We start from the raw sequence: 85,371 nt of genomic DNA on the forward strand, positions 1-85,371 counted from the left end.
GGATCTTGGACATTCATCCAAGATCCGGGGGCAAGCCCCCCCCACGAGCCGGCGCTTCGACCAGGTCACGCCCTGTCAGACGATGGTGTTTCCACAGCGATCAATTGGGGCGCTGAACCGGAACTGATGCTTGCCGAGTCCGGGGCCTGGTGGGCGAACTGGGTTCGGTAGAGATCGGAGTAGAGCCCGCCGGCGGCCAGGAGTTCGTCGTGGGTTCCGCTTTCGCGGATCCGGCCGGCTTCGACGACCAGGATCTGGTCCGCTTCACGGATGGTGGACAGCCGGTGCGCGATCACCAGTGAGGTGCGTCCGGCGAGCGCCGCCTTGAGAGCCCGCTGGATCGCGGCTTCCGACTCTGAGTCCAAGTGAGCTGTGGCCTCATCGAGGACGACGACCGGCGGAGCCTTGAGCAGCAGCCGGGCCAGCGCGATCCGTTGCTTCTCGCCGCCGGAGAGACGGTAGCCACGGTCACCGACCACGGTGTCGAGTCCATCCGGAAGGGCATTGATGGTGTCCCAGATCAGAGCTGCCTTGCAGGCGTCGATCAGCTCTTCCTCGACGGCTTCCGGGCGGGCGTACGACAGATTGGCGCGCACCGTGTCATGGAACAGATGCGCGTCCTGAGTGACCACACCGATGGTGTCCCGCAGAGATTGCAGCGTCAGATCGCGAACGTCATGGTCGCCGATGCGCACGGTTCCCGAGTCAGCGTCGTACAGACGTGGCACCAGGTGTGTGATGGTGGTCTTACCGGCGCCGGAGGGGCCGACAAGGGCCGTGAGTTTTCCGGCGGGGGCATGGAAGCTGAGATCCTGAAGAATCCACGCGGCGTTGTCTCGCTCCGGGGTGCGCTTCGACGTCGACTCCAGCGAGGCGAGGGACACGTCCGCGGCGTTCGGATACCGGAAGCGGACCCCGTCGAACTTGATGTCGGGGGCGTTGGCGCCGGCCTCCCTCGGCTCGCTTCGCTGACCGGTGTCGGTGCCAGTGATCCTCAGAGAGCCGGCATTGGGTCGTTCCACGATGAGAGGCTCGAGGTCGAGCACCTCAAACACACGCTCGAAGCTGACCACGGCGATCAGCGCGGTGGTGTGCATACTCGACAGCTGGTTGATAGGTCCGTACAGCCGCATCAGCAACGTCACCATGGCCACGAGCGTGCCCATTTGGAGCGTGCCGTCGATGGTGAGCATGCCTCCCAAGCCATAGACGAGGGCCGTGGTGACGGTGGTCAGGACAGAGACGATGATGAACAGCAGACGTCCCCACACGACTCCCTTGGCCTCGACGTCGCGGAGTCGTCCTGCCTTGGCGGCGAACTGTTCTGACTCCTCCTGCGTACGGCCGTAGAGTTTGACCAGCAGAGCGCCCGAGACGTTGAATCGCTCGTTCATCATCGAGCCCATCTCGGCGTTGAGTTCCATGGTCTGTCGGGCGATCTTCTTCATCTTGCGCCCGATCAGTCGCGCGGGAATCAGGAAGAACGGAATCATCACGAGTGCTGCGATGGTGATCTGCCAAGACAGGAAGAACATCGCGCCGAGCACGAGGATCAGTGTCAGGACCGTGGAGACCGACTGGGACAGCAGCGTCGTGACGGCCTGCCGGGCCCCCATGACGTCGGTGTTGAGCCGACTGACCAGTGCGCCGGTCTGTGTGCGAGTGAAGAACGCCAATGGCTGCTGTTGCACATGCTCGAACACCTTGGTGCGCAGTTCGTAGACGAGTCCCTCGCCCACTTGGCCCGAGCACCAACTCTGCAGATAGACGGCCAAGGCGTCCACGAGAGCCAAACCCGTCAGACCCAAGCAGAGCCCGACGACGACCCCGCGGTCTCCTGGCAGGATGCCGTCGTCGATGATCATTTTGAGGATCAGCGGGCTGGCGGCAGTGATAGCCGCAGAGACGACTGTGGCCGCCAGCAGCAAAGCGACCTGCCAGCGGACACGCCGGGCGTACGGCAGGATCCGTCGCACCGTGCGGCCCTTGATCCGGGCACCCTTGATCGAATCCTCGCCTCGCCGTATTCCCGCAGGGCCCATCGACGGCCCTCCTAGCATGGTCACGGAAACATGCCTCGCTCTCTTGGTCCTTGCGTTGCGCGGTGAATTACGGCCGGCTGAGCTCACTCAGGCGCCAAGCTGCTGGTCCGTCAGTTCTTGTCGAGGAACTCGATGATGGCTGAGTTGACCGATTCCGGACGCTCTAGATATCCGAGGTGACCACAGTCGGGGATCTCCACGAGATCGCAGTTCGGGATGGCATGGGCAACTTCGGCGACCAGGTGTGGAGGGCACACAAGATCGTCGGTGAACGAAATGCCTCGGCAAGGCGAGGAGATATTGCTCAGCTCTGCGCGCCGGTCTCCGAGATTGTCAACGGCAGACGACTGGCCGTTGGCGGTGTCGTCGTCCCCGGAGAGTTCGAAAATGTCCAGCCATAAAGAGACGGCTCTATCGTCGTTCAGCGTGGCCGGTGAGAGCATCTCAATCACCCTCTTGGCGGCCGCATACCCGGCCGGCAGCCGTACGCCGCTCTCCGCCAACGCCCGGTCCGCTGCCGACTGGGCCCGCCGCATGGTGTCCGACCTGGCCCTCGTGGCGATCAGGACCATGGAGCGGACCAGGTCCGGCCGGCCGAGCGCCAGGTCCTGCGCGATCATGGAACCCAACGACGTGGCGACGATGTGGCACGGACCGAGATCCAGTTCCTCGATCAGGCCTGTGGTGTCAGCGACCATGTCGGCGAGAGAGTAGTCGCCCCCAGGGACATCCGAAGGCGGTATACCTCTGTTGTCGAAGGTGACTGTTTCATATCCCGCCCGGTTGAGTGCGGGTGTCTGGTGCATGGTCCAGACTCGGCCGCTGGCCGACGAACCCATGATCAAGAGGACGGGTACTCCTCTCCCCGAACGCTCGTAGGAGAGCCTGATGCCATTGCTATGAACAAAAGGCATGATGAACCAGGCCATTCTCTATTCTGATGCCGGGCAAGATGATCTCCTCGTCGTGGGCAGGTCCCCGAGCGGGTGATGCTCCCGGTGCATGCCGACCAAGTGCAGCGCCTCACGATGTCACCGTACGACTGCACTGATCAATACCGTTCCGTCGCGATGCCCACCGTCGTTCAACTGATGTGTCAACCGCAGTTGAACAGGTGTCGGCCACGTTCAACTCCCCAGGCAGCTGTGGAGATTTGTTCAGCGGGAGGTCTTCGAGGCACTCTGCTGAAGGGGAGCAGCCCATTGAAGTCCTGAACTTCAAACCTTTGCTGTCTCTCCGTCCTTTCATGTTTTCTCCTGGAGAGGGCCCCAGATGGCTGACCAATCGCTTTTTCTCCGTTCGAAGGTTATCGTCGAGCCGCTGGTGGACAGATTCTTCGCGTGGCCGTACACGATTGCGCCTGTGCAGGCGGCAATGAATCTGGCATTCCTTCAAGTGCCGCTTCTCGAGTCGTATCTGCAGTCTCCGCAGGTGCATGTTGCCGCGAGCAACAACCCGGAACTGCGCGGCGGATACTTCATCAATATCGGCGAGGAGCGCGCTGACGAGGTTCGTGACCTGCTTGCTTCGATCAAACGGGATCGGGCGGACATGCTGAGGTTCGCCGAGGCGATCGCGGCCGGTCAGGAACTGCTGCGGGCGAATGCGACCGGATACGATCTGACGCCGCTCTACCCGAAGCTGCCGCAGGAGCTCGGTGGCCTCGTGGAGCTGGCCTACGACACGGACAACCAGGCGCAGATGCGCTTCATGGAACCGGTCATCTACACCAGCGATGTCTATCAGGAGTCGCGTCAGTCGGTGCAGCTGTCGTTCGAAACGGGGATCGAGCGCCCTTTCATCCTCAGTACACCGAGGCTCCCCTCACCCGACGTCCTCGAGCTGGAGATCCCGTTCCGGCACTCGGGCCTGGAAGAGCTGTTCAAGACCCGTGTGCGTCCCACCACCCTGAGCCACCTGCGCGATGCGCTCGAGCTCGACGAGACCCAGGCGAGCCGCCTGGCGGGGATGCTGAGCGAGGAACCCAGCCTCGCAGAGGACAGGCACATCGACGCCGGCGGTCGCATCCGCTACTTCGGGCACGCCTGTCTCGTGCTGCAGACCCCTCAGGCCGCCATCGTGAGCGACCCGTTCATCAGCGCGGACAGCTCCGCGGGAGATCGCTACACCCTCGACGACCTGCCGGACTTCATCGACCTGGTCGTCATCACACACGCACACCAGGACCACATCGTCCTGGAGACACTGCTCCAGCTGCGTGGCCGAGTCGGAGCGATCGTCGTGCCGCGTTCCTCACGGGGCAACCTTGCCGACCCGTCGATGGCGCTGATGCTCAAGAATCAGGGCTTCCCGGTGATCGAGGTGGACGACTTCGACGAGGTCGAGTTCCCGGGCGGCAAGATCACCGCAACGCCGTTCCTCGGCGAGCACTGTGACCTGGACATCCGCGGCAAGTCCACCTACTGGGCCGAGCTCGCCGGCAAGAAGGTGTTCATCGGGGCCGACTCGTCCGGCATCGATCCGCAGCTCTACCGCTACATAAAGCAGCACCTGGGCACCGCCGACATGGCCTTCCTCGGCATGGAGTGCGACGGTGCCCCGCTGACCTGGCTGTACCAGGGTCTCCTTACGGTCCCGGTCACCAAGAAGATGAGCAACTCGCGGAAGCTCTCGGGTTCGAACGCCGAACAGGCTGCAGCGATCATGACCGAGCTGGGGGCCAACGAGGCGTACATCTACGCCATGGGCGAGGAGCCGTGGCTCGGCCACGTCATGGCAACCACGTACAACGAGGACACCTACCAGCTCAAGCAGGTCGAGGAATTCCTGACTTGGTGCAAGGACCGTGGGATCAAGGCTGGCCACCTCTACGGCCAGCAGGAATGGCGCTGGTAGCAGATCCGGCGAGATCGCTGTTCGCAGGCCGGACACCCGGAGCGCCGAATCCCGGCGCGCGGGTGTCCCGCCTGAGGACGGATTCCTGAACAGTACTGATCATCTCTTGGCCCGGGCTTCGGGGAGGAACCGCGATGACTGCCCGCGATATAGCACATGTCGAGATATACACGCGTGACAAAGTGGCCACGGTCGACTACTTCGTCTCCGCCATGGGGTTCACGCAGATCGCGGACTCCGTGGAGGTCGACAGGAGTTCCACTCTGCTCCGGCAGGGGGAGGTCCAACTGATAGTCACCTCGGGCCGGGGCATCTGGAAGTTCCTGGAGAAACACGGCGAGGGCATCGCCGATATCGCGCTGACCTGTGACGACGTGACGGCCACACGTGAGGCGGCTCTGGCAGCCGGCGCCGAGCCGGTGGGCCACAGATATGGCAACCCGATTGTGTCGGGTTTCGGGGATGTCACCCATTCCCTTCTTCAAGCAGCCGAGCGCTCGGCGGTTGGACTGCCCCCCGGGCGCCGATGGGAGGTCACGACCCAGGAACGCCGCCCCGCGGCTGGTCCGATTCGGCTGCTGGACCACATAGCGGTCTGCCTCGAAGGGGGCAGCCTCGAGAAGGTCGCCGATCTCTATCGGGATGCCTTCGGGTTCTCTCGCTTCTCCTCCGAGTATGTCGCCGTCGGGGGACAGGCCATGGACTCGATCGTCGTCCGCAGTGCCTCCGAGCGCATCACCTTCACGCTGGTCGCGCCGGATCCCGCGAAGGAGGCCGGTCAGCTCGACGCCTTCCTCAAGCGGAACGCCGGACCGGGCGTACAGCACCTCGCCTTCCTGGTGGAGGACATCATCCCCGCGGTTCGAGAATTCCGGGACCAGGGTGTGGAGTTCCTGAGCACGCCCGACACGTACTACGACATGCTGGCGGACCGGCTCACCGGGCTGGCGCCGGAGATCGCGGAACTGCGGGACGCACAGGTGCTGGCCGACAGCGATGAGTGGGGTCACCTCCTGCAGTTGTTCACCCGCTCGCCCTACGAGCGCAACACGCTCTTCTTCGAGCTCATTCAGCGCCAAGGCTCCCGGGGATTCGGCAGCGCCAACATCAGGGCTCTGTACGAAGCGGTCGAGCGTGACCGGCTGACCGCGCGGTGAAGGGCCTGAAGTCGGATGCGGCCAGGGCGGGTCTGCTCACCCTGGCCGACTATGCCGGGAAGGCGCGCGAAGGCATGGACCCTCATGTCTGGGATTTCATCGAGGGTGGCGCCGGACAGGAACGGACGCTCGCGGCCAATTCGGAGGCCTTCGATCGCGTACGGCTGAGTCCGCGCGTACTCGCCGGAGTGGGCCGCCCTGACACCAGGACCGAGATCTTCGGACAGGCTTGGTCGGCGCCTGTGGCCATCGCGCCCATGGCATACCACACCCTGGCCCACTCGGTCGGTGAAGTGGCGACGGCCAGGGCCGCGGGGTCCGCCGGTGTCCCCTTTGTGGTGAGCACCTTCGCGGGGCGAACGTTCGAGGACATCGCCGCGCATGCGTCTGCGCCGCTCTGGCTGCAGGTGTACTGCTTTCGCGACCGTGCCACGACCCGGCAGCTCATCGAGCGCGCTGAAGGAGCGGGCTTTGAGGCTCTGGTACTCACTGCAGACGCCCCGTACCTGGGCAGACGGTTGCGCGACCTGCGCAATGACTTCAGGCTGCCGAACGGCATCGCGCCGGCCAACCTGGCCGGCACCGGCTTCGCCTCGCCGGGCGACCACGCGCTGGCCGAGTTCGACGCGGGCCTCGACTGGTCGGTGATGGAATGGCTGCGCTCCGTCAGCTCACTGCCGATAGTGGTCAAGGGCATTCTCAGCGCATCCGACGCTCGGGCGGCGTGCATGGCGGGAGCCCAGGCCATCGTGGTCTCGAACCACGGCGGTCGTCAGCTGGACGGCGCCCCCGCGACTCTCGAAGTACTGCCTGAGGTGGTAGCCGCTGTGCCGGGGACGTGCCCTGTATTTCTCGACGGCGGGATCCGTCGCGGTGGGGACGTGCTGGCAGCCATAGCGCTGGGCGCCGACGCGGTGTTCCTGGGACGCCCGGTGCTGCACGGTCTGGCGGTGAGCCAGGAGGAGGGCGTCGAGAGCGTCCTGGGCATCATCGTCGATGAACTGACAGAGGCGATGGCCCTCACTGGGACCCGCTCGATCGAGGACATCGGACCAGGGCTGGTGCGATCAGAGGCAGGGACGTCATCCGTGGTGGAGGCCATCAAACAGCCGTCTCCCGACGAGTCGGAGCTGCGCAAGGAGGAGTTGCACGGCAGCCTCCGTGACCCAGTCCTCGACACGATGAACTTCCTCAACGAGATCACCCACCGCTACCCCGACGCGGTGTCCTTCGCGCCCGGCCGACCGTACGACGGCTTCTTCGAGACCGAGCAGATATTCACGTACCTCCGCCGCTACCTCGCACACCTGGAAGCCGGCGGGGCCTCGCCGGACCGGGTCCGCTCCGCCCTCTTTCAATACGGCCCGACCAGTGGTCAGATCCGCGAGGTTATCGCCGACTGGCTGCGCAAGGACGAGTACATCGACGTCGCTCCGGAGGCCGTCGTGGTCACCGTCGGCTGTCAGGAGGCGATGTTCCTCGCAGTCCGAGCGCTCATTTCAGAGCCGGAGGACGTGCTACTGGTCTCCAGTCCCTGCTACGTGGGCATCACGGGCGCTGCCCGGCTGGTGGACGCCGAGCTGACCGCCGTGGCAGAAAGCCGCGAGGGGTTCCGTTGCGCCGACCTTGAGAGGGCTATCCACGCAGAGCGGGCACGTGGACGTCGCCCCCGTGCCTTCTACGTGATCCCCGACCACGCGAACCCCTCCGGCACCAGCATCCCTCTCGGCGTTCGCAAGGAACTTCTCGAATTGGCCTCCCGCGAGGGAATCCTGCTGCTGGAAGACAGCCCCTACCGTTTGGTCAGCCCGGGGCAACAGCTGCCGACTCTGAAGTCCCTCGACCACGACCGACGGGTCATACACCTGGGATCGTTCTCCAAGACGCTCTTCCCCGGCGCCCGCGTCGGTTTCGTCGTCGCGGACCAGAAGGTCGTCGACGACAAGGGCGGCACCGGGCTCCTCGCGGACGAGCTCACCAAGATCAAGAGCATGGTCACGGTGAACACCTCTCCGGTGGCCCAGGCCGTCGTGGCCGGCATGCTCCTCGCCGCCGACGGACGCGCATCGGAGCTCAACTCCAAGACCGCCGCATACTACGGCGAAGCGATGAGGGTCACGCTCGAGCAGCTCGAGAAGGTGTTCCCGCCGGACGAGCGGGAGGCGCTCGGCATCTACTGGAACGCGCCAAGCGGAGGCTTCTTCCTCGCCCTCACCGTTCCATTCCGTGCGGACAACATCGCGCTGGGGCGTTCGGCCGAGGAATTCGGCGTTATATGGACCCCCATGTCCTACTTCTACCCCCAGGGCGGCGGAGAGTTCGGTATCCGACTGTCCGTCAGTTACCTGACACATGCAGAGATCGCGGACGGAATCGAGCGGCTGGCGCAGTTTGTCAGGGCCGAGGCACACACCTCCGCACCGCAGCCCGCCCCCTGAGCTCCACCTGCTCCTCTCTGATAACGGCTGACTCACCGGAAGGGTGATCGACGTGTTGGCAGCAGTACGCCTCATCCGCAGCAAGACACGTATGTGGGGGTGGACATTCCGATGACCGCCGACACAGGGCTATTGGACGCCGACCTGATGGAAGCCCCGGCATCCGAGGAGAAGGACACCTCGGGCGCCGCCCGCATCGTGGGCGTCGGCACGGCAACCACGGAGCATTCGTACACGCAGCGGGAACTGCTTGACATCTTCAAGATCACGGATCCCAGAGTCCGGTCCGTCTTCCTCAACAGCGCGATCGAACGCCGCTTCCTCACGATCCCGCCACTGGACGCAGACGGTACCTGCCTCCCGGAGACCCAAGGGGAACTGCTCGCCAAGCACCAGCGACTCGCCCTTGAAATGGGGGCGAAGGCCGTGCGCGCGTGTCTGGACAACTCCGGAATCGAGCTGTCGGACATCGACTACCTGTGCTGCGTCACCACCACCGGTTTCCTCACCCCGGGCCTGAGCGCCCGCCTCATCCGCCACATGGGGATCCTCCCCGACACCAGTCGCGTGGACATCGTGGGCATGGGCTGCAACGCAGGCCTGAACGCACTCAACGCCACCACCGCATGGGCAGTGGCCAACCCTGGCAAGGTCGCCGTCATTCTGTGCGCGGAAGCCTGCTCGGCCGCCTATGTCATCGACTCGACCATGCGTACCGCCGTCGTGAACAGCTTGTTCGGAGACGGCGCGGCCGCGATCGCTCTGATCTCCGACGGCCCTGACACCGCGTACGCCCCATCCGGCGTGGCGTCGTCCCCCGGCAGCCCGCGCGTCCTGCGATTCGCCAGCCACCTCATCCCCGACGCGATCGACGCGATGCGCTACGACTGGGACGACCAGCAGGGGAAGTTCAGCTTCTACCTCGACCCCGAGGTCCCGTACGTGGTCGGTGCCAATGCGGAGCAGGTCATCGACCGCCTCTTGACCGGCGCGGGACTCCGACGCAGCGACATTCGCCAATGGCTCGTGCACTCCGGCGGCAAGAAGGTCATCGACGCGATAAGGGTCAACCTCGGCCTTACGCGCCATGACGTGCGCCATACGACCGGCGTACTGCGCGACTTCGGCAATCTTTCGAGCGGCTCGTTCCTCTTCTCCTATCAGCGACTCCTCAAAGAGGGAGTGGTGGAGGCCGGCGACTACGGCGTCCTGATGACGATGGGGCCCGGCTCGACCATCGAGACCGCATTGGTGCAATGGTGACGGAGAATCGCATGAAGAACGGGAAGAGCGGGGTTCAGGCCGTCACCGGCCGGCCGGGCACCGACGATCTGGTACTGACGATCGACGGGCGCCAAGCCCTGTCCCCCGAGTGGGTCGCCGCGATCGGCGCGGTTTGCGACAGTGCCGAGGACCGTGCCGGGCGGAGCAAGGTCATCCTTCAGGTGACCGGCGCTCCGCAGGGACCGCGGTCGAGTGATCTGACCGTGTCCTTGGTGAGCAAGTGGGAACGCGTGCTGCGCCGTCTTGAGCGCCTGCCGGCGGCCACCATGGCGGTCGCCGACGCGGACTGCGGCGGCCTTGCCCTGGACGCGCTGCTCGCCACCGACTATCGCATCGCCACCAGCTCGGTGCGCTTGATGATCCCCGTCGCGGATGGGGCCACCTGGCCGGGAATGGCGCTCTATCGGCTCGCGCAACATGGCGCGAGTGCCGCGGCCATTCGTCGGGCGGTGCTCTTCGGAACTCCCGTCGAGGCGGCCGAAGCGCTGGCGCTGCACCTCGTCGATGAACTCGTGGACGAGCCGGCGGCCGCCCTGGCCATGGCGGGCGACCGGGCCGGAGATGTCTCGGGGACCGAGCTCGCCATCCGGCGGCAGCTACTCAGTGATGCGCCCAGCACCAGCTTCGACGAGGCGCTCGGCGTCCATTTGGCAGCCTGCGACCGCGTACTGCGGCGGGCGACCGTTGGGGCGACCGCATGAACGTGACCGACGCACGGGCCGGGCTGCGGGACGATCAGAGTGACGTGCACGCCGATCTGGCACGGGCGCGAGTCGTGCTCGCCGAAGCGGCCCAGCACACTGAAGACTTGCTGGCCACCCTGCCAGAACCGGAGCGCCGCACGCTGGACCAGCGGGCTACTGCTGCGGCAGCGATCGAGGCCACTCGGACGACGCGTGCCGAGTTTCTGGACGCCCACGTCGATGCCGTCTACGACGAACTCACCGAGGGGCGCACTCGCCATCTCCGCCTGGACGAACTGGTCGAGACGGCCGCAACGGCTTTTCCGGGGCTCGTGCCCACCAACCATCGGCTCGAGACCGAGCGCACCCGGCCACAGGCGCACAAGGAGGGGCATGAGATCGACCAAGGTGTCTTCCTCAGTCACGTCCTGCGCTCGCCGTCGGCAGGACCACACCTGATCGACGCGATGTTGCGCCCCACACCCCGCGCGCTCGCTCTGCTTCCGGACTTCAGCAGGACGGGAAGGGCCGACCTGGGCTCCGTACGGATGGAACGCAGCCGCGGTGCCGCACACTTGACCATGTGCCGCGACGACTGCTTGAACGCGGAGGACGACCGGCAGATCGAAGACATCGAGACCGCGGTGGACCTCGCGCTTCTTGATCCCGACGTTGAGGTGTGTGTGCTGCGCGGTGGCGAGATGACCCACCCGCGATACCGTGGCAAGCGCGTGTTCAGCGCCGGAATCAACCTCAAGTCCCTGCACGGCGGCAGCATCTCGCTGGTGGACTTCCTGCTACGGCGGGAGCTCGGGTACATCCACAAGATTCTGCGAGGCGTCTCCGTCGGGAACGGCGCGGACCGGCGGACGGGGATGGTGGAGAAGCCCTGGATCGCGGCGGTGGACACCTTCGCCATCGGCGGCGGCGCGCAGCTCCTGCTGGTGTTTGACCATGTCATCGCCGCGTCGGATGCCTACCTCAGCCTTCCGGCAGCCAAGGAAGGAATCATCCCCGGGGCCGCCAACTTCCGGCTGGGCCGGGCCGCCGGCGGACGTGTCTCCAGGCAGGTGATCCTCGGGGGACGCCGGATCTGGGCGGGAGAGCCGGACGCCCGTCTGCTGGTCGACGAGGTCCACGAACACGATGACATGGACCTCGCGATCGAGCGGGGCATTGACCGGCTCCGCGGGCCTGCGGTGATCGCCAACCGAAGGATGCTGAACCTCGTCGAGGAGCCGGTGGACCAATTCCGCACCTACATGGCTGAGTTCGCCCTACAACAGGCGCTCCGCATGTACAGCGCCGATGTGCTCGACAAGGTCGGCCGCTTCTCCGCCGCGAAGGAGGCGAGGGCGGAGTGAGCGGAACGGAGGATGAGCCGCGTGTCCGCTACGAGAAGAAGAACCACGTGGCTCGCATCACGCTCAATCGGCCTGCCGTGCTCAATGCGATGGACCTGCGGATGCACGAGGAACTCGCCGCGATCTGGGACGACGTCGAAGCGGACGACGAGGTGCGGGTTGCGGTGCTGACCGGTGCCGGAGAGCGCTCCTTCTCCGTCGGCCAGGATCTGCGCGAGCGCGCTCTGCTGGATCGCCAGGGAGTGCCACCGTCGACCTTCGGTAGCCGTGGACAGCCCGGATGGCCGCGACTGACCGAACGGTTCAACCTTTCGAAGCCGGTGGTCGCCCGGGTTCACGGCTACGCGCTGGGCGGCGGGTTCGAACTCGCCCTTGCATGCGATCTCGTTGTCGCGTCCGACCAAGCGGTCTTTGCCCTCCCGGAAGCACAGCTCGGGTTGGTGCCCGGGGCCGGCGGGGCGTTCAGGCTGGCCAGACAGCTTCCGTTGAAGACGGCCATGGGTTACCTACTGACGGGCCGCCGTTTGACCGCGGACATGGCGCTGCATTTTGGCCTGGTCAACCAGGTAGTGCCTTACGAGCAGCTCGATGCCTGCGTCACCGAGTGGACCGACGCTCTGTTGCGCAGCGCCCCCTTGGCGGTGCGGGCCATCAAGGAGGCCGTGATGAGGTCGGTGGACATGCCGCTGGAGGAGGCCTTCACCACGGCGTTCGAATGGGAGCAACGGCGTCGGCACAGCAAGGACGCCATCGAAGGCCCCCTGGCCTTTGCCGAGCAGCGCGAACCCTGCTGGCACGGCTGTTGAGGAGATCCGCCTTTAGCTATGACTGAAGCAACGCAGGGCCACCCATGATGGGTGGCCCTGCTTGTTGAATGCGACCGCCAGCAGAAGCTCTCGGATCGGGGCGGCGAAGTCGGCTCATGGCCTACGCGTTCAGTGCGACACTGTCCAACCACTCACGCTCAGCAGTCTGGACAGCTCCGCGGCCGAGGACCGGTGCACGAGTAGTTCGACGAGGCCCTGGCCCTGGCCTGGCGAGTGCTCGATACGGATGTCTTCGATATTGACGCCGACCTCGCCGACTGCCGTGAACACCCGTGCCAGTGAGTTGGGCTCGTCGGATATCACCACCGAGATCGCGGCAAGGTCGGCCAGCGAGGTGCCTGGTTTGTGTTCGATGCGCGCACGCCCCTGATTTCCCTGCAGGAGCAGCTCCTCCAGGTCAGTTGTTGCGCGCTCTTGTATTGCAGGATCTGTGTCGGCCAGGTCGCGGAGGGCGGTGATGACTCGGTTGAGGTCGTCTGCATATGCATTGAGGACATCTGCCACCGCGCCGGCGTTGGCATGGAGGATCTCTCGCCAGAGCACCGGATCACCTGCCGCGATGCGGGTGACGTCCCGCAGTCCCTCTCCCGACACGCGGACGCTGGCGTCCGTTGCGTGTTCAAGCCGGGCTGCCATCAGGGACGAAATCAGATGAGGGGCATGCGACGTGAGGGCGACAGCGTGGTCATGGGCGGCCGGCTCCATGATGACCGGCGTGCCGGCGCACAGCGCGACCAGTTCGAGTGCGCGATTGAGGACTCCCTGGTCGGTGTGAGCCGAGGGAGTGAGCACCCATGGCCGCCCCTCGAAGAGGTCGGCCCGGCCTGCCAGGGGGCCGGAGCGCTCCGTGCCTGCTAGGGGGTGACCGCCGACATAGGTGGAGGGGTCAGCGCTCACACTAAGCAACTCATGGTGCGGCCGGGCCTTCACGCTGGCGACATCGGTGTAAGCGCGGGCGAGCCCACTGTGCTGGGCACGCGCGAGTTCCGTGGCGATTCGCGTCGGGGGCACGGCGAGTATCGCAAGATCCACCTGCCCGTCCGGCGCGTGGAGCGAGCCGGCCCCCATGGCCTCGGCGGTCCTGGCCGCCGTACTGTTCACGTCGTTCAGGTGCACGGCCACACCGGTCCGTGTCAGAGCGAGTGCGACGGACGTACCGATGGCACCGGTTCCGATGACTGTGGCGCTCTTCATCGGACGCAGGAGTCGTAGGCGGGCGCGTGGCCGGCGGTGGGTGCAAGCCGACATTGGTGCAGCTCTGACTGTTCCGAAGCTCGACGAGTGCCCGGAAGAGCATGTGCAGTTCCTTGGGTGACTGTTACGTGTTCGGTGGAGCGAACGGCCATGAGATTCCCCTTCGAAGGTTGGCGGGGCTAAGAGTTTGTGCAGTCTGTAGCCGGGCGTAGAACCTGTGGCGGGCTGGAAATCCGTGGCCAGAGGGCACGGTCCGGTTCGGGTCGTCTTGGCAGCGTCGGCATCTTTGCTAACTCATTGGGCTCACCCCAGCCGCAACGGCTTAAGATTTATGATGGTCGGCAAAGAGGCGCATGGCGCAGCATACTGTAAGGTGTGGGCTGTCCGAGAATGATACTGCTCGTCTATTCGTCGACCATCATGCTCTTGTCTCCGTTGCGGAATGGAGTACTGGGATGAGCGGTCGTATATAGTGATGGCGTCCGCCCCCCCGGCGTGAATTCCCCCGTAATCGCCGGGGGTGCGGCGGAATCAATGTAGCTGACTGAATCCCAACAAGGGTGATGCAGCTTTTCGCCCCGATTGATGTTGCGTGCGACGGTGATCCGGATGGCGATATTCCGGCTCGCTCCAGGTCGTCGCCCTTCCGGTTCCCGGGTTGACTGCCGTCGTCGCTCTCGTCGGATCAAATAGGCGATATTTGCAGATCGGAAGAATGTTCTGCCCTCTGGGGTGCGACGGCGTGGCTTTTTCGCGGTTGCATAATTCCCGCCTGCTGCGAACTCGGATCTGGCGAGGTGTCGCGTGTGGCTGGTCGCAGAGCCGGGTGAGCCGGCTGCTTTCATGCCCCTTCAAGTGCGCGGTCTGTGGAGGTTGGTGGCGTGGATGGCTGTGTGTCCCTGGAGGGCATCCCTGAGTAGGGGTTACCGATTCCGGCGCTCTTGAGGAGTCGCTGAGGTGACCGTTGAGTGCGGCTGTACTGGCACTCTGGAGGGTCTGGCCCCGGACCGGGACCGTGCGCGCTGCGTCGCCCGTTCAACCGATGCAGCGCCGCAGTTGAACGTCGTCGGTTCACAGGTAGGAAACCTCGACAGCTCTGCAGTGAAAGGTGAACATAGATGTGCGTTCGAAAGCGTTTTCGGAGGCGCGGAGGTCGAGCTGGTGTGGTCGTCGGATGTGCCGACCGTTCCGGTGTCAACCGCTGACGAGGGCGCGAGGGTCCCGGCCCGCTGTGGGGTGGGGCTGATGTGGGGTGCTGGACAGGGGTGTCGGCGTCTCGCGCAGGGACCTTGCCGTAATGCCCCGATTGGCATCGTGCGACCTCGTGTGAATCTACCGGAAAGAGGGGAGATCTATACCGGGAGTTTCTTGTGGCAAAGGGATTCGAATTTTTTGTCAAAGGGGGAGATGAGTTTGAATCGCAATATTGCCGATATCGTGCCTTCGGATAGAGAAGTGGGGTCAATCTCTGCAGCTCGATCGGCAATTCCTGCTGAGGCACGTGCAGGGGAGGTGGTATCCATTCCGATCGCATCGCTTTTGCCTGGTGAGTCTCCACGGCTGGCCGGGCAGGATGCGAATCACGTAACCCGGTTGATTGAGCTTGATGTTCCACTCCCGCCCATTCTTGTGGACCGGCACAGCTTGCGTGTCATCGACGGGATGCATCGCCTCATGGTCGCCTTCTTAAAAGGTCAGGAGGCGATTGAAGCGGAATTATTCGATGGTACTCCTGCGGAGGCATTCCTGCGGGCAGTCGAAGCGAATGTGACGCATGGGCTTCCACTGTCAAAGGAGGACCGTCGAGCCGCAGCGGTGCGGATTATCGCGTCACATCCCGAGATGTCCGACCGGGCAATTGCGCGTGCCGCGGGGCTGGGCGCCAAGGCAGTGGCGGTCCTGCGGCGAAGCTCGGTCTCTGAGGGGACACAGCTGAGCGCGCGCATTGGCCGGGACGGGAGGGTTCGCCCCTTGAGCAGCACGGAAGGCAGGATGCGAGCTGCCGAGCTGATCGCGGAGAACCCGAAGGCCTCGCTGCGTGAAGTGGCACGCGGCGCAGGCATCTCGCCGGCGACCGTGAGCGATGTTCGTAAGCGAATCATGGCGGGGGAATCTCCGGTAGCGGAGCATGAACGACCTGAACCCGATACTGAAGCCAGTAGCGTCGGTTCCACCGAGTCGGTTCAGGGCAGTACCCGGCGTGCTGCGCGGAAAGTGCGGCTCCTTCAGTCGGACCCTGTCCCCCTGGTTGACAAGTTGCTGCGCGACCCGTCCCTGCGCCACAAGGAGGAGGGGCGCCACCTACTCAGGGTGCTCCAGTTGAATGCCATCGGGGACCAGGAATGGTCCAAGCTCGCTGCGGCAGTGCCGTCGCATTGTGGGGACTTGATAGCCGATCTCGCGAGACAGTACGCAGAGACGTGGATGGAATTTGCCAAAGAGCTGGACGAGCGCATCCAGAGCATTGGTGATGAAACACGGGCTTCGATGTAGTTTCGGTAAGCTGAAACGCTTTCCGTGACAGCGTCCACGCACCCGGTGCCTCCCCATTGCATCCGGCCTTAGCAGGCCGCTTGAGCTTTCGTAGAAACAAAAATTGCGTCCGGTCTTGTCGTTTGCATGACGCTTAGGGTGATGACAGGCGCGCAGACGCTCGTGCTGGGCTTGGGGCACGCATACTGGGAGACAAGCTCGCCGACTGGACGAGGCCGTCCCGGCCGGAGTCGCGGACCGAGCACCCGTGATTCATCCGGAACTCGGTGCTCCACATGCTGTGTGCGAACTCGGCCGCCTTCTACTCGCGCTTGTTCGGCGAGAGCCAGCGGGGTGGGGCGGCCCGTTCGTGGCGCGCAGACGTTGGTGCAGTCGCCGACAACGACTGGGGACTTGCCCCGCCGGCTGCATGCCAGTAACGACCTACGCTGATTCAGCGATCAGAGCATCCGCAGGGAACGGTCCAGTTCTGCCACCGTGGACAGCCGGTGAGTGACGATCGAAGGCTGTCGCATCGTCGTGGCCAAGGCCGCTGCATATCCGTGGCCCATTGGGAGATCTGTGAGATGGATGGGCTCTGTCGGCCAGCCAGGCGGTGGCGGTTCAGCATGGACGATTGGGCCGTCAACCGTCAATAGGGGAAGGGGGCGGCCAGCAGGCCGTGCCCTGTGAGTTTGACCGCAGCCTTCTTGCGAGCCCACAGCTAAAACAGTACGCAGCGAGCCGCTTCTCCGTTCAACTCGGCGCTGTTTCGCCGCTCGGCGTCAGAGGTGAGATTGCGCCTCAGTTCGTCGACACCGATGTTGCTGGTGCTTGTCTCCATATCCAGTCCGACTTTGCCTCCGGTTGAGGCAGCCATTGCGACAAGGGTTCCGCTGTGCGACACGGAGAAGTCAAGCTCCGGAGCGGCTGGGAAGTGAGGATTTCCGTGGCGATCGTGACCACAATGAAGGCACTTCCGTGTGATCTCGACTCGATGAGCAGGCGCCTGAAGATAGTTGGCGCCGAGCGCTCGCTGCAGCATTCGTGATGTGATGAATGACTGCCGGACCCGCTCATTGATCAACCTACTGGCGAAGGACAGCTCGGGCGGAAGTAGCCATCGTCTGGCATCGGCTTTGGAGACATCCGCTTCGCTGATCCACAGGCGCCCGCTGCCCCGAGGAATTGATCGCGCTCGCCGAGCACTCGGCCGCCAAGGGCGCCCTGGAGGCGGACTCCGCCGAACTGTTTATGCGCACCCTGTACCTGGGCGAGCTGACAGCCGAGAACGTTATGACGCTGCGGGTCGACGTCATGGCCCTCGAAGCGCCCGCGACCGCGGCCGACGCCGCGAACCACACCCACGCCACCGGCCTGTCCCGCTTCCTGGTCTACCGCGACAGCCTGGACGAGGTCATCGGCACCGTCCACATCAGGGACGTCCTCGCGCTGGAGCCGGAGAAGCGAGCCGTCACCCTGGTCATCGAGCTGGCCACCGAGCCCCTGCTGGTGCTGGACAGCCTGACCGCCGACCGGCTGCTGGAGCGGCTGCGCGCGACCCGCACCATGGCCGTCGTCATCGACGAGTACGGCGGCACCGCGGGTGTCGCGACCGTCGAGGACATCGTCGAGGAGGTCGTCGGCGAGGTACGCGACGAGCACGACCCCCTCGAAACCCCGACCTGCTGCCCGTGTCGGCCGCCACGGACAGCCGCGCGGCCTGGGAGGCGGACGGCTCCGTCCGCCTCGACCAGCTGGGCGGAATAGGGCTGAAGGCTCCGGACGGCCCGTACGAGACTGTGGCCGGCCTTGTCGCTACCCACCTCGCCCGCATCTCCGCCAAGGGCGACACCGTCGAACTCGACGGCTGGCAGCTCTACGTCCTCGACGTCGAGCACCACCGCGCCGACCGGATCCGCATCACCGAACCGGCCCCCCAGGCGCCGGCCCCGGCGGGGGAGGAGATTCGATGACCACCCTCCAGTTGCTCGTCGGCGCCCTGACGCTGCTGACCAACACCTTCTTCGTGGGCGGCGAGTTCGCCCTGATCTCCGTGCGCCGCAGCCAGATCGAGCCGCGGGCTCAAGAGGGGAACAAGCGCGCCCGCATGACCCTGTGGGGCCTGGAGCACCTCTCCGCGATGCTGGCCACCGCCCAGCTCGGCATCACCGTCTCCTCCCTGGTGCTCGGCGCGGTCGCCGAACCGGCCATCGCCCATCTGTTGGAGCCCGGCTTCGAGGCAGCGCACATCCCGCACGGCCTGGTGCACCCGATCGCGTTCGTGATCGCTTTGTCGCTCGCGACGTATCTGCACATGCTGATCGGCGAGATGGTGCCGAAGAACATAGCCCTCGCGGCCCCCGTGCCCACCGCGCTGCTGCTCGGCCCGCCCCTGGTGGCCCTCACCCGGGCGCTGCGCCCGCTGGTGTTCGGCATCAACGCTTATGCCAACGCCCTGCTGAAGCTGCTGCGCGTCGAACCCAAGGACGAGGTCGATTCGGTCTTCACCGACGACCAGCTCGCCCGCATGGTCGCCGACGCGAGTGAGGCCGGACTGCTCTCGCCAGCCGACGGTGAGCGGCTGCGGGACGCGCTGGAACTGGGTACGCGTCCCGTCGGCGAGATCCTCGTCCTCGCGCAGAAGATGCGCACCGTCGAGGACTCGGTCACCCCGGCCCGCCTGGAGCGGATGGCCGCCGAGGCGGGGTACTCCCGCTTCCCGGTCACCGGCGCCGACGGCACCGTACTGGGCTACCTGCACATCCAGGACACCCTCGGCGTCACCGACCCGACCGGCCCTTCCCGCGCACTGCCCTGCACCCGGTCACCCGGGTCCGCATCGACACCCCGCTCGACGACACCCTCACCGCGCTGCGCGCCGACGACAGCCAACTGGCGGCGGTGACCGGCGAGACGGGGACCGTCCTCGGGTTCGTGACCATGGAGGGCGCCGGACCGAGCTGGTCGGCCCGGCACCGGCCGCCGCCTGACGTCCGAGGCCGCTGAAGCCCCCTGGACTGGCCTGCACTTTGACGACTGTTTCGGGAACGCCCTCGGTCTTTGTTGGTTGGCGCAACTCTTACCACCGCGATGGGTTGCTTCGGCGAGGCCGCCACCATCGATGCGGAGGGTGACAGATGCTTGCTGCAGTTCACCCCCTCTGGCTCGAACCTGCGGGACGTGGAGGGTGCCTGAAGTCCACGTCTACCTGGGGAAATTCTCGGCAGGGCTCAGTTGGTCCTGTCTGGACCGGCGCGCAGCATGCTGCCATCGGAAGGCCGTTTGGCCCGTCTGGCCTGCGGAAACACGGAGTGTAGCGGTGCGCCCCCGGCGGGGCACCGACAGCATCTGTACGGGCTCGTAGCCGCTGTGAGCTGGTGCTTTCCGGCACGGTGGCGGTGCCGGAGGTGCGTCGGCGCCGTCGTAGGGGTGGTTCCCGGTGAGCGCGCCGAGTGGAACGCCGCGCGGTGTGGCTGCGGGTGTCCGTGACGCTCCTTCGAGCGGCGCTCATTCGGGCGTCGGCCTTGAGGGGTGGGTGCGGAGGGGTTGTGCGTTGGTGGTGGCGTCGGTGGCCGGGTATGCCTCGTACGTGCATCAGCGGGAGTTCGCCCTGCAGGGTGGGGCGGACGCGGTGAGCGCGACGTTGTGGCCGTTGTCTGTTGATGGGCTCTTGTTGCTGGCGACGGTGGGGCTGCTGAACCTGTCCCCGAATGGTGGGCGTCGGGCGCGGACAGTGGTCTGGCTGGCATTCCTTCTCGGGATCGCGGTGTCGTTGGCGGCGAATGTGGCGGCGGCTCCGGCGCTCGCGTGGCGGCCGATGTTGGTGGCGGGCTGGCCCCCGGTCGCTTTGTTGTTGTCGGTGGAGTTGCTGGTGCACCGTGCCCCCGGTCGCGAGCACGGCGAGAGTGCGGAAGGTCCGTCGGAGCTTCGCGGCGAGACTTGGCGAGAGGGCGCTTCACGGCGAGACCGAGAGGCGAGGGGAGCGGATGGTCGTGGGGCAGGCACGGTGGAGCGAGGCGAGATCGAGGCTGTGCGGCGAGAGACAGGCCGCGGCAGCCGAGAGCCGACAGACCCTGAGGAGACGGGACGTGCAGAGGTTGGGGCGGTGAGCGATCGGTCTCGGTCTGCAGGGGCGACGGCCGAGGCCGTGATGTGGGAGCACTTTCGGCGGCAGCTGGTCGCCGGTCGTACGCCCAGTGGGGCGGAGTTGGATCGGGTGGCTGGCACGAACAACTACGGGCGGGCTGTTTTGGCGCGCTGGCGGCGGTCCGGCCGGATCCCGGATGCGGTGGATGGGGCGCACGTGAACGGGAGCCGCGGTCGTTCATGAGCTCGGGTCGGCATCTGGCAGGGCGGGCGAGGCGCTGGTTGGGTATTGGTGTTCCGGCAAGGTCATGTGGAAGGAGGCGTCGTCGCTGGGCGCGGGTTGATGGGCTGAGGTTCGAAAAGGACTGATGGGCTCGACTGGGCGCCCCGGGCTGAACGGCCCTTTACCTACGTAGTGGCACAGCGGTTCCATGAGCTATGAGCAGGCCTCAGAAGGTATCCAGAACGTTATGGATCTTGGCTGGAGCCGCAGTCGCGGCAACGATCGTCCTGGCCGTAATGCTTGTCATGCGTGGACCCTGGTGGATCGATGGCGAGCATCTAAGTGAGAAGGATCTGCGCTCCGGGTCCGCAACCCTAGTCACCGGGTTCCGTACAGCTGTTGTGCAGCTCCTGGTGGTACTCGGTGCGAGCATCGCCCTGATCTTCACAGCATTCAATTACCGGTTGAGCCGTCGCGGGCAGGTTACTGACCGGTTCACCAAGGCTCTTGAGCGGCTCGGGTCGAGTGAACTGTACGTACGTCTTGGAGGGGTGCTGGCTTTGGAGCAGATCGTTCAGGACGCGCCAGACCAGGCCGCCAACGCGGCCAGGGTTCTGAACGCCTTCATTCGGCAGCGTGCACCTCGCCGCCCTAGTCTGGATGGGGCACCGCATCTTCCCCGTGGAGAGCGCATCGCTGCTCTACGACGTGCTGCTCGCCGTAAGGCCGTTGTACAGCCGACACCAGAGGAGCGCCTTCCCTTTCCGCCTGACGCGGATGTGCAGTATGCCCTGGCTGCGCTATCTCGTTCCGCATCCCGCCGGAACTTGGATGTAGATATCAACCTCGGGCAACTCCACTTGGCGGGTGCTGACCTCAGTCATGGAGACATCAGGGGAATCAACTTCGGTGACGCGGACATGGAAATGGCTGACTTCCAGGATGCCGTCGCCGATCGTGCGGCGTTCGGGTGGGTAAATCTTCGGGCCGCCAGGCTGTCAGGTGCGAGCCTGAGGGGGGCTAGCCTGCGGGCAGCGGACATATGGCGAGGGGAGTTCGTCGGCGCCGATCTCACGGATGCCGATCTCGTGAGTGCGATGCTGGACTCAGCTTTCATGGAGCGGGCCATCCTCACGCGCGCCAGGATCGGAGGGGCAGACTTCGAGAACGCAAACGGGTTGACCGCTGAGCAGATCATCTCGGCGTATCCCACTGCTCAGACGAAGCTGCCTTCGGATATCGCCGAGCTTCCTTCTGTGGCTGCGCGCATCAAGGAGGTCGAGGCAGACGAATCAATCCGTCACAACAAGCTGCCGTATTAGCCTCGATCTTGCGTGAGGGTCCGTCAGCTTGCTGACGGACCCTTTGTGGTGAGTGGTGGTGTGGATTTTCGGAGTCTGGGCAGGTTGAGCGCCCGGCTGTCGCATCGGGTGTGCGCCGGGTTCCACGGCTCCGGTCGGGGTGGTACTGCTCGTAGGGACGGAACGCTGCTGGTCAGCCGGGGTTCGGCAGGGCGTGGAGCCGGTCCAGGGCATCGGTGATCACGTCGGTCCAGGGCCAGTGCCCGGCGAGGCGGGGGCTCCCAGAGCCGGGCTTGTCCGGTCAGGGCGAGCAAGGCCATCCAGGCGAGCAGGTCGAGGCCGATTTGGATGATCTCCAGCCACATCTGGTTCTGAGCGGCGCCGTGGAGGGGAAGGTTGCGCAGGCCAGTGGCGCGAGCGGCGCGGATGCGGTCCTCGGCCCGGGCCCGTTGCCGGTGGCGTAGTTCGAGGGTGGCGATCGCCTCGCCGGCAGTGTTGGTGGCGAAGCAGGTCAGCCGCATGCCGTCGGCATCTGTGAAGCGTAACTGGGCGCCGGGGTGCGGGCGTTCCTTGCGGACGATCAGCCGCATGCCCTTCGGCCAGCCCTCGAGGCAGTCGCCGTCGAGCTCGGCCGCCCAGGCGCCATTGCGGATGTCGCCGTCGGGTTCCACGGCGGGCGTCCAGGCCGAGGCCGGGACCTTCAGGACGGCCTGGTGGATGGCGTCGGTGATGGTCATGCCGACCGAGTGCGACAGCCATCTTCCGCGCTGTGCGAGCCAGGCGACGAACTCGTGGGTGCCGCCGCCGGAGTCGCACCGGATCAGCGTCTGCCAGCCGCGCTGCAACTGCTTCGGCAGCTGGGCCAGGGCCAGCTTGGTGGCCTCGATGTGGTCCGCGGCGGTGTTGGAGCCCGCATTGCCGGGCCGCAGCAGGCCCACGACCGGCTCGCCGGACCCGCCGCGGCCGTGGTCGACGAATCCCATCAGCGGGTGGTGCCCGAACGTTTTCTTCCAGGTCGCGGCGGCGTCCTGCTTCTCGGAGTGCGCCAGGACGAGGACGCCGTCGATGTCCACGATCACGTGCCCGCCCGCGTCCGGTGCTGCTTCACCGGCCAACCGTCATACATGTTCGCGTACTTCAGCACGGGGGTGCGCAGCGCGGCCAGGACCCGCTGTCCGCCCGCCGCCAGCTTGCTGATCAGCCGGGAGACCGTGGGGTCGGAGGCCACCGGCCCGAACACGGCCGGCTCGGCCCGCAGCAGGCCCACATCGGCCAGGCAGTCCCCGCCCAGCGCCACCGCAAGCGCGACGTCCAGCAGGATCTTGCCTGGATCGTGCACCGCCCGCGGCTTGCGCCATGGCACAAGCGCCGCTGATATCGCCGCATCCAGACCGGACTTGCGGACCGTCTCGACCAGTAGCACCGCCCCGGCCTGCGAGACGACTCCGCGGCCACCGTCCTCGACGCGGACACGCGGATAGGACCCGATACGCTTCTTCACCTGGAAAGTGCCTCCGGCGGTGGCGGGAACAAGGACCTCGGCAATTCTCATTCTCGCTGGTCAGAGGCACTTTCTGCTTTCTTGGTCATCAGTCGGACAGCCCACCTCGTGAAGCGCGAGGTTAGAAACGTAGGACAAGGTACGTGCATCTCACCGCGCGGCCTGCGGGCCAGTGACTGGCACCGAGGCGGGTGTCGCCTCGTGCTGCAGCTCGCGCCGCTATGGTGCGGGCGGGAGCGGCGTGCCGAGCCGCTGAAGGAATACCCGCATATCCTCGGGGTCCTCGCGGATTTCGTGATACTGGACGGCGCTGTTCGGGGCACTCCACCTCGGGCCGCCACGGGGCGTAGCTGGCGGGAGCAACTGTGGTGGCGGCGGGATGGAGACCCTCGGGGCCGCGGTGAGCAGTTCACCCAGGTGTCGGGAGCGCCTGACTCGGACCGGTGTGTAGCGGAGCTGGCGGGGTGCGAACCTCTCGAGGATAGTGCGAATTATGGCGGTGTGGTCGTAAATCTGTCGGCCGCTTTGTGCGCCGCGGGGTATCCGCGGCGAGACGACCAGCGCCGGGACTCGGACGCCGTAGTGCGCTATCTGCGGATGCACTCGCGGCACCTCGCGGGCGACGAGTGGGTTGGCGGCGCTGAAAGCGTCCGTGCCGGGTGGCGGGACGTGGTCGTAGAAGCCGCCGTGCTCGTCGTAGGTGATGATGAGTAGAGTGCGTGGCCACGATCGGGAGTCGAACACCCGCCTGAGCACCCGAGAGAGAAACGCCTGGCCGAATCCGACGTTGGCCGGTGGGTGATCGTCGGCAGCCGGATCGCCGCTTGGCACATCGCTGAAGTTCGGGTCGATGAAGGTGACTTGGGGAAGCGGATCGCTGCCGCCATCGAGGAACTCGTAGAGCGGCCGGATGCGTTCGAAGTCGACGCGATACCGGTTGAAGATCCGCAAGAAGCCGATGTCCCCCTCGTAGTAGCGCCACCCGACACGCGCCGCGCTCAACAAGTCGAACAGTGTCACGTCCGTCAGATAGCCGAGGTCCTGGGTCAGCTCGCTGTTGGTCCGTGCCGGGGTTCGGCCCGTCAGCATGCATACCCGGTTGGGCTGGGTGGGTCCTGGAACAGCCGCGAAGTACCGGTCGAGGACCGCGAATTCGCGTGCGATGTACTGGAAGACCGGAACGCTGGCCGCCGTCTGAAACCCGAGGATGCGCAGTTCGTTGTTGAGAGACCCCTGGATTCCTTGGTCCTGGTTGATCTCCCGCGCTTCGTTCAGCCTGCGCCGGAAAGAGGGGATAAACCCGTCCATCTCGCCACCGGGTCCGATCTGGTCCCGCACGCTGAAGAAGCCATGGTCCGGGTCGGGCCGGAAGCACGCGTCACTGCCCGCGGTCGGGGACACGCGGCCGGCAGCGCCCGGCGCCAGGGGCACGCGTTCTTTGCCGGTGAGGCCATCCAGATCCACCCTCGGCCCGTCCGGCTGAATTCGCTTGCTCGTGTGCGTGAGGAAGCCGAGCATGTGGTCGTACGACCGGTTCTCCATGGTCACCACGACGATGTGGTCGATGGTCGCCAGGTTCGCGTCTGCGCCGTTAGGCATGGGGCCGTCGATCGGTTGCCCGAGCGCCCGCGGGATCGGGGGCAGGTGGTAAGGCGTCTCATCCATCGGATCGAAGGTCTCGATCAACGCGTCCGGCCCGTCAAGTCGCACGTTGTGCAGCCAGTGGTCCCGATTTGCGATCGTCAGCAGCACCGTGGCCGCATGAGTGGAAAGTGTTTCACGGTGGGTCTCGAGGAATTCCCGGACCCCCTCGGACATACCCCGCTCCACATCCCATTCGTCCGGAATCTTGTCCAGCATCTCCGCGAGAGCGATCTTGATGTCAGAGGACGCATCCAGTCCGTCGACGTCCAGGTCGCGGATATCGGTAACGAATCGGGTCAGGAAGTGGACCGGCGTCTCTCTGGTGAACTCGTCGCGGTAGAGCTGGTACTGCGGGTGATCCGGCATCTCACCGATGGGATGCGGACGCCTGCGGAAGAAGGGTGCGAAGAGGGCGTAGAGCCGTATCTCGATCAGATCCACCATCAGCTCACCGGCGGCGGTGATCGAGCCAACAACCGGGACGTCTGCGGAAGCACTCCCGCGGGCCTGGAGGTCGGTGACTGTCAGGGTGACGCGCATAGCGAGACTGTTCTCGAGTGACGCGGTGAGAAAGCGGGGAAGGTATGCCGGAATGTCGAGTATCGAGAACAGCACGGCGAGCTGATTGCTTGCGGCGCCGCCCAGCAGGACGTCGGCGTGCTCCTGAATATCGCCCATCGCCCCGAACCGCAGGGTGTACTCGACCATGCGTTCCACGAAGTCGTCGGGCACGTCCACGGGCTCCTCGCTGCCCCGGTAGCTGACGCCGCGCGGCGCGGTGCGGGGCGCCGCGTCTTCGCCGCGCCGACCGGTGCGCCGCGGCCCGATCGTTCCCTCGCCGCGCAGTCCCGCAGCCAGATCCTCGAACGCTTCCCGGAACATCTGCGTGGTGGAGATGATCGAGTACTCCACGGGATGGATCTCCAAAGACAGTGACCGCAGTTTCAGGCCCTCGCGGGGAACCTCCAGCGGATCGATTCCCGTCAGCTGTGCGGCGACGTCCGGCAGCGCCACCCGGAGCCCGCCCCTACTAACGCGGAGAACGGGTGTCAGACCACGCAGCGCACCTTCGAAGACCTCCGTCATGCGCTGCCGGGGAATGGCGGTCACATGAACCGTTCGAGCGACGCTGAAGGTGACCCATGCACGGCAGTAGAGCCAGACGGAATCCGCGTTGTAGATGCGGCACACCCACCGCGGTGGGCGCCGACGGCGTCCTGGAGTGGGCCGCGGTTCGAGCGGCGACGGGCGCAAGCCGTCCGGAACGGCTGCCGGAGCGGCCTGCGGCTTATGCAACTCTCCTGGAACCGCGAACTCGGCCCCCGCACCCCCGGGTGCTTGCACGTCGAACTCGCGGAACGGACCGCCTTCTGGCCCCACGAGAATCCGCAGGGAAAACGTTCGTGGGGGCGGAGGTCCGACGTCAATCAGGTCGCCGGAGTCGCCAAGTGTGTCCTCAAGGCTTCCTGGTCGACGAATCGGCGGACGACGCAAGGGCACCGCCGCCCTGAGGTCGGCGCCCGCATCTCCGTCCGTTATATCCCCGGCCACAACCACGGCTGGGGACGCAGCTGAGTATGCGGACTGCTGACGTGCACTCGCAGCGAGCGGTGGAACGGCCCTCTCGACAGAGAGCAGCACTGACCCTGATCCCGGCGAGGGATAGAAGGAGATCTCCCTGAACGTCTCGCCCGTGTCAGCCCGCAGGGGCGGCAGTGTGGCGTCCCCGAAGACTTGATGCTCGACCTTGGCCGCACGCGTTTGCACCATGTCCGCCCCCTTGCGTAGCGAACTTTGCGTATCACCCCCACGGGTAACCTTCAAGCCCGGGAAAGCAGAGTACGTTCAAATATCGGCTGGTACGTCCGGCGCGGGTGGACTCTCGTCACACCGAGAACGGTGCCCGGAACCACTCCAGGTCCCGGACCCGCGATCTCCCCGTGGTTCCCACAACAACAGCCGGCCAACGTCCAGTTACCGCCTGTTGCCGATCAAGTACCCGAGATAACCTGTCCTCTGCCCTGTACGGCATAACCGGCGACACACGAGGGGGATCGTGGACGGGCGCGACGTGCGCGGGCACTACGACGGGTTGGCGGCCGAGTACGACGAGCACTGGGTCTACGGTCCGGACTACGTGCCCTGGATGTCCGGCCGGATCGTTGAGGCGTTGCGGCTTGGCCCCACAGACCGGGTGGCTGACATCGGCTCCGGTACAGGCCTGTTCGCCACAGAGGTGGCGCGGCAGCTTCATCCCCAACATCCCATTCTGTGCGTTGATCCTTCCGCGGCGATGCTCGGTCAATTGGGGACGCCGCCTCCGGCCGACCTGGCGCCCGTCGTCGCTTCCGCCGAGGACATCGCCGAAGGTCACACCCAACTGCCGTACGAACAGCTCGATGCGATGTGGCTGAAGGAGTCGGTGCATCACGTGGCCGACCCGGCACACACGCTGCGCGGTCTGGCTGGCCGGCTGGCGCCCGGAGGCCGACTGCTGGTGGTGATGCTCCCGGCTACCATCCAGTACCCGCTGTACGAGGCGGCCCTGGCGCGCTTTGAAGAGCTGCAGCCGGACCCGGCCGTCATCGAGGGGCACCTGCGGGCGGCCGGGCTGAAGGCCCGTCTCAGCTACGTCGAGCATGAGTTGCGCATCGACCGAGACAAGTACTTCGGCATGGTGCGAGCCCGCTACATGTCCCTGCTCTCCACGTTCACCGACAGTGAGCTTGAGAAGGGCATCGAGGAGATGCGGGTCGTGCATCCGGAGCCGGTGTTGGTGTTTCCGGACCGATTCGCGTTCGTCCTCGGTCGACGAGGTGGGGAGTCGGCGTGAGCACCTTGGTCGATGAACGGCTGCGGCGGCTGCGGAGCGAACTCGATGACCACGCGCGGATTGCCGATCGGCTGGGGCTGGATCTGGAGCGGCCGTTACGGTCCCTCAACGACGGCTATCCGGAGAACGCGGTCGCCCTGGTCGGGAAGCTGACCGAGAAGCTCCTCAAGGAGCTGTGGCGTCACCATGGCGTCGAGGGCGACCCGTCGACGAAGGCCCTGAACGACCTGGTCAAGCGCTGCCGGCCGTACATCCGCAGCAGCACGGTGGTGGACGCGCTCGAAGACATTCGCCGGCTGCGCAACCGGTCCACGCACGACGGGTACGACATCAGCGACGAGGACGGGCTGCTGGCGGTCCGCTGGCTCGTAGACGTGCTGGTCTGGTTCACCAACACCGGGAGCGCGGCCCTGTTGGGCGGGGAGCCGGACATGGCGCCCGAGGTAGCGCGCCGCTGCGAGTTCTTGGCCGGGCTGTACGTCACCCTCGGCTACCGGCGGGCGAAGCGGTTCGTCCTCAGCCCGGACACGGTGTACCAGCTGTTCTGCCGCGAGGCGGGGATGCGGCTGGAGTACGTGGAGTTGATGCTCTCCCGGGACGCCGACGACCTGCGGACCGTTCTGACCTCCACCGGTGGGGAGTTGCTACGCACCCCGTTGCCCAAGCTCACCCGGTTCGTCGTCCTGGAGGATGACGGCGGTGCGGTGCCCGGTGCTCTCCAGCCCGTGTTGGGGCTGGACTTCCGGATCGTGCGTTACGACGGATTCGTCGACACCCTCGTCAATCTCGACGGCCACCTCGCCGCTCTCACCTCCGTCGGCGACTCGGCGGAGCCGAGAACGGCTGTGGCCGCCGCGGTGCTGACCACCGACCCGCGCACCGGCGAACCGTCGCTGGAGCAGTCCAGCGACGCGGCACAGCTCCTGACGGGCTTGGCGCGCGGCAGCGCGAACGTCCTGGTCACCGGTCGTCCGGGGAGCGGCAAAAGTACGCTGCTGCGCTCGCTGGCCGTCAATCAGGAACTGCGCCGCTTCCGCTTCTATTTCGACCTTGGGTTGAAACCGAAGGACGAACCGTTCTCCGAGTACGCGGCCCGCCTGCTCGCTCCGGCTATGACGGCGGACCGCTCGCGCGCCTACGAGCTCTTCCTCTATCTCATCCGTTCCGGGACCGCGCTGTGTGTGCTGGACGCTGTAGACGAGGGCGTTGACGAAGCCAGCCCGGCCGGTTTCCTGCGGCTCTTCGCCGATCTCGCGGCTGTGCTGTCCGCGGAGTCGGCGGTGGTGATGAGTTCGCGGGTGTCCTTCCTGGCGGACTCGCCCCAGATTCGTCAGCTGCTCGACAGCGGCGCGGGCCGCTCCGAGCAGCTGGTCGAGCAGATGTACGCCAACGGCGTCGACCCGGCCCGCGTGCCGCACTTCCACGTCGTACGCCTGGCCGAACCCGATACCACTCCGCTCGAGACGCGTCTCACCACGGCGCTGAACCTGCCCGCGGGCAAGCCGCTCGCCGACATCCTGAGCTCGCACATCACGCGCACCCTGGCCGAGCGCGGCCGAGCGGAGCTGGAGCAGCGGCTGCCCGCCGCGTTAGGACAGGCCTTCCTGACCGACCGCACCGTGTTCTCCTTCCTCGACATCCACCGGCAGCTGGGGGCCGATGCCTTCGCAAACGATCGCCTTGAGCTCGACGCGTGTGCGCTTGCTCCGCTGCTGCGGCCCGCAGGGCTCGATCACGTCGCCTTCGTGCACACGGCCTACCAGGAACTAATGGCCGCCAGGTTCCTTGCCGAGCCGGCCAACCGGGACCTGGCCGCGGCTCTACCTGGCGGCGCCTTCCTCACCGAGCAGGTGCGCGACTTCCTCGCCGGCCTGCCCGGCGGTCGGGAGACGGACGACTGCGTGCTGCCCGCCGGGACGTACCTGGTCGGTCCGGCCGAACGGCTGCTGCTCCGCCGCGTCGAGCAGCCTGTACGCTTCGACCGCCATGCTGTGACCGTGGCGCGCTACCGCGGCTTCCTCGAAGCACTCGAAGCGGACGGCACATCGAGGTGGGACCACCCCGACCAGCCGGTCGGCGTCACCCACCATCCCTGGGGCGACCGGCTGCGGCACACCAACTACTACGACAACCCGCGCTACGACGCTTATCCGGCCATCTGCGTCAGCTGGTGGAGCGCGTACGCCTTCGCCGCGTTCGAGGGCAAGCGGCTACCGACCTCCCTGGAGTGGGAGGCCGCCGCCCGGGGCACCGACGGCCGCCTGTTCCCCTGGGGCGACACCCCCGACAACACGCGCGTCAACTGCGCCGACACCTGGGTCGGCCGACCGGTGGTGACGTACCAGGCGTGGTATCGGGACTTCGCGGGCGACGCCGTACGGCAGGCCGGGGCGACGCCCGTCGACGAACGGCCGGGCAACCGCTCCCCGTTCGGCGTCCTCGACATGGTGGGCAACTGCTGGGAATGGACCTCCACCAGCCTGGACGATCCCGGCGAGGCCGTCATCTGCGGCGGCAGCTACGACAACCCGATGCGGGCGGTGCAGGCCAGCAGCAAGGGCATCTACCGCAAGCGCGGCGGGAGCAACGCGGTCGGGTTCCGATGCGTGCAGGACCTTGAGACACGTGAGATATCCGAGGCAGAGGGGGCGATGGAATGAGCAGCGGCGGCGGGCCGCGTCACGGCACCATCGTGGACCGGCGTCCCAGTGGCGGAGGACTCAGCGGTGCGCTCGGCACCTACGTGGTCAGGGACGACGAGGACGAGCGCTATTACGGCTTCGACTACCGGCAGATTGTCACCGAGGGATTCCGCACCATCCGCACTGGCGAACGCGTCCGCTTCCACGTCAGTGCTGAAAGCCCCGACCGGGCGAAGTTCGTCATCCGCCTCGATCAGCCCGACCCGGCCGAGTACTACCGGTGACCGCCCCCGGAGTCCCGCTGCTGGAGGAGGTCACAGGGGCACGCCAGGAGCTGACCGTCGTGCTGCCGGTGCGGCTGCTCCGCGTCCCGGGCTGGCCGGAAGGGCCCTTTCCGTTCGAGCTGGGCAGCCGCCGCACCGACGCCCAGACCCGGTCCACCTACTTCGCCCCCGCCTCCGCCCGCGCCCTGTATGGGGCACCCGGACGGCCACGCCGCTGGCACCTGCCGCTGGACGTCAAACAGGACGGCCTGCACCTGCTCGGCATGGAACTCCTCAAAGCGGCCACCGCCCGCAACCCCGAACACGCCCTCGTCGTCCTGCACTTGAGCGTGGAAAGGCCACTTCTGCCCATTCTGCGGGCCCTGGCTGGACGGCGGCCGAACCCCGCCGAAGAACTACTCACCGGCCCCTTCGACCCGGCCGGCCTCCTCGCCGGCATCGCCGACGTCCGGGACCCCGACCAGCCGTTCGCCATAGCCCGCCCGTACACCATCGCCTTCATGACCCCCACCGAGCGGCACACCCCCGCCCTCCGCACCGGCGATGAAGGGGCGCTGCCGGCCGCCGCGGACCACTGGCTATGGCAACTGGCCTCCCGCTCCACACCAGAGGATTTCCCCCTGCCGCCGGAGACCGCCGCCGAACAGCTGAAGGACGCCGTCAGAATCTCAGCGGACTGGAGCGCCCTGGTGCTGCGCCAGGGGGCCGCTTTCCTCGGCCACCGCCCCGACACCGGTACAGGCGACTTCTTCGAGTTCGGCGCCCTGCACTCCCGTACCGTCTACCTCGACGCCCTGCTCCTCGGCGCGCTCCAGCGCGACCACGTCGACGAACTCACCGACGAACTCTCCGAGGTGTTCAACTCCTCACGCCTCGCCCGTCGCGTCGCCACCCTGGAACGGAACATCGCCGTCTTCCGCAGCACCTATTGGCGCCAGCACCTCACCGCCCATGGTGCGGCCAACGATCTGCTCCTCGCCTTCCAGAACCAGCACCGGCTGCCCGCCCGTTTCGACGAGATCCTGGCCGAAGCGGCCGATTACAGCAGGCTCGTCCAGACCCAGGAGAGCCAGCAGATCAGCGGGGCCCTGGGCGTCCTCACCATCCTCGGCCTGCCACTCGGCACTGCCTTGAGCATCCTGCAGGTTCTCGACGACCACTCCACGGCACACCTGCTGATCGCGCTCGGCCTGTCGGTCGCCGCCACAGCCGCAGCCCTCACGACACGGTATGGGCGCCTGGTCCTGTCATCTCTGCGGGGCGGGGGGAGGCAGGCATAGGACGCCGTGATTGCCGGGCGCACACGCAGAGCTGTTGCGGGCACTGAACGAGATCCAGATGCTTGACGAGCAGACCGAGCCGTGGCAGCGGCGGTACGCGATCTGTGCTGGCATCGAGGCCGCCCTCTCGTAAAACGTCCGAGGTCACGGCCTGAGCAGAAGCCGCTATCGAGGTCTGGCCCGCACCAACGTGCAGCAGCTCCTGGCCGCCATGGCCGGCAACCTCAGCCGCTGGCCGACTGGCACAGCGGGATTCACGATCACCTGACCGCAGAGACCACCAACACAGCCACGGCATCGGCTTTAGATCGTCTTCATCCCTGATGCCGACGAGCTCCGCCATATCGACGTCCCGCCTCGCTGGCTAGGGCGGTGAAGTGGGGTCTGGCACAGAGCCCGGAACTTGTGCCAGCCCCCAAATAGCGCCGCCGTAGCCACACGAATGCGGCACTTGACCTGCGGACGGGCGCCACAAGGCGAGCGCCGCAACACCGGTTCCCTGGAGGGATGGTAGGTGCTCGTTGAGGACTTGTACGACAACGCGATGGCCGAGGCCCTCAACGGCACCTTCAGGGCCGAACTGATCGAACACCAAGGCCCATGGCGGGACGCTGACCAGGACGAATGCGCCGTCGTGCAGTGGGTTGGCTAGTACAACACCGAGCGCCTGCACTCCGCACTCGACTACCTGCCACCCGAGGAGTTCGAGGCGGCCTACTACCGTTCCCTGGCCACTCCGAACGCCGCCTGAAACACACAAGATCTGTCGCTACGAAACTCGGGGCAGCTCACCTTGTCCGGTCCGCTCATGTGAAGGGAGGGCCTTGTCTAGAGCTCGCCAGGCGCGTGTCTCTCGTTGCGCCCTCCGAAGTCTGTGACGCTATTCCAATGTTTCGGCCTGATTGAACCAGTAGGCGATGTTGTTGGTGATGATGGGGATATTGGGGTCATCAGGGCCCAGGAGGCGTCGGGTGTCGGTGAGCATGCGGGTGAGGGTGCTGACCGCTTCCCTGGGACGGCCCGCGTGTCCTTGCCACATGGCGAGCTTGTCGAGGGCGGTCAGCGTGGCGACGTGGTCTTGGCCGAGGTGGTCTTCGACATGGTCCAGCATTGCCTGGTAGGTGTCGACCGCCGCTCGCGCGTCGCCCATCTGGCCCTGCCAGTGGCCGAGATCCACGAAGGTTGCCAGCGTCTCGGGGTGGCTTGGTCCAAGGACACGTTTCTGGTCGGGGAGCAGCTCTTTGAGCGTGATGACGGCCGCCTCGGACTCTCCCGCACTACCACGCATGACAGCGAGGCCGTGGCGCGTGTTGAGGATGCTCGGATTTTCTGGGACGAGATGGTGCTCTTGGTCACGGAGGACGTCCGTCAAACCTTTAACAGCCTCCTGATGCTTTCCTGCCCACCCCAGGCACAGTGCGTGGCTTTGCCGGGAGCTGAGTGTGTCGGGGTGATAGGCGCCGAGGGCTCGGACTCTGTCGGCGACGAGGTCGGCGAGGGCTTCGGCCGCGGCGATCGGATCTGTTCTCGCTTGCAGACGGGCGAGGTTATGGCGAGCGGCGAGCAGTTCCGGATGATCTGAGCCAAGGACCTCGCCCATGTCGGGGATCAGTGACCGGTAGCCGTCGACCGCTTTGTCGGTCTCGCCGGCTTCTCCCTGCCACCGGGCGAGGCTTTGCCGAGTGGTCAGGACACGCGGGTGCCGGGGGCCGAGTGCCTGTATCTGGTCGGGCAGGAGCGTCTCAAGTGACACGGCGGCTTTGACGGGGTCCCCCGCCTCTCCCTGCCATCGGGCCAGGTTGTGTCGGGCGGTCAGGGTGCGTTCGTCGTCGACACCGAATTCCTCTTCCATACCTGGAATCAGTTCGAGGTAGGCGGCGGCGGCCCCTGCCGCATCTCCCGCGACGCCTTTCCAGAACGACAGATTGTGGAGGACGGAGAGTTCTGCATCCCTGCCCGCCCTGTTGCGCCGCCGGGCGGCAAGGACCTCGGTGAGTGCGACGATGGCGCCGTGCACGTCGCCAGCTTCACCCCGCTCGACGGCCAGATTGTGACGGGCTACGAGCGTCTCGGGGGCATCGTGGCCGTCCAGCCGGGTGAGGTCCGCTTCGAGAGATTCCAGGGTCTGGACTGCGCCGGCATGGTCTCCGATTCGGCTCTGCGAGCGGGCTAGCTCGCTGCGGGCGAAGAGGGTGTGTGGATGGTCGGGGCCCAGGTGGTGGTGGGCGAGCGAGCAGACCACCTCGAAATGGGCGCGTGCCCAGGCGATTTCACCGGCGTTACCCGCGCTGGTACCCAGCCGGAACAACAGGGTGTACGCGGTCTCGTCCTGCCAGAGGGCTTGGCTCTCCCCGTCCTGGTCGTGGGCGGCCAATGCGCGTGCACTGGCCCTCAGCCGCTGTCCAAAGTCCTGGTCGCTCTCGGTGCCGGACCAGATGTCCAGAAGGGCGTGGGCCGCCGCCGTCAGGACAGCCTTCCTGCGCTGTGTGCGGAGGTTGGGCGATGAGCCGGGGAACTGCTGCTCACGCACGGCGCGTTGGATGAGCTGATGCGTGCGGACCAGCCACGTGTTGTCACCGTCACCCGGCGTGTGATCGACGAGATGGAGTCGATCCAGCGTTGCCAGAGTGTGCTCCGCCTCAAGATCGTCGATGGGGCGGTCTGACTTGCTGTGCTCGGTCAGCCAGGCACGGGCGGCCTCGCTGGTGAACAATGATGTGGGGATGCCCGCTGTCCCATCGAGGACGGAGGCCAGCTCCAGCATCGGCCGGGCCAGCATGCCGGTGTGCTGGTCGGCCTGGTCGATGGAGATGTCCCAGAGAGCCGCCAGTGAGCTGGTTGCGGTACCGCCGCGCACGGCCGGAACAAGCCGTTCGAGGGTGAGCCGGCGGTCAGCGAGCAGCTGTCGGTAGCGGGAGACGCTGCATGAGGCGTTGTAGTCGAGGTAAGCGGCGGCTCGTGACAGCGCCAGGGGAAGATGACCGAGGTCATCGGCCAATCCTGCCAGCTCCGCGTCCGCGCCGCCGTCGGTGGGTACGTCCCGCTGCAGTGTGTTGCGCAGGTGAGCGAGGGATTCCTCGGGGGTGAAGAGGCCGACAGGTAGGAAGGGGTGGCCGCTGGCTGTGGCGAGGTCTGTTTCGCGGCTGCGTGAAGTGACGATGACCCTGCCGCTACCAGCGGTGTGCCGGGGCGGCCAAAGTCCCTCGAGCGCGCCGGGGGAGTACACGTCGTCGAGGATGACAAGCCAGTTGTGCTTGGTATCGCGCAACCAGTTGAGGAACTGCTCGGCGGCAAGCGTGGAGTCTTCACCAGTCGGGACCAGTTCGAGAGCGCGGGCTGCCTGGGCGTAGGCGCCTGTCACGGCAGGCGTGTCGTTCGCCGTCACCCAGACCAGCACGTCTACGTCGTCGTCACCGTCGACGACACGATCGCAGTAGTCAGCGGCCATGGAGGTCTTGCCGACGCCTCCGGTGCCTGTGAGCACGCGCCCCTTCACAGGTGCGCCGGTCGCATGTCCGACGCCGTCGTCTTGCGAGCTGTCCAGGGCGCGAGCTAGAGCATCACGATGTTCCCGCTCGACGAACACGTCGCCAGTGCTGGGGACCAGTCCTATTCGGAGCGTGGTTGTCCTACGGGGGACTTTGCCGCGCTTCGTCTGCGCGCGAGTGCCGGACGCCACTTCATGGCGCCGCGCCGCGGACTTGCTCCGATCGGCCGCCCGGCGCAGGTTCTCCCACCGTGCTCGGGACTGTGGTCCCGGTCTCAAACCGGCGCGGCTTTCGAGGAGTTCGGTTAGAAAGATGAAGGTCCGTCCGGCCCGCGGAACGCTCTGGGCGTTGAACCATGCGCTGAGAGTGCTCTTGCTGAGGGCGACGGGAGGATTCTGTCGCTCGCCCTGCCGAATGATCTGACCGAACGTGAGTCCGGCCGCTCGCCGCAACGCCCCCAGTTCGCCAGCCAGACGTGAGGCCTCAGCAGGGACGTCCACTATGCCGTTCCCCCGTTCGTTCCGAACTCTCTACGAACCCTATTTTCGCCCGTCTGATCGTCGCATACCAGCTGTTCGGTGGCAGTTGCCATTCGCCGAACCCCGATCCGAACGGGCCAGGTGGTGTGCAGCCGATCGCTTGGTCGGGCAGTCCACAGATGGGGCAGTCAATGCGAGATCTTTATCGCAAGGCGTGGAACGCCTGGTGCACACCGCGGACGCGGCGGCGGATGGCCACGCTCGTCGCGCGGTGGTTGGCCGGGGCTGTGCTGAGGGCGATGGACGGCTACCTGTGGGGGTGGTGGACCAGCCGATGAGCAGAGGGGGGCAGCGGGTCGTCACCGTCAGAAACGACGGTTGCTGCCTGCTCTGGTCGCAGACACCTGGGACAGTCCTTTCGATGTCTGACCGGGTGGGACCGGAAACGGGTTGCCCGAAGGTCCGCTGCCCCTCCCCGCGCGTGATCAATTCGGCCAGCTACTGAACATGGTCGGGTCAATTTCGATCAACATCGGCTAGCCGCTTGAGACTTCGTGAGGTGTCCACCGATGCTGATGAGGTTCGAAGAAGCAGAAGATGTCCGACCTCGGCGCCGTGCCGGGGCGGCTTCTGACTCGCGGACCTTGGAGATTCCGTGGACATCCGTGTCCTACGGGCCGGTTCGGCATGCTTGCCGAGCCCTGCCCCTGCGCCCTGCCTCGCCCCGTCCTGCGCCGACGGCCACCCGCGGTTCGTGTCGACCGGCGTCCTCCTGCCCGTCGCGACGATCGGGAGGACCTGATGAGCGCATCGCCTTTCGAGCCGACCGTCCCTCAACAGACGGCGATCGTCGACTACCTCGTCAACGCCGTCGTACGTGATGCGACCGGCGTATCGGACGGTGACGTCTGCTTGGGCGAACCGCCGAGTGCCCGTTACTACATGGCGAGCCTGGCGCCGAATTCCGGGCCCGGTGGCGCCGTGTCGAGCTACGGCCGCACCGCTCCGGACAGCCTTGGCTTCGAGTTCGAGGCCGAGAACGGCAGCGAGATCTCAGTCAAGGCCAGTGCCTCGTTCTACTATGCCGTGCTGCCGACGCGTGACCAGCAGCTGCAGTGGGCCGGCGAGCGTACAGAGCCATATCGTCTAGCGCCTGTGTTCCGGCGTCTCGAAGTGATGGTCGGGCCCGTCGACGTCGTTCTCGGACAGACGGGCCTGCGTCAGACGAAGACCCTGGAGACGGAGTTCCGGCGAGCCTTCGATGAGGCCGTACGCCAGGCGTTCCGGGATCCTCGCATCGATCGCCGTCAGGGGCACGACCGTCGTGAGCGCATGGTCCCGCCCGCCGCGATGGTGGATGAAGCGCTCTTCGAGCAGTGGCTGGCCCGGGAGGCGGTCGGCGAACCCGTGCTGCCGTCTCCAGGTGCCCATGTCGTGATCACTTCGCGCCCCGTGGCGTCGAGCCGGCTTCGAGTGACCGTGACCCTGCAGAACCTCGCGACCGACCCGATGATCACCGTCCAGGGGCGCGGCGGCAACTCCGGACGAACCCGTCGGGACGAAGCCAGGGATCACACCCTCTTCCGCGTGGGCCTCGAAGTCGAAGGCGACCGTCTGCTCCCCATCGAGATGGACCTCGGCGCCGATGCGTATCGCTACTCCGGCGAACTGGGCGCGTATGCCAACAACTGCGGAGTCGAACCACGTTGGCACGATGGGCGACTCGTAGGCATCAGCAGTGTGCCGGTTCCGGTGCACGACACACACCGGGCCGTGGCGCGTACCGATGAACGATGGACGTACGAGGCTCTCGCCGCGGATCCGCTCCCCGCCCTCGACGAGCTCGCCGACAACATGGAGGCGTACCTGTCGGATCCGGTGTGGAGCACCGCCGATCTCCAAGACGAGCCGGCGCTGGCCCGCCAGAAGGAGGCCGACAGGGAAGCCTCTGCGCTGGAGGTGGCGCGCTTCCGCGACGGCATCGCCTGGCTGAGGCGTGACGAGCGACTGTTGTTCGCCTTCCGACTGGCCAACGAGTCCATGGTGGAGCTCGGCAGCCGTCGTACGAAGCCGATCCGAGGGTGGCGCCTGTTCCAGTTGGTGGCCGTCGTCAGCCAGCTCGGGGCTCTGGCATGGCGTGAGCACCCGGAGGAGGAGTTCACGCCGGGGCTCTGGGGCGACGAACACAACGCGGATCCCACCGAGGCGGCGACCGTCGTCTGGTATCCGACGGGTGGAGGCAAGACCGAGGCGTATCTGGGACTGGTCGTGGTGTGCATGTTCTACGACCGGCTCCGAGGCAAGAAGGAGGGCGTCTCGGCTTGGTGTCGTTTCCCCTTGCGTCTACTGACCCTTCAGCAGACGCAGCGACAGCTCGATGTGGTCGTCGCGGCCGACACCGTGCGTCGGCGCAACACAGACCGGATCAAGGCCGTGGGAGGCGTGGACTGGCCCTTCTTCATCGGCTTCTACGCCGGCAGTGGCAACACGCCCAACTCGCTGTTGGCGGACGGGATGCTCGACCGGCTGCGCTCGAGCGAGGAGGCTCGCCACGAGTACCGTCTGGTTCACGTCTGCCCGTACTGCGGTGAGGCGTCCGTCAAGGTTCCGCCTCCAGACCCGAAGAAGCTCAGGCTCCTGCACGTATGCGGCAATGAGCAGTGTGGGGAGACCCTGCCGATCATCGTCGTGGATGCGGAGATCTACCGCTATCTGCCCACGGTGGTGGTGGGGACGCTCGACAAGCTCGCCAACATCGGCTTGTCCGACAAGTTCGGCGCACTCTTCGGGGACGTCGACTGCCGCTGCCCGGAGCACGGCTTCGGGCGGGGCGGGAAGTGCAATGAGCGCTACGCGCCGGGTCACTCGAAGACCCCTCCACGGCCCCTGCAGGAAACTCTCTACGACCCGTCCCCGTCCTTGGAGATCATTGACGAACTCCACATGGTCAACGAGGAATTGGGGGCATTTTCCGGGCACTACGAAGGACTGCTCGCCGAGGTCCAGCGAACCCTTTCGGCCCGGCAGCGCTCCGATGGTCGAGGCGTGCGGATGAAGGTGGTGGCGACCACCGCGACCATTCGCGGCGAGGACCGCCAAAGCGAGCACCTCTTCGGGCTTCCGTCGGTGGTGGTGCCGCTGCCGGGGCCCAGCCTGGACGAGAGTTTCTACTGGAAGCTGGACCGAGACCGACCCATGCGCCGCTTCGTCGGGGTCATGCCGACCCGCGGCACGGCCGAGATGACGCTGGTCAGGATGCTCACGTCCGCGCATCGTGCGCTGTGGAGGCTCGTTCTGCGTCAGGATCTCCCCGACGAGTTCGCCGGCTGGCCGGAGGACGAGCTCACGGCGACCGTGGACCTCTACCGTACGAGTCTGACGTACGTGACCTCGCTCGTCGACTTCGGGAAGATCCGCCGCTCACTGGACACCCAGGTCAACGAGACCCTGCGTCGGTACGGCTTCCCCGATCTCCAGGTGGCCGAGCTCAAGAGCGAGAACAATCGAGGCCTCGACGGGGTGCGCGGCGTTCTCGAGGACCTGAGCACCACCGATGGGGATACGGGCATGGTCGTGGCCACCAGCATGGCCAGCCACGGCGTCGATGTGGACCGGCTGAATCTCATGCTGTTCAACGGCATGCCCCGCTCGATGGCCGAGTACATCCAGGCGTCGTCCCGGGTCGGCCGCGCTTATCACGGCCTGGTGTTCATGCTGTTCAACCCCGTACGGGAGCGCGACCGATCGCACTACCGCTACCACGGCAAGTTCCATGAGTACCTGGACCGTATGGTGGAGCCGGTTGCGATCAATCGCTGGAGCCGTTTCGCGGTACGTCGCACTCTGCCCGGCATCCTCATGGGCCACGTCCTGCAGATCGCCAATCACGATTGGTGGCGGGAGGGTAAGGCACCCGGGCATCTGCACGACCTGTCCAAGATGCAGGCGGCTCTGCGTGATCCGGCGGCCGGGGGCTTGTCCACGGTTCGACTCACTCAGTTGTTGGAGACGATGCACGCCGTCTTCCAGTCTGCGCGCCCCGAAGGAGAGGAACTCCGGACAGATCTGGAGGACCTGGTGGAGCACGCGATCACCAGCCTCCGGTCTGCGGGTGCATCCGCCGGTCTCGCAGGCGGCAACAACCGTGGTTACCGCGCCACCGGTGACTATCTGGGCCTGGAATACCGGCCCATGACGAGCCTCCGAGATGTCTCCGAGGGCATTCCGTTCCACATCGTTTCCGACGGTCGGAGGTCCTGATGGGTGCGTTCAATCCCAGGGAACACGACATGGCCCGCGACCGCGGCCAGGTCCTCTACCGCTTCCGCCCGGGGCAGACCTTCGACCACCGCGGCGGATACACCGCCCAGGTGATGCAATACGGGCGCGACGACGAGTTCGACGGCCCTTCACTCGACCGCGACCAGTTGGTCCAGGCGGCGATGCGGTTCGTCGGCAGCTGGCGAGCAGCAGGCCGTGCTCTCGCCGCCGGCGCCGACCGAGCCCCTGAGTTTCCCGGAGACGAGGACCGCTTGGCTTCGCGTCACTACGAAGTCGTCGTTCCGGGTAAGGTCTTCTGCCGAGTCTGGCCGCGGGTCGTGCGCTGCTCGAGCTCCGGCTGCGGACACGTCTGGGCGGCCGGCGATCCGCGCCCCGGGACCGATCAGTGGCCGCCGTCCTGTCCCAGCTGCGGCAACGGGGTGGGCAATCGTCAACTCCAGTTCGTCTTCGCGCATCGGTGCGGGGAGATCTCGCCGATGTATCCGCCGCAGAAGTGCCCCAGGGGGCATACGAAGTTCAGGCTCGACGACCGCCCGAGCCGGTTCCGCGACTTCCGCTGGGAGTGCATGACCTGCGGCTTCCCCCTCGCAGTACAGAGGAGCTGCGGCAACACCTCGTGCAGCTACCCGGACAAGCTCATGAGCCCTCTGTTGCACACGGCCGGAACTGCGCACGTCGGTCAGGGTCTCACCCTCGTCAACGTCACAACGACCGAGGAAGCGGCCCGACAGGGCAACCCGAACTACGCCGTGGCCGTGCTCGGCCGGTGGCTCGGAGAGATCACCGAGGGCGAGTTTCGACGCCTCACCGACGGACATACGGTCGATGTCCCCGACGAGGTGATCGCCAGTGTCCGGGCTATGGAAGAGGCTGGCCTCGTCGACCAGGCGAGGGCGCTGCGGGCGAGGTTCATGCCGGTCGAAGTGGACCGCCTGCGTGAACAGGTCGGCAAGGCCCTCGGCCTCGACGTCGACGGTGACGACGTCCGCGCACTCGCAGCGGATCTGCACACCTACCAACGGGTGCGCAATCTGGACCGCCTCGACATTCAGCGCCTGGCCGAGGAAGCCCGTACTCCCGCACGCCGATCGTTGTACGAGCGTTTTCCCGAGGTTCTCTACCGGGCCGGCTTCGACGGTGATCAGACCTGCCTGGTGACCGAACTGCCCATCACCTACCTCGCCATCGGATACAGCCGCACCGGCTTCAGCCCCGATGAGGCGGACCTCGTCCCGTACCGCGGCCGGGCCGTCAGGGGCGCTCCGGAGAAGACCTTGCTATACGCGCACCCCACGCAGGCGGAGGCGCTGCTGTTCCCCGTGGACAGGGCGAGGGTCACCCGCTGGCTGGTGCGCAACGACCTGGTCGATCCGAGCGACTTGGTCGAGGCCGGGGGAGTCGCCCAATGGCTGGTGCACCAGCTCGGCCGGAGTGGAGGCAAGGCGCTGTCGCACGAAGTGCCGCCGGACCAAGGCCACCCTGATTATGCGGTGCACGAACTCTTCGGGCTGTTGCACTCGCTGTCCCACCAGTTGCTGCGGGCTCTCGCGGTCGACAGCGGGTACAGCGAGATGAGCCTGTCCGAGTATCTCTTCCCACACGATCTGGCCTTCGCCATCTACCCCAACGGAGGCAGCGACTTCACCCTCGGCGCCCTGCGCACCGTACTCGAACAGAACCTAGATGCAGTGGTGACCAGAGCGGTCGACAACGACTCCTGTCTGTACGACCCCAACTGCATGCTCACCAACAAGGGGGCGGACCACGGCTGTCTGCAACTCCCGGAAACGGCATGCCAACACTGGAATCGCAACCTGTCGCGCTGGCACCTCTACGGTACGCCGGACGGCATGAAGATCGGTTATTGGGATCCGACGCTCTAGCGGAGAGCCGCCCCGGCCCGACTTCCCATCATGTGACTCGGCGCGCATGCGCCACGGTCGCTGCACTGATCGGGGTCGCCGGGGCGACACCCGACCAGTGCAGCGGCGGTTGGGGCTGGTACCGCCGTTCGACTCGCTCGGCCGTTGCGCGCTGGATATCGTTTCCAGACGTAGCCGACCGGGGGAAGGGAAAAGAATAAATGGCGGGGGCACAGCGACGACCGTGGGCACCGCTGCCGTCCACGACTGCCGACATCACCAGGGACGCCGTCATAGTCATCCCCGGCATCATGGGCAGTGCGTTGGAAGACGCCGCGACCGGCGAGCCCCTCTGGGGACTGAGCGTGAACCTGCTCGCGCGCGCCTGGAGTCGCCGCGACGCACTCCTACCCCTGCACCTGACCCCCGAGGAGCGCGCCGGGAAGTACGGGCGCGTGAGGGCGACCGGGCTGCTGAAGGTCCCCACCTGGGCGCCGTTCCTACAGGGTCTCGAACCGTACGGTGATCTGGTCGATGCGGTGAGAAAGACCGTTGCGGACTCTGCGGCCATCCTGGAATTCCCGTACGACTGGCGACTGCCCGTGACCGTCAACGGTGCGCGGCTCGCCGCGGCGGCCTGTTCCCACCTCGATGCCTGGCGCACTCACCCCATGGCCGATGGCGGCGACGGCCCCGCGCGTCTCGTCTTCGTCGCCCATTCCATGGGCGGCCTCGTCACCCGTGCCGCCTTCGCAGATCCGAGCGCGGACCTGATGTCGGATACGCGTGCAGTGATCACCTTGGGTACCCCCTTTCACGGATCCGTCAAGGCGGCCGCCATCCTCAACGGAAGTCGCCAGGACCCTTTGCCTACCTTGCCTCGATACCGCATGGCCGCCCTGGCGGCGACCCTGCCCGGCGTGCACGACTTGCTGCCCGGCTTCCGTTGTGTCGACGCAGGTCTGGAGGTCCATCGGCTGACCCCGCGGGACGTGGGAGGGCTCGGCGGTGACGAAGAACTCGCGGAACAGGCACAGGAGTTCCGGAAGCGCATACGGATGTCCGGTCCACAGGCCTTGCCGGGGCATCGGGCCGTGGTGGGCATCGCTCAACCCACCATGCAGAGCCTGCGATTGGACAGCGGGATCGTCCACGCGCAATATGTCGGTTTCCGCCCAGATAGCGATGGTGGCCTACGGCGTACCCCAGACGGCATCCCCGAGCGCCATGACCGCATGGGCGACGGCACGGTCCAACGGGATGCGGCTTCCTTGGGCGGTGCTGGTGTCGCCTACCTACCCCTGCAGCACGGAGCCCTGGCCAAGGACAGCGTGGCACTGCGTTATGTACAGGCGGTTCTCACGGAACCCGATGAGGAGTTGGGCCTGCCCTTGGGAGCCGGCGAGATCGGCCTCGTCGTCCCGGACTCGGTCGAGGTAGGGGAGACCTGGACCTTGCGTGTGACCGGAGTCGACTCGCCGGCGCACATCCTCTGCAGCATCCACGACGCCGAGAACGATCGCCGACTCGACACCCCCCGCCTGAGATGGATGGACGGCGAGATCGGAGCCCCCGTGACGCTGACTACCCCCGGGCTGTACCGGGTCCGGGTGAACACCGGAGGCAATTCCCCCGTGACGCAGTTGCTTCTGGCGGCCGCGCCCAACGCCTCGGACTTGGACGGGTGAGGGAACGGTCGCCGCCATGTCGATGGATTCGGAGGACTCGCGTCCCCTTCAGTACTTCCCGGTCGCTATCGGCCGGTACGACCACCATGACCCGCTAGACACGGCGGTGGAAGTCGAGAGCGTGGCCGAACTACTGGCTCCGTTCGGTGCCGAGGTCCACCCGTGGGAGGTGCCCGACGAAGACCGGGGCGCCGACGCGGTCGAGGAACGCCTGAACCACTGGGCCGAGCCGACCAGCCCCGCCGACACATTTCTGTACTGGCTCGGTCACGGGGAGAGCGACGGCCAGTCGGCGCGATTGGCCCACTCCCGTAGTCCTCGCCCGCTCACGACAGGGGGCATGTCCCCCGAGAGGATCGTCGAGTACCTCACATCTCGCCAGGGCCACCGGCTGGCGGACGGGACATGGGCGATCGTCGTCATCGATGCGTGCCGGTCCGCCAGGTTCGTTCAGTTGATGAGCGCCGAAGCCCATGCCGATGCCGCCGGTGGCCCGCGCAACGTCCTGATGGTGGCGACCTCGGAGGAAGGTATCGCCAACCTGGGCCGGTTTCGTAAGGCTCTGGATACCGCCCTCACGGTCAACTTTCCCGCCGAGAACACCATTAGCCTATGGGCCCTTGCCGCCGAGCTCAGCCGGAACCTGCCCGGCTGCCCGGTCATTCCGCACGGTATCGAGCCCACCGCTGCGCTGGAGCGCAGGGTTCCAACCTTGGCCGGCGCAATCACAGCTCCGTTGGACGTCCTCGCCGACATCGAAGCCATACTCGCCGGCTTCACCGACGACGAGCGTCGCCACTTCATTCCCAAGGCGAGCGGTGCCGAATTCGGGGAACAGGCTTGGTACTTCGAGGGGCGGGCAGCCGAGCGCGATCAGCTTCTGAACTGGCTCGACACCGCCCGTGGAGGCCTCGCCGTCGTCACCGGTGCGTCCGGCTCCGGAAAATCCGCGCTCTTGGGCCACGTCTTGGTGCATACGAGGCCGCAACTGAGCAGCCTGCTGGCACGCGCGGGGCAACTCGACCCCTTGCCTTCCGATGCACCGTGCCCGCACGACCCCTTCGACGTCGTCCTTCATCTGACGGGTGCCGCACCGCAAGACGTGGTGTCCCGGATCGCGCAGGCCGCAGGGCTTCCCACGCCTCCCAGGGACCCGTCACCGACCGTCCAGACGGACTGGCTGCACACGCAGATGCAGAGACGGAGTAAACCCTTCACTCTGCTCGCCGACGGCCTCGACGAAGGTCACCTCCCTCAGGTCAGTGCCCAGCGTGTCCTGCGCAGGCTCGCGAAACTCCCTCAGGTGCGCGTCATCGTCGGCACCCGGCGCTCTACCAAGGAGGGCCCAGACTTCCCCCGGCCCGTTGACGAGGACCTACTCGACGCCCTGGGTGAGGCCGACCTGCTGATCGATGTGCCCCGAGACGGGGACGCCGTGACTCGCTACGTGCGCCGCCGCCTGACTGATGCGGTGTCCGCCCGGCCCGAGGCGACCTCATCGGATCGCATCGATCAGATCGCCACCGCCATCGGTGAACGCGACCGGGAGTTCCTCTACGCCCGTCTGGCCGTCCACGAGATCTTGCAGAACCCGACCCTGCTCACCGGGGGCGACCAGCACGAACTGAACGCTCTACTCGACAGCGACCACCGTCGGCTGTTCGCCCGCGCAGTCGACCGTTTGACCGCCGGCGCCGCGGTGAACGGTCCTCTCCTCGCAGCTCTCGCGCTGGCCCAAGGACACGGGCTGCCGCTGCGTGACGGCATCTGGGCGTCCACGGCGACCGCGATCGCCGACGGCCTCACCGTCAAGGACGAACACATCGATACCCTGACCCGGACTGCGGCTCCGTACCTCATGCTCGACACGGAGTCCGGACAGAGCGTCTATCGCCTGGCTCACCGCACGTTCGCAGAGCACTTCCGTGTTCCGTCCCTACTGGACCCGCGCCACCACCTCATCTCCACCAGCCTCACAGCGGACGTCGACTCCCGGCTTCCCGAGCGCGAACTCAACCCTTACATCTCCCAGTACCTGCCCGCGCACGCGGCGCTCGGCGGCGCCTGGGAGGACCTGGCACGTCATCCCCGAGTTCTGGACCGCCTCGATCCCACAGCCGTCACGACCAACGTCATGCTCCACACGTTCGGGCGTTCCACGCTGCCGCCCGCCATCGCCGGAGTACTCGGGGCACAACACCTGCTCGCCACCGCGGCACCTGGTGACCGCCGAGGCATCCGAGAACTGGCGAGTGTCCGCTACACGGATCACTCCGAGACGGTTTTTCCCCGACCGGAGGCGCACGATCCCGTACCCGCCTGGACGGTGAAGTGGGCATGCTTGCCCCGACACGCCGTGCATCTCGCCCTGACCGGCCACAGCGATGGGGTGGGTGCCGTGGCGACGTTCAGCGGCGGAGACGGCCGAGCCAGGCTGGTCTCCGGCGGGGGTGACGGCATGGTGCGGATCTGGGATGCGGACAGTGGTACCCAGCTCACCGCTTGGCCAGGTCAGGCGGGTTGGGTGGGTGCCGTGGCGGTGTATGCCAGTGGGGACACCAGTGTCCGGTTGGCCACTGGCGGTGACTTCGGCGATGGCGCTGTGCGGATCTGGGATCTCAACGGCGGCACCGAATTGGCTGTATGGCGCGGCCACGCCGGTTCGGTGGGAGCGATCGCTGCGTTCCGTGACGGGGAGGGCCATGTGCGGCTGGTCTCCGGTGGCGGTGACGGTGTGCTGCGAATCTGGGATCCGGAGAGCGGTAAGGAGATCGCCGAGCTGAACGGTCACACCGGTTCGGTGTGGACGATCGCCGTGTTCACGGTCGAGGGTGGCGGCGTTCGCCTGGTCTCCGGCAGCGGTGATGGCACGGCACGAATCTGGGATCCCGACGGCGGCTGTGAACTCGCGGTGCTGACCGGGCACCTCGGATGGGTGTGGGCCGTGACGACGTTCACGGGAGAAGACGGCCGCATCTGGGTGGCCACCGGCGGTGACGATGGGCTCGCGCGTATCTGGGCCGCGGACACCGGAGCCGAATTGGCGGCGTGGCTCTGCCATGACGGCGGGGTGTGGGCCGTGGTGGCACTCACCGATCAGGATGGCGATGTGCGGCTGGCCACCGGTGGAAACGACGGGACGGTGCGCATCTGGGATCCGTGGACCCGTGCCGAGCTCGGTACTCTGGCCGGCCATAACCGCTCGTTGGGGTCGGTTGCGGCATTCGTCGGCACCGGCGACCGCACTCGACTGGCCACCGGTGGGACAGACGGGACGGTGCGGATCTGGGATGCAGCCGGCGGCATTGAGCACGTCGCGCCGGCAGATCGGATCGGGGACGCGCAGGCGGTCGCATTGTTCACCGGAGCAGGCACCGGTGCTCGGCTGGTCACCGGTGGGGCAGACGGCATGGTGCGAATCTGGGATGCGGACGCTGGAACCGAGCTGGCCGCGTGGCATGGCCATGTGGGTGAGATCCATGCCGTGGAGACGTTCACCGCTGGCGACGACGGCGCTCGGGTGGTCACCGGCGGTGATGACGGCGTGGTACGGATCTGGGATCCGGACGGAGGCGTTCAGCTCTTCGCGTTGAACGGTCACGACGACTCGGTCGATTCAGTGGCGGCGTTCACAGCCGCCGACGGCCGGATTCAGCTGGTGACGGGTGCAGCGGACGGCACGGTGCGGATCTGGGATGCACATAGAGGCGACCATCTCGCCGCGTGGGGTGGTCGCGGCCGCGGCGTGGGGTCGGTGGCGGCGTTCACCGGTACGGACGGTGGTGTGCGGCTGGCCGTCGGTGGAGCCGATGGTGTGGTGCGGATTTGGGACCCGGACCGTGGAACTCAGGTCGCCACGTTGACCGGCCACGTAGGTGAAGTGGGGGCGGTGGCTGCGTTCATGGACGTCGACGCCAGTGTGCGGCTGGCCACCGGTGGGGCCGACGGTACGGTGCGGATCTGGGATGCGGGCAGTGGTACCGAGCTCACCACGCTGACCGGTCATCTCGGCGGGGTGCGGGTGCTGACTGCCTGCACTGGTTCGGATGGCCGTGTCCGATTGATCGCCGGTGACCAAGGTGCAGTCCGGATCTGGGATCCAGACTGCGAGCATATTGAACTGACTGTTCCTCTGGGGACCCTGGTACGAGACGTGGCGGTCCTCGGTGAGGACGTTTCAATTGCCACCGACGAAGGGATCGTTCACATCGCACTCACGTCTCGGTGACAGCGTAGGGGGATCGCTTTCGGTCGGGAGCCTCGACTCCGGTCCGGGCTACTGGAGCAGAATCTCTTCCGGACGTCGGTTCGTGACGGCTGGCTCCTGGCCGTTGAGAACGTGCTCGATGCATGCCGACAAATCGCCTCCATGGTCGTCGCGAGCCATGCTTCGAAGTTCGTGAACCAGGCTCTTACCGTTGATGAGCACGATCGGGTATTGATCTTCGGCAATCTCCATCTGCGCAGGCTCGGAATACGAGCCCGTCGTCACGTAGACACCGATCCAACCTCGGCGGAGCCGGGCAACCACGCGAGCGATGTTCTCGGCTGTGATGAGGGTGTCGGGTTTGACGCACTTGGCCTGACCGAGCACGACGAGGCTCGTGCCGGCCAAGCCGTTGCCGAGATCGAGCCGGCCGACGAAATCGGCTCCGCCGTCACCGGAACGGCGTGTCAGCCAACCCTCGAAGTAGCTGTGGCCGGCTCCGCGCAACACATGGGCGGCCACCGTCGCAGCCAGTGCTTCGAAGTCGTGTTTGCGCCCGTCGAAGTGTTTGTAGACGAGCTCGAGGTCAGCGGCATCCGCACCGTCCGGTCGGGGACGCTGGTCGCGTACTTTGGCGACTTTGGCTCGGGCGATTCGCCGTCGGAGCCTCGGCAGAGCCGAGCTGCCTTGCTTGACCCACTCCCGCCACGCTCGTGGTGCCTGTTCGAGGGCCTCGGCGTGGGGCACATTTTTGTCTCGGCGGGCGCGGATCCACTCCCATGCAACCGTGTCGTCCTCGGCGGTCAGACCGAGGAGAGCGATGTCGTAGACGTAGTTGACGAACGTCGTGTGTTCGCCGCCGCCCCATTGGACCAGTCGCTCTGTGCGCTCGATGATCCCTACGCCGCAGAACTCCACATATCCCTTGACCTGGCCGTTCCGTGGAACGGCTCGAAAGATGAGAAGGGGGGCTGCAGCTGTGCGCTCCGCGGGGGTCCGGCCTTGATGGCCGGTGAAAGCCTCCAAGAGCGCCGAATTTCCGGTGGTAGAGCCGGGTGCAACGGTCAGACCTGATTTGTGGTCGCCGAAATAGCGAACGTGCCCGTTATCCAGGTCGAACACGTCGTGCCATGGCGTCTGTTCGGTGCCGGCCTTCCAAGGGCTCGACCGGACGAGGATGGCGGGGCGCCGGGTTCCATCAGGCGCATCGACTGCTGCTATCCCGTTGATTCCCGCGGTCAACAAGACCCTCTTGAAACCCGGTGAGTGTGTGACGTAGTGGAAGTTCGGATGGTCGTTCAGAGTTGCCGGCTTCGGGTCTTGACTGCCCGCGTAGCGATAGACTTGTCCGACTCGCAGCCCGCTGGCCAAAGGTTCACCTTTCCGAATCCGAATCATTTTCCAGTGATTTTCTCGGTCGCGAGATCGTCTCAACCGCTGGTGAGGCCGAGTGTTCGCGTGATCTTGCCTGGGTCCCTCATTTTGTCAGCGCGGCCCGGGCCTCGGACCGAACCTTCCTCACCACGTGCCCCAATTCCGGCTCCGATGCGGAGTCGAGGTCGAGGAACGCAGTAAGCCGGAGCAGCCGCATCAGACTCTGCCGGAACACCTCCCGGGTGGAGACGCTCCCGTCGGCCCTGTCCTCGCGGTGCGCCCGGACGATCGCCCTGACCAGCGCCGGCGACGCGGCGAGAGTGGAGCGTCTGGCCATGATCTGATCGAGGTCGTTCTCGCCCAAGACGTCCAGCAGGTGATAGGGATCGTCGGCCATCGGGTCGTGGAGCACATGCGCACGGGTCCACAGACGGGCGAGCGCGTGTCGGGTCAGGTCGGTTCCCTTGAATCGGTCAGCCGGGTAGCGGCCGTCCGAGTCCGTCGGCCACCGCCAGGCACACACATCGGGGAGGAGGATGAGCGCGAGGAACGCCCACACCTGTCGCTGTGAGGCTTCGCCCGGCACCATGAGGCACTGCTCGTGCAGCACTTGCGCCGTTGCCCGGTCGAAGAGGCTCCGTTGCACAGTGGATCGTGACGACGGGAAGCCTTGCTCGCGGGCCACGCGGACAATGCCGTCCCGGAGCTGATCGAGCTCCTCCGGTGAGATCCGGCGCCCTCCTGTTGCCGCGTAGACCGCCCGTCGGGAGTGGTTGGCCACCATGGTCTGGTGCTGGTCCGGAGTCGTGTCGTGGAGTACGCGAAAGCGGTGCTCCGTCTCGCTGGGGAGTAGGCGAGGGTAGAGGAGGCTCATGTCGTGGCCTCTCGTGGAAATCTGACGCCGGCGTGGACGTCGGCTCTGAACCGGGACGGGTCCCTGCGGCGTTCGTCGCGGAGCCGCTTGATCGCCTGCTCGGCGGACTCACCCGGACGCGCCAGGTACGTGCGCACGAGCGCACGCACCAGACCTGCCATAGTCAAATCGCCGTCGGGGTCGTCCGACGGGGTTTCATCGACGAACGCATCATCGTCCAAGGCCCGTCCCACGAGGTCGGTGATGATATCGACCTCGAGCACACTCCACACCATTCCGGAGAGCTCGCCCTGCGCGGTCTCCATCGCCTGCTTGACCGCAGGATTGTCCTCGTTCAACAGCACGAGCAGACTGCCCATCGCGGCTTGCTGCCAGTCCCCGCCGTCCATGCTCACGTACCAGGCGGAACCCGCCGGGAGACCGGCCTCCCTGAAGGACACCGGGGCGACGGGCAACAGACCTGCCCCACCCTCGAGATGGATGCGTTTCTGATCGCTCCACAGGATCGACCCGGCCCGGGTGGCGACGAAGGGCTCGCCGGCAGGCAGGTCGGTGGCCAGTTCTATGAGTGTCTCGACGGTCAGGAAACCGCCGAGCTGAGTGCTGTCGGCTGAGATCTGTACCTCGCACGAGGTTCGATCTGAGTGCGCAGGGAGCTCCTCCACGAAGGCGGACTTGCGAAGGAGTGACGTCGAAGGCCAGTAGCGTACGCACAGGCGCAACGGCGCATCGGTTGGCAGTCCGCAGTCCTTGCGGAGCTCGGCGAGGTCGATCTCGACCACCCGCCCCAGCGTGATGTCGGTGGTGTAGTCCCAGGCCGTGAGCGCGTCGGGTGCGGGCTCGCCGGTCGCGTCGCCAGATCTCCACTGCTCGGCGTGGACTCGCTCGACGGGCTTTCGGTAGGGCCAGACGCGAACGCTCATGAGCGCCCCGCCACGTTGACGTCGATGAGCACGTCGGCAACAGCGCTGATGAGTAGATCGAATTCGGTGGCATCGCCCGAGTGGTAAAGGACTTCTCCGTACACGATGCGGCCGTCTGCCGGCACACGCCAGCCGTATACCTCGGGCTGTATCGCACCAGTGGGCGACTGGCTCTCCGTTCCTCCGTCGCCGGTGACGACTCGCACGGAACCTTCCACCCGATCAGGCCCGTGAAGCCGAACCGGTTGCACCACAACCGGTATCCCGTTGATCACTTCGAAGTGCGGCTCGGCCGTCAGGGTCGGCCTGCGCACGCTGTGCCTTCTTCCGCCGCCTTGTTCCCAGCGGCCGTCACGCGGCCCGCCCTCACCCTGTGGCGACAGCCCCGAGGGCGTCGGCGGGGCCTGCGTTCGCGATGCGTCGTCGGGGACGGGCGCCACGATGGGCCGAGAGGTCCCGGGAAGTGGGACGGCGGGCAATACGGCGGCTCCCGTTCCGCCGGGGCCCGCCAGCAGATGTCCCAGCCGTTGTGCCACCGAGCCCATGGCGTAGGCGCCGACTTTGACGGCCCTTCGTGCCTGGGCTCCGCTCAACCTGTCGCATTGTTCCTTCAGTCGCCGCCCGGTGGTGCGTACGAAGGTCGCCTCTCGCCCCTGCAGTTGCTGATGCTCCCATGCGTCGTGGGTCGGTGGCTCCGCTCGTGCGAACGTCTGATCCAGTTCGTCGGTCACCTTGAAGACGGCGGCATAGCCGGCGTCCGGGTTCGATCTCTCCGGGCCGGAGTGATACCGGACCACGAGCTCGGGGCCGCGGAGAAGACAGACATGGTGCGGAGCTCCCTCGATGCCGAGTTCACGGGCTGCCAGGGAGGTCACGGAAGCGCCGTAGGTGTACTGGTGGGCGAAGTGCCCCAGGTCCTTGCGCGGCTTGCCGCAGGCCAGTGGCTGCGCGGTGCCTTCGGCGACCTTGTGATAGGCGGACGCGAAGTCGGCGAGCGTCGCATCGGACTCGGCGTTCGGAACGGCGATGTCCGCGCCGTTCGCGGTGACGGCGACATCCATGCGTACGGCTCGATCGACGAGCGTGATCGGCCACAGGTTCCAGGCTGCCGCGTTGGCGAGGTAAGCGCCTGCCTCGGGCACGGACAGTTCCGGGGTCGTGTCCGAGTCCGGCAGGCTGGGGTCCGTCAGGTCGGGATCGACCACGACGAGTGTCGTTCCGGTTTCCTCTGTGTTGAAGGCGGGGATGCCCAACTCGCGAGCGATTGCGTCCGCTTGAGCGTCCCGCAGCGGCTCACAGTGTTCCTGCTCCGGTAGACCCCACCAGTGTCGTCCGGTGTACCGAGAATCTCCGTCCCAGAAGGATTGGCGAATGGCGACGCCGATGAAGCGCGTGCACAAGCGTCCGTCATCGCTCTCGAAGCGGGTATAGACGAGGACGCAGCCGGCTTTCGACAGTTGGAACAATGCGCTCTTGCCGTACCCATACGTACCCCCGCTCGACGTGTTCGTGGCTCCGTCACGGTCGCCGCTGTTGAGCACGAATCGTGCCCATTCTCTTCGCGTGGTCCGTCCGGCGTCGGAACGGGTGGGGCCGGCGAGGCCGGTGGTGCCGCGATCGGAGACCGCGAGATATCGGATGGCCCCCGCTTGCGTGAGAGAACGGAACATGCCGTTCTCGTGCCCGACGTTCGAGGAGCCCTCCGAGAACATGCGGCGCCAAGCGGCGGCGTGACCGGCGCCGACGGTGCTCAGGTCGAGTCGGAACCGGACGACAGATAGCTCCGGCAGGCGGGCATCCCATGAGTTCTGGGCCGCTTCGCGGACGAGCAGCGTCAGCTGCGACAGACTGGGGCGGCCGAGTTGGCTCAGCAGACCGTTTGCGGTGATCCCACCGTCGGCGCGAAAAGGCTGTGCGTACCAGCCGGGTTCGCTCATAGATCGGCCCCTACGCGCTCGAGTACGGGCTCCCGGTCGGTGATGTGCGGGACTGCGTCGAGGTCTATCTGATATTCCAGATCCTGGACCCCGACGGGGACGGCTGCGCCGACGAAGTTCTGGGGGATGACCCGAGGAAAATCCTCGGATACCTCGTACCAGCGTTGCTCCGTAGCGAGAAAACGGGTTCGGCCTATCGGTCCCTCGTCGTCTTGCGGGAGACCGAGGGCCGTCAGCCGGGTCTCCAAGGCGCCGAGATCGTCGGTCATCCTGCGACACTCGTCGAGCATCTCGAGAACGGAACGGGCGCCGGGGGCCGTCGATTCTGTGACTCGCAACCAGGCGAGGGTGAGCGTGCCCTGCTCGGGCGCCTCCAGCTGATCCACACCGTGGATGTGGACGACGCGACCTTCGGCGGACGCGGTGCCTTTGACCTCGATGGCGTGGTGGGAGCCGCGGAAGTCCTGTGGGCACCCCAGGGGGCCCAGCCAAGTACGAACGGCCCGCGGATCCACACCCAACAGCTCCTCCAGCACGACGAGTTCGGCGAACAAGCCCGCCAAACGCGGGACGGTCCATCGACTGGATCCTCCTCCGAGTAGGAGCCTCCAGGCGTGCAACGTACGGACGATGAGTGAAGGCGCCCGATCGGGCTCCATCGCAATCAACCCGGCCAGGTCCGCGACCAGTCCTGTGAACGTTCCGGCGAGATCGCGTCGCCGACATGCGATATCGGCGTAGCGGACGGGCAATGCGTCGTCGCGGGACAACGTCCGAGTGGTGAGATGGACGCCGGCGCTGCGGAGGTCGTCATCGATTCTGTCGCCGGGGCCGATGGGCACGAGCAGGTGACGCAGCCCCTCGGAATCACGACCGAGCCGAAGCGCACCGTTTGTGGTTCCGACCTCCAGTCCTGCCGTGATCATCGCGTTGTCGATCGTTGTAGCGGCCTGCTGGTCGAGCAGGTCCCAGAGCCCCTCGAGTAGGTCACGCAGGCGGAGAGAGGCAACTGACCAACGGTGCGCGGTCATGCAGCGGCCTCGTTACCGGCATCGAGATCCTGGTAGAGCACCGAGAGGTCTTCGTCCTCGTCCTCGCCTGCGGACGGGAAGACGCGCGAGAGATCGGCTTGGAGGTAGTCGTACTCGACGCCCAGGTCCGGCCCGCTGGTCGGCTCGGGGAAGACGAGGGCGACGCCCCAAACGATCTCCCCCGGTGCCTCCAGCGGGGCTCGACCCGTCACCGGCTGCTCCTCGCCGTTCTTGCGGCGGATGGGCACGGGTGCCTTCGAATCGATCGGATAGAGGAGAACCAAGCCCTTCTCAGGTTGCTGCAAAACCCTCAAGCGCTTGAGTAGTGTTCGGTTAACCGGTCCGTCGCTCTTTGAGAGGTCGAGGTCGAGCGCTTCGTCGCGAGAGCCTGTGAGCGTCTTGATGTCGGCGACGGGCTCGTCGGCCGAAGATGCCAGACGGGTACGGACCACGGGATCTACCGAAGCCTCATGAGGCAGTTCGACCCGGCCGCTCTCGGAAGTCGGTTTCTTCCCGATGACTCCGACGTTCCAGTGGCTCAAGCCGCCGGAGTTTTTACTCCTGTTGCCGATGTAGTCCTGCAGAAGATTGCGAGCCGCATCGAGACCCTTGGGGTCGAATTGGTACTCGCCGATAAAATTGAGGACGTGGTCCACGGGAATGCCACGCCACAAGGCGCGACCATCGGCAATATTTTTGTCGAATGCCCCATCGCGATCCGCGGCGGCCAACAACTTCCACACGGAAAAAGCGTTCTTGGCATGCCATCGCTCGTCTTCGTCGTTATTCCTGCATGGGAAGTAACGAGTTTCGACGAGCTGCCCTCCGTAAGAGGCTGCAGCACGGACGGCGTTCTTCGATTTAGAGGGAGCGGTCACCTTCATCTTCGGATGAGAGCGGATCCGCACGCCCATATCGAGTGGAGTGAGATGTTCGGTAAGGTATCGATCGATCTCGATACGCATTTCCTCTTCGACCGTCGCCAGGTGGGCGAACCAGCCCCGGGTTTCGTCAGGCATGAAGATGCGAGGAAGGTCCTCATAGCCTGGGCGGTATCCAAACCAACGACCCATCTGAAGTAGTGTGTCGTAAACATTGGACGAGCGAACGAAGAAGCTGACTACGAGGCCCTCCAGAGTGAGCCCCCGGGAGAGTGTGTTGCCTCCCACGGCGATGACATTTACCGGCCCCGAGGCGTAGTCGAGACGATCCGTGCTGCGGTAGTGGTCCATGACGATCCTGGTTGTGGAGACGACCGCCTCCAGAGCAGGGAACACGGTCTCGAAGTCGAACTGTCGATTCCCATCCGCAGGTTTGACACGGCGAGACTCTTCGTCCCACAACATCCGTAGTTCCTCGACGACGCCGTCATTCGCCTGAATCCCCCGGAGAACCTCGCTGCGGAGCGTTTGGAGGACGGGGTGATAGGAGTCATGTACGCGTGTGTCAGTGTGCGCATGGATAAGCATCGAGGAATGCTGGTCGCTCTGCCCTCTCGCGTGCCGCGCAGCGGTGGCCAGCCAAAACCAGAAGACGGCGCGGCGAAGGGAAGGAGCCGCTGCGGGGTTGAAGTCGGGGATTTCTGCTTTTTTCGCCGGCCGTAGGGCGCTCAGCTCCGCTGCGGGAATGCTCCGAATCATGTCGAGTCCGCCGGGAACTTCGGACGGGTCTTCGTGATCGAGGGGGTACCGACCGAACAGCGTCTCCGGCCCCTGATAACGCTCCCCACGAGGAAGGCTAAGGATGAAGTCTCGAGGGTAGAAGTCCTCGTGGTCAACCGGGTCCACTAGAAGGTTGGCGAACGGAGTGGCCGTGTATCCGACGTAACAGACCTTGGGAATTCGGCCGATCACATCTCGGATGAGCGGATTGATCCGGCGAGTGGCGAGGGTTGCCTGATCGGCCTCGTCATCGATGATCAGTGTGGGACAATTGCCGAGTTGCTCGCGCGCTTCCTCAAGCCAGTCTCGCAGCTTTTTGAGCACGGGAGCATTCTTCTTGACCACGAGGAGGAGGTATTGGTCCTTAGAGGCCACCAACGATTGAGCGTTCGCCGGTGGTTGGAAGTCGTGCTCCGGCTTGGTGATCTGATGCCACAACGCTGGATTGAGGTCCACCAGGTCGCGGATGAGCCGGCTTTGGGTCTGCTGGCGCAGTGAGTTGTGGATGCCAGACAGCACGATGAACATGCGGTAGCCGCGGTCTGCGGCCTTGCTCACCACGGCCGTGAAGTTACTCGTCTTGCCGGACTGCACGTGTCCGATGACCAGGCCGCGGGAGCGGAAGTTCGGGGTGGCCGGATGGTCGAGCATCGCTACGACGCGATCGGATGCATCGTCGATCTTCCTGACTTCGTCCGAGTCCAGTTGGCGCCGCAGACGTTTCTCGAATGCCGGCCAGTTCTTGTCTCCTGCACGCGGTCCCGCGTACCAGGCAGGGGCGTTCTCGCGACCGACCGCAAGCGGCTCGCGAAGGCTGACGATCTCTGTTGTGGCGGCCTCATGACGCCGCAGCAACTCTTCGATCACCTCTTCAGGGACGAAGAGGTCGCGGAGCTGCTGTGTGGCCTCGTGCGGGAGCATCCCGTCGAGCATGCTCCGAAAGCGTTCCCAGGCCGCGTCCATACGCGGGTTGCCCACCATGCCTCACAAGTGATCACAGTCGGCCAGCATCCCCTGCCCGGCCGATACGACGTCCTTCCACTGACTTACGCTACCGATCAGCACTGACAACGACGACGGCTCGTCCGGATCGGCTCGCATTACGGAGCCATCCGACCGGCGTTCACGCCGTTGTGATCGCCGGTTTCGGCCAAGAGAGAGGTAGGGCCCGTACGGCCGTCGAGGGCGGGGTCTGACGGATGGGTGCATCCGCCTACCCACCACGACGTGTGTTTCACACGGGCTGCTCGACGGGCGAAGCCCCCCGAATGGGAAACAGCCCATGAGCTTCCACCCCGTTGCTCAGGTGCCCGGCCGGAAGCGGTGCAGACTCCGGTGCCGCCGCACGGCAGGCGATGGCCTTCTTCACGGCGGTATCGCGAGCTTCGTTTCCCAGGCCCAGAGCGGCGGCGAGGATGTGGACGCCGAGGAGGGGAGGGATGGCGTTGCCGATCTGTTGTGGAATGTCTTTCCCCCGCCACGGGTAATCCCTGGGAAAGCTCTGCAACTGTCCGGCCTCGGGATCGTCGAAACGGGGGTCGGCGTCGAGGTGCCCCGGAGGGCCCACCCTGTTTCTGCGAATCTTTCCGGTTACGGTGAACGCTGGCTCATCATGTTGCCGCCTGCCACGCGCCTTGGGGTCTCCTCCGGTGCCGTAGTTGGAGACCACCTCGAACGGCGCCAGACGATCGAGTACGTCGACCATCGTCACGTAGGGCCGCCTGCCTTCCTCCGCAGGCGTGAGTTTCTTTCGGAACGGACGGTGGGTCTTCTCCGGCAGTGTCGCCTGTCCGGGGCGTCGGGCGATCAGCACCGCGCGCTTACGCGTTTGCGGTACCCCGTACTCCTCCGCCCTCAGCACGTCGGTGACGACCGAGTAGCCCTCGTCTTTCAGGATCTCGGCGTAGGCCTCCCAAACCGGCATCACGGTGGTGACCTGTTCCAGCACGATTGCCTCGTACGGCCGCCCCTCCCGGAGGGCGGTCAGCGCCCACCGCAGCGGTTCGAGTACCAGGCCCGTGCGACCTTTGTCCCCTGGGGCTTTGGCGAGCTCGGCGAGCTGGGCTTCGACTTTGGCCCTCTTCCTCTTGTTGTTCTTGCTCTCGGCCATGAGACCGGCCAAGGCGAGGACTTGCGCGAGCGCTCGGCGTCCGGCGCCTCCATCGCGTCCACCCGCGACCGTGTACGTCTGGCAAGGGGGGCCTCCGGCCAGAACCCTCGCCTCCGGAAAATGAGCCGGGTGGAAGGCCTTCACGTCGCCGGAGACGGTGGCCAAGCCCGCTGCTTTGCGCGTCTCACAGGCGTCGGTGTCCAGTTCGATGCCGACGGCGGGAACACCCAGCCAGCGGGCAGCCACGTCCAGCCCACCGGGACCGGCGAAGAGATCCACAATCAGGGGGTCGGGCACGTAGTCTCCAGGCTGTATGCGGTCCCGCGGAGGCGGTCACGAGGGTGTCCCGAACGCGGCCGCCCCGATCTCCCCTCAGTGGGTCGTCATCATCGATCTGACAGAATAACGCCTGTTCACGGTGGCCGGCCACCGTGGGACCCTATCGGCATGCCGAGTCGACACAGATATCCGGCGGTCGTCTTCCGCCCGCCTCCTGAGCTCCACGAACGTGCGAAGTGGGCGGTCGCCGAGGTCGGCTCAGACATAAACGCGCACGTGATCGAATTCCTGTGCTGGCTGGTGGGCGACACGGATGATCTCCCTGCGCGACCCTCCACACCGGACGCGCGGGATAGCGGATGATCACGGCCCCAAGGCTGCGCCGGGCGTGATCAATCAGTCGCTGCAAGGACCTCGACGTGGCGACACGTGATCACTCCAACGTCCCGTTCTCGATCAGATCGCGCATGGCGTCCTCAGCGCGGCGCACCACGATGCGGCCGTCGCTGTGGCTGAAGGCCACCACCGAACTGCCAGGTGAGAGCCCTGCTTCAGCGAGAAGTCCAAGCGGGAGCTCGATACGGCCGTATTCGTCGATCTTGATTTCCGTCGGTTCGCGAATCATGCGACTCAGTCTGGCAGGCCTCGTCTGGGGGCGAGTCGAGATTCAGGAGCCGTGCGGGTTCCGGCGCCGACGAGCACCCGCGCGTTCGGCTCGAGCTTCCTCGATCTCCATCGACAACCGGTCGTACACCTCGCGTACACGCAGGGCGGCCGTCGTCGGGTCTTCATGCTCCCACACGCGGAGAACCTCCCACCCCGCCTCGCGCAGCCACTGATCCGTCTGCCGATCGCGCCGCCGATTCGTCTCGAACTTGTCGGTCCAGTAGGCCGTGTTGGTCGCGGACAGGGTGTGGTGCTCGGGGCACCCGTGCCAATAGCACCCGTCCAGGAAGACCGCCAGGTGGACTCGGGTGAAAACCAGATCGGCGGTGCGCCTGACCTTCGGCAGGGGACGGGTCGACACGTTGAATCTGAGGCCCAGGGCGTGGACGGCACTCCGGAGTGCCTTTTCCGGTTTCGTGTCCCTCGGCCTGTTTGCCTGCATGCTTGCCCGGGTGGCGGGCGAGGTCGCCCACGAAGGCTTACCTCTGCGAGGCGTGGTGGTCTTGGCCATGATCTTTCAAGGGAGGGGCAGGACCAGGCGGCGTCGTCTGAACTCGATCGGTCTGCTCTCGACGGCTGTTCACCCGAGCGTACTCGGCCGACGAAGCATGCACGGGCCCATGTCGTATTTCGTCACGGATGCCTGTCGGTGCCCGGCCGAGGCTGTTCCGTTTGCCCGTACTCCCGGATGAGGCTGGCCGTTGCGCGGGTTCCGGGCGAAGCCCTGGACGAGGACAGTGCGACTTGCTGCGCTGCGTCCATCCATGTCGGTGCGTGAGACACACCGTGGGACCCGCTGCCCAGGTCCGCCCCCTGCTCGTCGACGGGAGATCAATACACTCGGATTCCGACTGTGCCCCGCCGTCAGGCGTCCGCAAAACCCCGAATCCGCCCGAAGAGTCACCGATCGCACGTAGGGGAACACCATGGCAGACACCGAGCAGCACTCGAGGCGACGGGCTCTGCGTCGCGAGATCGCCGGCACAATCGGCCTGCTCACAGACGAGCAGGACTTCACCGCGATGCGGTGCTACCGCACCTTCGTCTTCGACGAGTACGAGTCCTATCTTCGGCAGGTGGAAGCCCTGCTGCGGAGCCGAGCGGATGAAGGCAGCCACACCACTGTCGCCCTCTTCGATCCCGAGGAATACGCGGAATTTTGCGCCGACGCCGGTCTCGCTCCCGACGCCCCGGCCAGCCGCAGCCGCTTCACCGCCGAAGTTGCGGCCACCGGCACCACCCTCGCCTATGAGGGACAACCTCTGGTCGAACTCGCCCAGGAGCTCATAGACGGGGCCGTTCGCCAGGTCACCCAGGAGTACGCATCCGAGTTCCTCTCTCATATAGGTCCCTGTGCGACCTGCGGCAAAGACATCGGCCGCGAGGCGCTTGCCCGAGCCTCGGAACTCCTCATGTGCATCGTCCATGCCGCAGGCCCCGGCGACCACCGGCTCGTGTGTCGTGTCTCCGCCGTGCCCGAAACCCTCGTCGTCGGACTGCGCACCGGCGGTGACCTACAACTCGAAGAGACCGAGGCGCTGGAGCTCACCACGGTTCTCGCCTTCGGTATCGCGGCACGCAACGCCGGGTACCTCGTCATGCGTACCAGTGGCCCGGGCGAGAGCGACCGTGTTTACGGCTGGCAACTGCGAGGGGACGCACTCAGGCCTCTGACCGCTGCCGAGGTGTTCCACGCCCACAGAACCCACATCGCATCGGGGCAAACCGACGTCACGGAAACGAACGGTGACTACTGCGAGCCCCCTGACCTAGGCGAACTCGGGCGGTCGGGCGGACACACGCACTGAACGGCCGACGGATGCCGAGCCCGTCGACAGAGTTCATCGTCGACAGGGTTGCTGGCATGGCGAGTCCTCAGATTGGTCGCTTTCCACTTGGCGCTGCGGTGGCCTGGTCGGTTGTCCGGGATCGGCTACGAAGTCCTACGACGGCTTGAGATCAAGCCGTTGCCTGCGCCCATCGCTGTCGGCCGCGTTGAGCTCCGGTTACACCTCGGTGCTGGTGGTCAAGACGGCCGAGGCGACGAAGAATCCGGGACTGGCGAGTATCGGCATGAGCGTCTCCGCCAGCGGCCTGGACATCGCTCCGACCGCCGACGGAGGCTTCGTCGCGCGCGACGGCGACGGCAGCCCGGTCAGCAGGCCCGCAGGCGCACGGCTTCCGACCGGTGTCCTTGCAGCGTGCTTGCGGCGCCAGCGGAAGCATCACCTCGACCGGCTACGAGACGAGCCCTCGGATCCGCAGTGCGAGTTGACTGCGGTCTAGTACTGCTTGCGGCTTCCCGTCCGGATCGGTGACAAGGAGCACTTCCCCGGAAGAGCCGCTCTTGGTGAGTGCGGCGACAGTCACCTTGGCTGGAATCTGGTAGATCGTGGTCGGGGTATCGTGCCCAACGACCGATCCAACTAGAAGCTTACTTCCGTCGCCACCTGCGGCTTTTTCAGCAGCGTGGAGCTCGGAGAGGCTTACAGGCTGATACTCCGTTTCGCCTATCTGCACGACGGCCGCGCCTTGCTTTCTCCGCCCGAGGAGCAGAATTGCGTCTGCCACGCTTGTCTGCGGGGTGATCAGCAATGGTGCATCAGCGCTTGAGAGCAGCTCTTCGACCGGTAGATCTGCTACTTCTCTGTAGCTAACCACAACCTTGCCTCCGCCTCATACATTCACGGGAGGATTTACGACTGGGACATCGGCTCCGCCTGGCGGATTCTCTACTCGATCTGCGAGATCCCAGATCCTCTGGTTCTCTGCCTGGCTCAGGGCTTGCCCGATCAGCGTCGGCCAACCCACGCCCACGATGAAGGCTTGCAGATAGGCCAAGTTGGTCCCGTAGGGGAGTTGTAGTACGGCGGCGACCGCAGCCCCGATCAGAATGAAAAATCCGATCCTCGGAGAGCTGAGGCCTGTGGTCGCAGGTTGCCCCTCGCCGCGCAGTACAACCTTTTCGAATCCTGGCCGCATCCTCTTGGTGATTGGATCGCCAAGAAATCCCATCAGGAGCGCACCCAGAAAAGCCACGCCTCCTACGACGCCGATCAGCGCCGCCAGAACGAGCTCTCCGTTGAGGTGATCCCCGAAGAATCCTGCGTACATCATGCACTCCCATCGCCAGTAACGATGGGCATCGCGACGCCTACTGATCAGGTTATCCCTATACGGCAGATGTCGCACCTGGAGGGTTCGTACGCCAGGTCCTGCGAATTCAAGGTACGGGGTCCGCCTCACCCGGCGGAAAATGCGGTATAAGTGCCGACTGTGAGTCCGGAGAAGGTGACCAGTTGGCGTGGCTTGAGGCAGGTGAAGGTCGCGTGCATTCCGATTCCGGCGGCGATCGCGTAGGGAATCGTCGCATGGATAAGTAGCGTGGGCGGCAGCGCGATCTCCGTCGCGATGACGGTGGTAGCGATCAGCTTCCACACTCGCATGTCGCGGTCGGTGAGGTTGCCCAGGTGGTGGCGGATGAATCGGGGCACTGTGAATTGGCGCCTGTACGGCAGTTGTTCTCTGACCTGTGTGAGGACGTGGACCCACTGGGCGAGGTACAGGCCGGTTCGGAACTGCGGGGAGCGTAGTTTCTGCCAGGCGCTGTTCCAGTAGATGTCCGTGGTGATCAGCACGAGGAGGCACTGCGCCCAGGTGTTGGCAGTGCTCGGCGTGTGATCGATGGTCGTTCCCTGGCCCAGATCGCCGGCGATGAGGAGACAGCCACCGGTGAGCAGGGTGTACCGGACGGCGTTGGGGCTCTTGAGGTAGAGCAGCTCCATCGCGGCTCCGGCCAGGAGCAGCAGGAGTGAAAGGCGCGGCAGCGGCCCGGCGGTCAGGGTGACGGCGGCCGCCGTACGCAAGATCAGCGCAGGCCGGTACACGCCGGCCAGAAGGTGTGCTCGCCGGGCTCCGAAGCGCTGCTCTGCAAGGTGCAGGCTGAGGGATCCGGAGGTGAGCCGGCTCCAGCCGCCCTGGCCGATGGACAGCGCGAAGCGCAGGGTGCAGACCGTGCCGAATACGATCCGGAACCATTGCAGCCGCCCGGGGTCGGTCGGGTACTGGAAGCCGGAGGCGAGGGCGTCAAAGAACCACACGGCTGTCCGTCACCTCCAACGGCCTTTCGCCGGACGCCGACAGGACGCGGCCGGTGCCGTCGATCCGGTCGTACCGGCCGATGCTGGTGAGGTGGTTGATGACTGTCTGGAGCTGGGGCGGGCCGAGCAGGAAACTCCCCGGGGACAGGTACTCGTAGACGTTGACCGGTTCGGCGTGGCCGTTGTTGGTGCCGGTCAGGGTGACGATGGTGAACGTGGCCCGGCAGAACATCTTCCATCGCAGCCAGCGGCCGGGCAGGCGGGTGAAACCGGTGATCATCCACAGCACCAGCGCGCCGGTGACAGTGAGTTGGGCAGCGGACAGCACGGACTCGGGCATGACGAGGCCTCCGAGAACGGGAGGATGAGGGTAGCGCCCTGGGAGGGCGCGCGGGTCAGCGCTCGGGCTTGGTGGGCCGTTCCAGCAGCGCGGCCATGGCCTGGCCGAGGCTGATCTTGTCGTGGAGGAGGGCGGCGATGGTTTCCGTGATCGGCATGTCGACGCCGTGGGCTCGCGCCAGTTCGAGGATCGCCTCGGCCGACTTGACGCCTTCGGTGGTCGCCTGGGTGGCGGCGGTCACCTGCGCGACGCTCATGCCCTGCCCGAGGTAGGTGCCGAAGGTGCGGTTGCGGGACAGCGGCGAGGTGCAGGTCGCCACCAGATCGCCCAGGCCCGACAGGCCGGCGAGGGTCGCCGGGTCGGCCCCCAGGGCCGTGGCCAGTCGGGTCGTCTCCGTCAGCCCACGCGTGATGAGCACGGCCGCCGCGTTGTGGCCCAGGCCCATGCCGTGGGCGATGCCGGTGGCCAGGGCGATGACGTTCTTCACCGCGCCGCCCAGCTCGCAGCCGATCACGTCGGTGCTGGTGTAAGGCCGGAAGTAGGCGGTGTGGCAGGCTGTCTGGAAGCGGCGGCCGGTGTTCTCGTCGGGGCAGGCGACGGTTGCGGCGGCGGGTTGTCCGGCCATGATCTCGCGGGCCAGGTTGGGCCCGGACAGTACGGCGATCCGGTCCGTGTCCACGCCGGTCACCTCGGCGATGACCTCGCTGGCCCGCTTCCCGCTGTCGCGCTCGATGCCCTTCATGAGCGACACGATCACGGTGTCGGGCCCGATGTGCGGTGTCCACGCTGCGAGGCTGGTGCGCAGAGACTGGGCGGGGATGGACAGCACGAGGAAGTCGGCTCCGTACAGCGCGGCCGCGGGATCGGTGGTTGCCTTGAGTGCGGCGGGCAGCCGTACGTCGGGGAAGTAGCCGGGGTTGCGATGGTGGGTGTTGATCGCGTCGGCGATCTCGGCGCGGCGGGCGTGCAGGATGACGGTGGTGCCGGCGTCGGCGAGGATCTTGGCGGCGGCGGTGCCCCAGGATCCGGCCGAGAACACTGCCGCGCGGGCGGGGTGCTGGCTCACTGCGGCGTGCTCTCCATGGTCGCGGGGGTGCGGGCCGGTTGTCGGCAGGGCGCGGTCATCGTATCGGCTGCCTCGGGGATCGGTGGTGCGGTCATGGGCGGCGCAGAGTGAGCAGGACGGCGCGGCGGCCGGGGAGGGTGGGGAGTCTCGTGTGCGCCTCGTGCAGCATGTTCTGCGCCTGGTCGTCGCCGAGCTCATGCCGCAGGTCGTCGGCATGGTCGATCCACAGCTGATACAGCCGGGCCCACATCGCCGGTTCGGTCGGCCGCTCGTCGACGTGTTCTACGACGAGTCCGGCGGCGCGAGCTTGTTCCTCCCAGCGGGGCTCGGCGTCCTGGCGCATGGCTTGGGTGAAGAGCAGCCGGGCGCCGGGCGCCAGGATTCTGCCGAGTTCACCCAGGGCGGCACTGCGGTTGGCGGCGAAGGAGAGGGCGTCCACGCACACCACGCCGTGCGCTGCGCCGTCGGGCAGGCCGGTGTTCTCCAGCCCGGCGACACGGAAGGTGGCCGGCACGGCAAAGTGAACACGGCGGGTGGTGGCGTGCTCGATGGCCACAGGTGAGATGTCGAGACCGTCCAGGCGGAGGGCCAGGGCGCGGGCCAGCCACAGACCGATGCCCCCGGTGCCGCAACCGACGTCGACGAGGAACTGGAGGGGGTGCATCCGCAAGCGGGTGGCCATCAGCTCGAGCAGGGGCCAGTCGCACGAGCTGGCCGCGGCGACCTCTTCCGGGTATTCGTCGCCCATCGCCATGGCGTACAGACGGGCGGTCAGCGTGCTGCGGGCCCGCGCGGTGTGCAACGCATCGAACTGGGCTGCGAGTTGAGCGGTCAAGCGGGTGACGGTGTGGGTCATCGGGGCATCGTCCTTGTGGTGCGCGAGCGGGTACCGGGGCAGACGACCTGCACCGCATGGACCGGTGCGGCCGCGCCGGGCAGATCCAGAGCGATCGGTTCGTGTCCGGTCACCTCGGTGATCCGGCGGCCCACGTTCTCGACCTGGTCGGCGAAGGGGCGGACTTCGCGGGTGAAGTGGACCGTTGCTTGTGCCCAGGACGTCAGGCCCGTGGTCCGTGGTGGGCGGAAGGCGGGAAGGGCGGCGGAGGCGGGGGAGCTCGGCAGGTCGTCCCGGGTGCCGGAGATGGCCGTCAGCCGTGACTGGGCGGCCTCGGTCAGCGCTCGGGTGGCCGCGATGCCCGGATGGCTGTGGCAGCCGCTGCCGGCGAACAGGACGGGGAGGTCCTCCGACCACACGTAGGCCACGCACACGGGCAGCTCGTAGGGGCCGCCCACCATCGCCAGCTCCAGCGCCATCCCCGCATCTGCGAACCGGTCGACCACCTCCAGGCTGAAAACGTCGCCGACCGTGGCGGGATCGATGTACGTGCGCAGGTGCCCACCGGACTGGGCGTCCCGGTACAACACGTCCCGTTCGACGATCTCGTATAGGGCGTGCAGCAGCGCCTCGTCCCTGGTGTTACCGCAGGCCAGGCCGGTGCTCGTGGCCCGCAGCAGATCAGGAGCCCACGCAGGACGCTGTACGCGACGGCGGACCAGGTCGACCGGCAGCAGAGCCTTCTCCCCGCTCACCAACCGGGTCGCGGGCGTCCACTCCCACACCACCCGGTCGAGAGCGTCCTGGCCGTGCCGGACAGTAAGTGGCAGCTCGGAGACAGGACAGTCCGGGGCGACGTCCCGGGCTGGACCGTTCGTGGTGATAGGCAGCGGTTGCTCGACATGCCACAGCTCGATCGCCTCCATCACCGCCGACAGCTTCGCGAGCAGGTCAGTTGCGCCTTTGCCCTGGGATCCGCTCAGCGTCAGGGAACCGGGCCGTAGCGCCGTCCACACCGGCAGCCCGACGCAGTCCAGACCGGTCAGTCTCGCCACCCGGGTGATCCCGAACTCCTGCAAGAAGGGGGCCACTGTCTCCCACGTCTCCTCCGGAGCGCGGGCGCGTACCGTGCCTCGCAGGACCACCGTGCTGTCACCGCTCATCGCCGATCTCCTTGTTTGTATGGCTGCTTGACTCGTTGAGGTAGCCGGGCACCAGCCGCTTCGTCGCTTCGATGGCGCGCGCACCACAGATCAGCCCGCGCGCCGAAGCCTCGGCGTCCAGCCGCTCTGCAGGGCACCCCCATGCCTCCAGGAGCATCCGGCGTGAGAGATCGCCGCGTACGGCGTCGATGCAGAACCCGGGCCGACTTCGTTGCGCCTGCCTGAGCGCCTCACCGAACCGGGCAACCGCGAGACGGTCGTCGGGTGTCTCACGAGCGAGCAACAGAGCCACGGTCACCTTGTTCCGCAGGTCGACCGGAGGGCGGAAGAGGCTGTGGGCAGGAAGGTCACTGCTGGTCACATGGGCCAGCCGCATCGCGAGCGGCCGACCTGGTTCACTGCCGGTCGTACGCAACGAGCAGTGCTGGAGGTAGGCGGTCCACGTTCTGGGGAACTCCTGGTCGAACACCTGCTGATAGATGAGACGATCGGCGGTGGCGAGATCGAGGCCGTCGACGTGGCTGCGGGCAAAGGAGTTCGACCAGCGCCGGAAGTAGGCCGTCTCCCACATCTGCTGCTGGACGCAGACGGCGGGCGTGCTCTGGTCGTCGAGGGCGGTGCGTACGGCCGCGAGGGCGTCGGTGCGCTTGAGATTGGCGAAGTGTTCGTCGCGGGCGCGCTGTTCGGAGAGCCATTCGGCGAACGCGGCGTCGCCGTGTCGGCGGCATACAGCGCGGACTGCTGCCGTGGTGCGCTGTGGGTAGTACACCGCGCGCAGCGCTTCCAGGAGTACGGCGGCCCGGCCGCCGTCGCACACGCCAGCCCGGCGGGCCAGCTCCAAAGCCAGCCGGAGATTGACCACCGGCCAGGTCAATGCCCTCCAGCCACCGGCCGGAGCCTGTCCGACAGCCACTTCGTCATCGCCGTCAATGCTCCCGTTCATGTAGGCGCCGTAGATGGAACCGACGCCGAGCATCCCGAACGGGGCTAGTTCCGCGGCGCGCAGGGCCCCGATGCTCGCCGCGCCGATCACGCGGACTCCGCGGCCCATGGCGGCCAGAATTTCCTTGTGCCGCAGTGCCGGTGCCTGGTGATACACACCGTCGATGATCACGACGGTGTCGCCCTCGCCGATCGCGTCCGAGAACAGGTCCCCGTGCTGTACCGGCGGCCACACCCGCACGCTCGGTGCGGTCAGCTCCGGTTCAGACCGCGACAGAGTCGGTCCGACGAACACGTGATGCATGGTGATCTCCACGACGGTCGAGGTCGAAGGAATCTCTCCCCGCCCTTCCGGCACGACCGGCGAGGCGGGGAGAGACACCCGAGTCAGAAGAGCGAGAGGGAGGACTACTCCTCGTCCTCGACGTCGACGGCGACGACCACGGCTTCGGTGACCTCGTCGGTCGTCTCTGCGGTCACTTCGGCTCTGGTTCCGGACTGGGACATCGTGTTTCTCCTTGGTGTCAGGTGATTTTCTGGGGCCCGGCGCGGAGTAATGCTCTTTGGCGCAGCTCTCCGGCACTGGGGGTCTTGCCTGTCCGTAGGCCGAGGTCGTACATGGTGCGGGCCAGGGGACAGGGGGCTGTTCGCCGGCGCTGGGGCCCGTTGGGGGAACGTGGCCCCAGCGCCGCCTCCACCCGCGCCGAATGCCGTTCGTAGTACGGGCGGAGCGTGTTGCCTGTCCGATGGCCGGGGTCGTGGGCCGTCATCCAGGCCACCGGGCAGGGATCTACCGGCTGTGCCGCTGATTACGGCAGCAGCTCGTCGAGTTGATGAGGTGAAAGGCCATCAGCCTCGATTGACATCACCGGACCGACTCCAACGCCCGCTGAAGGTCAGCGGCTGATGTGAGTCCCTTCTGTTGAGGGACCAGCCAGTACGGTCCGGGCGGTTCTTCCTTACGAGTCGGCGGCAACACCACGTAGGACTCCCGGCCGAGCGCGGTGGTCTGCGGAACATTCCAGTTGGCGGCGCTGCCCTTGGGAACGAAGAAGTAGAGCAGCGGTTCGCGGCGAGATGGATCCACCGCTACGGCGCCGAGCTCCGCGATCTGTTCGATCGCGCGCACGCCCCAATGCCGCCCAACCTTCACGACGTCCCACTCGACACCAGCGGGTGCGAGTCGCAGACCAGCCGCGGTCAACCTCAATACCGAATCGTCGATCATCTGCCGTCCGTCCTTCACTGCACTGTGCGGTGAAGGTATGACCGGACCAAGTGAGCAACCCGAACTGAGAGTTCGGGTGAACCATCTGTTCGTGATCAGACGAGGCAGAGTCGTTGAACGAGTTCGTCGACTTGGCGGCGGAAGGTGGGGCGGACGCGTTTCTGGAGATCCAGGATCATGTCCCGAGCGAGAGGGCTGCGCGCCAGATCCTCGGGGGCGACTTCTTCCAAGTCCAGCAGGTGGACGAGCACGGCCGCGTCCTCACGACGCAGGTCGTGGCATCTGGCCAGTTCGAGACCGAAGGTGAACTGCCGTTCACGGCTGGGCAGCCCGTGCGTGTCGATATGGTCGGCGACACGCAAGCCCTCGGAGGCCTCGCCTGCGAGCATCTCGATGCTCATCGCGTGCATGGCGACATTGGTCGGCCCGAACACGGTCCACTGCACATTGCCCTCACCGACTCGTTCGGCAAGCGGGGCAGCACGTTGTTCGAGGCGGGTACGTGCCTCCCACCAGTGGCGGCGACGGGCGTCGGAGACCACCGCTACCAGTTCGAGGGCTCCTTCAACGGCCCTGGCATCAGCGGTCGTCGACGCCTGATGCAGTCGTTCGGCCGCGCGGAGAGCGACGTCTTTGGCCTCTTCGATGGCGGTCGGCTCATTGTGGGAGAGGAGCACGTGGCCGAGGTTCCACTGGGCCGCGGCGATGCGCACCGGGTCATCGGCGTCCTCGGCGGCGCGGATCGCCCGGTCGGCGACCATGAGGGACAGATCGAGACGTCCGGCGCGGCGGCAGTACGACCGCAGCAGCCCGTACAAATCTGCAGCCACCCGCAGGACTTCGCGTCGTGCCAGGGCGTCGGTGCCGGTTCGGTGCACCCGCACGGCATGCTCGACGTCGCTGATCAGGTCAGGAAGGACAAGAGCCGCTGCACTGAACCGGTCCTTAGACGACTGCCAGTTCCGCCACGCCTGCTCAACTCGCTCCCGTAACTCCGAAGGGCCAGCAGCAGCCGAACTGCGTGGTCGGTCGTACCCCATCAGCGCACGAGCGACGGCGGGCGCGGCTGTGAGCGGGACCGCCGACTCCTCGACTGCGTCCCCTGCGAGCAGGGCGGCCAGTGGAACGCCCAGTTCGGCGGCGAGACGAGCGAGAACATCGGCGGAGGGCATCTTCTGGCTGGCCTCGATCTGCTGGAGGTAGCGCTCGGTGATGCCACACAGCCCGGCGATGGCCGCCTGGGTTCGGTTGCCGTTCTTCCGCCGGTAGTACTTGACCTTCTGGCCCACGGGCAGCTTCGGTGAGATCACTGTTCCGCCCCCTTCCCCGCTAACGTCTCGTACCGTCAGCGTAGGACGGAGTGCTCCAGCGCGTACGGGGTCCGCACACGTTCGTGCGAGAGGTGAGTACCTCAAGACGGCTGGCGATTGGGGAGGCACGATGGCGCGGCTGGTCCTGTGGGACATCGACCACACGCTGATCGACACACGTGGTGTGGGGCGTGAGCTGTCGGCGGCCGCGTTCCTGCAGAGCACGGGTCAGGTCATGCGTGAGCAGGCGAAGATCGACGGCATCACGGAGCCGGTCATCTTCCGCGAGACCGCGAAACTGCACGGACTGACCACCGACCGTGCCGACTTCGAGCGCTTCGCCCGCGCCCTCACGGAGGGGCACCTGAAGCGAGCGGCGGACCTGCGAGAGCGCGGGCATGCCCTGCCGGGTGTAGCGGCCGCTCTCGATGCGCTCGACGCCGTCGGGATCCAACAGACCGTCGTCTCGGGCAACATCCGCCCGGTCTCCGAGATCAAACTCCAGGTGTTCGGGCTCGACCGGCACATCCTGTGGGAACTCGGGGCTTACGGAGAGGACGACGACGTCCGCGCCGAACTCGTCAAGCTCTCCCTGCGCCGCTCGGACGCGGCGGCCGAGGAGGCCGTATTGATCGGCGACACACCGGCTGATGTGGAAGGCGCTCAGAGGAACGGTGTGCGAGTGATCGCGGTGGCAACAGGGCGCAGCGACGAGACCGTGCTGCGGGACGCCGGTGCGGAGGGCGTGTTGCCGGACCTGCGGGACACGGACTTGCTGGTGAAACTCGTACGCGGGGACGGTCGGTAGGCCTACCAGCGCTGAATGTCCGCCGGGCGCCGTCACGCCCCTACGGCTGTCCCTTCCAATGACATCCGCCTAGGCGGTCTGGCGGTAGGTTCGCCGTCGAGATTGCGACTGCGACGATATCGCGACTGCTCAGCTGTGCGGGGCGCAGACCGCTGCAGGTGATCGAGCTAGGTGGTGGCATATGCCTTTGGTGTAGTTGGTCTTGGCGTCCCTCCCAAGAAGCCGAAGGAAACTGCTTCCTGTGGTCCGTCTGGCAAATGACTCTTCTATGTTCGCCTCCCAAGTAAAGAAGTAGTCAAGTGGCCGCTTGCGCTCTGAAGTTGGAACGCGCTTAGTGGCGTTCGCACCTTGCAGTAGGAACGCGATTGAGCGATACATCTGGGTGACGTCCGTACCGGACGCCGGGATTCGCGTCATTCGCGAGGTGATGAAGCTGTGGTGGTCTCCGGGGCACGTACCTTCGCTGGACTGGCCGTCAGGCGGGTGAGCACGGTCGTCCTGATGATGCTGATCGCCGGCTGCAGCTCGGCGGGGACGACGGGCTCGACCTCGTCGGAAGAGGCCTCGGTCGGCCCTGCGACCGGGACAGCTTCTAGTTCTCCTTCTTCCAGTTCCTCCGCAGAGATCGCGCGCTCGCAAGCGACGACGGCGTACCTGGGGATGTGGCAGGACATGGCCTCCGCGGCGAAGACATCGGACTGGAACGCGCCGAACCTGGCTCGGTACGCGACCGGCGACGCGTTGTCGGCGATCTCACGAGGGATGTACGCGGATCACCTCAACGGCCTGGTGACGAAGGGCGAACCGAAAAACTCCCCGAAGGTGAACTCGGTGACTCCCGCCACGGACCCGACGACAGCCGTGATCTCCGACTGTGGTGACTCCACACACTGGCTGAAGTACCGAAAGGACAACGGCAAGCTCGCGGACGACAAGCCCGGCGGGCGGCAGGCGATCACGGCCGAAGTGAAGAAACTCAACGGCAGGTGGAAGGTCACCCGCTTCGCGGTGGAGGGGGTGGGCTCGTGCTGAGACAGGCAGTTGCCGTTGCGGGTCTGTCCCTGGCGGTCGTGGGAGCGACGGCGTTCCCCGCGTTCGCCGATGGCGGGTGGGGCTCGGTGCAGTGCGACCAGAACCCGCATCCTGGGTGTGAGCTCGGAGCGGGTTCCGGTGGACAGCGCACCACGCCCCACCAGCGTGGCGGAGGAGCGTCAGGTTCCGGAGGCTCCTCCGGCGGTGGAGGCAGCAGCGGCGACGGACAGGAGCGGCCGAAGTCCGCGAACCCGGACCTGAACCTGGCTGCCTGTTCGTACCAGCCCAGCGACTACAAGCCCCCGCCCGGGGCGACCCAGGCGGCTTACAGGAGCGGGACGACCGTTGCGGTGGCCGCGGTGTACACGTCGACCATCCGAGCCGAGACCGTGTCGGCAGCTGACCCGCAGCCCGGGGAGTCGGGCGCCTGGTACGTGTACAAGTGCGAGGCAGGCGGTGTGCGGGACGCGGTGTACCGGCCGCCGATCTGGATTCCGGACGGGCCGCAGCAGGGCGGCGGAGCTCCACAGCCGTCGCCGACCCAACTGGCTCAGGTCGCACGGGAGCAGCTCCGTTTGCCGACGCAGCGGATTCAAGCGAGTCCGGTGGACGAGCAGTTGGTGAACCTGCCGACCTGGTTGTGGCTGGACCGCGGTGAGTGGGGTGCAGTGTCCACGACGGCATCGGTGCCGGGAGTGTCTGTGACGGCTGTGGCGCGGCCGACGTCCGTGGTGTGGGCCTTGGGAGACGGCGGATCGGTGACGTGCGACGGGCCGGGGACGCCGTACGGCTCGGGGGCGAGCCCCAAGAACCCTTCCCCGGACTGTGGTTACACCTATCACGCCTCTTCCGCAGGGCGGCCGGACAGTGCCTACACGGTCTCCGCGACGGTGCACTGGACGGTGAGCTGGGCCGGTGCCGGACAAAGCGGTGTCTTTCCTGATCTGACGACTACCTCGGATGCGGAATTCCGTGTCGCGGAGAGCCAGGCGCTGAACAACGGCGGCTGAACGTCGGCCCCGAAACCTCGTCATCCCCGTCGTGCCGACGGCGCGGTCGGGAGGAGTCCTGCTCCGGAAGGCGGCAGTTGGTGAATACGCATGTGGTCACGCACCCGGATCAGCCCGAACGGGACGGCACGATTCCGCGGAGTCGGATGGGGCGTCGTATCGAGAAGCCCCAGACACGGATGACCAGTGCTGCGCGCCCGCGCCGGCTTCCGTACCTGCTGGTGGGCATGCTGCTGGTCCTGGGCTGTACAGCGGGTGGCGTCGTCGTGGCGACGAGTGTTGGCAATCAGGAGCCGGTTCTCGTGCTTGCCCGTCCGGTCACGGTCGGGCAGGTGCTGTCTGATCGCGACCTGCGCGAAGAGAGCGTGGCGGCCAGCAGCAGGCTGAGGTTTATCCCCGTGCGGTCGAAGTCCTCGGTGGAAGGTCGGCCCGTCGCGTACAGCCTGCCGGAGGGAGCCCCGCTGACCAGGAACGTGCTCGGTGCCGCGCACGTGCCGCCCGCCGGGCAGGCGGTGGCCGCGGTGGGGTTGAAGGCGGGCCAGTTCCCGCCTGGTGTCCAGTCCGGCAACCGCGTGGCCGTCGTCGTGGTGGCCGACAACGGGAACACCGCCAGTTCGACGTCGACTGCGTGGGACGCCTCGGTGACAGACGTGCGGCGAGACGCCACCGACCAGGCCGCGGTGATCTCGCTGCTGATGGCTGAGGGCGATGCCCGTCGGCTGGCCGCGGCTCCGGCCGGGCAGATCAGCGTGGTGATGGTGCACGGAGGCGGGCAGTGACGCTGGTGGCGGTATGCAGCCTCAAAGGCTCACCGGGTGTGACCACAGCCGCCGTCGGGCTCGCGGCGGGGTGGCCGTTCGGAGAGCAGCCGGTGGTCGTCGAGTGCGATCCGGCCGGGGGAGATCTGCTGGGGCGGTACCGGCTGGAGCCGGCCCCGGGGTTGACCAGTCTTGCAGCGGCCGTACGGCACCGAGCCGGGCCAGGGTTGATCTGGCAGCACACACAACGGCTGCCCGGCGGACTGCCGGTGGTCGTCGGGCCGACCGGCGCGGATCAGGCGCGCGCGTCCCTCGCCCAGCTCACCCGGAGCGGAGCCGAAGGACTGCGATGGGCCGCGAGCCAAGCCGGCACGGTGGTGATCGCCGACTGCGGGCGGGTCGATTCGGAGTCCCCGGCGCTGAAGGTGGTCCAGGACGCCGACGTCATGCTGCTGCTGTCCCGGGCTCGCGACGACGCCCTGGCCCACGTGGCCACGCAGTGGCGCAGGGCGTCACGCTGGTCGCGGTGTCCCTGCTTCGTCCTGGTGGGTGACGGCTATCCCACCACCGAGGTCGCGCGGGAGCTGGACATCGAGGTGATGGCCCGCGTGCCGGAGGACCAGAAGGGCGCCGCCGCGCTCGGCGGACGCCCCGGAGGACGACGTTCGGCACCGGCCCGCTCAGCGCTCGGCCGGAGCCTGGCCCGGATCGCCGAGTTGTCCGCGTCGCACGCTCTCGCGCAGTCCGGATCGGATCAGCAGGAGCAGACCACCGCTCTCCGGATCAGGTCGGCCGACCGGGTGAGCGACCCAAGGACCTCATGGAGTGAGTTACGGCGATGACCGAACCGCAGAAAACGTACACGGCTCTGCCACACGGGGGAGTCTTCCCACCTGGGATCGGGCCCGGCCAGATCCCCACCCGCCCCGCGATGCTTCATGGCCTGGCCGGCCGCCGGACGCAGACCGGTTCCCCGGCGGACGGTTTGCGGCTCCACCTTCGTCAGCGGCTCGCCGAGCGGCTCACTCAGCAACTCCGCATCGACGAGACAGCCGGAGGCCGACCGTTGACCGAAGCCGACCGATTGGCCTTGGCAGGGAAGATCCTCATGGACGCGGCCGAGGAGTACACCCAGAAGGTCCTCACAGCCGGCGAGGAGGTGGTGGCTCCGGACGTCGAGCAGACGGTCATCACCGCCGTTCTGAACGAGGTGTTCGGGTCGGCCGGGTTGGAGCCGCTGCTCACGGATCCGCAGATCGAGAACATCAACGTCACAGGCGACCGAGTCTTCGTCCGTTATGCCGACGGCCGCCGTGACCGCCTGCCGCCCGTTGTAGCCTCCGACACGGAACTCGTGCAGATCATCCGCGACCTGGCGGCCCGTAGCGGTGTGGAGGAGCGCCGCTTCGACCGCGGCAGCCCAGGCGTCGGCTTCCAACTCCCGGGTGGCGCAAGGGCGTTCGCAGTAATGGCGATCACTGCCCGCCCGTCACTGTCCATCAGGCGCCACCGCCTTCAACACGCCACACTGGCGCAGCTCCGTGCGAACGGGACCTTCGACGACGGTTTGCAGTCGCTGCTCGCCGCCATGGTCCGGGCGCGGAAAAACATCCTGATCACCGGCGGGACCGCGATCGGGAAGACCACCATGCTGCGGGCTCTGGCCGCCGAGATCCCGCCGTGGGAGCGGCTGGTCACCGTGGAGGACGTCTTCGAGCTCGGTCTGGACGCCGACGAGGCGGCGCACCCGGACCTAGTGGCGATGCAGGCACGAGAAGCGAACATCGAGGGCCAGGGCGAAGTCACCCAGTCCGAACTCGTGCGGTGGGCACTGCGGATGTCCCCGGACCGGGTGATCGTCGGCGAAGTCCGAGGACCCGAGGTCATACCGATGTGCAACGCCATGAGCCAGGGCAACGACGGCTCTATGGGCACGCTGCACTCCTCCACGAGCAGGGGGGCCTTCACCAAGCTGGCCGCCTACGCCGTCCAGGGCCCCGAGCGGCTTCCTCTGGAAGCAACCAACCTGCTCGTCGCCAACGCACTCGACTTCGTCGTCCACCTGGACAAACCCCGTGGGAACTACGGCCGACGCCTGGTCTCCTCCATACGGGAGATCGTCGACGCCGACGATCGGCAGATCATCTCCAACGAGATATACAGGCCCGGCCCCGACCGGCGCGCGATACCTGGTGTGCCCCTGCGCACCGAAACCCTGGAGGACCTGATCGAGGCCGGCTACGACCCGGAGGCGGTCGCTCGAGCCGAATGGACGTGGCACCGGTCATGACCGAATACGTGCCCTTGATGGGACTGCTGGGCCTCGGGGTCGGGGGCGGCCTGGCGCTCCTCCTGAATGCGTGGCGGTCTCCAACCGGCGGCCGGCTCCGACCCCGACGGCGCCGAGAGACCCCCCGCCACGCCGGGCGCTGGCTGGCGATCGCGGCCACGGCGGGGCTGCTGGTGGGGGTGTTCACCGGATGGGTGGTGGGCGGAGTACTCGCGGCGATGGGCGGCTGGAGCCTGCCGCGCATCCTCGGGGTTCGTACGGCGGATCGGGAACGGACCGCTCGGATCGAAGGCGTGGCCGGGTGGACGGAGATGCTGCGCGACACGCTCGCCGCTGCGGCCGGGCTGGAACAGACGATCCTGGCCACAGCCGCCCACGCGCCCCACGCCGTCCGCCCGCAAGTGGCTGCTATGGCCGCCCGGTTGGAGCACGGAGAACGCCTGGCCCCGGCTCTACGACACCTTGCCATCGACCTCGAAGATCCGACCGCCGACCTGGTGGTCGCGGCCTTGATCCTTTCCTCTCAGCATCAGGCCCGCCAACTCGCTCCGCTCCTGGGTGAACTCGCGGCCACCGCACGGGCACAGGTGGAGATGCGCCACCGCATCGAAGCCAGCCGCACCCGCACCCACACCACCCTCCGCGTGGTCGTAGTCACCACCCTGACCTTCGCAGGCGCACTCATCTTCTTCAATCCCCAGTTCCTCACCCCTTACAACTCAGCAGCCGGGCAACTGGTCCTGGTGCTCATCGGGGCCCTCTTCACGGTCGCGTTCGTGTGGCTGCGCCGCATGGCCCGCATCGAGGAGCTGGAACGCTTCTTCTTCGCTGGAGGAGAGGACGCCGCAGGCCGTGCCCCCGAGGCCGTTGGCCAGGAGGTGACCTGAATGATCGCCCTGGTTCTGCTCGGTGCAGGGGCTGGACTCGGCCTTTGGGCGCTACTGGTGTGGACCGTTCCGCCCCGACCACCCCTGGCGGAGTTGATGTCCCGGCTGAACTCCATTCCCGCGCCGCCCCCGATCCTCGTCACCGGCACGGGCGGTTGGGCAGTGCGCCTCGGTAGCCCGTTCACCGGAGTGCTCCGCGCGGCAGGACTGCCCGGTCCCACGGTCAGCCAGGACCTGGCCATCGTCGAACGGTCGCCCGAGACCCACCTGGCGGAGAAGGCCGCGCTCGCCCTGACAGGACTCCTCCTGCCCGCCGCCGTCGGAGCCCTGCTGGCCCTGGGCGGCCGACCACTGGCCTGGCCCGTGCCACTGGGAGCGTCGCTCGCGCTCGCAGCCGCCGGATTCCTCTTGCCGGACACGACGGTACGGGCCGAAGCCGAACGTCGCCGTGAGGCCTTCCGTCATGCTCTGGGCGCCTACCTGAACCTGATCCACGTCCTGCTCGCGGGAGGCGCCGGCGTCGACGGGGCCCTCACGGACGCGGCGGGCGTCGGACAGGGCTGGTCCTTCCGGCAACTGCGCCGGGCGCTGGACACCGCCCAGCTCACTCGCACTTCCCCATGGACGACGCTCAGGCAGATCGGCGAGGAACTCCAGATCAGCGAACTGACCGAATTGGCCGCCGCACTGTCCCTCGCGGGCACCGAAGGCGCCAAGGTCCGGGCGTCGTTGGCTGCCAAGGCCGCCGCCATGCGACAGCGCGCTGGCACTGAAGCCGAAGGCAAGGCCAATGCCGCCACGGAGCGAATGGCGCTGCCCGGAGTCCTCATGGCCTTCGGCTTCATCATCTTCGTCTTCTATCCCGCTCTGACACAGATCACGAACGCCCTGTGAGCGGGCGTCGACACCGGAAGGGAACCCACATGCCTTTTCTGAACTCGCTTCTGTCCCGTGCCCGGTCACTACTCAGCAGGCTTCCCGCCGACGACCGTGGCGTCACCACAGAGCACGTCATCTGGATTGCGGGCCTAGCCGCCCTCGCCCTGACCATCGTCGGCATCTTTGGCCCGGAGATCACTGCCGCGGCGAAGAACGTGGTGTTCAAGTAGGTCTGCTGACATGCCACTCACCGCAGCCGGACGACGACTCTCGTCCCGCGCACTCCGCGCCCACTCCCGGCTCTTGTCGGACGATCGGGGGGCCGTCACCACCGAGATGGTGATCATCATGCCGGTGTTGCTGACCCTGGTACTCCTGCTCGCCCAAGTCACCGTCTGGTGGCATGCCGTCCACATCGCTCAGGCCACCTCCGCCCACGCTCTGGCGGCCACCCGACTCCAGGACGGCACCGCCGCTGCAGGCCGGACAGAAGCCGAACGCGTGCTGGACCAGCTCGGCCGCGGCCCACTGCACGGGTCGCACGTCACCGTTACGCGTACCGCCGACCGCGTCGAAGTCGAGGTCACCGGCACGGCCGCCAGCGTTGTCCCGTTCCTCCATCTGCCCGTCCGCACTCATGCGTCAGGCCCCGTCGAACGATTCCGGGCGGCGCCATGAGACAACGACGGCGAGTGACCGCCCCTCGCATGGCGATCGGAGATCACTCCGAGCGTGGGTCGGTGACGGTCGAACTCGTGCTGATGATCCCCGTCCTGGTTCTGCTGCTGTGGTTCCTCGTCTACTGCGGACGGCTGTCCGACACCCGACTTCAGATCGAGGACGCCGCCCACCAGGCCGCCCGCGCCGCCACGCTGGAGCGCAGCCGAACGGCCGCTGTCGCCGACGCCCGCGACGCTGCCACCACCGCTCTGCGTGAGGCTGGCATCACCTGCGGGGACCTGTCCGTCACCGCCCTGGGCACCCTTGAACCCGGGTCCACCGTCCGGGTTGCGGTCACCTGCGAAGTCGGCCTCCGCGACCTGGCCCTGCTGCAGATCCCGGGCAGGACCATCCTCACAGCCGAGGCCGCCTCACCGGTCGACGTATACCGTTCGACAACCACGACGGCCGGGGAGGCCACCGCCCCATGAGAACACCATGCGGCCCGCGCGATCTCACCGGTGATCAGGGCCAGGTCACCCCGTTCGTCGTGATCCTCGCCACCGCGATCGTGATGTTCGCCGGCCTACTCGTAGACGGCGGTCTCGCACTGGCGGCCAAGGTCCGCGCAATCGGTGAAGCTCAGGAAGCCGCGCGCGCCGGAACCCAAGCCCTGGACCTCGCTGCCTATCGGGCGTCCGGCACCGTACGCCTTCTGCCCGACGAGGCCGGCGCACGGGCTCGGACCTACCTTGCCTCCACCGGGGACACCGGGACCGTAACCGTCGCCGGAGACACGATCACCGTGACGGTCACCGCCCGCCAGCACACCCAGCTTCTCGGTCTGCTGGGTCTCGACACCCTGACGGTGACCGGCACTGGTTCGGCCCATCCTGTCCACGGCGTTGCCGCCCCGGAATCTTGACGAGGTCGACCATGCCCGCACACAGACGCGCTCGCCCTGGACTGGCGCCTCGGGCTCGGCTGCTGCGCGGCCTTGTTGCCACTCTGGCGCTCATCGTCTTGGCCGGCGGTATCCCCTGGGGGCTGATCCGCTTCGTCGGCTGGCCGCTTCCACGAGCCATCCCCACCTGGCCCGAGACCGAAGTGGTCCTGCTCACTCCGATGAGCACTGCCTTCCTGCTGAACACTTTGGCGTGCATGCTCTGGCTGGTCTGGGGCGCCTTCGTCGTCGACGTCACCCGCGTCATCGTGGACGAGGTTCGGGTGTCCTCCCGACCGGCCATGCCCCGCACCGGCCCTCTGAACGCCCTTGCCGCACTGCTCGTGGGAGCGGTCATCATGGCTCTGCTCACGCAGCGGCTTGCCGGCGGGGCAATGCCGACTGAGGCGAGGAGCATCGCAACCCCACAACACACCAGGCCGGTGGCCTTCGCTGAGTTCGCGAACCGGCAGACGCAGGATCAACGTCGTACGGCTGGGACAGTCGAGGTCGAGCTACCCCACGACGGCATCTACGACAGCCTGTGGAGGGTCGCCGACCGCGCCCTCGGCGAGGGCAGCCGATGGCCGGAGATCTTCGCCCTCAATCGAGGGCTCACCCAGCCTGACGGACGGGCTCTGACCAACCCCGACCTGATCCGACCCGGCTGGATCCTGCGCCTGCCGGAGCGTCCAGCTCCTCCCGGCACCCATCAGCCGGTGCCGCCGACACCGCAACCCCCGCAGTCGCCGGGTTCGTCACCGCCTTCGCCCGCCGGCCCGCCTACACCCAGTGGAGTGCCGACGGAATCACCGTCGCCTTCTTCCGGTCCTCACGGCCAACCAGGCGTTGCCCTGCCCACCGGAGCGTATGTCGGCGCAGGCCTGGCCGCCTTGATCACAGCTGCCCTGCTCATCGTCCGACGCCGCCGCAGGATCCGGTACGAAGCGGGCAGCGGCGAACGGGACGATCTGGTGATAGCACCCGTCGTACGCGCCCTGCGTCTCGCCCAGGAAGAAGTGACCGGCACTGACGGGGTCGCGCTACCCGACGGCGTGGACGCGTCAACACGCTCCCACGCGGGCCTCGTTGAGGGAGCCCAGGCACCAGTGGAGAACCCGTCAGAAGCCGAGCGTTCGTCGGCGAGCGGTCCAACCCGAATCATCGGAGTAAAGGACGGTCAGGAACTCGCCTGGAACATCGCGCGTACCCGAGGCCTCGGTCTCGTCGGTTCTGGAGCCCCGGACGCCGTTCGCGCGTTGCTTGTCGCCCTGCTCGCCGAAGTTCATCAGTCCTCACGCAGGACCGTCGAGGTCGTCGTCCCGGCTCCTGACGCGCGTGTACTGATCGGCGAACACACCAGTCATCCCGTCGCGTTGCGCATCGTGGAGGATCTGGACGCCGCGCTCGACATGCTGGAAGCCGAGTTGCTCGTCCGTATGAACACTGCCTCCGACCTGCCCACCCAAGACCTGGTGCTGATCGCCACACCTGCTCCGCACGCCGATCGCCGTCTGCAAGCAGTCCTGGACAACGGCTCCGCACTCGGACTCGCCGGCGTTCTCATCGGCCAGTGGCTGCCCGGCGGAACCGCTTGGATCCGAGCCGACGGCACCATTGCCGCCACCAGCTCCTCCCTCGCGGAACTCAACACCGGCGTAAGACTGTTCAACCTGCCCGCCACGGACGCCCGTGCACTGCTCGATCTGCTGCACGACGCGCAACCGTCGCGACCTCCCACCCAACAGCCCATCGACCTTCCGGGCGGTGCACCAGGTGACCGCGTTCTCGACACGAAGGCCCCGGCTCTCCGGGCCGCCCGGGCCAGGCCTCGCCGCAAGCTTGCTCACGGTCAGGTTCCTCGCCAGGAGCCTCCGCTGGGGCCTTCCGCGAGGAGCCCTCAAGACCGAGCAGATCCGGATGGCGCAGGACGCAACGAGGAAGGCTCAGCTACACGAGATGTCGAGGACGGAACCAGCACACAGTCGGCGGACGAGGAATCTCACGACTTCCCCCTTGCCGTACCAGAGGACCCTCCCCGGACATCCACGAACCTTGGACCAACCGCCGCTGTTGAGGGGGACCGCGGGGCTGCTGACGGTCTCGTGCTCCAACGTCCCCTGCAACTGGGGGTCCTAGGCCGTGTGCGACTTACGCATCATCGGATGGACGGTGGCGAGCACGCCGACCTCGGCCCTGTTCTTGCCCCCAAGCAGCGTGAAGTCCTTGCCTACCTCGCCCTCCACCGTGGTGGCGTCCGACGCGCGACTCTGACCATGGCCATCTGGCCCGACGCTCCGCGGGATCGCCCGTACAACAGCTTCCACGCCACCGTGAGTCAATTGCGCCGGGCCCTGCGCACCGCGACGCACGACCGGCTCACCGATGTCACGGTTCACGCGGAGAGCTACTACGGCCTCGACCACGACCAGGTCGAGGTCGACCTCTGGCATCTCCAAGACGTTCTGGACATCAGCCGACGAGATGCCGGGGAGCAACACCACCGCGCGGCTCTGGAACGTGCTGTCGAGCTCTACACCGGTGACTTCGCGGCTGATCTCACAACGGGGTGGATCGAGGCTCCTCGCGAGGCCTTGCGACGCGAAGTACTGGATGCCTTGAGTGCGCTGGTCCGCATCACGCGCCACGACGAGCCCGAGTACGCGCTGGCTCTACTGGAACGCGGTCGCACGCTCGATCGCTACAACGAAGCCATCTACCGTGACATCGCTCGACTCCAGGCCCACCTGGGCCAGTTCGACGCGATCCCCCGCACCCTCACCCTCCTCAGCACGACACTTGCCGAAATCGATGAGGAACCGAGCCTCGAGACCGTGGAGCTCTGCGATGTCCTCCAGCGCCCCCAGCCGACCAGGAGGACTACGGGCGGACGCGCGGGCTGATGGTTCCTCCGATCTCAGCCGCTCTCCTGCTCCTCAGCGCGGCGCCGCTGCCGAACACGCTCCAGGAGTTCCCCGTTCGCCTCTGCCCACTCGATCACGGGCACCATCACGAACAGCAGCTCTTCCGCTGTCGGCGTCAGTTCGTACGCGGTGTGATACGGGAACTCGGTCTCTCTTTGGCGCTTGACGAGTTCTCCTTGCTCCAGGCGCCGAAGAGTCCGATTCAGCGTGCTGTCCTGTAGATATTGATGCTTCTTTCCAGGCCAGCCGATGTCCTTAGTTCCGGATCGAATGGCATCGAGTAGATTTGTGTACTGAAGTGGCCCCTCCAGGAGGGACACCAGTACGTCCCAGACCCACTCACCGCTCAGAAGGTGACGTATATCGTGAGCGCGCTGCAAGTAGCCGTCACTGCCCGGGATGAGCGCGCCAGATTCATTTTTCGCACGGCGCCACCTACCGCCGTTTAGTCGTGCTGTCCCGTCAGTCTCGCCACTACGCCATAATCGTCTGTTGATACGGTCAGACATGAGTTACCTCTCCTGCGTCTGAAACGGCGATCCTGCAACGCTACGGCACGCAAGAGGCTGAGGTAAACAGATACGGCAGATCTGCCTTCCTGTCTCGCTTCTGGCCCGACTGCCTTTCTGTCTTCCCGCTAGAGAAGTAGCCGGCGATTCGGCCTTGTCGCAGGTGGCGAACCCTTGGCGCCCGTCCGCTCCGTCCGCAACTGCCCCCTCGGTGGGAACCGGGGCAGACGTGTGGAGGTGGCTGGTAGGTGGTGTGGGTGGAAGGACTTGAGTCCCGGTGGTGCTGGCACCTGGGAGAATTTCTCGTACGTAGATTTCCTTGCGCCGGCGACTCCTCTTTCATTTCGTAGTACATTCCCTTGTTATTCCTGTTGGCCTGACGATTGTGTTGAATCGGTAAGCCCTCTCTCCGTTTGCGCATCTCGCGATTTGCACCGGATTAAAAATGAGTGTGAAATCCTCTTGATTTGAGCGAGAATCGCGAGACAATTGAATTGTCAGGGTGCAGTACACCATGGTACGCATCCCAAATGATCGGAGACGATCGTGGCAAATCAATCCTCTGGCAGGGGAGATTCCGGAATCCGTCGGACCGGAGACATTACGGCGGAAGACGTAAAGCGCGTAACATCGGACGATTTCGCTGACTTACAGAGGATCGCGCGCGGTTACTGCCGCACTGTCGATTCCACGCGGTCCCGCAAGCGCATGGACGGTAGCGCTAGCGTGGTGCGTAGCGGGAGTGCCCTGTACGGCACTGACGACGTGAGCGACGACGTCACGCAGGATGCCGTTCTGATCTTCGCGAAGCGGCTGAGTGAGATCATCGAGACGTGCGAGGTGTCGGCCGTACTGGTCGACACCCGCGAACCGTCCGCCTGGCAGTACATCCGGCGGGACGGCGAAACGATCGTCGTCACTCGCAAGACGCTCCAATACTGGGCTGTCAGGGATGCCGCCGCGCGGAACGGGTACCGGCTGGACGTCAAGCCCGAGGAAATCGACGCCACCCCCGGAAAGCAGATCACGCGTGGAATTCCGCATGCCGACAAGGTGTCGACGCTCGCAGTGACTCCGTACCTTTCGGGCAACAGTGAGGCGATCTTCCGCTCGGCATGGCGTGACGGCAGTGAATACCCGACACTGCGCGCGATGCTCTCGCATGCAAGCCATGCAGATGATCTCGGACGTGCCGGAGTCATGGGTAAAACGGCACAGGAACTGTACGGCGGCCCGCGTAATTCCTCGTCCAAGGTACAGCGCGTTCGTGACGCCGGAACGAAGGAATGGCGCGCACTGTCCGCAGACCTTGACGTCGTACGGGACGAGATGGTCTACCGGGGCATGCGGCAGCAGGCTGGAGACTAGAAGTAGGGCCCACTTCCCGGATCCCCCCGACCAATGGCCGGGGGGATCTCGTCTGGTCATTCGGTGGAACGCATTGAGAAGGATCTTCGGAACTTCTCTCCTTGATCGGTGATTGGGCGCTTCCGTGATACGTATCTAGATGAGAGTTCGATACCGCGCCGAAAGGAATTCCGAGTGATCGGTAATTGGGCGCTTCCGGTCGACGTATTTATGTGAGAGCGAGTTGTGTCGCGCTGACGATGCGTCCGGCATCTGAATGAGTTCCACCTCAGCGCGCGTCCCGCACGCGCGCTGATCGGGGTGCTCATGCCGGAGCCCCCATGACCCTTTGGAGAGGGATCATGGAAACCTCAAGTGCCATCGAGTTAATCGACGACGTGATTTACAAGCCGGGCTGGATCTTTACCGCCCGTGATCACGCGAAGCGGTTCGAGGGGACGATCATCGTCCGGGTGGACTACCCGGCGCGCAACAGCAACCGGGATCAGTCGAGGGTCGGCTACCCGGAGGAGATCACCACATACGCGGAATTTCCGTTGGTGGTCAAGGCCTGCACCGACGAGGACCTCTATATCGCGCTGCTCCGGATGATCATGTCCATCGAGGAGCACGAGGCTCGGGAGTTCCTGCGTGTGCAGCCCACACATTGGGCGCCTTTCCACCCGCACCGGGCCGATGGGATGCGCCGTTGGGCCGCCCGCAACGGCAAGAGCGACCTGTTGGCCGATCTCCAGTTCGGCATCGCGTGATCCTCGGTCGCATGCGGCGGTGAGCTCGTCTGCCACGTGGCATGGGTGCGGCATCCCTTCAACGGGAGGCCGTCGCCCGTCCGTTGCAGGCACGTGATCGAGGAGAGGGATCATGCAGCTCATCCATGACGTCACCGCTTCCACCGTCGAGCCGGGTGCCACGATCCACCTGGTGACCGGTCCACACGAGGGTCAGGCGTGGCGGTTCGAGAAGATCGTCGAGCATCGGACGGACGGGCACCGGGTGCATGTCACGCGGCTGCACCCGAAGTTCGGCAGGGTCCACCGCGAGTTCCACCCCAGGGTCTTCGGCTGCTCGGTTGTGATCGACATCCGGTGGTACGCGGATCGAAAGCGACTCCTGCACGCCGTCGGCCGCACCGCCACGACATGCCTGAGCGCGTTCGTGGCGGCTGTCGTCGCCTGGCTGGTCCATGAGTACGGGAATGCCGAATGGGGCCCGGTTCTCGCTCTGTTCGGCGTGCACTCCGGGCAGTGACTGCCCGACCAGGGGGGTGGGGGGGCCGGGCGGGGCGCGCCCCCCCCAGGGGGTGGAGCCCCCCCCACACCCCCCCAGCCCGGCGGGGCCCGGACCC

At 66.3% G+C, this 85,371-nt stretch carries 62 protein-coding genes and 3 pseudogenes; 38 read left to right on the top strand and 27 right to left on the bottom strand.

Features of this window, described 5'->3' with window-relative positions:
• Positions 1–65 precede the first annotated feature (65 nt).
• Positions 66–2,042 carry an ABC transporter ATP-binding protein gene (locus ACFULQ_RS11415; RefSeq protein ID WP_383541401.1) on the bottom strand — a complete coding sequence of 659 codons (1,977 nt, stop codon included), beginning with the start codon at positions 2,040–2,042 and terminating at the stop codon, positions 66–68.
• 110 nt (positions 2,043–2,152) lie between these two features.
• Positions 2,153–2,971 carry an alpha/beta fold hydrolase gene (locus ACFULQ_RS11420; RefSeq protein WP_383541404.1) on the bottom strand — a complete coding sequence of 273 codons (819 nt, stop codon included), beginning with the start codon at positions 2,969–2,971 and terminating at the stop codon, positions 2,153–2,155.
• A 343-nt stretch (positions 2,972–3,314) separates the two neighbouring features.
• Here ACFULQ_RS11420 and ACFULQ_RS11425 point away from each other — a divergent pair, with 343 nt between their 5' ends.
• The 7 genes from ACFULQ_RS11425 to dpgD all read left to right on the top strand — a co-directional run bounded on the left by ACFULQ_RS11425 (position 3,315) and on the right by dpgD (position 12,630).
• Positions 3,315–4,898, top strand: coding sequence for an MBL fold metallo-hydrolase (locus ACFULQ_RS11425; protein WP_383541407.1), 1,584 nt, complete (start codon positions 3,315–3,317; stop codon positions 4,896–4,898).
• A gap of 134 nt (positions 4,899–5,032) precedes the next feature.
• Complete coding sequence (gene hppD / locus ACFULQ_RS11430; RefSeq protein ID WP_383541409.1) at positions 5,033–6,055, top strand: 4-hydroxyphenylpyruvate dioxygenase; 1,023 nt, start codon at positions 5,033–5,035, stop codon at positions 6,053–6,055.
• Positions 6,052–8,493: an aminotransferase class I/II-fold pyridoxal phosphate-dependent enzyme gene (locus ACFULQ_RS11435; RefSeq protein ID WP_383541413.1), complete on the top strand. Its 2,442-nt coding sequence runs from the start codon at positions 6,052–6,054 to the stop codon at positions 8,491–8,493. Before hppD ends, ACFULQ_RS11435 begins: the two co-directional genes overlap by 4 nt.
• A gap of 147 nt (positions 8,494–8,640) precedes the next feature.
• The gene (dpgA, locus tag ACFULQ_RS11440; RefSeq protein ID WP_383541642.1) at positions 8,641–9,756 is read left to right on the top strand and encodes a 3,5-dihydroxyphenylacetyl-CoA synthase DpgA; all 1,116 of its coding nucleotides are present in this window, start codon (positions 8,641–8,643) and stop codon (positions 9,754–9,756) included.
• 11 nt (positions 9,757–9,767) lie between these two features.
• On the top strand, positions 9,768–10,478 hold the full coding sequence (gene dpgB / locus ACFULQ_RS11445; protein WP_383541416.1) for an enoyl-CoA-hydratase DpgB: 711 nt from the start codon (positions 9,768–9,770) through the stop codon (positions 10,476–10,478).
• Positions 10,475–11,824 (top strand): (3,5-dihydroxyphenyl)acetyl-CoA 1,2-dioxygenase DpgC, encoded by a 1,350-nt coding sequence (gene dpgC / locus ACFULQ_RS11450; protein ID WP_383541419.1) that lies wholly within the window; start codon positions 10,475–10,477, stop codon positions 11,822–11,824. The genes dpgB and dpgC overlap by 4 nt, the downstream gene beginning before the upstream one ends.
• Complete coding sequence (gene dpgD / locus ACFULQ_RS11455) at positions 11,821–12,630, top strand: enoyl-CoA-hydratase DpgD (RefSeq protein ID WP_383541422.1); 810 nt, start codon at positions 11,821–11,823, stop codon at positions 12,628–12,630. The genes dpgC and dpgD overlap by 4 nt, the downstream gene beginning before the upstream one ends.
• A gap of 129 nt (positions 12,631–12,759) precedes the next feature.
• Here the strand turns inward: dpgD and ACFULQ_RS11460 are convergent, their stop codons facing one another.
• Positions 12,760–13,845 carry a prephenate dehydrogenase gene (locus ACFULQ_RS11460; protein ID WP_383541425.1) on the bottom strand — a complete coding sequence of 362 codons (1,086 nt, stop codon included), beginning with the start codon at positions 13,843–13,845 and terminating at the stop codon, positions 12,760–12,762.
• Between the two features lie 1,326 nt (positions 13,846–15,171).
• Between ACFULQ_RS11460 and ACFULQ_RS11465 the strand changes: the two genes are divergently transcribed.
• Complete coding sequence (locus ACFULQ_RS11465; protein ID WP_383541428.1) at positions 15,172–16,338, top strand: transcriptional regulator; 1,167 nt, start codon at positions 15,172–15,174, stop codon at positions 16,336–16,338.
• 703 nt (positions 16,339–17,041) lie between these two features.
• On the opposite strand, the gene ACFULQ_RS11470 is transcribed toward ACFULQ_RS11465, so the two are convergent.
• Entirely contained in the window at positions 17,042–17,506 is a 465-nt protein-coding gene (locus ACFULQ_RS11470; RefSeq protein WP_383541644.1) for a 4'-phosphopantetheinyl transferase family protein, read from the bottom strand.
• Here ACFULQ_RS11470 and ACFULQ_RS11475 point away from each other — a divergent pair.
• From ACFULQ_RS11475 to ACFULQ_RS11490, 4 genes and pseudogenes are all read left to right on the top strand, one after another.
• Positions 17,488–18,293, top strand: a pseudogene (locus ACFULQ_RS11475) (transporter associated domain-containing protein); the annotation flags it as partial. The gene ACFULQ_RS11470 and the pseudogene ACFULQ_RS11475 overlap by 19 nt on opposite strands.
• Positions 18,290–19,310: pseudogene (locus ACFULQ_RS11480) on the top strand (hemolysin family protein). The pseudogenes ACFULQ_RS11475 and ACFULQ_RS11480, both read left to right, overlap by 4 nt.
• Before the next feature lie 599 nt (positions 19,311–19,909).
• Entirely contained in the window at positions 19,910–20,650 is a 741-nt protein-coding gene (locus ACFULQ_RS11485; RefSeq protein ID WP_383541646.1) for a DUF2637 domain-containing protein, read from the top strand.
• Positions 20,651–20,883: 233 nt separating this feature from the next.
• Complete coding sequence (locus tag ACFULQ_RS11490; protein WP_383541431.1) at positions 20,884–21,951, top strand: pentapeptide repeat-containing protein; 1,068 nt, start codon at positions 20,884–20,886, stop codon at positions 21,949–21,951.
• Between the two features lie 172 nt (positions 21,952–22,123).
• On the opposite strand, the pseudogene ACFULQ_RS11495 reads toward ACFULQ_RS11490, so the two are convergent.
• A pseudogene (locus ACFULQ_RS11495) lies at positions 22,124–23,431 on the bottom strand (IS1380 family transposase).
• Between the two features lie 219 nt (positions 23,432–23,650).
• On the bottom strand, positions 23,651–26,089 hold the full coding sequence (locus tag ACFULQ_RS11500; RefSeq protein ID WP_383541434.1) for an alkaline phosphatase family protein: 2,439 nt from the start codon (positions 26,087–26,089) through the stop codon (positions 23,651–23,653).
• Between the two features lie 1,042 nt (positions 26,090–27,131).
• Here ACFULQ_RS11500 and ACFULQ_RS11505 point away from each other — a divergent pair.
• From ACFULQ_RS11505 to ACFULQ_RS11525, 5 genes are all read left to right on the top strand, one after another.
• A complete protein-coding gene (locus ACFULQ_RS11505) occupies positions 27,132–27,908 on the top strand; it encodes a class I SAM-dependent methyltransferase (protein WP_383541436.1) in 777 nt (258 codons plus the stop codon).
• The gene (locus tag ACFULQ_RS11510; protein ID WP_383541438.1) at positions 27,905–30,568 is read left to right on the top strand and encodes an SUMF1/EgtB/PvdO family nonheme iron enzyme; all 2,664 of its coding nucleotides are present in this window, start codon (positions 27,905–27,907) and stop codon (positions 30,566–30,568) included. The genes ACFULQ_RS11505 and ACFULQ_RS11510 overlap by 4 nt, the downstream gene beginning before the upstream one ends.
• Positions 30,565–30,834, top strand: coding sequence for a hypothetical protein (locus tag ACFULQ_RS11515; protein WP_383541441.1), 270 nt, complete (start codon positions 30,565–30,567; stop codon positions 30,832–30,834). The genes ACFULQ_RS11510 and ACFULQ_RS11515 overlap by 4 nt, the downstream gene beginning before the upstream one ends.
• On the top strand, positions 30,831–32,114 hold the full coding sequence (locus ACFULQ_RS11520; protein ID WP_383541443.1) for a hypothetical protein: 1,284 nt from the start codon (positions 30,831–30,833) through the stop codon (positions 32,112–32,114). The genes ACFULQ_RS11515 and ACFULQ_RS11520 overlap by 4 nt, the downstream gene beginning before the upstream one ends.
• A 514-nt stretch (positions 32,115–32,628) precedes the next feature.
• Positions 32,629–32,766 carry a hypothetical protein gene (locus ACFULQ_RS11525; protein ID WP_383541446.1) on the top strand — a complete coding sequence of 46 codons (138 nt, stop codon included), beginning with the start codon at positions 32,629–32,631 and terminating at the stop codon, positions 32,764–32,766.
• A 228-nt stretch (positions 32,767–32,994) separates the two neighbouring features.
• Here ACFULQ_RS11525 and ACFULQ_RS11530 read toward each other — a convergent pair whose 3' ends face one another.
• Positions 32,995–35,700 (bottom strand): tetratricopeptide repeat protein, encoded by a 2,706-nt coding sequence (locus ACFULQ_RS11530; RefSeq protein ID WP_383541449.1) that lies wholly within the window; start codon positions 35,698–35,700, stop codon positions 32,995–32,997.
• Positions 35,701–36,882: 1,182 nt separating this feature from the next.
• Between ACFULQ_RS11530 and ACFULQ_RS11535 the strand changes: the two genes are divergently transcribed.
• From ACFULQ_RS11535 to ACFULQ_RS11550, 4 genes are all read left to right on the top strand, one after another.
• Positions 36,883–40,341, top strand: a complete 3,459-nt coding sequence (locus tag ACFULQ_RS11535; RefSeq protein WP_383541452.1) for a helicase-related protein — start codon at positions 36,883–36,885, stop codon at positions 40,339–40,341.
• A 29-nt stretch (positions 40,342–40,370) separates the two neighbouring features.
• A complete protein-coding gene (locus ACFULQ_RS11540; RefSeq protein ID WP_383541455.1) occupies positions 40,371–42,245 on the top strand; it encodes a hypothetical protein in 1,875 nt (624 codons plus the stop codon).
• Positions 42,246–42,445: 200 nt separating this feature from the next.
• The gene (locus ACFULQ_RS11545; protein ID WP_383541457.1) at positions 42,446–43,912 is read left to right on the top strand and encodes an esterase/lipase family protein; all 1,467 of its coding nucleotides are present in this window, start codon (positions 42,446–42,448) and stop codon (positions 43,910–43,912) included.
• A gap of 16 nt (positions 43,913–43,928) precedes the next feature.
• Entirely contained in the window at positions 43,929–48,140 is a 4,212-nt protein-coding gene (locus ACFULQ_RS11550; protein ID WP_383541460.1) for a hypothetical protein, read from the top strand.
• 48 nt (positions 48,141–48,188) lie between these two features.
• On the opposite strand, the gene ACFULQ_RS11555 is transcribed toward ACFULQ_RS11550, so the two are convergent.
• From ACFULQ_RS11555 to ACFULQ_RS11595, 9 genes are all read right to left on the bottom strand, one after another.
• Positions 48,189–49,490, bottom strand: a complete 1,302-nt coding sequence (locus tag ACFULQ_RS11555) for a restriction endonuclease (RefSeq protein ID WP_383541463.1) — start codon at positions 49,488–49,490, stop codon at positions 48,189–48,191.
• A gap of 106 nt (positions 49,491–49,596) precedes the next feature.
• The gene (locus tag ACFULQ_RS11560) at positions 49,597–50,277 is read right to left on the bottom strand and encodes a DUF6339 family protein (protein ID WP_383541466.1); all 681 of its coding nucleotides are present in this window, start codon (positions 50,275–50,277) and stop codon (positions 49,597–49,599) included.
• 86 nt (positions 50,278–50,363) lie between these two features.
• On the bottom strand, positions 50,364–51,290 hold the full coding sequence (locus ACFULQ_RS11565; protein ID WP_383541468.1) for a hypothetical protein: 927 nt from the start codon (positions 51,288–51,290) through the stop codon (positions 50,364–50,366).
• Positions 51,287–53,227 (bottom strand): hypothetical protein, encoded by a 1,941-nt coding sequence (locus ACFULQ_RS11570; RefSeq protein WP_383541471.1) that lies wholly within the window; start codon positions 53,225–53,227, stop codon positions 51,287–51,289. The genes ACFULQ_RS11565 and ACFULQ_RS11570 overlap by 4 nt, the downstream gene beginning before the upstream one ends.
• Positions 53,224–54,258, bottom strand: a complete 1,035-nt coding sequence (locus tag ACFULQ_RS11575) for a PD-(D/E)XK motif protein (protein WP_383541474.1) — start codon at positions 54,256–54,258, stop codon at positions 53,224–53,226. Before ACFULQ_RS11575 ends, ACFULQ_RS11570 begins: the two co-directional genes overlap by 4 nt.
• Positions 54,255–56,900 carry a Z1 domain-containing protein gene (locus tag ACFULQ_RS11580; RefSeq protein ID WP_383541477.1) on the bottom strand — a complete coding sequence of 882 codons (2,646 nt, stop codon included), beginning with the start codon at positions 56,898–56,900 and terminating at the stop codon, positions 54,255–54,257. Before ACFULQ_RS11580 ends, ACFULQ_RS11575 begins: the two co-directional genes overlap by 4 nt.
• 253 nt (positions 56,901–57,153) lie before the next feature.
• Positions 57,154–58,326 (bottom strand): DNA cytosine methyltransferase, encoded by a 1,173-nt coding sequence (locus tag ACFULQ_RS11585; RefSeq protein ID WP_383541480.1) that lies wholly within the window; start codon positions 58,324–58,326, stop codon positions 57,154–57,156.
• 415 nt (positions 58,327–58,741) lie between these two features.
• On the bottom strand, positions 58,742–58,933 hold the full coding sequence (locus tag ACFULQ_RS11590; protein ID WP_383541483.1) for a hypothetical protein: 192 nt from the start codon (positions 58,931–58,933) through the stop codon (positions 58,742–58,744).
• Positions 58,934–58,975: 42 nt separating this feature from the next.
• Positions 58,976–59,485, bottom strand: coding sequence for a very short patch repair endonuclease (locus tag ACFULQ_RS11595; RefSeq protein ID WP_383541486.1), 510 nt, complete (start codon positions 59,483–59,485; stop codon positions 58,976–58,978).
• A 415-nt stretch (positions 59,486–59,900) separates the two neighbouring features.
• On the opposite strand from ACFULQ_RS11595, the gene ACFULQ_RS11600 reads away from it, so the two are divergent.
• Positions 59,901–60,782: a hypothetical protein gene (locus ACFULQ_RS11600; RefSeq protein WP_383541488.1), complete on the top strand. Its 882-nt coding sequence runs from the start codon at positions 59,901–59,903 to the stop codon at positions 60,780–60,782.
• 430 nt (positions 60,783–61,212) lie between these two features.
• Here the strand turns inward: ACFULQ_RS11600 and ACFULQ_RS11605 are convergent, their stop codons facing one another.
• The 10 genes from ACFULQ_RS11605 to ACFULQ_RS11650 all read right to left on the bottom strand — a co-directional run bounded on the left by ACFULQ_RS11605 (position 61,213) and on the right by ACFULQ_RS11650 (position 69,958).
• Positions 61,213–61,635 (bottom strand): hypothetical protein, encoded by a 423-nt coding sequence (locus tag ACFULQ_RS11605; RefSeq protein WP_383541491.1) that lies wholly within the window; start codon positions 61,633–61,635, stop codon positions 61,213–61,215.
• Positions 61,636–61,650: 15 nt separating this feature from the next.
• Entirely contained in the window at positions 61,651–62,091 is a 441-nt protein-coding gene (locus ACFULQ_RS11610; RefSeq protein WP_383541493.1) for a hypothetical protein, read from the bottom strand.
• 125 nt (positions 62,092–62,216) lie between these two features.
• Complete coding sequence (locus tag ACFULQ_RS11615) at positions 62,217–63,074, bottom strand: hypothetical protein (RefSeq protein WP_383541495.1); 858 nt, start codon at positions 63,072–63,074, stop codon at positions 62,217–62,219.
• Entirely contained in the window at positions 63,061–63,414 is a 354-nt protein-coding gene (locus ACFULQ_RS11620) for a hypothetical protein (RefSeq protein WP_383541497.1), read from the bottom strand. Before ACFULQ_RS11620 ends, ACFULQ_RS11615 begins: the two co-directional genes overlap by 14 nt.
• Before the next feature lie 55 nt (positions 63,415–63,469).
• Positions 63,470–64,480, bottom strand: coding sequence for an NAD(P)H-dependent glycerol-3-phosphate dehydrogenase (locus ACFULQ_RS11625; protein ID WP_383541500.1), 1,011 nt, complete (start codon positions 64,478–64,480; stop codon positions 63,470–63,472).
• Between the two features lie 91 nt (positions 64,481–64,571).
• On the bottom strand, positions 64,572–65,336 hold the full coding sequence (locus tag ACFULQ_RS11630) for a class I SAM-dependent methyltransferase (RefSeq protein ID WP_383541503.1): 765 nt from the start codon (positions 65,334–65,336) through the stop codon (positions 64,572–64,574).
• Positions 65,333–66,478, bottom strand: a complete 1,146-nt coding sequence (locus ACFULQ_RS11635; RefSeq protein WP_383541505.1) for a YcaO-like family protein — start codon at positions 66,476–66,478, stop codon at positions 65,333–65,335. Before ACFULQ_RS11635 ends, ACFULQ_RS11630 begins: the two co-directional genes overlap by 4 nt.
• A complete protein-coding gene (locus tag ACFULQ_RS11640) occupies positions 66,468–67,736 on the bottom strand; it encodes a TfuA-like protein (protein ID WP_383541507.1) in 1,269 nt (422 codons plus the stop codon). The genes ACFULQ_RS11635 and ACFULQ_RS11640 overlap by 11 nt, the downstream gene beginning before the upstream one ends.
• Before the next feature lie 549 nt (positions 67,737–68,285).
• Positions 68,286–68,648 (bottom strand): hypothetical protein, encoded by a 363-nt coding sequence (locus tag ACFULQ_RS11645; protein ID WP_383541510.1) that lies wholly within the window; start codon positions 68,646–68,648, stop codon positions 68,286–68,288.
• 95 nt (positions 68,649–68,743) lie between these two features.
• The gene (locus ACFULQ_RS11650) at positions 68,744–69,958 is read right to left on the bottom strand and encodes a helix-turn-helix domain-containing protein (protein WP_383541513.1); all 1,215 of its coding nucleotides are present in this window, start codon (positions 69,956–69,958) and stop codon (positions 68,744–68,746) included.
• A gap of 130 nt (positions 69,959–70,088) precedes the next feature.
• Between ACFULQ_RS11650 and ACFULQ_RS11655 the strand changes: the two genes are divergently transcribed.
• From ACFULQ_RS11655 to ACFULQ_RS11715, 13 genes are all read left to right on the top strand, one after another.
• Positions 70,089–70,766: an HAD family hydrolase gene (locus tag ACFULQ_RS11655; RefSeq protein ID WP_383541515.1), complete on the top strand. Its 678-nt coding sequence runs from the start codon at positions 70,089–70,091 to the stop codon at positions 70,764–70,766.
• 501 nt (positions 70,767–71,267) lie between these two features.
• A complete protein-coding gene (locus ACFULQ_RS11660; RefSeq protein WP_383541518.1) occupies positions 71,268–71,798 on the top strand; it encodes a hypothetical protein in 531 nt (176 codons plus the stop codon).
• A gap of 350 nt (positions 71,799–72,148) precedes the next feature.
• Positions 72,149–72,808 carry a hypothetical protein gene (locus ACFULQ_RS11665; RefSeq protein WP_383541521.1) on the top strand — a complete coding sequence of 220 codons (660 nt, stop codon included), beginning with the start codon at positions 72,149–72,151 and terminating at the stop codon, positions 72,806–72,808.
• A gap of 80 nt (positions 72,809–72,888) precedes the next feature.
• Positions 72,889–73,587, top strand: a complete 699-nt coding sequence (locus ACFULQ_RS11670; protein ID WP_383541523.1) for an SAF domain-containing protein — start codon at positions 72,889–72,891, stop codon at positions 73,585–73,587.
• A gap of 38 nt (positions 73,588–73,625) precedes the next feature.
• The gene (locus ACFULQ_RS11675; RefSeq protein ID WP_383541526.1) at positions 73,626–74,408 is read left to right on the top strand and encodes a hypothetical protein; all 783 of its coding nucleotides are present in this window, start codon (positions 73,626–73,628) and stop codon (positions 74,406–74,408) included.
• Between the two features lie 248 nt (positions 74,409–74,656).
• On the top strand, positions 74,657–75,856 hold the full coding sequence (locus ACFULQ_RS11680) for a CpaF family protein (RefSeq protein WP_383541528.1): 1,200 nt from the start codon (positions 74,657–74,659) through the stop codon (positions 75,854–75,856).
• Positions 75,853–76,743, top strand: coding sequence for a type II secretion system F family protein (locus ACFULQ_RS11685; protein WP_383541530.1), 891 nt, complete (start codon positions 75,853–75,855; stop codon positions 76,741–76,743). The genes ACFULQ_RS11680 and ACFULQ_RS11685 overlap by 4 nt, the downstream gene beginning before the upstream one ends.
• Positions 76,744–77,637: a type II secretion system F family protein gene (locus ACFULQ_RS11690; protein ID WP_383541533.1), complete on the top strand. Its 894-nt coding sequence runs from the start codon at positions 76,744–76,746 to the stop codon at positions 77,635–77,637.
• A 29-nt stretch (positions 77,638–77,666) separates the two neighbouring features.
• Complete coding sequence (locus tag ACFULQ_RS11695) at positions 77,667–77,852, top strand: hypothetical protein (RefSeq protein ID WP_383541535.1); 186 nt, start codon at positions 77,667–77,669, stop codon at positions 77,850–77,852.
• A gap of 73 nt (positions 77,853–77,925) precedes the next feature.
• Entirely contained in the window at positions 77,926–78,300 is a 375-nt protein-coding gene (locus ACFULQ_RS11700; RefSeq protein WP_383541649.1) for a TadE/TadG family type IV pilus assembly protein, read from the top strand.
• A gap of 29 nt (positions 78,301–78,329) precedes the next feature.
• Positions 78,330–78,773, top strand: a complete 444-nt coding sequence (locus ACFULQ_RS11705) for a TadE/TadG family type IV pilus assembly protein (RefSeq protein ID WP_383541537.1) — start codon at positions 78,330–78,332, stop codon at positions 78,771–78,773.
• Between the two features lie 59 nt (positions 78,774–78,832).
• Positions 78,833–79,207: a hypothetical protein gene (locus ACFULQ_RS11710; protein WP_383541539.1), complete on the top strand. Its 375-nt coding sequence runs from the start codon at positions 78,833–78,835 to the stop codon at positions 79,205–79,207.
• Between the two features lie 98 nt (positions 79,208–79,305).
• The gene (locus ACFULQ_RS11715; RefSeq protein ID WP_383541542.1) at positions 79,306–82,128 is read left to right on the top strand and encodes a hypothetical protein; all 2,823 of its coding nucleotides are present in this window, start codon (positions 79,306–79,308) and stop codon (positions 82,126–82,128) included.
• A gap of 14 nt (positions 82,129–82,142) precedes the next feature.
• Here ACFULQ_RS11715 and ACFULQ_RS11720 read toward each other — a convergent pair whose 3' ends face one another.
• Positions 82,143–82,658, bottom strand: a complete 516-nt coding sequence (locus ACFULQ_RS11720) for a winged helix-turn-helix transcriptional regulator (RefSeq protein WP_383541545.1) — start codon at positions 82,656–82,658, stop codon at positions 82,143–82,145.
• A 765-nt stretch (positions 82,659–83,423) separates the two neighbouring features.
• On the opposite strand from ACFULQ_RS11720, the gene ACFULQ_RS11725 reads away from it, so the two are divergent.
• The 3 genes from ACFULQ_RS11725 (at position 83,424) to ACFULQ_RS11735 (ending at position 85,274) form a co-directional block, all read left to right on the top strand.
• Positions 83,424–84,026: a hypothetical protein gene (locus ACFULQ_RS11725; RefSeq protein ID WP_383541547.1), complete on the top strand. Its 603-nt coding sequence runs from the start codon at positions 83,424–83,426 to the stop codon at positions 84,024–84,026.
• A 341-nt stretch (positions 84,027–84,367) separates the two neighbouring features.
• Complete coding sequence (locus ACFULQ_RS11730) at positions 84,368–84,775, top strand: hypothetical protein (protein WP_383541550.1); 408 nt, start codon at positions 84,368–84,370, stop codon at positions 84,773–84,775.
• Between the two features lie 112 nt (positions 84,776–84,887).
• Positions 84,888–85,274 (top strand): hypothetical protein, encoded by a 387-nt coding sequence (locus tag ACFULQ_RS11735; protein WP_383541552.1) that lies wholly within the window; start codon positions 84,888–84,890, stop codon positions 85,272–85,274.
• Positions 85,275–85,371 lie beyond the last annotated feature (97 nt).

Origin of the sequence: Streptomyces sp. NPDC057253, assembly GCF_042669125.1 — a bacterium.
Taxonomy (GTDB): domain Bacteria; phylum Actinomycetota; class Actinomycetes; order Streptomycetales; family Streptomycetaceae; genus Streptomyces.

Excerpts from the sequence above, each read along its gene's own strand:
- ACFULQ_RS11415 (WP_383541401.1), bottom strand. The coding sequence starts at position 2,042 with ATGGGCCCTGCGGGAATACGGCGAGGCGAGGATTCGATCAAGGGTGCC.
- ACFULQ_RS11420 (WP_383541404.1), bottom strand. The coding sequence starts at position 2,971 with ATGGCCTGGTTCATCATGCCTTTTGTTCATAGCAATGGCATCAGGCTC.
- ACFULQ_RS11425 (WP_383541407.1), top strand. The coding sequence starts at position 3,315 with ATGGCTGACCAATCGCTTTTTCTCCGTTCGAAGGTTATCGTCGAGCCG.
- hppD (WP_383541409.1), top strand. The coding sequence starts at position 5,033 with ATGACTGCCCGCGATATAGCACATGTCGAGATATACACGCGTGACAAA.
- dpgA (WP_383541642.1), top strand. The coding sequence starts at position 8,641 with ATGGAAGCCCCGGCATCCGAGGAGAAGGACACCTCGGGCGCCGCCCGC.
- dpgB (WP_383541416.1), top strand. The coding sequence starts at position 9,768 with ATGAAGAACGGGAAGAGCGGGGTTCAGGCCGTCACCGGCCGGCCGGGC.
- dpgC (WP_383541419.1), top strand. The coding sequence starts at position 10,475 with ATGAACGTGACCGACGCACGGGCCGGGCTGCGGGACGATCAGAGTGAC.
- ACFULQ_RS11460 (WP_383541425.1), bottom strand. The coding sequence starts at position 13,845 with ATGAAGAGCGCCACAGTCATCGGAACCGGTGCCATCGGTACGTCCGTC.
- ACFULQ_RS11515 (WP_383541441.1), top strand. The coding sequence starts at position 30,565 with ATGAGCAGCGGCGGCGGGCCGCGTCACGGCACCATCGTGGACCGGCGT.
- ACFULQ_RS11535 (WP_383541452.1), top strand. The coding sequence starts at position 36,883 with ATGAGCGCATCGCCTTTCGAGCCGACCGTCCCTCAACAGACGGCGATC.
- ACFULQ_RS11540 (WP_383541455.1), top strand. The coding sequence starts at position 40,371 with ATGGCCCGCGACCGCGGCCAGGTCCTCTACCGCTTCCGCCCGGGGCAG.
- ACFULQ_RS11545 (WP_383541457.1), top strand. The coding sequence starts at position 42,446 with ATGGCGGGGGCACAGCGACGACCGTGGGCACCGCTGCCGTCCACGACT.
- ACFULQ_RS11550 (WP_383541460.1), top strand. The coding sequence starts at position 43,929 with ATGTCGATGGATTCGGAGGACTCGCGTCCCCTTCAGTACTTCCCGGTC.
- ACFULQ_RS11560 (WP_383541466.1), bottom strand. The coding sequence starts at position 50,277 with ATGGTGGCCAACCACTCCCGACGGGCGGTCTACGCGGCAACAGGAGGG.
- ACFULQ_RS11565 (WP_383541468.1), bottom strand. The coding sequence starts at position 51,290 with ATGAGCGTTCGCGTCTGGCCCTACCGAAAGCCCGTCGAGCGAGTCCAC.
- ACFULQ_RS11570 (WP_383541471.1), bottom strand. The coding sequence starts at position 53,227 with ATGAGCGAACCCGGCTGGTACGCACAGCCTTTTCGCGCCGACGGTGGG.
- ACFULQ_RS11575 (WP_383541474.1), bottom strand. The coding sequence starts at position 54,258 with ATGACCGCGCACCGTTGGTCAGTTGCCTCTCTCCGCCTGCGTGACCTA.
- ACFULQ_RS11580 (WP_383541477.1), bottom strand. The coding sequence starts at position 56,900 with ATGGTGGGCAACCCGCGTATGGACGCGGCCTGGGAACGCTTTCGGAGC.
- ACFULQ_RS11590 (WP_383541483.1), bottom strand. The coding sequence starts at position 58,933 with ATGATTCGCGAACCGACGGAAATCAAGATCGACGAATACGGCCGTATC.
- ACFULQ_RS11595 (WP_383541486.1), bottom strand. The coding sequence starts at position 59,485 with ATGGCCAAGACCACCACGCCTCGCAGAGGTAAGCCTTCGTGGGCGACC.
- ACFULQ_RS11600 (WP_383541488.1), top strand. The coding sequence starts at position 59,901 with ATGGCAGACACCGAGCAGCACTCGAGGCGACGGGCTCTGCGTCGCGAG.
- ACFULQ_RS11610 (WP_383541493.1), bottom strand. The coding sequence starts at position 62,091 with ATGATGTACGCAGGATTCTTCGGGGATCACCTCAACGGAGAGCTCGTT.
- ACFULQ_RS11620 (WP_383541497.1), bottom strand. The coding sequence starts at position 63,414 with ATGCCCGAGTCCGTGCTGTCCGCTGCCCAACTCACTGTCACCGGCGCG.
- ACFULQ_RS11630 (WP_383541503.1), bottom strand. The coding sequence starts at position 65,336 with ATGACCCACACCGTCACCCGCTTGACCGCTCAACTCGCAGCCCAGTTC.
- ACFULQ_RS11635 (WP_383541505.1), bottom strand. The coding sequence starts at position 66,478 with ATGAGCGGTGACAGCACGGTGGTCCTGCGAGGCACGGTACGCGCCCGC.
- ACFULQ_RS11645 (WP_383541510.1), bottom strand. The coding sequence starts at position 68,648 with ATGATCGACGATTCGGTATTGAGGTTGACCGCGGCTGGTCTGCGACTC.
- ACFULQ_RS11655 (WP_383541515.1), top strand. The coding sequence starts at position 70,089 with ATGGCGCGGCTGGTCCTGTGGGACATCGACCACACGCTGATCGACACA.
- ACFULQ_RS11660 (WP_383541518.1), top strand. The coding sequence starts at position 71,268 with ATGATGCTGATCGCCGGCTGCAGCTCGGCGGGGACGACGGGCTCGACC.
- ACFULQ_RS11685 (WP_383541530.1), top strand. The coding sequence starts at position 75,853 with ATGACCGAATACGTGCCCTTGATGGGACTGCTGGGCCTCGGGGTCGGG.
- ACFULQ_RS11690 (WP_383541533.1), top strand. The coding sequence starts at position 76,744 with ATGATCGCCCTGGTTCTGCTCGGTGCAGGGGCTGGACTCGGCCTTTGG.
- ACFULQ_RS11695 (WP_383541535.1), top strand. The coding sequence starts at position 77,667 with ATGCCTTTTCTGAACTCGCTTCTGTCCCGTGCCCGGTCACTACTCAGC.
- ACFULQ_RS11705 (WP_383541537.1), top strand. The coding sequence starts at position 78,330 with ATGGCGATCGGAGATCACTCCGAGCGTGGGTCGGTGACGGTCGAACTC.
- ACFULQ_RS11720 (WP_383541545.1), bottom strand. The coding sequence starts at position 82,658 with ATGTCTGACCGTATCAACAGACGATTATGGCGTAGTGGCGAGACTGAC.
- ACFULQ_RS11730 (WP_383541550.1), top strand. The coding sequence starts at position 84,368 with ATGGAAACCTCAAGTGCCATCGAGTTAATCGACGACGTGATTTACAAG.
- ACFULQ_RS11735 (WP_383541552.1), top strand. The coding sequence starts at position 84,888 with ATGCAGCTCATCCATGACGTCACCGCTTCCACCGTCGAGCCGGGTGCC.